This is a genomic window from Idiomarina sp. MD25a (assembly GCF_001870515.1).
Lineage (GTDB): Bacteria > Pseudomonadota > Gammaproteobacteria > Enterobacterales > Alteromonadaceae > Idiomarina.
In genome coordinates this window covers 519,044-634,386 of the sequence record NZ_MDGT01000003.1, presented here as the reverse complement: position 1 = coordinate 634,386, position 115,343 = coordinate 519,044, and the positions used below count along the sequence as shown (strand labels likewise).

Annotated in this window: 94 protein-coding genes and 1 tRNA gene (2 of these 95 running past the window's edge); 10 read left to right on the top strand and 85 right to left on the bottom strand. The window is 46.4% G+C overall.

From position 1 onward, the window contains the following. The 18 genes from fliD to BFR57_RS06935 form a co-directional block, all read right to left on the bottom strand. Positions 1-942, bottom strand: the 5' portion of a protein-coding gene (gene fliD / locus BFR57_RS07020) for a flagellar filament capping protein FliD (protein ID WP_071463288.1). Its footprint begins 453 nt before the window's first position; only the first 942 of its 1,395 coding nucleotides appear in the window; its start codon is at positions 940-942; its stop codon lies off the left edge, out of view. A gap of 11 nt (positions 943-953) precedes the next feature. After that, on the bottom strand, positions 954-1,376 hold the full coding sequence (locus BFR57_RS07015) for a flagellar protein FlaG (protein ID WP_071463287.1): 423 nt from the start codon (positions 1,374-1,376) through the stop codon (positions 954-956). Positions 1,377-1,543: 167 nt separating this feature from the next. Then, positions 1,544-2,509, bottom strand: coding sequence for a flagellin (locus BFR57_RS07010; RefSeq protein WP_071463286.1), 966 nt, complete (start codon positions 2,507-2,509; stop codon positions 1,544-1,546). Between the two features lie 175 nt (positions 2,510-2,684). Then, positions 2,685-3,641 (bottom strand): flagellin, encoded by a 957-nt coding sequence (locus BFR57_RS07005; RefSeq protein ID WP_071463285.1) that lies wholly within the window; start codon positions 3,639-3,641, stop codon positions 2,685-2,687. Between the two features lie 146 nt (positions 3,642-3,787). Next, positions 3,788-4,726 (bottom strand): flagellin, encoded by a 939-nt coding sequence (locus BFR57_RS07000; RefSeq protein WP_071463284.1) that lies wholly within the window; start codon positions 4,724-4,726, stop codon positions 3,788-3,790. Positions 4,727-4,933: 207 nt separating this feature from the next. After that, positions 4,934-6,139 carry a flagellar hook-associated protein FlgL gene (flgL, locus tag BFR57_RS06995; protein WP_071463283.1) on the bottom strand — a complete coding sequence of 402 codons (1,206 nt, stop codon included), beginning with the start codon at positions 6,137-6,139 and terminating at the stop codon, positions 4,934-4,936. Positions 6,140-6,167: 28 nt separating this feature from the next. After that, a complete protein-coding gene (gene flgK / locus BFR57_RS06990) occupies positions 6,168-8,180 on the bottom strand; it encodes a flagellar hook-associated protein FlgK (protein ID WP_071463282.1) in 2,013 nt (670 codons plus the stop codon). An 82-nt stretch (positions 8,181-8,262) separates the two neighbouring features. Beyond that, on the bottom strand, positions 8,263-9,237 hold the full coding sequence (gene flgJ, locus BFR57_RS06985) for a flagellar assembly peptidoglycan hydrolase FlgJ (RefSeq protein WP_083405075.1): 975 nt from the start codon (positions 9,235-9,237) through the stop codon (positions 8,263-8,265). Next, positions 9,218-10,318 carry a flagellar basal body P-ring protein FlgI gene (locus BFR57_RS06980; RefSeq protein ID WP_071463281.1) on the bottom strand — a complete coding sequence of 367 codons (1,101 nt, stop codon included), beginning with the start codon at positions 10,316-10,318 and terminating at the stop codon, positions 9,218-9,220. The genes flgJ and BFR57_RS06980 overlap by 20 nt, the downstream gene beginning before the upstream one ends. A 16-nt stretch (positions 10,319-10,334) precedes the next feature. Beyond that, on the bottom strand, positions 10,335-10,994 hold the full coding sequence (gene flgH, locus BFR57_RS06975) for a flagellar basal body L-ring protein FlgH (RefSeq protein ID WP_253183632.1): 660 nt from the start codon (positions 10,992-10,994) through the stop codon (positions 10,335-10,337). 31 nt (positions 10,995-11,025) lie between these two features. Further along, entirely contained in the window at positions 11,026-11,814 is a 789-nt protein-coding gene (gene flgG / locus BFR57_RS06970; RefSeq protein WP_071463279.1) for a flagellar basal-body rod protein FlgG, read from the bottom strand. Between the two features lie 22 nt (positions 11,815-11,836). Then, the gene (flgF, locus tag BFR57_RS06965; protein WP_071463278.1) at positions 11,837-12,580 is read right to left on the bottom strand and encodes a flagellar basal-body rod protein FlgF; all 744 of its coding nucleotides are present in this window, start codon (positions 12,578-12,580) and stop codon (positions 11,837-11,839) included. Positions 12,581-12,731: 151 nt separating this feature from the next. Next, positions 12,732-14,078 carry a flagellar hook protein FlgE gene (flgE, locus tag BFR57_RS06960; protein WP_071463277.1) on the bottom strand — a complete coding sequence of 449 codons (1,347 nt, stop codon included), beginning with the start codon at positions 14,076-14,078 and terminating at the stop codon, positions 12,732-12,734. Between the two features lie 15 nt (positions 14,079-14,093). Beyond that, positions 14,094-14,780 (bottom strand): flagellar hook assembly protein FlgD, encoded by a 687-nt coding sequence (gene flgD / locus BFR57_RS06955; protein ID WP_071463276.1) that lies wholly within the window; start codon positions 14,778-14,780, stop codon positions 14,094-14,096. Positions 14,781-14,793: 13 nt separating this feature from the next. After that, positions 14,794-15,246: a flagellar basal body rod protein FlgC gene (gene flgC / locus BFR57_RS06950; protein WP_071463275.1), complete on the bottom strand. Its 453-nt coding sequence runs from the start codon at positions 15,244-15,246 to the stop codon at positions 14,794-14,796. A gap of 11 nt (positions 15,247-15,257) precedes the next feature. Continuing rightward, a complete protein-coding gene (gene flgB, locus BFR57_RS06945; protein ID WP_071463274.1) occupies positions 15,258-15,662 on the bottom strand; it encodes a flagellar basal body rod protein FlgB in 405 nt (134 codons plus the stop codon). Between the two features lie 68 nt (positions 15,663-15,730). Beyond that, positions 15,731-16,570, bottom strand: coding sequence for a protein-glutamate O-methyltransferase CheR (locus BFR57_RS06940; protein WP_071463273.1), 840 nt, complete (start codon positions 16,568-16,570; stop codon positions 15,731-15,733). Positions 16,571-16,587: 17 nt separating this feature from the next. After that, a complete protein-coding gene (locus tag BFR57_RS06935) occupies positions 16,588-17,535 on the bottom strand; it encodes a chemotaxis protein (RefSeq protein ID WP_071463272.1) in 948 nt (315 codons plus the stop codon). Between the two features lie 156 nt (positions 17,536-17,691). Between BFR57_RS06935 and flgA the strand changes: the two genes are divergently transcribed. The 6 genes from flgA to BFR57_RS06905 all read left to right on the top strand — a co-directional run bounded on the left by flgA (position 17,692) and on the right by BFR57_RS06905 (position 21,191). Next, entirely contained in the window at positions 17,692-18,399 is a 708-nt protein-coding gene (gene flgA, locus BFR57_RS06930; RefSeq protein ID WP_071463271.1) for a flagellar basal body P-ring formation chaperone FlgA, read from the top strand. 81 nt (positions 18,400-18,480) lie between these two features. Beyond that, positions 18,481-18,816 carry a flagellar biosynthesis anti-sigma factor FlgM gene (flgM, locus tag BFR57_RS06925; protein WP_071463270.1) on the top strand — a complete coding sequence of 112 codons (336 nt, stop codon included), beginning with the start codon at positions 18,481-18,483 and terminating at the stop codon, positions 18,814-18,816. A gap of 17 nt (positions 18,817-18,833) precedes the next feature. Next, entirely contained in the window at positions 18,834-19,235 is a 402-nt protein-coding gene (gene flgN / locus BFR57_RS06920; protein WP_071463269.1) for a flagellar export chaperone FlgN, read from the top strand. Between the two features lie 73 nt (positions 19,236-19,308). After that, positions 19,309-19,788, top strand: a complete 480-nt coding sequence (locus BFR57_RS06915; protein WP_071463268.1) for an LPP20 family lipoprotein — start codon at positions 19,309-19,311, stop codon at positions 19,786-19,788. A gap of 79 nt (positions 19,789-19,867) precedes the next feature. Next, entirely contained in the window at positions 19,868-21,055 is a 1,188-nt protein-coding gene (locus tag BFR57_RS06910) for a flagella assembly protein FlgT (RefSeq protein WP_171903947.1), read from the top strand. A gap of 59 nt (positions 21,056-21,114) precedes the next feature. Next, positions 21,115-21,191 (top strand) — tRNA-Arg (locus BFR57_RS06905). A 17-nt stretch (positions 21,192-21,208) separates the two neighbouring features. On the opposite strand, the gene BFR57_RS06900 is transcribed toward BFR57_RS06905, so the two are convergent. The 26 genes from BFR57_RS06900 to acs form a co-directional block, all read right to left on the bottom strand. Next, positions 21,209-22,816: an EAL domain-containing protein gene (locus BFR57_RS06900; protein ID WP_071463267.1), complete on the bottom strand. Its 1,608-nt coding sequence runs from the start codon at positions 22,814-22,816 to the stop codon at positions 21,209-21,211. 11 nt (positions 22,817-22,827) lie between these two features. Further along, on the bottom strand, positions 22,828-23,832 hold the full coding sequence (locus BFR57_RS06895) for an ATP-binding protein (protein ID WP_071463266.1): 1,005 nt from the start codon (positions 23,830-23,832) through the stop codon (positions 22,828-22,830). Positions 23,833-23,907: 75 nt separating this feature from the next. Beyond that, positions 23,908-24,693 (bottom strand): sterol desaturase family protein, encoded by a 786-nt coding sequence (locus BFR57_RS06890; RefSeq protein WP_071463265.1) that lies wholly within the window; start codon positions 24,691-24,693, stop codon positions 23,908-23,910. 4 nt (positions 24,694-24,697) lie between these two features. Next, positions 24,698-25,312 (bottom strand): CDP-alcohol phosphatidyltransferase family protein, encoded by a 615-nt coding sequence (locus BFR57_RS06885; protein ID WP_071463264.1) that lies wholly within the window; start codon positions 25,310-25,312, stop codon positions 24,698-24,700. Next, positions 25,305-25,928 carry an ATP-binding cassette domain-containing protein gene (locus tag BFR57_RS06880; protein WP_071463263.1) on the bottom strand — a complete coding sequence of 208 codons (624 nt, stop codon included), beginning with the start codon at positions 25,926-25,928 and terminating at the stop codon, positions 25,305-25,307. Before BFR57_RS06880 ends, BFR57_RS06885 begins: the two co-directional genes overlap by 8 nt. Further along, complete coding sequence (locus tag BFR57_RS06875; protein ID WP_083405073.1) at positions 25,915-27,513, bottom strand: hypothetical protein; 1,599 nt, start codon at positions 27,511-27,513, stop codon at positions 25,915-25,917. The genes BFR57_RS06880 and BFR57_RS06875 overlap by 14 nt, the downstream gene beginning before the upstream one ends. Beyond that, positions 27,489-28,574 carry an ABC transporter substrate-binding protein gene (locus BFR57_RS06870; protein ID WP_071463262.1) on the bottom strand — a complete coding sequence of 362 codons (1,086 nt, stop codon included), beginning with the start codon at positions 28,572-28,574 and terminating at the stop codon, positions 27,489-27,491. The genes BFR57_RS06875 and BFR57_RS06870 overlap by 25 nt, the downstream gene beginning before the upstream one ends. Then, positions 28,571-30,712 (bottom strand): dihydrolipoyl dehydrogenase, encoded by a 2,142-nt coding sequence (lpdA, locus tag BFR57_RS06865; protein ID WP_071463261.1) that lies wholly within the window; start codon positions 30,710-30,712, stop codon positions 28,571-28,573. Before lpdA ends, BFR57_RS06870 begins: the two co-directional genes overlap by 4 nt. A gap of 11 nt (positions 30,713-30,723) precedes the next feature. Next, the gene (locus BFR57_RS06860; RefSeq protein ID WP_071463260.1) at positions 30,724-33,024 is read right to left on the bottom strand and encodes a TonB-dependent siderophore receptor; all 2,301 of its coding nucleotides are present in this window, start codon (positions 33,022-33,024) and stop codon (positions 30,724-30,726) included. A 13-nt stretch (positions 33,025-33,037) separates the two neighbouring features. Next, positions 33,038-33,745 carry a DUF1499 domain-containing protein gene (locus BFR57_RS06855; protein WP_071463259.1) on the bottom strand — a complete coding sequence of 236 codons (708 nt, stop codon included), beginning with the start codon at positions 33,743-33,745 and terminating at the stop codon, positions 33,038-33,040. A 64-nt stretch (positions 33,746-33,809) separates the two neighbouring features. Continuing rightward, entirely contained in the window at positions 33,810-34,376 is a 567-nt protein-coding gene (locus BFR57_RS06850) for a FlgO family outer membrane protein (RefSeq protein WP_071463258.1), read from the bottom strand. 9 nt (positions 34,377-34,385) lie between these two features. Then, on the bottom strand, positions 34,386-34,937 hold the full coding sequence (locus BFR57_RS06845; protein ID WP_071463257.1) for a FlgO family outer membrane protein: 552 nt from the start codon (positions 34,935-34,937) through the stop codon (positions 34,386-34,388). A 63-nt stretch (positions 34,938-35,000) separates the two neighbouring features. After that, positions 35,001-35,342 carry a LytTR family DNA-binding domain-containing protein gene (locus BFR57_RS06840; RefSeq protein WP_083405072.1) on the bottom strand — a complete coding sequence of 114 codons (342 nt, stop codon included), beginning with the start codon at positions 35,340-35,342 and terminating at the stop codon, positions 35,001-35,003. Positions 35,343-35,579: 237 nt separating this feature from the next. Then, entirely contained in the window at positions 35,580-37,544 is a 1,965-nt protein-coding gene (locus tag BFR57_RS06835) for a S9 family peptidase (RefSeq protein WP_071463255.1), read from the bottom strand. Between the two features lie 76 nt (positions 37,545-37,620). Further along, positions 37,621-40,611 (bottom strand): TonB-dependent siderophore receptor, encoded by a 2,991-nt coding sequence (locus BFR57_RS06830; RefSeq protein ID WP_071463254.1) that lies wholly within the window; start codon positions 40,609-40,611, stop codon positions 37,621-37,623. A 162-nt stretch (positions 40,612-40,773) separates the two neighbouring features. After that, entirely contained in the window at positions 40,774-41,703 is a 930-nt protein-coding gene (locus BFR57_RS06825; protein WP_071463253.1) for a class I SAM-dependent methyltransferase, read from the bottom strand. Positions 41,704-41,810: 107 nt separating this feature from the next. Continuing rightward, entirely contained in the window at positions 41,811-44,465 is a 2,655-nt protein-coding gene (locus BFR57_RS06820; RefSeq protein WP_071463252.1) for a TonB-dependent siderophore receptor, read from the bottom strand. Positions 44,466-44,753: 288 nt separating this feature from the next. Next, positions 44,754-47,654 carry a TonB-dependent siderophore receptor gene (locus tag BFR57_RS06815; protein ID WP_071463251.1) on the bottom strand — a complete coding sequence of 967 codons (2,901 nt, stop codon included), beginning with the start codon at positions 47,652-47,654 and terminating at the stop codon, positions 44,754-44,756. A gap of 250 nt (positions 47,655-47,904) precedes the next feature. Further along, positions 47,905-50,862: a TonB-dependent receptor gene (locus BFR57_RS06810; protein ID WP_071463250.1), complete on the bottom strand. Its 2,958-nt coding sequence runs from the start codon at positions 50,860-50,862 to the stop codon at positions 47,905-47,907. Positions 50,863-50,997: 135 nt separating this feature from the next. Further along, on the bottom strand, positions 50,998-51,651 hold the full coding sequence (locus tag BFR57_RS06805) for a 3'-5' exonuclease (protein WP_083405071.1): 654 nt from the start codon (positions 51,649-51,651) through the stop codon (positions 50,998-51,000). Next, positions 51,651-53,489: a DUF294 nucleotidyltransferase-like domain-containing protein gene (locus BFR57_RS06800; RefSeq protein WP_071463249.1), complete on the bottom strand. Its 1,839-nt coding sequence runs from the start codon at positions 53,487-53,489 to the stop codon at positions 51,651-51,653. The genes BFR57_RS06805 and BFR57_RS06800 overlap by 1 nt, the downstream gene beginning before the upstream one ends. A 70-nt stretch (positions 53,490-53,559) precedes the next feature. Further along, positions 53,560-55,266, bottom strand: coding sequence for a sodium:solute symporter family protein (locus tag BFR57_RS06795; protein WP_071463248.1), 1,707 nt, complete (start codon positions 55,264-55,266; stop codon positions 53,560-53,562). Between the two features lie 6 nt (positions 55,267-55,272). After that, positions 55,273-55,539 (bottom strand): DUF4212 domain-containing protein, encoded by a 267-nt coding sequence (locus BFR57_RS06790; RefSeq protein ID WP_006954159.1) that lies wholly within the window; start codon positions 55,537-55,539, stop codon positions 55,273-55,275. Positions 55,540-55,679: 140 nt separating this feature from the next. After that, positions 55,680-59,126 (bottom strand): PAS domain-containing hybrid sensor histidine kinase/response regulator, encoded by a 3,447-nt coding sequence (locus BFR57_RS06785; RefSeq protein ID WP_071463247.1) that lies wholly within the window; start codon positions 59,124-59,126, stop codon positions 55,680-55,682. A gap of 51 nt (positions 59,127-59,177) precedes the next feature. Beyond that, entirely contained in the window at positions 59,178-59,810 is a 633-nt protein-coding gene (locus BFR57_RS06780; protein WP_006954150.1) for a response regulator transcription factor, read from the bottom strand. A 12-nt stretch (positions 59,811-59,822) separates the two neighbouring features. Next, positions 59,823-61,763, bottom strand: a complete 1,941-nt coding sequence (gene acs, locus BFR57_RS06775) for an acetate--CoA ligase (RefSeq protein WP_071463246.1) — start codon at positions 61,761-61,763, stop codon at positions 59,823-59,825. Positions 61,764-61,921: 158 nt separating this feature from the next. On the opposite strand from acs, the gene BFR57_RS06770 reads away from it, so the two are divergent. After that, the gene (locus tag BFR57_RS06770; RefSeq protein WP_071463245.1) at positions 61,922-63,097 is read left to right on the top strand and encodes a DcaP family trimeric outer membrane transporter; all 1,176 of its coding nucleotides are present in this window, start codon (positions 61,922-61,924) and stop codon (positions 63,095-63,097) included. 32 nt (positions 63,098-63,129) lie between these two features. Here the strand turns inward: BFR57_RS06770 and BFR57_RS06765 are convergent, their stop codons facing one another. The 11 genes from BFR57_RS06765 to BFR57_RS06715 all read right to left on the bottom strand — a co-directional run bounded on the left by BFR57_RS06765 (position 63,130) and on the right by BFR57_RS06715 (position 76,363). Next, entirely contained in the window at positions 63,130-63,525 is a 396-nt protein-coding gene (locus BFR57_RS06765) for a hypothetical protein (RefSeq protein WP_071463244.1), read from the bottom strand. 134 nt (positions 63,526-63,659) lie between these two features. Continuing rightward, positions 63,660-64,979, bottom strand: coding sequence for an alkaline phosphatase (locus BFR57_RS06760; RefSeq protein ID WP_071463243.1), 1,320 nt, complete (start codon positions 64,977-64,979; stop codon positions 63,660-63,662). A 123-nt stretch (positions 64,980-65,102) separates the two neighbouring features. Continuing rightward, a complete protein-coding gene (locus tag BFR57_RS06755) occupies positions 65,103-65,588 on the bottom strand; it encodes a hypothetical protein (RefSeq protein ID WP_071463242.1) in 486 nt (161 codons plus the stop codon). A 20-nt stretch (positions 65,589-65,608) separates the two neighbouring features. Then, on the bottom strand, positions 65,609-67,834 hold the full coding sequence (locus tag BFR57_RS06750) for a S8 family serine peptidase (RefSeq protein ID WP_071463241.1): 2,226 nt from the start codon (positions 67,832-67,834) through the stop codon (positions 65,609-65,611). Between the two features lie 140 nt (positions 67,835-67,974). Continuing rightward, complete coding sequence (gene cysQ / locus BFR57_RS06745; protein WP_071463240.1) at positions 67,975-68,721, bottom strand: 3'(2'),5'-bisphosphate nucleotidase CysQ; 747 nt, start codon at positions 68,719-68,721, stop codon at positions 67,975-67,977. 15 nt (positions 68,722-68,736) lie between these two features. Beyond that, positions 68,737-69,336, bottom strand: a complete 600-nt coding sequence (gene cysC / locus BFR57_RS06740) for an adenylyl-sulfate kinase (RefSeq protein WP_071463239.1) — start codon at positions 69,334-69,336, stop codon at positions 68,737-68,739. Further along, positions 69,326-70,807 (bottom strand): glucose-6-phosphate isomerase, encoded by a 1,482-nt coding sequence (gene pgi, locus BFR57_RS06735; RefSeq protein WP_071463238.1) that lies wholly within the window; start codon positions 70,805-70,807, stop codon positions 69,326-69,328. Before pgi ends, cysC begins: the two co-directional genes overlap by 11 nt. Next, positions 70,794-71,858: a UDP-glucose 4-epimerase GalE gene (galE, locus tag BFR57_RS06730; RefSeq protein ID WP_071463237.1), complete on the bottom strand. Its 1,065-nt coding sequence runs from the start codon at positions 71,856-71,858 to the stop codon at positions 70,794-70,796. Before galE ends, pgi begins: the two co-directional genes overlap by 14 nt. A gap of 23 nt (positions 71,859-71,881) precedes the next feature. Further along, positions 71,882-73,048, bottom strand: coding sequence for a nucleotide sugar dehydrogenase (locus BFR57_RS06725; RefSeq protein ID WP_071463236.1), 1,167 nt, complete (start codon positions 73,046-73,048; stop codon positions 71,882-71,884). A 15-nt stretch (positions 73,049-73,063) separates the two neighbouring features. Continuing rightward, complete coding sequence (locus tag BFR57_RS06720; RefSeq protein WP_071463235.1) at positions 73,064-74,125, bottom strand: hypothetical protein; 1,062 nt, start codon at positions 74,123-74,125, stop codon at positions 73,064-73,066. Positions 74,126-74,443: 318 nt separating this feature from the next. After that, positions 74,444-76,363, bottom strand: a complete 1,920-nt coding sequence (locus BFR57_RS06715) for a hypothetical protein (protein ID WP_290439327.1) — start codon at positions 76,361-76,363, stop codon at positions 74,444-74,446. 142 nt (positions 76,364-76,505) lie between these two features. Between BFR57_RS06715 and BFR57_RS06710 the strand changes: the two genes are divergently transcribed. From BFR57_RS06710 to BFR57_RS06700, 3 genes are read left to right on the top strand one after another with little or no spacing between them, the layout of a single operon-like run. Further along, entirely contained in the window at positions 76,506-77,579 is a 1,074-nt protein-coding gene (locus BFR57_RS06710) for a glycosyltransferase family 4 protein (protein ID WP_143441054.1), read from the top strand. A gap of 4 nt (positions 77,580-77,583) precedes the next feature. Next, positions 77,584-78,516, top strand: a complete 933-nt coding sequence (locus BFR57_RS06705) for a glycosyltransferase family 29 protein (RefSeq protein ID WP_071463232.1) — start codon at positions 77,584-77,586, stop codon at positions 78,514-78,516. Beyond that, positions 78,483-80,501 (top strand): glycosyltransferase, encoded by a 2,019-nt coding sequence (locus BFR57_RS06700; protein ID WP_071463231.1) that lies wholly within the window; start codon positions 78,483-78,485, stop codon positions 80,499-80,501. The genes BFR57_RS06705 and BFR57_RS06700 overlap by 34 nt, the downstream gene beginning before the upstream one ends. Here BFR57_RS06700 and BFR57_RS06695 read toward each other — a convergent pair. The 30 genes from BFR57_RS06695 to rfbB form a co-directional block, all read right to left on the bottom strand. Beyond that, positions 80,498-81,415, bottom strand: coding sequence for a sulfotransferase family 2 domain-containing protein (locus BFR57_RS06695; RefSeq protein WP_071463230.1), 918 nt, complete (start codon positions 81,413-81,415; stop codon positions 80,498-80,500). The two genes, BFR57_RS06700 and BFR57_RS06695, sit on opposite strands and share 4 nt — an antisense overlap. A gap of 11 nt (positions 81,416-81,426) precedes the next feature. Then, complete coding sequence (locus tag BFR57_RS06690) at positions 81,427-83,160, bottom strand: SLC13 family permease (protein ID WP_071463229.1); 1,734 nt, start codon at positions 83,158-83,160, stop codon at positions 81,427-81,429. A gap of 21 nt (positions 83,161-83,181) precedes the next feature. Then, positions 83,182-84,600, bottom strand: a complete 1,419-nt coding sequence (gene cysN / locus BFR57_RS06685) for a sulfate adenylyltransferase subunit CysN (RefSeq protein WP_071463228.1) — start codon at positions 84,598-84,600, stop codon at positions 83,182-83,184. Further along, the gene (gene cysD, locus BFR57_RS06680) at positions 84,600-85,508 is read right to left on the bottom strand and encodes a sulfate adenylyltransferase subunit CysD (protein ID WP_071463227.1); all 909 of its coding nucleotides are present in this window, start codon (positions 85,506-85,508) and stop codon (positions 84,600-84,602) included. The genes cysN and cysD overlap by 1 nt, the downstream gene beginning before the upstream one ends. Before the next feature lie 108 nt (positions 85,509-85,616). After that, the gene (locus tag BFR57_RS06675; protein ID WP_083405069.1) at positions 85,617-86,732 is read right to left on the bottom strand and encodes a sulfotransferase; all 1,116 of its coding nucleotides are present in this window, start codon (positions 86,730-86,732) and stop codon (positions 85,617-85,619) included. A 13-nt stretch (positions 86,733-86,745) separates the two neighbouring features. Beyond that, positions 86,746-87,981 (bottom strand): glycosyltransferase family 4 protein, encoded by a 1,236-nt coding sequence (locus tag BFR57_RS06670; protein ID WP_071463225.1) that lies wholly within the window; start codon positions 87,979-87,981, stop codon positions 86,746-86,748. After that, on the bottom strand, positions 87,981-89,474 hold the full coding sequence (locus tag BFR57_RS06665) for a glycosyltransferase (RefSeq protein WP_071463224.1): 1,494 nt from the start codon (positions 89,472-89,474) through the stop codon (positions 87,981-87,983). The genes BFR57_RS06670 and BFR57_RS06665 overlap by 1 nt, the downstream gene beginning before the upstream one ends. Position 89,475: 1 nt before the next feature. Then, positions 89,476-89,934 (bottom strand): adenylyltransferase/cytidyltransferase family protein, encoded by a 459-nt coding sequence (locus BFR57_RS06660; RefSeq protein ID WP_071463223.1) that lies wholly within the window; start codon positions 89,932-89,934, stop codon positions 89,476-89,478. A 13-nt stretch (positions 89,935-89,947) separates the two neighbouring features. After that, entirely contained in the window at positions 89,948-91,384 is a 1,437-nt protein-coding gene (locus BFR57_RS06655) for a LicD family protein (RefSeq protein ID WP_071463222.1), read from the bottom strand. Next, positions 91,384-92,277 (bottom strand): hypothetical protein, encoded by an 894-nt coding sequence (locus tag BFR57_RS06650; protein WP_071463221.1) that lies wholly within the window; start codon positions 92,275-92,277, stop codon positions 91,384-91,386. Before BFR57_RS06650 ends, BFR57_RS06655 begins: the two co-directional genes overlap by 1 nt. 62 nt (positions 92,278-92,339) lie before the next feature. Beyond that, on the bottom strand, positions 92,340-93,107 hold the full coding sequence (locus BFR57_RS06645) for a polysaccharide lyase (protein WP_071463220.1): 768 nt from the start codon (positions 93,105-93,107) through the stop codon (positions 92,340-92,342). Between the two features lie 15 nt (positions 93,108-93,122). Further along, positions 93,123-93,827, bottom strand: coding sequence for a phosphoadenylyl-sulfate reductase (locus BFR57_RS06640; protein ID WP_071463219.1), 705 nt, complete (start codon positions 93,825-93,827; stop codon positions 93,123-93,125). An 85-nt stretch (positions 93,828-93,912) separates the two neighbouring features. Continuing rightward, positions 93,913-94,779 carry an MBL fold metallo-hydrolase gene (locus BFR57_RS06635; RefSeq protein ID WP_071463218.1) on the bottom strand — a complete coding sequence of 289 codons (867 nt, stop codon included), beginning with the start codon at positions 94,777-94,779 and terminating at the stop codon, positions 93,913-93,915. A gap of 66 nt (positions 94,780-94,845) precedes the next feature. Then, positions 94,846-95,850 carry a sulfotransferase gene (locus tag BFR57_RS06630; RefSeq protein ID WP_071463217.1) on the bottom strand — a complete coding sequence of 335 codons (1,005 nt, stop codon included), beginning with the start codon at positions 95,848-95,850 and terminating at the stop codon, positions 94,846-94,848. Between the two features lie 38 nt (positions 95,851-95,888). Continuing rightward, the gene (locus tag BFR57_RS06625) at positions 95,889-96,707 is read right to left on the bottom strand and encodes a hypothetical protein (RefSeq protein WP_071463216.1); all 819 of its coding nucleotides are present in this window, start codon (positions 96,705-96,707) and stop codon (positions 95,889-95,891) included. Further along, positions 96,704-97,771 carry a GSCFA domain-containing protein gene (locus BFR57_RS06620; RefSeq protein WP_071463215.1) on the bottom strand — a complete coding sequence of 356 codons (1,068 nt, stop codon included), beginning with the start codon at positions 97,769-97,771 and terminating at the stop codon, positions 96,704-96,706. Before BFR57_RS06620 ends, BFR57_RS06625 begins: the two co-directional genes overlap by 4 nt. Positions 97,772-97,786: 15 nt before the next feature. Further along, on the bottom strand, positions 97,787-98,977 hold the full coding sequence (locus BFR57_RS06615) for a glycosyltransferase (RefSeq protein WP_071463214.1): 1,191 nt from the start codon (positions 98,975-98,977) through the stop codon (positions 97,787-97,789). 23 nt (positions 98,978-99,000) lie between these two features. Further along, on the bottom strand, positions 99,001-99,786 hold the full coding sequence (locus BFR57_RS06610) for a hypothetical protein (protein ID WP_071463213.1): 786 nt from the start codon (positions 99,784-99,786) through the stop codon (positions 99,001-99,003). Between the two features lie 3 nt (positions 99,787-99,789). After that, the gene (locus BFR57_RS06605) at positions 99,790-100,731 is read right to left on the bottom strand and encodes a formyltransferase family protein (RefSeq protein ID WP_071463212.1); all 942 of its coding nucleotides are present in this window, start codon (positions 100,729-100,731) and stop codon (positions 99,790-99,792) included. Continuing rightward, on the bottom strand, positions 100,721-102,391 hold the full coding sequence (locus tag BFR57_RS06600; protein ID WP_071463211.1) for a hypothetical protein: 1,671 nt from the start codon (positions 102,389-102,391) through the stop codon (positions 100,721-100,723). The genes BFR57_RS06605 and BFR57_RS06600 overlap by 11 nt, the downstream gene beginning before the upstream one ends. A 123-nt stretch (positions 102,392-102,514) precedes the next feature. After that, a complete protein-coding gene (locus tag BFR57_RS06595) occupies positions 102,515-105,505 on the bottom strand; it encodes a glycosyltransferase (RefSeq protein ID WP_083405067.1) in 2,991 nt (996 codons plus the stop codon). A gap of 7 nt (positions 105,506-105,512) precedes the next feature. Further along, positions 105,513-106,703 (bottom strand): NAD-dependent epimerase/dehydratase family protein, encoded by a 1,191-nt coding sequence (locus tag BFR57_RS06590; RefSeq protein ID WP_071463209.1) that lies wholly within the window; start codon positions 106,701-106,703, stop codon positions 105,513-105,515. 28 nt (positions 106,704-106,731) lie between these two features. Further along, positions 106,732-107,766 (bottom strand): SDR family NAD(P)-dependent oxidoreductase, encoded by a 1,035-nt coding sequence (locus BFR57_RS06585; protein WP_071463208.1) that lies wholly within the window; start codon positions 107,764-107,766, stop codon positions 106,732-106,734. Between the two features lie 29 nt (positions 107,767-107,795). Further along, positions 107,796-109,037, bottom strand: coding sequence for a hypothetical protein (locus BFR57_RS06580; protein WP_143441053.1), 1,242 nt, complete (start codon positions 109,035-109,037; stop codon positions 107,796-107,798). A 12-nt stretch (positions 109,038-109,049) separates the two neighbouring features. Beyond that, positions 109,050-109,919 (bottom strand): glucose-1-phosphate thymidylyltransferase RfbA, encoded by an 870-nt coding sequence (gene rfbA / locus BFR57_RS06575; RefSeq protein ID WP_071463206.1) that lies wholly within the window; start codon positions 109,917-109,919, stop codon positions 109,050-109,052. 2 nt (positions 109,920-109,921) lie between these two features. Then, a complete protein-coding gene (locus BFR57_RS06570; protein WP_071463205.1) occupies positions 109,922-110,932 on the bottom strand; it encodes a hypothetical protein in 1,011 nt (336 codons plus the stop codon). An 11-nt stretch (positions 110,933-110,943) separates the two neighbouring features. After that, complete coding sequence (locus BFR57_RS06565) at positions 110,944-113,769, bottom strand: glycosyltransferase (protein ID WP_071463204.1); 2,826 nt, start codon at positions 113,767-113,769, stop codon at positions 110,944-110,946. Next, positions 113,766-114,323 carry a dTDP-4-dehydrorhamnose 3,5-epimerase gene (gene rfbC, locus BFR57_RS06560; protein WP_071463203.1) on the bottom strand — a complete coding sequence of 186 codons (558 nt, stop codon included), beginning with the start codon at positions 114,321-114,323 and terminating at the stop codon, positions 113,766-113,768. The genes BFR57_RS06565 and rfbC overlap by 4 nt, the downstream gene beginning before the upstream one ends. 2 nt (positions 114,324-114,325) lie before the next feature. Then, the gene (gene rfbD / locus BFR57_RS06555) at positions 114,326-115,192 is read right to left on the bottom strand and encodes a dTDP-4-dehydrorhamnose reductase (protein WP_071463202.1); all 867 of its coding nucleotides are present in this window, start codon (positions 115,190-115,192) and stop codon (positions 114,326-114,328) included. Beyond that, a protein-coding gene (gene rfbB, locus BFR57_RS06550; protein ID WP_071463201.1) for a dTDP-glucose 4,6-dehydratase crosses the window boundary here: on the bottom strand, positions 115,189-115,343 show its 3' end. It continues 928 nt past the right edge of the window; only the last 155 of its 1,083 coding nucleotides appear in the window; its start codon lies beyond the right edge, outside the window — the gene reads right to left on this strand; its stop codon occupies positions 115,189-115,191. The genes rfbD and rfbB overlap by 4 nt, the downstream gene beginning before the upstream one ends.

Genomic DNA, 115,343 nt, shown 5'->3' with positions numbered 1-115,343 from the left:
ACCGCGCATGGTTGAGTCGGCTTGCAACACCGCATTCGTTGCTGTCGCTTGGTCCATAATACTGACCACGCCATTATATGCGGAAACGAACTCATCAATGAGTTTATTGACACCCTCACGGTCACGCTGGATGTTAACCTGTGCAGTCTCGTTATTTTCGCTTTCTTTAATCGCGGTAATTGTCGAACCTTGAATCACATCAGTAAACGTATTGCTACTGCTCGTTGCGGTAATACCATCGATCACGATGCGGGCATCCTTTGCCATATCTTCTGCGGCAATTGCCATACCGCCCGCCGAGCCATCAAATGCTTGCGTTGATAAACCGTCTAACTCGGCATTGTTATTGGTCACCACTAAATCATTACCCGCGCCGGACTCATTCGAGGTCAGTACCAACTTTGCCTCGGTACCGGTATTAATAATGTTAGCAGTGACGCCGAAGTTATCGGCCGAATCATTAATTTGTTGGCGAATATCTTCCAGGGTTGAGTTAGCGGCAATATTTAAGTCAAAACTTTTATCACCAGCACTGAACGAAAGCGTGCTATCAGACGTGGTAATCTCCTGATCGGCCGATGTAAATGTGCCATCTGCGGAGACCGCACGAGAGCCCTCGGCCAACTGCTGAACTTCGACCTCAAACGAACCGCCGGTCGAGTCGTCATTGCTCGAAAAGCGAATCAAGTCACCCGATTCGGGCTGTTTCAGCTGTGCTACTCGTTTATCAAACAAGTCACTGTCACTGAGCTTGGTGATCACATCATCAAACTTAGAAAGTGCCGACTTTACCGCCCCGAGCGCCGACAATTCGGTTTCGTAACGCGATTCCAGCTTCTGGAACTGCGCTTGTTTTGGCTGGTTAGTGGCTTGCAACGTCGATGAAATAATCGACTCGAGGTCAAGCCCTGAACCGACGCCTGCGGAGGTAAATAGTGGCATGACAGTACTCCTTAAACTTGCTTATCGAACAGAATTCCTGACCGACTGTCTTGGTTATCGGCCAATTCTTCTATAGCTTTAGAGAGTTTTACTGCCAACTCCGATGGAATTTGGCGTATCATCTCTCCACTCTCTTGATCCATCACCTTGACCACCGGTGGCTCACCTTTTTCATCAAATACGAACTGCAAACTGGTGTTGCGTATGGATGGTGATTGATTGATCTTCTCTACCACTTCAGCAACTGAACCCTTGTCAACGCTTTGTGCTTCGCTCGCACGTTGCTCTGCTTGAACAGTCTGCTGTTGAGTTCGGTCACGCACTTCCTGTACCGTCTCAATCACTTGCTCTCGCTGTGAAGAATTCAGCCGAGTGCTACCGTCAGACGCGCTTGGCGATGACATCGCACGTAAGTCCATTGTAAATTCGGCCATAACATTACCCTTCTGATTTTCGGTTACTTAAACCTTCCCGTATAGGGTATCGGCAACCCCTGAATGAAACTTTAGGGATTTTTTAGTAAATAGCCAAAAAAAGAACAAAAAAAAGCCGGGGAAGACCCCGGCTTTGATTAAAAGCGGCAATTTTATGCCAAAAGCGATTATCCCAATAACTGCAATGCAGCCTGTGGACGCTGGTTCGCCTGTGCCAAAATGGTCTGCGAAGCCTGCTGCAAAATCTGTGCCTGTGTCAATTTAGCCGTCTCAGCAGCAAAGTCGGCATCTTTAATACGCGATTTCGCAGCTTCCAAGTTTTCTGCAACGTTGCCTTGGTTACGAATCGTTGACTGGAAACGGTTTTGCACCGCACCCAACTCGGCACGTTTCTTATCCACTACAGCAATCAATGAGTCCATACCCGCCAGTACTGCTTGCGCGTCTTGCTGGGTGCTCACAGAAAGCGTTGAAGCCACGAACACGGTAGCGAAATCAAGTGCAGTCGCGCCGTTGGTACTACCAGTAAACGTTGCGGTACCGTAGATTGATGTCAACGCATCACCGGTAACAGCAGATGCAATTGATGCGATACCTGACAAAGTAAAACCAGCAGCAGCAGTCAAACTATTGGCAGTGCCACCCACTGACTGCATAGTGAAGTCGATGGTTTGATTAGCGTCCGCGCCTACTTGGAAGCTCGCAGAGTAAGTTCCGTCGAGCAAGTTCTGTCCACCAAAGGTAGTATCTTTGGCGATACGGTTCACTTCGCTCATCAATACACGAATTTCTTCCTGGATTGCCAAGCGGTCTTCACCGGTGTTTGAACCGTTGGCTGCTTGTTGCGCCAAAGTACGTACACGTTGGAACGTGTTTGTTACTTCGTCCAAAGCACCTTCAGCGGTCTGTGCCAAAGAGATACCGTCGTTTGCGTTCCGGTTACCTTGGTTAAGACCCATGATCTGAGAACCTAAGCGGTTAGAGATCTGTAGACCCGCCGCATCGTCAGATGCACTGTTAATACGGAAGCCTGATGAAAGACGCTCGAAAGCTTGGTCAAGTTTATTACCTGAGTTGATTAACTGACGCTGAGCATTAAGTGAGCTGATGTTTGTGTTTACATATAAAGGCATGGTTATGCACCCCTCTTGTTAAATCCACTGTGTCACTTACACAAAACACCCGGTCAGTGACATACGTTCTTGCTTACTTAATATATCGGCCCCTTTTGTATAATCTTTAAACAAAAAACCGAGCAAAATTGCTCGGTTTTTCAACAGCTTAGTAATTAAATGAAATTTTATTCAATTAGCCCAGAAGCTGGATTGCCGCCTGTGGACGCTGATTGGCCTGCGCCAAAATAGTCTGTGAAGCCTGCTGGAGAATCTGAGACTGAGTCAGTTTCGCAGTTTCGGCAGCAAAGTCAGCATCTTTGATACGTGATTTCGCAGCTTCCAAGTTCTCCGAAACGTTACCTTGGTTACGAATCGTTGATTGGAAACGGTTTTGCACCGCACCGAGCTCTGCACGTTTCTTATCCACTACAGCAATCAGTGAGTCCATGCCCGCTAACACTGCTTGCGCGTTGTCTTGGGTTGATACAGAGATGCCTGTTGCGGTAAACAAGTCAGCAAACGTTGAGCCGTTTGTCGCTGCTGCTGCAATCGCGGTTCCTGCGATACCTGCAATCGTGTCATTAGTCACTGATGAAGCAACGCTCGCGATACCTGACAATGAGAAACCACCGGCGGCGGTAATGCTGTTTGCGGTTCCGCCCACTGACTGCATCGTGAAGTCGATGGTTTGGTTAGCGTCGGCACCAACTTGGAAACTTGCAGAGTAAGTACCGTCAAGCAGGTTTTGGCCACCAAAGGTGGTGTCTTCTGCGATACGGTTAACTTCGCTCATCAATACGCGAATTTCTTCTTGAATCGCTAAGCGGTCTTCACCGGTGTTAGAACCGTTCGCCGCTTGCTGTGCCAAAGTACGTACACGCTGGAACGTATTAGTAACCTCGTCCAATGCACCCTCAGCGGTTTGTGCAAGTGAGATACCGTCGTTAGCGTTACGGTTACCTTGGTTAAGACCCATCACCTGCGATTCAAGACGGTTTGAAATTTGTAAACCGGCAGCGTCGTCAGATGCACTATTGATACGAAAACCAGATGATAGACGTTCAAAAGCTTGGTCTAAGTTGTTACCTGAGTTAATCAACTGACGCTGAGCGTTCAGTGAGCTCACATTGGTATTTACGTATAAAGGCATAACATTCCCCTTTCTTTGCATCGAGCGTCGTTGACGCTTAGTTAAACTCTGTGACTAAAAAGGGTATCGGCGATGCCAATCGTTACTTTAGAATAAAAATTAAAAAAGCCGAGCATAAGCCCGGCTTTTTTAATAAATTCAATAACTTATCCAAGTAACTGAAGCGCTGCCTGTGGGCGCTGGTTAGCCTGAGCAAGGATAGTCTGTGAAGCCTGTTGCAAGATCTGAGACTGAGTCAGTTTTGCAGTTTCAGCAGCAAAGTCCGCGTCTTTAATACGCGATTTCGCAGCTTCTAGGTTTTCAGAAACGTTGCCTTGGTTACGAATCGTTGATTGGAAACGGTTTTGTACCGCACCCAACTCTGCACGTTTCTTATCAACCACAGCGATCAGGTTATCCATACCCGCCAACACTTCTTGTGCTGCATCTTGAGTCGATACAGAAATCGCTGAAGCAACGAATGCGGCTGCGAAGCTATTAGTGTTTGCTGTGCCAGAAATCGCTGACAAAGATTCACCCGATACAGCGGATGCAACACTCGCGATACCCGACAAAGTGAAACCACCTGCCGCAGTCATTGAGTTTGCAGTACCGCCAACAGTTTGCATGTCGAAGTTGATGGTTTGGTTAGCATCTGCACCAACCTGGAAAGACGCGCTGTAAGAACCGTCAAGCAGGCTTTGACCACCAAATGTAGTGTCTTCTGCGATACGATTCACTTCGCTCATCAATACGCGAATCTCTTCTTGAATCGCTAAACGGTCTTCACCGGTGTTAGAACCGTTCGCCGCTTGTTGCGCCAAGGTACGTACGCGTTGGAAGGTATTAGTCACTTCGTCTAACGCGCCTTCCGCTGTTTGTGCCAATGAAATACCGTCGTTCGCGTTACGGTTACCTTGATTCAAGCCCATAACCTGAGACTCAAGGCGGTTCGAGATCTGCAAACCAGCGGCATCATCTGATGCACTATTGATGCGGAAACCTGACGACAAACGTTCAAACGCAGTATCCAATTTATTACCTGAGTTAATCAATTGGCGCTGTGCGTTCAACGAGCTGACGTTGGTATTCACATATAAAGGCATAATTCTGCTCCTTAGCTTTGTTTTGGCTAAACCTGCCGATAAAACGGCAAAATTTAGCCGTCATTCAGGCTAACGGCAACGCAGCGGCAAACTTTAGCCGCTTTTTTGAATTTTTTTACAAAAAAAGGGTTCAGCATCCAACTGAACCCTTAATCAAATGTCTGTATACCTTGTCACTGTTGACTATCAGCCAACATAAGAAGTTTTTTATAAATAATCAAATAAACTCAAACGAGATACCCGAGTGAACACTTGTTGAGCAGCCGAGTAGATCGTTTCGTTCTTAACAAGGTCCGTTATAGCCGTGGAATAGTCCACATCGGCAATATCCGACCGCGCCTTTTTGTTAACAATTTCCAAGTCCGCGTTACTTAACCGAGTATTCTCTAAGACATTCAACCGTGCACCGACCTTAGCTTGAGTATCGGTCAGGTTGGAAATAGCGTCGTCGAATGCTGTCAAAGACGAAGCAATTTCCTCGCGATAAGAGAACTTCTGATTGCCATCGGAGTTTTCTAACGCACTCGCCAAGTCGCCGATTTGCGTTAGCAGGTTTCGTGATACAGGCTCGTTAATATCAAACGTAATTGAATCACCATTGACCACATCATTACTGGTATTAATTTCTAGACCTTGATAACTGATGGTATCGCCCGCAGTGTACGCTCCCGTTGCTACCGTTGTACCACCACCATCGACAATTTCGTAGTTACCCCCCACAAAATTAATCGTCGCTGATTGCGTCGCGGCATCGCCCGCATCCCAGTAGTTTGCAAGCGCATCGCGGTCACTCGCAGTCAAACTATTCACCAAGTTATTGCCGCCAGTGAACTCCACGTCAACCCGGTTCGACAAGGTGCCAAACACTTTACTCCCTGGGTCCCCTGCGGGTAGATATAGGCTCGGCGATAATTGAATTTGGCGCTGACCGTCATCGCTATCATAACTATAACTTTGTGTGACTTGGTCATAGTTCATCGGCTGGATACGATTTTGGTATCCGGCAAAAATATATTCACCCGACTCATCTTGCGCGTTAGTAAAATCAAAAATAGCATCTTCGATGTTACGCAACTCCAACGCTAAAGCTTCGCGGTTCTCTTGGCTGTAACTCCCATTACCGGCTTGGTTTGCAAGCACGCGAGCACGTTGCACGAAACCAACAATATTCGACAATACACTTTCTTCTCGGCTCAAGTTGTTTTCCAACGTCACCGAATTGCGGTCAAACTGGCTATTTTGCGCCAGCTTTTCGTCTAGCGCCAACACCTGCGAATTACCGATAGGATCATCAGCGGGGCTGAGAATGCGCGTTTGCTTTGTCAATTGCAGTTGCACCTTATCAAGGCGAGACTGCGACTGCGTTAAGCTGTCTTGCGCACGTTGATAAAATAAATTGGTACTTAAACGCATAATTCACTCCTGCTCATCATGCAGCTACTTAGCCCAGTGAGCGCAGTAACGTGTCAAAAATGGTTTGCGACGTTGTAATGATCCGAGCTGAAGCCGTATAAGCTTGTTGGTACTGGATCAGGTTCGCAGCTTCTTCCTCGAGATTCACGCCCGCTTTAGACTCATAGAGTGCCTCGGTCTGCGATTTAATCGCTTCGGCTGAATCGCGCAATACACGGTTTTGACTAACACGGCTACCGACATCCGACACCAAACGCGCGTAACTCTCATTAAATGTCATGGTCGGATCTTCGGCTTCTGCACCATCACGACGCACTAATTGTTGCCGTTGCAAGTCCGCCAGTTCCTGACCATTACTGTTGTCATCAAAGCCGTTCGTATTGTATTCAATTGAATAACTGTCACCGACAGACGGTTCACCGACAATGCTGACATCATAATCGGGATCGCCGCCCGCGATCTGACCCACGATATTTTCCAGGTCCGTCGTGCCGGCTAATGTCCCCATGGAGTTGCCATCTTTGTCAAACAGCTCAATGTCATAAGCGTTACCGGTTTTCCCGGTCACCTCGATACGAGCTGGGGCCGTACCTAATAACGTGTTATTGCCTGCGTCATAATAGTCGTCAGGTGCGTTAATCTCGCTAATCTGAATTTCAGCGGCACCCTGATTATCAATATTGTTTTGTACGCGGATAGGACTCGCTAACGCAAGATCCTCGGGACGTCGAACAACCAACTCAATTTCTGATGCGGCACTCTCTGCGGGTTTAACTAAGAAGCGATCACCTGCAGCAGGTGTATTAGCCACATTGAGCGTGATACCGTACTCTTCGATGTCCGCGTTGCCAGCGCCATCGACCGTACCCGTGATAACATCCGCACCTTCTAATGGTTGACCGTTGCTATCCACCGCGACCACTTCATAATCGGTTGCACTGGTCATGGTAACTTGTAAGTTTTCTGAAGGAAACGACGCACTATTACCTTCCAGTACACCCACAGTCACTTCGCCATTACCGGTGTTTTCCTCGTAAGCCAGACCCGAGGCTTGGGTTTGCGAAAGATCGAAGAGTTTGCGACCCAGCTGATTATCTAAATCCATGCCTTTTTGATTCTGCGAGTTGAGCGTATCGGTGATACGGACCGCTAACTGGCCTAGTCGACGCTGAGTCGGCATCAGAATATCATCGCGGTATTCGAGGTAGCCGCCGACCGAACCGCCGATTTCGTCAGAGCGAACGACAAACTCACTTTGCTTACCGCCACCATGATCTTTGCGCAACACAAACTCTAAGCGTTCGGTATTGGGGTTGTTCTTTACGGCGACCGAGTTAAACCGGCCATCTTCCAGCACTAATGGCTGACCGTTTTTAAGGTTTACACTCAAACCACCGTTGTCCTGCTCAACAACAGAAAACTCAACCAGTTCGGCAAGCTGACGCAGTTGCTCATCACGTTGGTTTTTCAATGCGTTGACGTCACCGTTAGCATTTTGGCTACCGCTTGCGGCAAAAATTCGTTCATTGAGGTCACCAATATTTTCGGCGATCGAGTTAACGCGTTCGGTCGACAACTTCAGCCGCTCATCAATGATGTCTTCTTGATCATTAAGGTACGATGAAAAGTCATTAAATTTGGTAACCATGCCATCGGCTTCAGCGAGCACCAACTGACGCGCAGTCACCGACCCCGGATCGTTGTTCGCATCCTGCAAGGTATTGAAAAAGCTTTCGATAGTTGAGGACACGTTCGTCGTACTATCTCCGAGTAACGTATCCAGTTGTTCGGCTTGTTCAAGATTCGCCTCATAGAAGCTCACGCGTGAAATATCGGTACGTAACTGACGATTCGAAAACTCATCAATCATTCGTTGCACACGGACGCGCTCTAAACCGCCATATTGTGACTCAAGGTATTCTGTACGTTCACGCACATAGCTGGGAGTATTCGCATTATTGATATTCTGACCAGTCACCTGCAGGCTCTGCTGGTGCGCCAAAATACCGTTTTTACCAATATTCAGTAAATCGAAACTCATTCTCTACTCCCCAATGCTCGTGACCTGCTATCGGCCGCGGCGTGAAAATGTTTAACTTAAGCGGCAATTTTTTGCCGCTTAATTACGGTGTTAGCCGCTTCATCACGGCTTGGATCTTGTCCGCATACTTCGGATCAGTCGCGTATCCAGCTTGCTGCAACTGCTGTGCATACTGTTTCGGATCGTCGGCGACAGCGAGCGCTTGCTGGTAACGAGGATGCGACTGAATAAAGGCCACGTAGTCCTGCAAGCTTTGTTCCACATTTTGATAACTACGGAACGCGGCTTTCTCACGCTTGGCAACCTCACCATCAAATTCGAGCGTGCTTACCTGCGATTGCTCACCACCCCATCGCGCATCGGCTTTGATGTTAAACAGATTGTTACTCGAACCGCCGTGACGCCCTGGCACCACACGCTGCCCCCACCCCGTCTCTAACGCCGCTTGTGCAATTAAAGCGTTTGCATTCATGCCACTCTCTTGAGCTATTTTTTCTGCATGGGGCCGTATCGCGTCAACAAAGGCTTCAGGTGAGTCAAAGGTAACCGACTGCTCACCTACTTTGGCTTGGTTAACCCGTGTTTGCCCATAATACAACCCCACCGGTACACCGCCCTGATCAGACAGCGTTTTACTCGGTGAGCGCACACGCTGCTCTCCCAAGTTGCCGCCATTTCGTTGGAATTGTTCTTTGCCTTGATTAGGGCTCAACTGCTGCACCATCAGATCAGCCAGGCCAAGCGCACCTTTATTAGATAATTCAGAAGTCAGTTGTTGGTCATACATATCACGGTACATGCTGGTGTACCGTGAGTTCAGTGGATTATCTTTAGCAAACACGTCATTCGCTTTACGCATGCTGCTCATGACCATATTCAAAAAGATAGCCTCAAACTGTTGCGCCGCTTCGCGGAGCGCTTGCTCTTTATGCTCACCAAAGGCTTTTTGGCGCAGCGAGTCGAGTGAGTGATTATCTAACACCGCACCCTTGGTCTGCGCTTGGGGCGCAAGATCGTACAAGCTTGTCGCGTCTGTATTAAATAACGATGAGCTCACCAGAAATCGCTCCTGCGTGTTTTAACGCTTCGAGTACCGCAATAATGTCGCCAGGTGCTGCGCCGATTTGGTTAACCGCGCGCACCAGATCGTTCAGTGTGGTACCGGGTTCAAAGACAAACATACGGGCATCATCTTGCTGCACATCAATGATACTCTGCGGTGTCACAGCTGTTTCTCCACCCGCAAATGGATTCGGTTGGTCGACTTGCACATTTTCCGAGATGGTGACCTGCATATTGCCGTGAGCCACAGCCGCTGGACGTAACTCCACATTCTGGCCAACCACGATAGTGCCCGTGCGCGCATTGATGATAATTTTCGCCGCGGACATTGCTGGTTCCACTTCAAGGTTTTCCAACGTGGACATATAGCTCACCCGCTGGCTTAATTCTCGTGGCGCTTTAACCCGAATCGAGGTTGCGTCTATCGCTTGTGCCATGCCATCACCGACCAATCCATTAATGGTGTTGGCTACGCGTTTAGCAGTGGTGAAGTCGGAGTCATGTAGGTTAAAGGTAAAATAGTCGCCTTGAGCAAATGCAGTCGGTATCTCGCGCTCGACAATAGCACCGCCCGGAATGCGGCCAACAGTGGGTGTGTTGATCACGATTTTAGAGCCGTCATTGCCCTCAGCGCCTAAGCCACCAACTATCAAACTGCCTTGCGCAACGGCATAGACTTCGCCATTAGCACCTTTTAAAAAGGTCTGTAATAGCGTGCCACCGGTCAAACTATCGGCACTACCCACTGAGGACACTGTCACATCGAGAGTTTGTCCAGGCTTTGCAAATGCAGGGATTTCCGCGTGTACGGCGACCGCTGCGACATTATTGATCTTAGGTCGCTCGTTTTGCGGGATATTAATGCCGAAATTACCGAGCATGGTGCGAAAGGTTTGGTCGGTAAATGGCGTTTGCTCACCGGTACCGGGCAAACCCACGACCAAACCATAACCAATCAGCTGGTTTGACCGAATCCCCGCCACTGACGCGATATCCTTGATGCGTGAAGCATAAGCGGGCGCCAGCAACTGACTGATAATGGCAATAATCAATAGCCCGACTTTTAACTGTTTCACTTGCTACTCCTTAACCTTAGAACGGCCAGTAACTGCTGTTAAAGAACTTGCTTAACCAGCCTTGGTCCTGTGTCGACGCCAAGGTACCTGTGCCGCTATATTCGATACGCGCATTGGCAACACGCGTCGAAGGTATGGTGTTATTCGCACTGACATCCTGCGGACGGATAATGCCGGTGAGACGGATATACTCGTCGCCGGTATTAATACGGAGCCACTTTTCGCCACGAACAATTAGGTTACCGTTAGCTAGCGTACGAATGACCGTCACGGTGATTTCGCCACTCAACTGGTTGCTCTGGTCGGCCGTCGCGTCACCAGTAAAGTCACGTGTTCCGCCCAATGTCGCCGACAGTGGATTACCATTAATGGTCGCTGCCCGTCCCAGTATATTGGGTACCGGCAGATCGACGTTACTCTCTTTAGTGGTTTCAGTATTCGCTGATTTACTCGCCGTCGTCCGCTCTTGCAAAGTCACGGTAATAATGTCACCCAAACGGCGTGCCTTAATATCCGAATACAAATTGTCGGAGTATTTGGCTTCGTAAAGTGAACCAGTCGGCACCACAGGTTGTGCACGCTCCTCGGGCAATACCGGCGCATAAAAAGGATCATCCGGCATGGGTGCTGGTTGGTTCGAGCTACAGGCTGCCAAACTAAGCAGTGCCAAACTCATCCAAAATAAGCGCATAATTGCCTCCAAGCCCTTACAACTGCTGATTAATATAGCTCAGCATTTGGTCCACAGATGAAATCACTTTCGAGTTCATCTCGTAACCACGTTGAGCTTCAATCAGGTTAACGAGTTCTTCAGTCACGTTAACGTTCGAGGTTTCCAGCGCACCTTGAATCGTATTCCCCATGCCGTCGACACCTGGCACGGCTTCAAGCGGTGCACCGCTGACTGCCGTTTCCTTATAAAGGTTCTGTCCAATAGGTTCTAAACCGGCGGGGTTAATAAAGCTCGCGAGGTTAATTTGCCCAACCACCACGTTGTCTGCGTTACCTGGCTGACGCACGGTCACTTCACCCTCTTGCGAAATACTCAGTGAAGTAGCGTCTTCTGGAATCTGAATAGCAGGCTCAACAGGATAGCCGTTGCCCGACGTAACCATTTCACCCTCTTCGTTGAGCGAGAACTGACCGTTACGGGTATAAGACAAGGTGCCATCGGGCATCAATACTTGGAAAAAGCCTTTACCATCAATCATCACGTCAAGTGAGTTATCGGTTGTTTGCACATTACCTTGGGTATGTGACTTTTGTGTCGCGACCACTTTTGAGCCGGCACCAATCATTAACCCGTTAGGCAACTCAACATCCTGTGCCGATTGACCACCCGGCTGGTTGATGTTTTGGTAAAGCAGATCTTCGAATACCGCACGGCTTTTCTTGAAGCCAACAGTGCTGGCGTTCGCCAAGTTGTTTGAAATTACCGAGATGTCGCGCTGTTGTGCGTCGAGTCCGGTTTTACTAATCCAAAGCGCTGGGTTCATAATGCGTCTCCTCTCCGTCCGCTTAGCTCATGCGCATGAGCGATTCCGCGCGCTGAGCATTTTCATCGGCGGTCTTCATAATTTTGACGTTCATTTCGTATTGGCGCTGTAGTGCAATCATGTTGGTCATCTCTTCGACCGTGTTTACATTACTGCCTTCAAGTGCCCCGATAGATAACTTCACATTGGCATCCACGAGTGCCGGTTGACCGTCCTTGAGGGAAAACAAACCGTCGGTATCCTTCTTGACGTTACCGTTGGGCGGGTTTACCAATTTAATACGATCGACAATTTCCATAGCGTCTTCAGGCGCACCCTGCGGACGAATAGAAATATTACCGTTAGCCCCAATAGTTAAATTATCAATCGGCATGGGAATAAATATTGGGCCCGCATCGCCCATGACAGGTTGTCCACGGTCGTTCTTTAACATGCCATCGGCACCAATTTCTAAACTACCGTTACGTGTGTAGCGTTCTTCGCCGTTGGCGTTTTGTACGGCGATCCAACCTTGACCTTGCACGGCAACATCCAAATTACGTCCGGTGGTTACCATGGCGCCACTGGCAAAGTTTTGCCCCGGGCTTTCTGTCATCGAAAACACGCGCGTGGGCAACCCTTCGTTAAACGCCTGCATCGAACGCGCTTGTTGCAAATCCGCTTTGAAACCTGTGGTGTTGGCGTTGGCTAAGTTATTCGCGCGCAATGCCACCGCGTTCATATTTTCTTTCGCGCCACTCATTGCGACCCAAAGCATCTTGTCCATGCAGACCTCCAGCCAAAAATTTGTCAGATACTTCTACTAACTAATGACTATGCATGGAGCGTGCCAATATCTAAGCTTTGCCTCGATCAACCAATAAAAAAGGCTTGCCGATGCAAGCCTCTTATTAAACCAATCGCTCTCGCGGCGCGGGTTAACGGATCTGTAGAATCGCCTGATTAATGGTGTTGTTCACTTCTAACGAACGCGAGTTCGCCTGGAAGTTACGCTGAGCCGTAATCAAGTCAACCAACTCTTTGGTCAAGTTAACGTTTGAGTTTTCTAACGCAGAAGCTTCTATTGCGCCAAACGTACCGCTGTTTGCTTCACCTGCAAGCGGCTCGCCTGAATCAATACTTTGACGCCACTTAGTACCACCGATTTGCGTTAGACCTTGTTCGTTAGCAAAACGAACGACCGATACCTGACCTAAATACTGTACGTCACCGTTCGAGTAGGTTGCAGCAATCAAACCATCTTTACCAATATCCACGTTAGTCAAACGACCCACGGTCGTACCATCTTGGTCTAACGTTGTAACCTCAAAGTCCGAAGCGAACTGGGTCGGTGTTGTAGTACCGGTTTGGTCTTGGAAATTGAATTGAATGGTTTGTGGATCGGCACCGTTATCGAGGTATGGACCGCTCGGACCTGCACCTGCTAAATCGAGTGTGCCTGGATCAAAAGTGGTTTGTCCTGCCGGTAAATCCGGTTCACCGTTACCTAAGAACTGCACGTTCAGCCCCGAGAAACCATTAACCGAGTTAGTGGCAGACGCCGAACCGCTACCAGTGGGTGCTAAGTCAATTTCTTGACCATCAAAGGTGGCATAGACATCCCAATCATTCTGCCCACGTTTAACGTAGTAAGTCGACAATACGTGTGACTCACCCAATGAATCGTATACCGTTGCCGATGTTGAGCTGTGGTAAGTGGTGGCTGTGTTCGGATCAAATGGTGTCGCTGTGCCATCAATCGGTGTTAAGCGCGCATCCACGTTAAATGCCGTGTAAATGTTGTTGGTGCTCTGCGGTGCCCCTGCTACATCCGGAATTCGGATAGGTTGAGTAGTCGCCAAACTGGTAGACGTCGTTGCACCGCTGTTACGGTCAACTTGATAACCCTGCAAATAGTTACCTTGGTTATCAACGATAAACTTATCATCGTTTAGCTTGAATGCGCCCGAACGCGTGTAGGTCAAATCACGAGAACCTAGGCCATCGGTGGTAGCAAAGAAGCCGTTGCCGCTGATCGCCATATCTAACGAGTTATCGGTAAACTCCAGTGTACCTTGGCTGAACTGTTGTGCGACAGATGAAGTCAAAACACCGTCACCGACTTTTGTATTACCCGCGTTAAAAATGCTCGACGCATACACGTCGGCGAACTCCGCACGCGACTGTTTAAAACCGGTAGTTTTTACGTTCGAAATGTTATTCGCGGTTGTATCAAGATCTTTTTGTGATGCGTTGATGCCGCTCAGTGCAATATTAAATGACATAAGTCACCTCGCTATTTAGCCAATCTCTGTGACATCTTTAAAGTTGATGCCACCTAAACCTTTCAAATTAAGTACGATGCCACGGTCACCACCTGTGCTAACACTTTGAACCGTCGCGTGCATTTGCAGTGGTAAATCTTCCGCGGAGTTACCTAGCTGGCCATTGGCAGTAAACGAATACTTGCCAGCCGGCACTGGATTGCCGCTTTGATCTAAACCGTCCCATTCAAAATCCTTGGTACCTGCAGCTAAATCGCCCATATCAATGGTTCTCACGACCGCATCATTTTCATCCTTGATGGTAATTTTTACGTTCTGCGCTGTTTGTGGTGCAGCAATCATGCCAGACGCCGTGCCACCGCTATCGATCGAAGCCTTGCTGGTAGGCACCAACACCTTGCGTCCTACAAGCGTAGAGGCCTGTAGCGCTTGATTCGATGACATATTCTCGGTGAACTTGGTAAACTGCTCTTGCAAGCCAGTGATACCTTCAGCCATCGAGAAACTGGTCATTTGCGCAATCATTTGATCGTTATCAACGGGCTTGGTCGGATCCTGCATATTCAACTGTTGAGTCAGCAGCTTAAAGAAGTCTTCCTGCTCTAACTGTTGATTATTAGACCCATCAGCGTATTTAGCGCCCTCTTCCTTTTTCCAAGTGAGATCGTTGATTAACGGGTTACTGTTACTCACATTATCCATGGGCTATCTCCCGTTACCCTTGTCCAAGACGCAACAACCGCTGAGTCATGGTTTTCGCTGTATCCGCCACCTGCACATTGGTTTGATATGAGCGTGACGCAGAAATCATGTTGGCCATCTCTTCGGTCACATTGACGTTGGAGCGATAGATGTAGCCATTACCATCCGCCATCGGATGGTTCGGGGCATATTCGATTTGCAACGGCTTATCGCTCTCGACAATACCCATAACTTTGACCCCAGCAGACTGGCCTGCTTGGCTTTGGTTAGTCAGACTATTACCACGATAGTTACCTTGCGCATCAGACAGTGCGGTAGCAAACACCGGATTACGTGCACGATAGGTCTCATCAACACTACTGCTTACCGAGTTGGCGTTCGCCAAATTACTTGCCGTGGTGTTCAAGCGCACCGACTGCGCACTCATTGCTGACCCACTGATATTAAAAATATTAAATAGACTCATCGCTCAGATTCCTATGCTTGACCGCCGCCTAGCGCTTTCTTGACGCCACTGATGCGGCCGTTGAGGAAGTTCATCGTCATTTCATATTCCAATGCATTTTTTGCATACAAGTTTTGTTCCACTTGCACATCCACCGTATTACCGTCACCGGTGTCAGGTTGATTTGGAATACGGAACTTCTCGGTTCCTTGCGGTTTGATTTCGACAGAAAAGTGTCTTTCGTGGGTACGCGCGAGCTTATAACTCTCCATTCCACGCTGAGCCTGCGCTAGCGCTTGTTGAAAGTCGAGTCCCTTAGCTTTGTAGCCGGGGGTATCTGCATTGGCGATATTGTTAGCAATTACCTCGGCCCGACGCGTTCGAATACCCAGCGTGTGCTGCTGAATACCCATAAGCTTGTCCATAGTCAGTGCCATAATTTTGTCTCCCACATTTCAGGTGGACAAAATAATGCATTAACTGTGCCAAGCTTATTTGAGTGAGGTTAATTTTTGCGCTTGTAGATGATGCCGGGGTTGCAACGTATCATTTCGAAGTCATCGGTCAGACCTGATATCGACTCTGAAGCCCCTAAAAAAAGATAGCCTTTAGGGTTCAAAGCTTGCCTAAATTGGGCAATGATTTGCCGCTTGATGTTTGCCGAAAAATAAATCAATACATTGCGGCAGAAAATAATGTCGAATTTACCCAGCAATGCGTAACTGTCGAGCAAATTGAGGTGACGGAATTGCACAAACTGCTTCACTTCATCTTTTAGAATCGACGAACCCGGCTTCACGCCTTCATCGAAAAATTTCTTTCGCCGTTCTGGTGATAAGCCACGCACGATGGCTAGACTATCGTATTCAGCACGAGCGCACTGCTCGAGCACCTTGTTCGAAATATCGGTGGCGGTAATTTTGATACCACCTTTAAGCGCACCCGGATTTTTTGCCTTGTACTCAAGATACGACATTGCAATCGAATACGGCTCTTGTCCACTTGAGCAAGCGGATGACCAGATCTTCAGAGGCCGAGTTTCATTCTTGTATTCTTCGAACACTCGGTTTACCAAGATTTCAAATGGATAGGTATCACGAAACCACAAGGTTTCATTGGTTGTCATGGCATCAATAACAGCCGAACGTAAGGCACGCTCGCTAATCTTCATTGACCGTTTGACGAGCTCCGCTAACGAGTCGATACCAAAATGACTCATCAGCGGTGATAAACGACTTTTTACCAAATAGAGTTTGTTGTCACCGAGCACGATCCCGCACTGATGCTCCAGAAATTGCCTAAACTCTTGATATTCTTGTGTATTGAGTTCTTTGTTACTCGACATTAACTGCGTCTATTCCATTACTCGGCTTCGGCAACAATGTTTTCAGCATTGAGCCATTTTTTAACGGCACTGGCGAGCTCATCGGGATGAAATTTTGCGATAAAGTCATCAGCCCCTACTTTCTTAACCATCGCCTGATTAAATACGCCGCTTAGTGATGTATGCAATATAACACGAACATCGGCCAAATTCGGATCCGCTTTTATCTCAGCGGTTAATGTATAACCGTCCATGACAGGCATTTCCACGTCCGATACTAAAACGGGCACGTGCGGTTGTACATTGCCATCCACTTCCTTGGCCTTTTCATTTAGCCAATCCAGCGCCTCTTTACCATTTTTCTTTATTTCAAGTGGTATCTCAAGGGATTCAAGGGCGCGCTTTATTTGGCCACGTGCCACCGCTGAGTCGTCGGTGATTAAAATGGTAAGGTTTTCTTTCTCGACGGTAATCGGCTGATTCTTAACATCATCGCTCAATTCGGTGTTGACCGGCGTAATATCAGCAAGGATGCGCTCAACGTCAATAATTTCGACAAGCTTATTTTCGATTTCAGTGACCGCGGTAAGGTAGGCATCGCGACCTGTGCCTTTCGGCGGTGGCATGATGTTTTCCCAATTAATATTGATAATGCGGTCAACGCCACCGACTAAAAAGCCCTGCACGGTACGATTGTACTCGGCAATAATAATAAACCGGTTTTCGATATCGGTAATCGCCGGCCCACCTGTCGCGAGACTTAAATCGATAATCGAGATTGCTTGACCACGGATGTGGGCAACACCACGAACCAGGCGATTGCGTCGTGGAATCGATGTCAGCTTCGGACACTGCAGCACTTCGCGTACTTTAAAGACGTTAATACCAAAGCGTTGCTGGCCACTAAGGCGGAACAGCAAAAGCTCCAGACGGTTCTGACCCACCATTTGGGTGCGTTGATTTACCGAGTCAAGGATGCTTGCCATGTTATCTCCTGTGTGCCGCTTATCGTTGCTGGCATGTTCTTTGCTAGCTTTATCACCAATAGTGTCATTAAAGGTGTAAATGTCAATTGATTGACGTCGTACTGGTTACCCCAAGGTAATCGGCCGATTGCACCCAAAACTTTAAGTGGAGTTAATATGATAATACGGCAAACCGCTATAATCAGTTCGATCTTTCTCATATTGACGTCAAGTTTAGCATTTTCAGCTGAACCTTCATCCTACAATTACAAGAAATTGCAGCAATTAGCCAATAACTTTGTTCAGCAACAAGTGACACAGCCCGATAACGGGCGTGTTGAAGTGGTCGTAAATTCGCTCGATCCCCGCATGGCGCCCAAGGTTTGTGCTTCTGAGCCGAGTATTGGCTTTGCTAGGAATTCGGGGTTAGAAAGTTATACCACCGTCGAGATTCAGTGCACGAGTGGGACTCAGCCTTGGCGAACTTATGTACCGGTGCGGATTTATCAGTACCAAGAAGTCTGGTCGGCTGCGGTCCCGATGTCGCCTGGACACCTTATCAATGAGCATGATTTACGTATTGCTGAAGTCGATATTAATCAAGTGCGTGCCAACGTATTTACCGATAAAACGTTATTGGTCGGGGCGCGCGTAAAGCGGCGAATTTCTGCCGGTGATGCTATCGAGGCGCGCGATACCTGTCTTGTTTGCGAGGGAGAAAGCGTTACAATAGTGGCGCAGGATAAATCGTTGCGCATCACAGCATCCGGTAAAGCGTTAGGTGACGGATTACAAGGCGAGTCAGTGGCGGTGCGAAATGTTCGTTCAAACAAGTCACTAGAAGCCGTCGTGACAGGCTTAAACGAAGTAACGGTTAATTTATAAACTTTTTTACGAAAAGAATTAAAGTTATTTTTTCTGCGGCCGATTACAAAGCGAGAACTTATAACATGTGAGGCGAGCGATATGGCAATTAACATAAACAACAACGGTGTTAAGAATAATTCAATCGACACCAAGCAAACGCAACGTCAGACATCGACTGAGCAGTCGAGCAACAGCGGTGCAACAGCTAAAAGCGGTTCAGACTCAGTTTCACTGACCTCTGAAGCACAAAACCTTTCAGCATTGCAGGAAAAAGCAATGAACAGCAGCGGCATCGATCAAACTAAAGTGGATCGCATTAAGGCAGCTATCGAGAACGGTTCATACAAAGTCGACGTTGATCGTCTGGCTTCCAAACTTGCGCAGTTTGAAGGTGACTTGTTTGGTGGAGCGATCGACACAGATAAAGACGCTTAACGCGCGCTTAGGAATTTATGACGCCTATCACTGAAGTTCTCGAACAAATGTCGCAAGCACTGGAGCAACTGCAACAGTGCCAGCAACAAGAATTAACCGCTGTCGTTAACCGTCAGCATCAAAGTGTTGCTGAATTAGCAGAGGTCAAAGCCAGCTTACTCAGCCAACTTGCTGAGTTTGATAGCTTTCTTGCCGAGCATCCGGAGCGGCAGCAACTCAGCACCGATGAAGTGCTGAGCGAACGCGTCGCGCAACTGCGCTCCACTTTGGCGGAAGTCAAACGCCAGAGCGATGTCAACGAACACGTTGTGACACGCACACTCGCTAATATTGACCAATTGAAGCATGAAATTGTGCGACAAGCATCCCATGCCCGCGGCGATGCACTCACCTACAATGCCAAAGGCAAAATCCGCTAAACAGCACTAAAGATTTCATCATCCATGCCGTTAATGAGTTATCAGGTATAACTCATTTAGGCTTGAGGTCGATATGAAACGTGCAGCTCTAACCGTATCTTTATTTACTAGTTTGCTGATGCTCAGCGGGTGCAGCGCTGTCTACGATACTGTCTACGATCAACAACATGTCGAATGGGAAACCGAAACCCCGGAACATTTCCCGGTCTTAACAGCCACTGGCTTTGCGCCGATTGATGCACAACCGGGTGAAACCAAACAGCATAAAGATCTAGCCGCCATGCGCGCCTCTAAACTCGCCGCTTATCGTGAGTTGGCTGAGCAAGTGTATGGGCAACGCATCTCGGGCGGAACCTCAGTGCAAAACTGGACCTTGGGCAACGATCAGTTTCAGGCTTCTGTAGATGGGGTTATTCGGGGCGCCGAAGTTGTTCGTACCTACACGGTGGGTGAATATTATGCGACCGAGTTGCGCCTCGACTTTGCCAAAGTAAACAACCTGTATGAAAGCACCAGCCGTAAGCAGAAGATAAAGCGCGTCGTTTATTACTAACCAACACATGCTTGGTGGTCTGATTCTTGCTTAAGTATACCTAGAAGACCCCTTTGGTTGGCTGATGAAAGGTATAAACATGCTGCGTAAGTTGTTAATTGGTGTAATCGTCGGATTTATGACGCTGAGCATTCATGCTCGCGTAATCGAAGTCGAAGGCAGTGCCCGTATCGTCAACGGCGATACCCAAGCGGCACGCAGCCAAGCTATCGAAAATGCGCTACAACAAGCCCTGTTAATGACGGGCAGCTCTATTACTTCGGTCCAGTCTATCGTCAACGGTGTAGTCAACAATAATCAAACCCAAGTGTCAGCCACCGGCAATGTTGAGCGGGTTGATGTGTTGCGAGAAGAAATGCGCGACGGACGGTTATACGTGCTGATTCAAACAGAAATCTGGCAGCGCGAGCAATCTTGCCGTGGCAGCCACTATAAAGCCGGTGTGACCATTGCCCCATTTGAGTTCTCTAATCGCGAACATGCCGCCTATGGACAAATCTGGCCTCTAGGGAATATTTCGGCTCAGCATTTAGCGCGCGATATTGCCAGCCAAAGTGACCAATTATTCGTAACCCATACCTTACGCCGTAACGCGGGTCTACAAGCGGCACTCGACAATCTTAACCTTAGTGAAGTTGGCCGTATTGGCCGACAAATTGGTTATGCCAATGACAGTCAGTTTGTGATTCTGGGAATCTTCGATGATCTGTCAGTGACAGAACAAGGCTCATTTTTGGGTGTATTTGAACAACAACCCACTCGCCACTTTGCCCTAACGCTCTATTTAATTGATGCGATGAATGGCGATTTGATCACGCGTGCGCGGGTCGAAGGCGCAGAGCCCTGGACTTTTCCGCGTAATGCCCAAGTCGATGTAGCCACCACGACATTCTGGGATGCCCCGTTCGGTGTGGCGCTAGCGTCATCATTAGAAGAGCTCGCTTCGGGCATTCAAATGCAGGTTCAATGTAAGCCAGTGCGCGGTCGCGTTGTCTGGCATGATCGCCAGCAGGTACAAGTCAACTTGGGTGAGTCACACGGTGTTAAAGTGGGGGACAAACTTAAGATCGTACACCCAAGCAACTACGTGGACGACCAAGGTCACTTCCGTCAACGTTGGCAAGTCAGCCGCTTTACCGTCACCGTTGAACAAGTACAACCCGATAGCGCTGTCGCCTCGATTAACGGCCCTGATGTGCTAACCAACGTTCAGGTAAACGACTGGGTGGTTCCCGCAAGTGAGCCTGACACAACTGTTGCGCAGTAATCACCTGGTGGCTGGAAAGCAACTCCCGGGTCTGGCATAATCCACGCCACGATTCGGTTGTCCCCGTAGCTCAGCAGGATAGAGCAGCCGCCTCCTAAGCGGCAGGTCGCAGGTTCGACTCCTGCCGGGGACGCCAACGCACGTCCAACGACCTCAACGGCGTGTCAAAAACTCAACTAATGGCGCAAAACGCATCGGTGTTGCCTCGAGGAACCCCTGCATCACATCAGTTTCAAGGTGCTGTACCATCGCTTTTTCGGCGACCGTCTCGACCCCTTCTGCAACGGTATTTAAGCCCAGTTCGTGTGCCATACCAATAATACCGCGCACGATTACCTGATTAGCATTGTTCGCATCAATTCCTCGAATAAAGCTACGATCGAGCTTTACATCACTGATAGGCATTTGCGTCAGATAACGTAAGTTAGAGAAACCTGTACCAAAGTCATCGAGCGCAATGGCAACCCCCATATCAGTGAGCTTGTCTAGCGTAGCGACGGCGGTCTGGGCATTTCTCAACATCATCGACTCGGTAATCTCAAGCTTAATTTCTGAAGGCGTTATTTCAGTGTCGATAATCACTTTTTCCAGTTGCTCAATAAAATCACTGCGAGTGATATGAACCGTAGACACGTTGACTGACATGCGAGCCCCTTCAGTAAGCAACGGCTTTAGCTGCTTCCAATCACGAAATGCCTGCCGCATGATCCAGTAACTCAGCGGAATAACTTGACCTGAACTTTCCAAGATAGGAATAAATTCTGCGGGCGATAAGTTTGCAATGTCCGGATGACGCCAACGAATAAGAGCTTCTAAGCCACATACGGTATTCGACGCTAAGCATATTTGCGGCTGATACACCAAATGAAACTGTTCTTTGTCGATGCCTTTTTGCACCGAGTTCCGAATCATCAACGCGCGGTTGAGTTCATCGTTAAAAGATTTATCAAACCATTGGAAGGTGTTTTTGCCCGCCCGTTTAGCCTCGAACATCGCAATATCAGCTTGCTGGATCATGACTTCGGCACGATTCATACGCTCCTTGCAATACGTCACCCCGGCGCTGGCAGTAATATAAATGTCGGTACTTTCGATTTTATAAGGACGCGCGATATCATCAAGAATCCGTTGCGTTACTATCGCTGCGTCTTGACGCGCTTCTAACCCCGTCAGGATCATCAGAAACTCATCACCACTAAGGCGAGTCAGCGTATCCGAGTTGCGTAATTGGTTGCGAATACGCCCTGCGACGACTTGCAGTAACTTGTCGCCCATTTCATGACCTAAACTATCATTAATCGCTTTAAAGCCGTCTAAGTCTAAAAAGATAACCGCAGTGAGCGTTTTCTCGCAACTTTCGGATAAGCAGTGCCGCTGCAGGCGCTTGATAAACTGGGTGCGGTTAGGCAACCCTGTCAAAGGATCATGTTGCGATAAAAATGGCAGATGCTCAGATTCGCTCAAGTGCATGTTGAACGGGTGCAAGTAAATCAGATACTGTTGGCACTCATCATCGGTAACGCTAATGGCACAATAGTAAACAGGCTGTCCACTGTGCTCATCCACCTGAAAAGAGCTCGATAGGAACTCCTTTTCGTCTGATGGCAACTGAAGTGCCAAGTGCTGACCTAAATGCGCATGGTCGCCGAGTAATAGCTTGGCGCCCTGGTTGGCATATGTGATTGCGCAATCGCGGTCAACCATGACAGTCGCTATACGGCTTTTATCGAATATTTCATAACGCGCACAGGTATATTCCATAGCCTAATCCCTTAGTTCCTAGCTCTGGTTCGCCAGGTGACTTCAATCCGTGTTCCGCGTTCACCCATCGGAAAAGCGCTAATAGCAGCTTGATGCCTGATCGCAATCAACGCACATTTAGCTAATCCAATGCCGACGCCGGCCGTACTTAAATCACTACCCCTTTGAAAAGGCAGCATCGCTCTCTCGTCCAGTTCAGAATAAATGCCTATGCCATTGTCTTCAACTATCAACCGACAATGACCCATCTCCGTTACTTCGGTAACAACACTAATTTTGAGCGGTACACACGTATCACGAAACTTAATCGCATTTTCGACCAGTTCATACACTAGGGTCGTCGCTAAATTTGCGTCCACGAGTGCTGAATGCTGACAGTCTTTGACGACTGAACCGCCAATACGCCTAAGCTCAAACGCGAACGCCTCTTCAACGGAGTCAATTAACTTGCACCAACGAATAGGTTGTATATTAAGTTTAGCATTGATCAACGAGAGCCACTCTAAGCCCTGTGTTATATAGATCCGTTGATTTTTTAAACACTCCGCTACAGAATCAGGCATCTGACCGTGGCTTTGTTCTAACACCTTTGTAATCGACTGCCGCGTCGGCTCTAACGCACGATCGGCTAAACGCTGTGTGAATACGCCGACTAAACGACTCAGCTCGTGCTCAACAGAGGTCTGTTGATTATCACTCAAAGTCAGCAAGCGATACTGCGCGATACGATGTTGGTATACGATGAGTGTCTTACCGGCTTGAATGGGGTGTTCGATTTCAAGTGAAGCGGTTTCACTGTCGAAGACCGATGTCAGTGGTTCGATAAGCCAACGCGGTTTCTGAGAAGGAGCCGTTTTAAACAGCGTATCGAAATGCGTGTTATGCCATAAGTAGTTTCGTTGCCGATCAAAACAAATAATCGCTAACTGAAGCGGCTCGTAGAGCCGTTGTAGTGTATGCAGAGGAACGTCCATGTTGGTTTTACCAAACCAACGCCTTGGACTCATACTTGCCATCTCTCAATCCTTGAGCACATCTTTCGTAATCCATTACGTTAGAAGTATCACGCTTACTAGCTGATTGACAAGCGTTTATTTGTCTTTAAAAGGGAGCAGGAGTAATGTCCAAAAAGGGGTATTGCGCTGCTCTTCGCGAAACTCACGCAAGCCAATATCGACGTTGTCGGAGCCCGCACGCGATTGGTCAGTGTAACTACCAAACAGCCAATCCCACCACACCACACTAAATCCATAGTTACTGTTGGTTTCACGCTTAACACTGCTATGGTGAATACGATGCAGCTCTTGCGTGATCAACACTTTACGAACGCCTGCCTCAAGCTTCGTAGGTAACTGTACATTGCCATGATTAAACAACGAGCAGGCGTTTAAAATGATCTCAAAAATTAACACAGCCGTGGCAGGTACGCCCAATATGAGAATGGTTGCGGCTTTTATCGCTAAACTTAAAATCATTTCGATGGGATGAAAACGCACGCCTGTGGTGACATCAAAGTCTGGGTCGGCATGATGAACGCGATGTAAACGCCATAACCATGGCACCCGGTGGAATAAACGGTGCTGCCAATACAGTACCAGATCCAATGCAATCATACTGACCATCACGGCGAGCCATAGCGGCAACTCAAATTGATTAAAGGCACCCCAGTCGTGTTCGGATGCCCACAGGGCGATACCCGTCAGCCCCAATGGAACAACTAAGCGCATTAACACGCTCGAGGTGACAATCAGGCCAAGATGACTGCGCCAGCGATGCCAACGGTTAACCCGTCCGCTGCGCTTAGGGCGTTTCGCCTCCCACACGAGCATGAGTGCTAAAACCGCCACAAAAATGCTTAATCGAATCCATGCTTCCATTGCGTTACTCGTGTGCCTTTAACGTATTGAATCCCGCCCAAATACGGGTTGCCGTTGTCACCCAACACACTGCACCAAATAGCCAAGCGATGATGCCAAAATGTTGAGGCAGTAAGCACAACAAAACAAAAACCGCAAAGGTTTCAAACCCCTCAGCAAGTCCGCCCATGTAATACATCGACTTGTTCGGATAATGCGGATTATCCAAGCCTCGTTTAGACGCCTGCACGGCAAAGGCTAAAAAGCTGGTGCCGGTGCCAACGAAAGACAACATTAAGAAGAGTCCAGGTAACAGATGCTCGTGTGGACTATTTAAAATAAACCCGACCACCACCGCTTGATAGAAAATAAAGTCCAGTACGATATCTAAAAAGCCACCGGCATCGGTAGTTTGCGTGCGCCGAGCCACGGCGCCATCAAGGCCGTCCGCAAGACGATTGAGCAATACCGCTATAAGCGCCAGCTCAAACGCGCCCACCATCAGTAACGGTAGTGCGAGTAGACCGATAAAAAAACCGACTAAGGTAACCTGATTAGCCGTTACGGCACGGCTAACTAGCCACCTCGCCGGCTTATCAAGTAGTCGCTGTAACGGAGGTATGAGATAGCGGTCAATCATAATAATACTGCTCGAGATTCATCACTTCCCCCGGCGCATCAGCCGCATCGTGGGTAACCAAGATGGCAGGCATGTTGGCTGCCAACAATTTAGACCAGGTAAATTCACGTATGGTCTCCCTTAGTTTTACGTCAAGCGCCGAAAAGGGTTCATCCAACAATAAACTTCGCGGCGATGCCGCTAGGCTACGTAGCAATGCGATTCGAGCGCGCTGCCCGCCACTGAGCTGGTCAGGGTACGCCGTTGCATATTGCGCTAAGTCGACTGATTTTAATTGTTGCGCCACCCAGTCTTGTCGTTGCGCATGCCTCTTGGGTAGAGCAAAAAGCAAGTTTTGAGCAACTGTCATGTGAGGAAATAAATCGGCCTGCTGTGTTACCAAGCCAATTTGCCGCCGTTCAATAGGCCACTGCCCCAAATCATCACCATTCAACGTCAGTTGGCCCTCGATGGTTACATCCGGCTGTTCGACACCCAGTATCCACTGCAATAAGCTGGATTTACCAATACCACTCGCCCCAGTTAATGTGAGGACGTCTCCTGCCGCTACGGATAGCTTTGGAATCACCAATTGGTGGTGTTTAAACACCATAGTGAGATGATTAATTTCGAGCACGTGTCCCCCATAAAGCCAACATAAATACGATCCAAACACTCGCCCATTGTGCCAGCGCATAGACACTGCCGAGTCGCCAATCTCCGCCCGATGCAATACTGACAGCCTCAGTGGTCAATGTAGGATGGGTCACCGGCGCCAGCCATTGAGTTGGTAAATACTGAGCTACACTGATAGAAAATGCCATCGCCCAAGCTAACGCGAGTGGTCGCTTTAACATGGGGACTAATACTTTAAACCATGCCGCCCAAGGACCATAGCCCAAACTGCGTGCCTGCCAGAGCCACCGTCTGGGGTAAGCGTGGTAAGCGCCGTGCAATGTTAAGTACGCATAAGGAAAACAAAACACAGTATGAGACCATAACAACCCAATAAATCCGTTATCAGGCCCGATGGTCTGCTGCCAGCCCAAAACCAAGACTAACTGTGGAATCATCAACATCGCTAACCAGCCACCATGCAGTTGATGTTGCTGACCTTGAGCTTGCACTTCTAGTAACGCAATAGCTGAAAGCCAAGCCAACGTTGCACTTAGCGCGGCGAGTATCCACGTGTTGTAAAGCAAAGGCGCAATATAAGGCCACTCGGTGAGCCAGCGCGACCATTGCCAGCCTTGCGGCCATAGTGACGGATAAAACCACGACTGCTGACCTGACTGAAGTAACAAGCTGATAAAAACACTCATCGCTAACAGGACCCAAAACCAAGGCGTAGTCATACGTTTGACGCTGCTTTTAGCAGCGCGTACGCGCTTGCCCGTCAAAGCAAGGTACCCGAGCCATCGTTGCAATACCCACTCTAGCCCGCGCAGTAACAGTACACTGACGACAGCGATAACGACTAAAAACAACGAGCCCCAACTGACCAGTGCCTGCGTATCATCAGTAAACTGCCAATTAAGTTGGTAAACTTCATGAGCAAGGAGTGCGGGCGCATTGGGCCCAACAAGTAACGGAATATCGACCACCGAAACCGTGTAAATCGCAATAATATATAGCGGCAAACGGATTCGTTTAAGTAACGCCGGTACCACAATTAACCACCAAAATCTGCGGCGACTATAGCCTAACGCCTGCGCTTGCTGTTGCCAGCGTTGAATAGGCATGTGTTGAGCATTCGCCTGCGCCATTAATAATAAAAATGGCAACTCCTTGAGTATTAGCACCACCATCAGGGTGAAAGTGCTCTTAACGCTGAGCCAACTAGACTGTATGGGTCCTTGCCACATGGGCAATAACGCATCGACAACACGAACCAGCCAACCCGAGGGACTAATCAGCCACAATAAGCCAATGGCAAAGGCGACGTGGGGCACAGCAATGAAACTGGCCCAAGTCGCATTGAGGTGCTTCCCCCCTGCTCCAGCAAGAGCCGCTATCAACACGAGGGCGCTGGTAGTTAGCGTCACCAGTAGAGTCAGCCATGCACTATCACCTAACGCGCTGAGCGCGCCAGCCAACGCCCCTCCAAACGGTGTCGTTGAATTGTGCCAAACGACAACACCGAGCGGTATTATCAGCCACATGAGTGCTATCACCAGGCGCACCAGACGGTGCATCGCTAACGGGGGTAACGTTGTTGCCATTGTTGCTCAAGGTAGGCTTGCCAACTGACATGAAACTCCGCTGCGGCTGGCAGCATCGCCGGTGTATCGAGTAGCGCGATATCCAATACCGTCGGGTCACCCCAGCCCGATAAGTCAGCTTTTTTGCGTTGTGCAGCCTCTGATAAGAAAAACTTAATAACCTGCTTTGCGGCCTGTGGATGACCACTGCTCTCTGGAATCGCTAAATAATGACTATTACTAATCGCTGCCGAGCCCAGGGTAACTCGCTTGGTGCCCGCCGGCACTCGTCCCTGATTGACGAGCGTTTTAACCTCATTAGGATTAAACGACGGCGCGACGTCAAGTTGCTTGTTAGCAAACCAATTAAGTTGCTGAGCAGCGCTGGATGGGTAGTTCTCGCCACCTTGCCATAATAACGGCTGTAACTCGTCTAAGTAGGCCCATAACGGTTCTGTTAGCTTGGCAGCGTCGACGGCTTCGATGGGCTTGCGAAATACCTCATCTTGCTCAGAAAGCGACAGCAATAATGATTTTAAAAACGTGGTGCCGTGAAACTCCGGCGGTTTCGGATACGCAATACGACCGGGATGCTCGGCCGCATACTCCAGCAATTCCGCCGCACTGATGTGATCAGCCGCAAAGCACGTTGCACAGGTTAACAGGTAAAACTGCCCAACGCCCCACGGTACTTCAAGATCGGCGACCGGTTCACCAAAGTCGCTTTGCCAACTCAGTTGATCATTCAATCTATCTTTAATATTCAGCTCGGTGAGTACCGGCATCAGGCGATCAGCTTCTTTCAACGCATGAAAGTTCTCGCCGTTTATCCATATTAAGTCGGCGTTGCTCTGACCATCAACCAATTGTTTAACCACCTCAGCGATATCAGCCACCTTCACGTGTTGTAACTGAATACCTTTTGGTCGCAGTTCCTTGGCTGCCCAGCGAATGTAATCATTAACGGCGGGGTTACCGCCCCACGCATAAAAATAAACAGACGTCGGCTTACCTCGTGCCGAACTGTTTGTCGGAAAGCCCATTATTGATATCGCGGTCAGTAGTAGAAACACATATTTCATGAACGTAACCATCGGTGTAGTTTCTCAACCCACTGTAACAGTTTTTCGGGCGCATGCGCGCGCTTCCACTCACCCGCTGCATACTTGTTCGCCTCAGCCAGCGTGGGGTAACTATGAATGGTTCCAAGAATTTTATTAAGTCCGATACCATGCTTCATTGCTAAGACAAACTCGGCCAGTAACTCCCCTGCCTGGGGCCCGACAATATTAACCCCCAAAATAGTGTCTTTACCCGGCTGAGTCAGCACTTTTACACGTCCGTTGGCATTACCATCGGCTATGGCGCGATCCAGCTCGGCAATGTCATAGCAAGTGGTTTCATAATCAACCTGCTGTGCCTTTGCTTGCTGTTCTGTCAAACCCACGTTGGCGACTTGCGGTGAGGTATAAGTCACCCAGGGGATCACCGAGTAATCAACACGAAAGCGTTTGAAACGACCAAACAATGCATTCACCGTGGCATACCACGCTTGGTGTGAAGCAACGTGAGTAAACTGATACGGGCCGGCAACATCACCACAGGCATAAATATTCGGCAGGTTGGTTTGCATAAACTCATCCACCTGTATGGTTTTACCCTGCTCAATGCCCAGTTCTTTTAAGCCAAAGCCTTCCAGGTTCGCCTGTCTGCCAAGCGCCAACAGCACCCGATCGGCATGCAATGACTGCTTTCCTTGCTCACTTTCCACCGTGAGCTCAACGCCCTCCTCGGTTTGGCTAAAGGCTTTCGCCTGGGTACCCAAGTGCAATGTAACGCCATCATCGTGAAGCGCACGTGCAACATAAGTCGATGTATCTGGGTCTTCATTCGTCAACAAGCGCTCACTCATCTCGACCAGATGTACCTCACTGCCCAGTCTTTGAAAGGCTTGTGCCATTTCGCAACCAATCGGTCCACCGCCTAAAATCAATAAGCGTTTAGGTAACTCGCGGAGCTGCCACAGGTTATCCGATGTCAGGTAATCTACTTCGTTGATGCCCGGTAAGTTCGGCACCAGCGGCCGTGCGCCGGTCGCCACTACGATATGTTTAGTAGTTAAGCGACGCAACTCACCGTCTTGCTTGAGTTCCACTTCCCACGGCGATTTTATGGTCGCTTCACCGAGCTCTACGTTGACACCCAAACCTTGGTAGCGCTCGACCGAATCATGCGGCTCAATACGCTGTATCACTTGCTGCACTCGCGCAAGCACTTGCTGAAAATCCACAGATACCGAGTCAACTTTAATACCAAGCTGATCGCTATGACGCATGTGATGCACTTGATTAGCCACATGCAATAACGCTTTTGAAGGCACACACCCGGTATTAAGGCAATCACCGCCCATTTTGTCGCGTTCAATTAAGGTCACTTTGGCTTTCACCGTTGCCGCGATGTAAGCACTAACTAAGCCCGCTGAGCCTGCACCAATGACGATAAGATTATTGTCGTAGTGTTTAGGGCGGGTGAAGCCTTTAAACGCTCGACGACGCTTGATAGCTGTAAGTAACCATTTGGCGAGTAATGGGAAGATACCCAACAACACAAAAGCGCCAATGAGATCGGCCGAGACCACATCGCCCACTTGTTCAATTTCTGCGAGCTGAGTACCGGCGTTGACATAAACAACGGTACCCAACAACATGCCGACTTGACTCACCCAATAGAATGTCCATGTTCGAATCTGTGTAAGACCTAAAGCCAGATTAATCACAAAGAACGGAAAAATGGGCACCAGCCGTAAACTCAACAGATAAAAGGCGCCGTCACGCTTTACGCCGCGATTGATCGCCTCGAGCCGCTGACCAAACTTGTTTTGCACCCAGTCTTTTAATAAAAAGCGTGCACTTAAAAAGGCCAGCAAAGCACCGACCGAACTGGCAAAGCTGGCTAGTAGCAACCCCCAGCCGAGTCCAAAAATGGCACCGGCACCTAAGGTTAGGATCGTGGCACCCGGAATCGATAATGCAGTGACCAAAACATAAGCGACAAAGTAGATAGCAAAAGTCAGTAACGGTTCCGCCTCAAACCAGCCATTAACACGTGTTTGCTGCGCTTTTAGCGTATCAAGATTGAGATACTGCGTAACATCGAACATTACCGCGGCGACAACGGCCGCGATAATCACCAGCGCCAGCAGAATTTTTTTTACAGACATAACAGCTCCTTCTAAAAGCGGTAATCAACAGTCAGCTGCGCGTGGCGCGGGAGTGATGGAAAGGCGAGTGTGGAGCCGAAATAGCCGCCCTCAAACACCGGTAACCAATTTTCTTCATCCGTTGCATTGAACACATCTAAACGCGCACTCAATTGGGCAGTCACTTGATAAGTTGCATTTAAATTCAACATATACTGATCACGAATCATCACAGTCTGCAGGTAATCAAGCGGATAGCTCTGGGTATAACTCAAATCACCACCCACCGACCACTGTGGTGTTAGTTGCCAACCTGCGACGGCGGACGCTTGCACTTCAGGAACGCCTTGCAAACGTTGGTTCGAGGCTGGAAAGGCCGCAAAGTTAGGCGCACCTACACCGGTACCATTGATAATGTCCGGTCGTGAATTATCAAACAAGTCCGCGACTTGACGCGTATCTTGAAACGCAGCCGAATTATCATAGTGCGCATCTAAGTAGCTAGCCGCCAGTGTTGCCCAGAAGCCGTTTTCATTACGATAGTTCCACTGCGCCTCGACACCCTGTGTGGCAATACCACTATTAGAACCATCACGGTTGCGCAAGCTACGTGTTTGATCAAATACCACCACATCGGTATACCAACGACTGTTGACTGGCGCTATTTTGATACCGATCTCATACAATGTATTTTCGGTGGCGAAATTCTGTGAATCAATGACTTGATTCGCGTTTAAAACCGTACCGCCTGCCATTGAATTCGAAGTCGAGTCACTTTCGTAAGCCGATGCGTAAACCATCACCGCCGTTGAAATTTGATACTGAGACGACAAGCTGACCGCACTCAACCAGTCACTGTAACTGTCCTCGGCCGCTTCAAACCCAGCGGGTGGCAGCGGATCTTTAGCGGTCACATCGTAGTAATCAAGCCGTGCTCCTGCGGTAACTTGCCAACGCTCAGTCAGCGCCAGATCATGCTGTGCGAACAGACCCCATTGTTGGCTTAATGAGTCGGTGGTATCCGATAAGATATAATCGCCCACGCCGTCGCCATCGTTGTCATAGTTAGTGCCTGGTGAAACAAACAAGCCGGGACGCAACTCCACTAATTGGGCTTGTTGCGCTGCTGTCAGCGGAATACGCCGATTTGAGATAGGACCGGTGAGGTCAGTCGGTAAATCGGCTTCCGTACTGAACTGGCTGTAACCCAATACATCATTGACACGTAAGTTGATGCCTACGATCGTGTGATCGTTAATGTGCAACTCAGCACGGTTTTCGAATGTATGTGCGCCATCAATAATTTCAACAAAGCTGTTTTGGTTAATGCCTTCTCGCTCTAAGTATTGATAATACGTCCGGTTTACAAAAATAAGTGCGTCAGACCATTGCTGCTGAAACGTCGAATGAACCAACGTCGTTTTGGCATTATTGATATCCGCCGGATCGGTCAGTACGCGGCTGCGATCAATTTCCACCTGACCCGTCGGGCTGACAACAGCGTATGCACCTGGCACGGTAGAACCATTAGGCTGTACACCTTGTCCGGTAATATAAAGGTTGTCATCAATGAGCGCTTGGGTGGGACGGTTGATACCCGCGTTGTCGGTCCACTCGACATCATAGTACTCAAGCCAGACATCCCACTCCGTGCGGCTGTTCGGCGTAAAGCGGTAGGCGACAAATACGTCATCACTGCGAGTCGAGGTATAATCGTAAAAGCTATCGTGGTCGACAAACTCAGCACTGACACGTAACCCATGCTTATCACGCTTTAGCACTTCGTTATGGTCGAGTTGCAGACGATATTGACTCCACTGACCCCATTCACCGCGAACCCGTGAGCGCTCTTTATCTGTCAGTGCCTTTTTCGGCAACAAATTAACAAAGCCACCGACGCGCTGAGTCGTACCGAGCATCACCGGTGGCGCTCCTTTCACTACGGCAATCCCTTCGATACTATTAAACGACATTGGCACACCCAAGCCGTTGTTACCGGCTTGACGGCGCATACCCGCCTCGAATAACTCACCGAGTTGCCCACGCATACTCGGGAGTGATGGATTACCAAAACCCGCCGCAGCAAAACTGTTGGGGGCAAACCGAGCGATATCATGTAGATCATTAATTGCCGCTTGATCCATCAGCGAGCGTGATATCATGGTGGCCGAGCGCGGGATTTCCTGTAATACATCGGACAAGCCAAACAGCCCTTCGACCGGTTCTTCACTCGGCAATACCAAGGTGTCCCCTTCGCCGGTGACCTCGATAATTTCGATAGGTTCTTGTGCCATTACCGACACCGGAAGTAGTGCCAACCAAGCGTACTTCATCGGGAAATCCTTTTTATAGCTGACTTAAGAAAGAGCGAATACGTTCGGCATTTTTTCCCACATCACTGCGACCCACGCGTGACTTACTGCGAATATCGAGCAGCGTCTCACCATTTTGCGCTTCGATACGAATCACCACGTCGTCTTTAAAACCAAACCAGGTTGTTGTGGCTGTTGCCTCAATCCGATGCTGTTCATCCGACGTATCGATAATTTCCCAGCCCATATTCTTAGCCACCGTCAAAGCCTGCTGATACAGTTCATCCGGCGATTTGGGGGAAACATAGGTGGTAATATCGGGATACGCTTCTTTCTGTTGCTTTGCCGTTTCCTCACCTGCGTATTCCACAGGATTAGGCGCGTTAGCACGCAACGGTGCAATAGCCACAAATTCAGGCGGGTTAACCGTATCCGTTGAGATATCATGAATGGGCGGCACCGAGGTTGCCGTTTGGTACTGCGTATAAGGTAAATAAAACGCAATAAATGAAGCAATAATAGCTAAAACACTGAGCCCTGCCCGAGCGCCCTTAGGTCGGCGAACGAATAACGCAATAATGTTTAATATGCCCGCACCGATGGCAAGATAAACAGCCCAACGCAACAACGTAAAGGCACCACCTAAAGTGAGCCATTCGAGTTGATAAAGCGGGCCGGACAAGCCGATTAGAACAAGAGAGAGTAAACCAAGAAAAATTAAAATGGAGTGCAACGCTTTCATAGTCTGTCCTGAACAAATTATTATTTTATAAGATATTAGACTACGAAAGCGCGATTAAGCCAGATCAACGAATAATAGGTTGCGTATTAGGTTCGTCCAAACGTTCGATGACACGGCTTGGAATGTAAACAGAACCCGTGCTCACCACATGTTTATTGTTAATGTCCACCAAACGCGCGCTCGCCAACACGCCGTCACGATAGTGACTATAGGTACCTACAACAACATGAGTGATGGGTAGGATTTCGTCAATCTCAAGATAGTCGCGCGTTAAAGCGAAATCACCCTGCGGCGTGACACGGATAAATTCCGTCGTTTTGTAATCGATAATCGGAACCTGACGATAAGCAAGTTCTCCACGTAATTGCTCAGACATCACTTGCGCGAACGCTGTCGCATTATTATAGGACGACTGGACCCCGACTAAGTCGGTAACGGCCACATGCGCCTTTGCTAAATCAACACGACTGTTGTTTACCAATTGCTCCGCCAGTTGCACACTAAATGTATTGGTTGGTGCAGGCACGGCGGTCGATGTTGTTTCAGTCAGCTCAGCTTTAGGCTCGGGCTTAGGCAAAACCGTACAAGCGTTCACTGTCAGTGCTGTCATGAAGATTATTGTAAAACGCATAGCTCTCTCCTAACGACTTCTCTGCAAATGCCCATTGACTATCTCGGCACCCTTGTTGGTCCAGTACAAATGCTTGGGCACATAGTGATTTGCCGCGGCCAGCACGGATTGCGAACGACGGTCGAGCACACGCACACTGAGCATGACACCGTCCTCTTCTCGACTCATGGTCCCCACTAATACCCAGTCTAAGTTGGGATTAAGATTTAACTGCTGTTTATCATTGGTCAGCATCGTCGCCCCCGCAGATGTCAGCGTCACACCATTCTGAGCGCGAAAGTCAATAAGCTTGACCTTGCGTTCGGCGAGATGACTATACAATGCTTCGCTCAATTCATGGCTGACTGAGTACAGTGCGTTTTCAGGTTGAGGCAACGCGAGCGTATCCGACATGACCCAACGGGTAATGCCTAACTGAGCATGTTCATGACGAGCGGGATGATCATTTAACTGTTGCACCAGTTGCTGAGACAAGCGATCAGCAATTTCATCATAGGGACTAATTGAGTGTGCCTGTGCCGGCAGAATCATTAAGCCGACTAAAATAGCCAATACACGCATAGGACATCTCGTTATTAAGAGTAATGGTATCCTATCGGCTTGAGATGAAAAAAATTTAGGAGTTTAGCTCGCTGAAGAAATTCCCAGTCGTTTAAACAAACTGTCGCGGTAAGATTGACCAATACGCACTTCGTCACCGTTACTAAGCACCAATAAAGTCAGCCTTCCTAACTCACTGGTGATCTCTCTTACATGATTTAAGTTAACAATGACGCTGCGGTGAACACGATGAAAGTCCGCGGCACTGAGCGTGTCGGCCACATTTTTCATTGTGTCGCGATGAAGCATACGCTCTTGCGGTGTATGAACCTCAACGTAATTGGCAGCCCCTTTGATACAAATGACATCACTTAAGGGGACAAAAACGATTTTACCGACCATCCTTACGGGAAATACGTTATCCATTGCGCGCCAGCATCCATCAGGCTCATAAAGGTTTAGCACATGATGGTATGGCACCCAGCTTAAGATGGGATATTTTGTGACTAACAAGACAGTATCACCATTAAAAAACTCTTTAATAGGGATTAAATCAACTCAATATAGCAATATCAGTGAGTCTGCCGAGAAGCCGATGCCGTCTTGTCTGTAAGAAAAAACAGCCAGCAAATGCTGGCTGTTGTATGGAACGAGAAAAGCGGATTATTCGTTGATATATTTATCAAGGAATACGAGCATTTTGTTCCAACGTTCGATGTTATTTTCCGGCTTATAGAAACCATGACCCTCGCCTGGCTTAAGCAGCCATTCGTAGGTATGGTTGCGCTTCTCAAGCGCGTCACGCAAACGGAACGCATGTTCTTTCGGTACACGCACATCGCGTCCACCTTGGATAATGAACACCGGCACTTCGAGTTTGTCGACTTGATGCACAGGTGACTGAGATTCACGCTCTGCTTTATCGGTTGGCAACACTTTACTCAAGTAGTTAACACCCGCTTTAGCTTCAGAGATATCTCCCTCTTGGAACATCAAGTTGAGGTCATATACACCGACAAACCCAATGGTACATTTATACTTTTTAGGTTCACGGATAACGCTCATCAGCGCAGCATAGCCACCATACGAGGCGCCATAAACACACATACGCTCAGGATCGGCGATACCTTTCTCGATAAGATAATCGACACCGTCGGTCATATCATCGATCATCGTCGTTCCCCACTTTTTATAACCTTTAGTGAGAAACTCATTACCGTAACCACCTGAACCACGGAAATTTGGCTGCAATACTGCGTAACCATGCTCTGCCAATACTTTCGCGTCAGTATCTAGGTTCGTCAGTGAATCACGAATACCGTGAGGTCCACCATGAGGTAAAAGAATCAACGGCAAGTCTTTTGCCTCTTTACCTGGTGGTAATGTCAGTAAGCCGTGAATTTTCAAGCCATCACGCGCCTGATAGGTGATAATCTGCGTTTCCGGCATGGCCTGTTTGTCTAACCAAGGACGCGCCTGAGTGATCATCGACAGCGCGCCTTTTTCTGCGTCATACAGATAAAATTCAGCTGGATGATTAGCGGACGAGACGGTAATCACCATTTTAGAGTTATCGAGCGTTGCCGAGCGAATCCCGACTGAACGGTTTGGGAATGCTCGAATAATGCTTTGCGTAATATTAGCAAACTGCTTATCTTTTACGCCTTGGAAAAATACCGCATCGATGGCATCGTACTCGTAAGCACCACCAATTAACTCGTTATTACGTCCGTTTTTCAAACTGAAGATCGGCGCGATATCGGTTTTAGGATGCTCAGCAATGACTGTGCTTTCATGCGTGTTCAGGTCATAGCTCACAATCGCTGAAGTATCGCTTGAGCGAGTCGACGTACCGATCACCGTATGTCCATCGGGCATGATCTCCATCGGAGTGAAGTGGCCTTCCTCTTCGAAGTACGTGTTAGCGACTTCCCACTCCTCGTTTGCACCGTCACGAGTCATCATAACCAACTGGTTACGATTATCCGGGTCGGTACCTACAGCAATACGTGATACCCCCTCATCATCGAGTAGGACACTGACATTCGTACTTTTATATCGGCGCAGCGGAATACGGCCTTCAGCGCGCTTACGTCCCGAATCAAGCTTCATTCGGTACAGGTCGATGTAGGGTTCGTTAGACATCATACGAACACTATAAATCATCACCTGATTAGGCTCATCAGGTAAAAAGTCGATAATCTGAGCAAAACGATAGTCACCGTCATCAGAACGCGGTCCGGTCAATATTTTCTGGTTACCACCGTCGGCATCCATCGCAAAGATTTCGCCCGTTGGAATAGGCGCATCGAGCGAGCCAACTTCTCGTGCCATCGACATAACAAGACGATCATCATTGGCCCAATTAAAGCTAGCGACAGACTCGTTACCTTGTCCCTCTGTCATCGATAGTACTTTTTTATCGTTGATATCAAGCACTGTCAGACGAACCTTACCTTCATCCGTACGTGAGGTAGCGGCTAGATAATTGCCCTCTGGTGAAATTTTGATATCCAAAAACTGCGAAGGCTTTGCGTACTTGGTAAGCACGTCCTCTTTTACTTGTGCCATCACTGAAACCGGCAAAGCCACAGCCGCAGCGACAACAAAAGAAATGAGCTTTTTCATAAGTTCACCCTAGAAATAATAAAAGAGCCCCCGCAAGCGGAGGCTCTACCTTTACTTCATCATTGCTAAAGAATGATTAGAAGTTATAAGTTACGTTCGCAAATACGCGACGACCTAGGTTGTCATACTGTGAGTAAAGAACCGCATTACCTACTGCACGTACGTATGCAGGAGATACATTAGGTGGCTCTTTATCAAACAAGTTAGCAACACCGACAGTCACATCAAAGTTGTCTGCGAAAGTCATGTTACCTGACAATGTGTGATAGAACACACGAGGTACGTCAGCTACGAAAGTCACAGGGTCGCCCCAGTAAGTGGTTTCGTTAGTGTCGCCGTAGTACTCGTAGTCGTTAACTTTATCAACGTAACGAGTAGTCCACGTTAAGCTCCAGTCATCACGCGCCCAAGTCGCAGTAATCAAACCAACGTGCTTCGGATAACCGATTTCGCCGATGTACTGGTCAACTTCGCTGTCTGAGAACAACTGGTAAGTTTGGTCGATTTGAGCAGTGTGCTCGATATCGAAACGTAAAGTACCAAACTCGAAGTCATCTTGGTAAGTGAAGTTGAAGTCAACGCCACGTGTACCTTGGCTAGCAACGTTCACGTAACCGCCGTTAACAACATCGATACCCCAGTCACCGTCAGTACCGTCACGACGTGTGAACAAGTCACACAATGGATCGTTCGGGAAGTCTTGTGAACGGTAACAAGTACCAGTGATTTCTGAACCGCCTAATGAGGTGATTTGGTTGCTGATGTCAACGTTGTAGTAATCAACAGACACTGCGAATACGTCGTCAGAGCTTGTCCAAACGATACCAGCGCTTTCTGCAACTGAAGTTTCAGCTGACAAGTTGCCTGCACCACCAGAAGTTACCAAAGTAGCACTGCTGCTGTTAGAACCGTCATAAGTTTCAGGAACGCCTGAAGCTAAACAGTTTTGGTAAACAGTTTCAGTTACAGTACCTTGCTCGTAACGGTTGCCGTAGTCATAACAAGGGTCAACAGACATCTGGCCACCGAAACCTGTTTGACCAGCTAAGTATAGCTCGAACAATGCAGGTGAACGGAACGAAGTACCACGTGATGCACGGATACGCCAGTCATCGTTGATTTCCCAGTTCAAACCAAGTTTGAACGTAGTATCGCTGCCGTAAGTTGAAACGTCAGTCCAACGTGCAGAACCGGTTAAGTCAATGCGGTTAGCATATGCGGTGTCTGCAACGACAGGTACACGAACCTCACCAAATACAGCGCGTGAGTTTTGTGAACCCGCGGTACGGCTTGCACTTGAAAGACCCCAAGAGTTGCCGCTTGAGCTGTGTACACCCGGTTGGTCATCGATTTCATCACGTTGATATGATGCACCGAATGCCGCACCTACAGCGCCTGCTGGTAAAGTGAACAAATCGCCTGTGATATAAGCTTCAAGTGTTTGTTGCTTATAGATAGTCTCGCCTTCTTCATAGCCGAACAAGAAGTTACGTACTTCATCAGAAGGGTTGCCATACAAGAACTGTGGATCGGTCCATGGAACGTCTACACAGGTTTTGCCTGAGATAGCAGTCACTTCGCCATTACAGCTAGTGCCGTCTGCTACGTGACCTTGAGCCATCAACATAGAGTCACGGAAGATAACCTTGTTTCCGTAAGTACCTTTGTTATAGCTGTTCTGATAAGAGATATCCCAATCCCAGAAACCGATGCTACCTTCTAAACCACCTACGAAACGGGTGTAGTCAACAGTAGTATCGCTACCATAGTGATCAGTCAATGCTACAGGCATGATACCTGCGTTACCTGACCAGCCATCATAAGCGTCTGCAAATTGTACAGGAATATCAGCAGTCCAGAACTGACGATATGCTTGGGTTTCGGTGTTACGTGAACTGTGCAACAACTCACCGTATGCATTGATTGTGTCAGTCAGGCTGTAGTCACCTTGGATAAATACTGAAGCCGTTTTGGTTTCAGGAACCATTGATTCATTATCAAGGAATGGATGACGCAAGTTCCAAAGGCCTACTGTTTCTTTGCTGTAGTTACCTTGATAGAAACCGTCTGGACCCATTAAGTCGCCTGGACCTTGAGCTGTTTGGTTAATGCTGTCATAGCCATTTGCAGCCAAGAAGCCGTCGTAGTCAAAGAACGCTTTACCGCCAGAGAATACGTTGCTTGCGCCTGCTGGGTACAACCATAAGCCATAGCCTGCATCGTTACAGTGATAGTCACCAGTACGTGGATCGATCGGATCGGCACGGCTACCATCTTCGTTGTACAATAAACGCTCAGAACAATCGAAGAAGTCACGGTCGCCACGCTTCAATTCACGCTGTACGTTGTAGTCAACTACGAAACGAATTGAACCTTTATCAAAGGTTTCACCGATTGAAGCGTTGATACGCTGACGCTCACCGCCTGATTCGAAAGGCTGGCTCAAGTCAACAGTTAACGAGCTCTCATCACCTTTTTTGGTGATGATGTTGATAACACCCGCAACCGCGTCAGAACCGTAAAGTGAAGACGCACCATCTTTAAGTACTTCAACACGCTCGATCGCAGAGATCGGTAATGCGTTCATATCAAAAGATGATACTTGACCACGTGTACCCGCAGGTCCAGCACGACGGCCATTCAACAATACCAACGTACGGTTTGCACCCAAACCACGCATTGAGATTGTTTCAGCACCCGCACCACCTGAAGTCACGTAACCAACGGTTAAAGCAGAAGTGATCTGGCTAGAACCGGCAGCAACAGTACTGGTACGCAACAATTCACCCAAGGTGTTAAGACCTTGCTCAGTTGCTTGTTCAGCAGAAATGATGTCGATTGGTGTTTCGTTAGCAAAGCTATCAGTACGGATACGAGAACCCGTTACCTGAATACGCTCGACTTGCTCTTCAGCAGATGACTCTTCTTGTTGAGTCTGTTGAACGCCATTAACGTCAACGTCTTGCTGTGAGTCTTGTGCTAATGCAGGTGCTGCGATAAACGCAGAGCTCACACCCGCCATTAGAATCGTTCTGATAGAACGAGCCAATAATGACTGTTCGTTCATGTTCAGTCTCCCCGAATAATTTATTATTATTACGACAAAATAACATTATTTATAGAGTCGTTATTCAACGCAGCCCTATACAAGACTGCGCTCAGAAAGAAGAAGAACATATTTTAATAACAAAGGCAACTTTTTTATAACACTTTTAACAGTTTTTGATCGTCATTTGATCACCTGCAAACAGAAACCCACTTCACCTGTTTCTGGGAACTCGACATCTTGTACCATAACTCGCTTGAAGCCGGCCTTTTCAGCAACTTGAGCGAGATGATCGGCAGATTTTACTTGCTCTACTGCCTTTATCATGTCGTCCATTTGGGCATAATGAAATTTCATATTGTTAAGAAAATCATTGTATACTTGCCGAGCCTCTAGTTTCTTACCGTTTGAAGCAGCTTGTAAAACATGGCGTACAGCCGGAATAAAATTACTACGCTTAAATGTCGGGTTATTACGATGGGTATGAGCGAGTTGGTCGAGCTTACGCTGCGACAAAACCGCTTGCTTACCTAACGGCTTTCCACGTGCTTCTAAGATTGATGTATACAAGTTATATACATGCTTCTCTAAATGTCGTATCAATGTCGGCAATAAGTCATAAATTGCTTTATTATTGCGCACTAGTGTTGAGTTATTTGAATGCACCAGAGCAATGAGCGTACCGTCTTTCTTAAGTTGTCCATGCAGGTGTTGAAGTCCCTCTACCAATGGACCGTACTCTAAGCCGTAATGCGAGACCACGGTACCTAATTTTTTGTTGCCAGTTAATTTAAAGCTTTGGTATGGCGTCAGCTCACGAATATCAAGATCTGCGTTAGTAGGTCTCAATGCCGCGCTATCCACGCCCATTAATTGCCACTTTGACTTGTTCTTTTCATTTTTATATTCGTTCAGCCAACCAATCAGAATGCCATTCCCGCACCCAATATCGACGATCGGCGACTTCGCTTCAAACTCGCTCATGCGTTCAAACCAAAACTTCCGCATCTGATAGCGTTGTAGCGATGTGTTCTTATTTAAGAAACTTGCCTCCGCTCCTGACCGCCAATAGCTATCCCACACATTGTTAAGTTGTTTTTTAGTGTTGATCATATACTGCTCTTGTGGTTATGGTTTTAAACAAACGTCCCTATCATACCCCGATAATCACGCATAAAAAAAGACTCCCGAAGGAGCCTTTTTTAAAACAATCAGTTCGTTTAGAACTTGATTTGATATCCGGCTACGAATTCACGACCGATGTGACCACGAACATAAAGTTCAGGATTTGTGTATTCGCCGCTGCTATTAAGCACTGGCTCTTCGTCGAACAAGTTACGTACGCCCAATGTTGCTTTACCGTACTGACCTAAGTTGTACGAGAAAGTAACGTTGTGGTAAGTCGTAGACTCAAGCTCGCCAACGAAGTTGTAGTTAAAGCAGTTAGCGTCGCCACATGAGGTGTCGAGCACGTCTGTTTCACCCGTTGAGTCGATGTAGTCAGACGTCCAAGTGACGTTGAAGTCGTTGATAGCGTATTGCAACATCAACTGTGAACGTAGCTCAGGTGCACCTGAAGAGCCCGCCATGTCTTGGCTAGGACCGCCAAAGTATACGTCTTCTTCAACTTCCATCATGTACGTGGTACCGAAGGTCGCGTTGAACAAGCCCGCACCGAGTGGATATTCAGCTGCGATTTCAAAGTCGAAACCTTTACGCGCTAGGATAGCGCCATTTTCAGTACGCGTGTAAACGTCACCATCGATTGAACCATTTGCACGACGTTGTAGGTCGAACGCAGGGTTAGCCGCTAAGAACGAGTCTAAGTTGCCACCAAGCTCGATGTTGATCAAGTCTTGAACAGTAACTTCAGAAATGACGTTCTCAACTTGCAGATCGAAGTAATCTAAACGGAAGTCCCAGTTATCAAGACCTGAATACACGATACCCGCGTTGATGTACTCAGACTCTTCTGGACCGAGGTTACGGTTGCTTTGAATCTGGTTATCAATTTGGATTTCAGGGCATTCAGTTAACTCAACGCCGGCAGTCTGGCATGCAACGTAGTCGTACGCATAAGTTGCTGAGTACTGATCTTGTGCAGAAAGCTCTTCAAGTGAAGGTGCACGGAAACCTTCACTGTATGATGCTCGAATCAACAAGTCGTCAATTGGACGATATTCGGCTTTCAAACTGCTTGTTGTTGCAGTACCGAAGTCACTGTAATCATCATAACGGAAAGCAGCACTTACAGTCAGATCGTAAGTGAATGGCATAGCAACTTCGTAGAAGTACGCTTGAACGTTACGATCTTCAGAAGCAGAGTTACCTGCGCCGCCGCCAACTAAGCCCGCTTCAGACTGTGCGTCGTAGCTGTTTTCGAATACTTGGTCATACATTTCCCAACCTACGTAGTGAGAAACCATACCACCAGGTAATTCACCTGCATTGAAGCCGAAGCCTGCATAGTAGTGATCGAAAATTGTCTTACCTTCAGTCAAGGTAGTGATGCCAAGCTTATCAGAGTTAGCGTCCGAAAATGGATCTTCACCTTCAGCGGCTAACCAATTAAGGGCTGAGTTGCTTAAGTAATCACGGCCGACTGTTTTATAGTCCATTTCAGCGCGCTGGTAGTAAACTTCCCAGTCGATGTTATCCAGTGCGAAACCACGGAACCCGACAACATAGTCTTGCTGATAGTCATCAACATAACCGTCGCGATTGCCCACTGGGTACCAACGGAAGTAACCTATTTCAAGCTCTTCATCATATGGGTTGTGTGATGCGTCTGCTGGGATGTTTTCCCACGGCGCAGCGGCGGGCGCATAACGACCAAAAGAGCTGTTCTTGGCGAACAAACCACGCATATACATCTCGATGTCATCAGTAATTTGGTAATTACCATTCACCATCAATGAATTACGATCGGTAGACGCCATGTTTGTCGAGCCGCCTGCGAATGCATAACCACAGACAGTACCGCCGCCAACACCGCCGAACGAAGTGCCTTGGTCAAGTACACCTACGAAACCGTCTACGTTGTTTGCTAGGTCGCCACATAGCGGTGACGCTTCGTAGTTGCCCTGAGGGTTTACAAGTGTTGCACCGTAGTATGAGATACCGATGGTCTCATCATAAATCGAGATTAGGCCATCGCCGTTTTCATCGTTCATTTGCGGTGCAGTATAAGGGCGATCACGGTCGAAAATCGCATCACGCGTCTGATGCTCAAATACCATGGTCAAGTTACCGCGGTCAGAAGAAGTACCCGCAGTAATACTGAAGCTTTCGTTATCGCCACCTTCAGCTTCTGGACGACCGACTTGGGTGTTAATTGCAACACCTTCAAAGTCGTCTTTTAAAATGATGTTTACAACACCTGCAACAGCGTCAGAACCGTATACCGCAGAAGCACCGTCTTTCAAAACTTCGATACGCTCAACAGCAGCCATTGGAATGGTGCTCAAGTTTGCAGAAGAACCGCCAAGCGATGGTGAACCGGCAACACGTTTGCCGTCTAAAAGTACCAAGGTACGACTCGCACCAACACCTAAGAGGTTAACAGTTGATTGCGATTGCGCCGTGCTACCTGAGCTAGGTACAAACGAACCGAAAGAGTTAGAGGTTAAGTTACGCAATGCGTCTGATACAGATAAGCGACCTTGGTCAGTCAATTGCTCTGCTGAAATAACTTCTACAGGAGAAGCGCTCTCTAGGTCTGAACGCTTAATGCGTGAACCCGTTACTTGAATCTTTTCAATGTTGTTTTTTGCTTCAACATCCGAGTTATCCTGAGCTACGGCTAATGCTGGTGCAGCTAAACTGCCCGCCACAGCTAGAGCGGTGAGGCTCTTGCGGAAGGTACTGTTAGTCATGTTTTTACTCCCTGGTGTATGTTCTTATTCTGTCATGAACCAAGTTCGCGACTTGAATTAGAAGGCATCGCTAAGTTGAGGTCTTAGAAATACCGTGCAGAACTTTTAACGCTAGTAGGGGGTAAATTCAACTAAATGACTGCAAATAATGATCTGTTTGACCACTTTTTAGTCTAAATGATTACTAGTTAGTCATATGTTTAATTTATTACTAACAGCTGTATAAATAATGTAAAAAGGGCAGCCCGAAGGCTGCCCTTTATTGTTAAGTCGAAGCTTAATGTTAACTTACATGAACTGATAAGAGATGCTCGCAAACACGTAACGACCCAATGCATCAAAGTAACCTGGATACGTGTTACCGTTGCTGCCTGGCGCACCTGTTAGGTACGGAGGATCATTCTCAAGTACGTTGTTCACACCAACACTGATAGTCGTGTTGTCGCCCCAACGATAACGAGCAGTCAAATCAAGGTAGCTTTCAGATTCGATATCTTGAGCGCCGCCATCCAACTGCGCAGTCTCACCGAGGTAACGCCAGTTAGCAGAAATCGCTAAACCATCGTTATTTTCCCAAGTAGTACGTAAGTTGTGTTGCCATTCTGGGTTTGGAGCGCCACAGACGCCACCCCAGTAGCCCGCACATTCATACACACGAAGACCAACGACAGGCTGAGTATCGAACTTGGTGAAGTAAGTACCTACCAAGTTAAACTTCAATTTACCTAAGTCGTTATCAAAGCGCACAGTGTAGCTTGAGTTAACATCGAAACCAGAACGCTGTTCAAAACCAATGTTCACGTTGGTCGCTACGATATTATCTTGAGCCAACCACAAAGAACCTGTATCCGGACCACGATTAATGAGGTCACAGAACTGTGCGTCGCCAGTGTCTAAGCAAAGGTCCAGCGTAGTCTCTGCAGCCACAATACCAATCGCATCTTCAACCTTGATATCGAAGTAGTCAACTGACACATCGAAATCGCCGTCCATGGTGCGATAAACGAAACCGGCAGAAATAGTGTCTGAAGTTTCAGGCTCTAGGTCTGGGTTACCACCAAAGATAGCATTGTACTGGTTAGCCGGGCTTTGCGGAATACTGCCGTATTGTGCAGAAGTGACACCAGAACGCTGACACTGTTCCAATGTGGCCTCTGGATTCGCACCCGCACACGGATCAGAGTCCATGTCATACAAGCCAATTGATTGTGCGCTATACAACTCACGGATATTCGCATGACGCGCTGAACGTTGGAAACTACCACGTACTTTCCACGTTTCATTAATATCCCAACCCAATGCTACTTTGTATGTATCGGTCTCTTTCGCCGTAGAGTACTCAGAATAACGATAACCCAAGTCCATGGTTAACGTATCCGCCCAGTCTGCGCCTTCTACTAAGTAGATTTTCGCTTCTGAGAAGATCTCATCAACACTCAAGCTACCTGAAACACCGATGGTAGGACCACCTTGACCGGCACCATCACCTGAAGTGAAGCCACTATCCGGTTGGAAAATGAGCTCTTCGCTACGTGTAGTTGCACCAATAAGTAGCTCGACACCACCCACAGCCCATGGACTGCGCACACCATAGTCACCTAGGTTACCAATTGCATACGCAGTATACTCGCGTAAGTTAGTTTCACCATTCGCGTACAGCGGCAGCGTGAGGTAATCGAGTGCTTCTTGGCTGATGTTCGGTGCAAAGATATTCCAAGGCACACAGTTTGGATCAACGCCACTCAGTGCTGCGGTACAAACAGCCTCACCGGTATCAGGATCAGTGGTGACATTCAATGCACGACCAATGTTATTGATACTTAAGTCGTTTAGGTAGGTTGAACTTAGCGTTACGTTACCGAAGTTAGCGGATACGTCGTAACTCCAAGTGTCATTTAGGTAACCGCGGATACCAAACACACCGCGATAAGACAAGTGTTGGATATCGTTCTGACGTGGACCACCTTCGACGTTACGTTTACCGATATAAACGCCTTCCCACACATTCGGATCGCCCGATGCGCCAGCAGGACCACCAGGACCACAGATAACACCCGCTTGTTGTTCAGACAAGAATGGGTTGTCACAGCTTAAGTCAACCTGCGGGAAGAACGCACCTGATTCTGCAATCTGAGATACGCTGCGGTCTTTAACAAAACCAACTTCACCAAAAAACTCCATGTTTTTGTTGATTTCATAGTGACCGAAGGCACCTAAAGTGACACGTTCATCTGGACGTTGGAAATAGTTACGTGGACCAAAATTATACAAGCGGCCATCATACTCTTGGAAAGTACCTTGATCGATGTAGTAGTCGTAATCGACGAAGTCCGTTAATCGACCATCAGGGATAGTACCTGAACCACCGCACGAGTATGCACCCGGACCACCGGCGAGCGAACAGATACTGTAATCGCGGTTGTCCTGAGTTACGGCTTTAATGTCGCGGTAAGTCGCATAACCGGTGATGTTGCCCTTGCCGTCATCTGCGTTAACACCCCAAATAATTGAGAAGTCGTTCATATGACCATCGCGGCCAGAACCTGGTGCTAAATCAAAGTTCGCATCACGGGCTGATTGCGCCACATCGTTGTCATTCGGGTTATTATATTGATAGAAGCTGTGTTGATAGTCTAACTTCACGCCTTCGAAATCATCTTTCATGATGAAGTTAACAACACCTGCCACAGCGTCAGAACCGTAAGTAGCCGATGCACCACCGGTTAACAGTTCTACGTTTTCAACCAACGCGCCTGGAATTTGGTTTAAGTCAGGTGCGATAGCGCCCTGTAATGGTGACCCCATTACCAAGCGACGTCCATTCATTAGAACGAGTGTACGGTTAGAGCCTAAGCCACGCAGTGAAATAGTTGCGGTACCCGTAGCACCGTTTGAATCAGTTGATGTTTGACCTGGGAATACTTGTGGTAAGTCGTTCACCAAGTCTTCGGTACGCACGTTACCCGAGAATTCGAATTCCTCGGAGGTAACCTGAGAAATTGGGCTCGAACTCACAACGTTTGCTGATTGTGGAATACGAGAACCTGTTACCTGAATGCGCTCGGCTACTTCTTCTGCTTGTTGATCATCAGAAGCAGGATCTTGCTGGTCCTGCGCCAACGCAGGCATGCTAAATACACCTGCAATGGTTGCAGCCAACAAACTTTTACGAAAAGTTGTGCTTTTCATGAGTTGAAACTCCCCGGAACTTTATTGTTTTTTACCTCAAAATATGTTTGAGGCAATTTGAATTTAGCAAGAAGTTATTTTTATGTAAACACTTTGTGACTTTTTTGTAATTAAATTTAATCTATAGTGTTTGACAATGCGACGACGACCGAGATGAGAATCTAACAATACAAAGATAGGTAAAATGAAGGGCAAAAAAAAACCACCCCGAAGGGTGGCTTTTTGTATTCAGTGTAAACTGAAAGTTCTATTAGAACTTGATACCAGCGCTCAACTGAACGTAACGAGGCGTTTGGTAAGCAACCGGTGCCATGAAACGTTTGTTAGGATCGCCAGGGAATGCGTCTTCTGCGAATTCGTTACGACGTTGAACAGAAGAAGTGTTCAATACGTTGTATACGTCTGCGCGGAATTCAACTTCAGCACCTGCCCATTCAGTCACGTAAGTCGCGTTAAGATCCAAGGTTGGAGTCCAGTCGGTGCGACCGTAAGTACCACGTGAGATTTGAACGTAATCGTTAGCGACGTCATCGTTAGTACAGTTAGCTGTACATACGTAGAACGTATCGCCGTATGAAGGTACACCGTTCGGGTGACCGATACCGAATGCGTTCAATGGACGACCTGAACTTAGTGTGAAGTTTGCACCTACACGGAAGCTCTCAGTCAATGCATAAGCACCGTACGCTTTGAAAGTATGACGACGGTCGTTCGGCAAGTAACCGTAAGCACCATCCATCAACTCTGCAAAGTCGAAGTCCTGGGTAATACCAGCATCGTCTTGAGCGATATCAGATTTAACCAAACCTTCGGTGTTACCGTAGCTTTGAGCCCAAGTGTATGATGCGTTCAATGACCATTTGCCATCCCATGCTTTCGCTAGGGTTAACTCAACAGCGTTGTAAGAACGTTGACCTTCTGGGAAGCCAAGCTCAGCTAAGTCGATGTCGATTTTTTCAAGATCAGTACTTGCATCACAATCTGTATCAGCAAAGATAGTTGCTACTTCACCTGGGTTACCAAGTACATATGAGCTGCTACCGTGACAACCATAAGTGTCGTCTAAGTATGACTCAACGCTCATATCGTCGATAGCACCGTTCAATTCACGACGGATACCACGAACACCCCAGCTCCAGTTTTCAGCGAATGCCGCTTCATAACCGAGGATGTACTCGTCTTGGTACATTGGGTCAAGGTCTTGGTCAACAAATGAACGAGTGTTTGGAACTGTACCGTCTGCGTTTACACGGTCGTCGCCAATCTTGTCGCCTTTAGTGTAAGTCAGGTAGTCGTTACCGTTATACTGTTCAATTGAAGTACCTGCCAATGCGAAGTACTGAGTTACATCGTATTCGTTACCAGACATACGTACGTTAGTGTTACTTGCTACTGGCAAGTAGTAACGACCTACGTTTGCGAACACTTTTGATTGGCCGTCGCCATTGATGTCATATGACAAGCCAAGACGCGGAGCATACATGTTGTCAACTTTTACGAAAGTATCGCCATTACCGTTCTTGTTTTCGAACGAGTCATAACGTAAACCGATCGTTGCAGTCAACTTATCAGTAACTGTCCAAACGTCTTCAACGTACAATGCTTGGTTTTCAGTCTCGAAGCTACCTTCAACAGTACGTACACGTTCTTCGATGTACTGAGTTACGCCTGCTGGGATGCTAGCGCCGTTGTCTAACTGGCCGCCTGCAACACCGTCACGAAGGTAAACGAATTTACCGTCTGGACCAGAGTAACCTTCAAGTGCTTCTGAGGTATTAGTTTCGGTGTCATAACCGAAGCGCAGTAAGTGGTCACCGAGGTACCATTCGAAGTCGATACGCATCGCTTCACGAGTATCCTCACCTTCTTCTGTTAGGTAACCTGGGCTACCGATACAGCCTGCGAACGTGCCTAATGGCGCGCTATCACGTAAGTCGTATACGAAGTTACAATCAGCCTGTACGTTACTGCTTGAAGTCAAGTCGTACGAGTTTTCGCCGTACAACGCAGAAACAGTTAGGTCGTCAGTCAAGTAACCAGTGTATTTAACAGACCAGTTGTCGCCGCCTGACTCTTCATAAGAAGTTGAAGTGTAAGAGCGCGAACCATCAGCTGCTAAACGATAAGCATCAGTCTCTGTAGTAGAAGAATCCGAGAACGCTAGTAATTCTACTAAGTGGTTGCTGTTGATTTGCCAATCAAGTTTACCACCATAGAACGCATCGTCAGCTGTTGCTTCGTTGAAGTTGCTGCCTTCCCCTGACGTGTAATTGCTTTCAATATCACGCGGGTTGTAGATAGCGTAGAAGAACAAAGTATCTTTAATGATTGGACCAGACGCGTAGATATTGCCTTCCATGTCTGAGCGTTCGTCTAAATCGTTGCGAACGTACATAGAGCCATCAGATAAGATTGTGTTCGGAGAGGTCTCACGAAGACTTTCTGGCTGATAGTAAACGTTTGCGCCGAATTCAAATTCGTTAGTACCGCTCTTAGTGATTGCGTTGATAACACCACCAGTAGAACGACCAAACTCTGCAGAGTAACCACCCGTCTTAACTTCGAATTCTTTGTAGAATTCAAAAGGCACGTCTGAGAAGCCAGTACCAGTACGGAAGTTGGTTACGTTCAAGCCGTTAATGTAAACAGCGTTTTCCGCAACTGATGAACCACCGAATGATGCCAAGTTACCGAAACGGCCGTCACCAGCAGTAGTACTTGGAGCAAGCAATGCAACCGCAGTTGCGTTACGTGGTACCGGGATACGGTCGATTTGTGCTTCGCCGATGTTCAATGCCGTACCAGAAGCACGAGTATCTACCATCGAGATGCTAGTACCAGAAACGTCGATAGTTTCGATACCGCTAGAAAGAGGTACAGTTACTTGACGTGAACCACCTGCACTGATCACAAACTCTTGAGTTTGGTTTGGCTCATAGCCACTTGCATTTGCAGTGAGGGTATAACGGCCTGTAGGCAGTTGAGGGAAACGATATGAACCGTCTGACTCAACTTGAACTGTACGTGTAAAACCTGTTTCAACGTTACGAATAGTAACTGTTGCACCAGAAACAGCTGCGTCGCTTGAAGTCACAACTTGACCGTTAACGGTACCTGTTGTGCTTTGAGCAACTGCTGTTGCTGACAAACCCATCGCTGCTGCAACCGCTGCAGCAGTTAACGTGCGTTTGAAAAATTGAGATTTCATAATTGGAATACTCCCTGGAATATTTTTTTTTGTGCGTCCTAAAACCAAGCGTTATGGTTTTTGACGTAAAAGGAACATAGCAACACCAAACCAGATTGTAAACTATATGTTTAAAATAGTTGAGTTTGGTGTTAATTATCGGCTCTGTTTCAGCAGGAAGCCTAATTTCTCGTTGAAAGGCTTTATTTTTGTGGCCTGCGCCAAAAATAATTCTGCACAAGCTATTGCATCGTCGAGTGCATGATGGCTTGTATAGTTTGGTAGTCCGTACTTAGAACGGCAAGCACTTAAGGTTAAGCGTGAGTTGTTTAGTTGACAATTATTATCAAAAGACATTTTGTTTTTTTCATAACTCAGCGTGTCAAAAACGCCCAAAGGCTCAAAATGTAAATTTTTTGTTAACCCATTGTAACGAAGGTAAGACCAGTCAAGGCTTCGGTGATGGCACACCATGACACAGCCGTAAAGTTTATCTTCCAAGTCTTTTAAGACTTTTTTAACATCACCGCCACTACTTAGCTGTGCCTTAGTTAATCCATGAATAGTGGGGCTTTGCTGTAAATCGACATCGGAGCCTATGCAAAACTCATGGTACTGGGCTTCACCAATTAAAATCATTGGCGGCTTTACTGGCACCCATGCAATCGACAAGATTTGGTCATTAATAGGGTCAAGACCGGTGGTCTCAATATCAATTGCTATGTAAGTATGAGCCTGCCACGGCCTCTTCAGCTGCCTGTGTTTTGTCCATGATTTACGGAGCCCGTTTATACTCATGAGGTTACCCATCAATACCCCTGCCGACTAAACTTAAGCCCCACGCCCTGTTGCGCTTGCTTGATAATTTTAAACGCAGTCTTGAGTTGCCGCCGCGACAGCGTGCTTAAACTATCAGGGTCAATGGCATTTTTAGGCTCGTCGGTATGCCAAACCCGCAGCTGGTGGTCTAGCCTCAGTTGCGTTAAAAATTGCCAAGCCTCGAGTAGCGACTGGCGGTCACGTTCGCTAATAAGACGGCTTTCCTGCAATCGCTCAATCCGTTGTGCCGTAGAGGGCTCAGTCAATCCTTGATGGAGCGAGTAGAGCCGGACAATGTCATTTATCAAAGCAATACCGTAGCGCTTGATATCAATTCGCTCACCTTGCTTTACATCTTCAGTACGAAAGCGATTAAATAAACCCAGTGGGACCGAAATACGGTTAACAAGTAAAGCTAAGTTGCCAATAAAAAATTCATTTTTCCCAATATCAGCGACTGCTTCGCGAAACTGGTTAAACATTTTTTGCTGCCCGGCTACCGCACGGCTGTCAAAAAATATCTGGCAATACATGAGCGCTTTGGGGGTAGGATGTGTGGTCCAGCGTTCAAAACGTGCCAGCCATTGCTGCTGGGTGCCGCGACATTCAGGGTTCGATGCCATAATATTGCCTGGGCAAAGCGGCACCCCGCAATCATGTAACCCCTCACAGACATATTCACCCAAACGTCTGAACCAGTCTAACTGGCTCTCGGTGAGCCCATCGGTCAACAATAGGCCATTGTCCTGATCAGAGCTCAGGGTTTGATCTTCGCGCCCTTGCGAACCAAAAGCCAACCAACAATAGCGTGCCGGTGCCGCGCCATTCTCTGCTTCAAATAGTTTAATAAACTGACGGGTCATAGCGTCGGTCAACGAGGCCATTAGTCGTCCTAAAATGGCTGTCTGCTTAACTCGTAAAGCAAAACTATTCAGGTATTGCGGGATTTTCTGTGCTTCCTCAACAAGCTGCGCCCGCGTTGTCGACTTATAAATTGAACTAATTAAATAGACTGGCTCACTGCGTTGCTGCTTTATTAAATCGGTGGCGGTGATCATACCGACAGGGCGCAACTGTTCATCGACGACCGGTAAGTGATGGACGTTATTAGCCGTCATGGTCGTCAGCGCATCTAATAAAGAACGATGGGCAAACACAAACTCAGGCAGATGAGTCATCACCGCAGCGACAGTGACATTAAATCCCAGTCCCTTTGCCACGACACGGTTGCGAATATCACGGTCGGTAAGAATGCCCACTAACTGGTCGCTATCGACTACCAGTATCGAAGAGATACCATTTTCAGACATGCACTGTGCTGCATTTTGAATCGTCGTATCACTCGCGAGACTGATCGGCGCTCGCTGAATAACATCCTCCACACGTTGCTCGGTCCAGTCGTAGTCGTCGTAGCCGGCCGTCTTTCCTCGTCGTTCGGTCAGTAAGCGCTCACCATGCGCGTTGATAAAATAACGCTCAAACGCGCGCGATTGGTTGCGTAATTTATCAAACGCGACTTGCGGTAACACGTAAACAATCCCGTCTTCAATACACTGCAGCGTATTGACGATGGCACGACCACTGAGGAGCGATGGATAACCAAATAGATCGCCCTGCTCGAGTCGCTCGACTAATGTGCCGTCTTTGCCTTTTAGGTCAAACACACCCGAGCGCACGATAAAAAGCGCAGGACTGCAATCACGCATAATCTCATTGCAGTTGTCCGCGTTCATGTAAGTGGACTGCATTTGATTGACCGACCATGTTCGCTGTTGTTCGGTTAACTCATCAAACGGGGGACAGTCTGTTAAAAAGCGTTCGATATCCATAAGTCCGCCTTATAAAAAAAGCTCCGATGCGATGCACCGGAGCTTGCTCTTTCACTCACTGGTTGGGAAATCAGTGATCCTGTGCTTCGCCTGCACCTTTAGGATAGCGGATAGACTCCACCAAATCCTGAATGTCTTTAGGTGCATCACCTGTCATTTTGTGAACAATAAATGCCACCACAAAGTTAAAGATCATACCTAAAGTACCAATGCCCTCTGGCGAAATGCCAAATAACCAATGGTCAGGTGTATTTAACTCTGGAGAGATAAATTTAAAGAACACAATGTAACTGAAGGTGAACACAATACCCACGATCATACCGGCGATAGCACCCGTACTGTTCATGCGCTTGTTAAAGATACCCAAAATGATCGCAGGGAAGAAGCTCGATGCCGCGAGACCGAAGGCAAAGGCAACCACCTGCGCCACGAAGCCGGGCGGATAGACCCCAAAGTAACCGGAAATCAAGATGGCCACCGCTGCAGCGAGACGCGCATACATCAGCTCTTGCTTATCGGTAATGTTAGGCATCAGATTTCGCTTGAGCAAGTCATGGGAGACCGATGTTGAAATAACCAACAGCAGACCCGCCGATGTCGACAAGGCAGCAGCCACACCACCCGCAGCAACCAGTGCCACAACCCACGCCGGTAAGTCACCGATTTCTGGGTTTGCCAAGACCATAATGTCTCGGTCAATCGTCATTTCGTTGCGCTCATCACCTGAGTAGAACATACGACCATCGTCGTTTTTATCTTCCCAAGAAATCAGACCGGTTTTTTCCCAGTTCTTAATCCAGCTTGGCGCATTATCATACTCAACGCCTTGCAGATCGGGCCCGTTAACGGTGTTGATCATGTTCATTTTGCCGAATGCAGCGATAGTCGGTGCAGTCAGATAAACAACAGCGATGAATGCTAATGCCCAAAACGCTGAACGACGCGCATCACGTACCTTAGGTACCGTAAAGAAGCGAACAATAACATGCGGCAAGCCTGCTGTACCCACCATCAGGGCAGCGGTAATAAAGAATACATCGACTTTACTACGCACACCCTCGGTGTACTCAGCAAAACCCAGCTGGGTCGAGAGCCCATCAAGCCGCTCGAGCAAGAACTGGCCGGATCCGTCGGCGACGGTACCTCCAAAGCCGGTTTGCGGCAAAATGTGGCCCGTCATTAAGAGTGACAAGAAAACAGCAGGTACGATATAAGCGAACATCAACACGCAGTATTGCGCGACCTGGGTGTAAGTAATCCCCTTCATGCCGCCGAGCACGGTGTAGAAAAACACGATGACCATACCGATGATGACACCGGTCGCAATATCAACTTCGAGGAAGCGCGAGAATACCACGCCAACCCCACGCATTTGACCTGCGATGTAGGTGAACGAAACCAAGATCGCGCACAGCACTGCGATGGTGCGTGCTGTCTGCGAGTAATAGCGGTCACCGATAAAATCTGGCACGGTGAACTTACCGAATTTCCGTAGATACGGTGCCAAACACATAGCAAGCAGCACGTAGCCACCGGTCCAGCCCATTAGGTAAACCGAGCCATCATAACCTGCGAAAGCGATAATACCCGCCATCGAGATATAGGTCGCAGCCGACATCCAGTCAGCAGCGGTCGCCATACCGTTAGCAATGGGGTGTACACCACCGCCAGCAACATAAAAATCATTGGTTGAGCCGGCACGGGACCAAATTGCGATACCGATATACAGTGCAAAGGTCAGACCGACAATAATAAATGTGAGCGTTTGAATATCCATAGCGCATCAGTCCTCGTGAACTTCGTATTTATTATCGAGTTTCGCCATTCCCCGCACGTAAAGGAAAATCAGCACGATAAAGGTAATAATGGAGCCCTGCTGCGCAAACCAGAATCCTAGCTTAAAGCCAAAGAAACGGATTTCATTCAGCACATCCACTAAGAGAATTCCAAAGCCATAGGAAACCACAAACCACACGACGAGCAGTTTAAGCATTAAGCTCAGGTTCTCTTTCCAATACGCTTTGGCATCATCTTCGTTTTTAAATGCCATAACGTCCCCTCCTGTTGTAAGAATAATTGTTAACCTTTGTTAGGGTCGTTAACAAATGTAGGTGGAGTTGTATACAGGTGAAATTGGACTTTGGTCGTAGTGGGTTATTGGGCGCTTTATAGTCGCGCAAAATGCGCGACCTACCGCGAGGAGATGTATTTTAGGAGGGCTTTGAGGGCGGCGGGTTTGACTGGTTTGGGCATGAAGTGCAGGCCGGCTTGGCGCGCGTTGCGCTTTACGTGGTCGTCGCGCATAGCGGTGACCAGTGCACCAGGTAAGTCTCGTTGCCAAATGGTGCGGAGTTCGTTCGCCAATTGAATGCCATCGTCACCGCCGAGTTGGTAATCAAGCAACAGGCCGTCTAACGGCTCGTTGGCCTCTGCATAGGCAACAGCATCGGCGTAAGAGCGACAGGTTACCGCGCGACAGTTCCACTTTTCCAGCAGTGCGCTAACAGCACTGAGGTTATCCTTATCGTCGTCGACCACAAGCAGGCTCAATTCCGCTGTCGGTGTTTGGTCCGTTTGTTCGGTGCGTTTGGCGACCACTTGTGCGTGATGACCTAAGGGTATCGTCACCGAGAAACACGAGCCTTTACCCTCAACCGAGCGGATTTGCGGTTCGCAACCGAGCTGCTCACTCATCCTTTGCGCAACACTCAAGCCCAAACCAACACCATCCACCGTTTGGTTCTGAATCCGATAAAAAGCGTCGAAGATTTTGTTCTGCTGCTGAGCAGCGATGCCCGGACCCGTATCCCACACCGCGATTTGTAAGTAGTCACCCCGCTTACGTACACCGAGTAACACTTTACCCTTAGGCGTATATTTAATGGCGTTCGACAAAAAGTTCTGCACAATACGGCGCAAATAAGTCGGATCGGTATATACCGGGCGATCCACATAAAACGCGCGGAACTCAAGTTGTCGCTGCTCCGCCAGGACGTGATACTCTTCAATCAGTGGCTTTAAAACGCTGCTTAACATCACATGTTTAAACTGCGGCTTAAGCGCTCCTTGATCCATTTTGGCAATCGAGAGCAGCGTCGATAACAAGTGTTCAGTAGAACCCAACGCCGTATCTAACTTACCCAATAAGCTTTGATTGCGTTCTGATAGCTCATCCTCATTCACCGCCGATAGATACAATCGTGCCGCGTTGAGTGGCTGCAAGATATCGTGACTAGCGAGTGCTAAAAAGCGCGTTTTTGATGCGTTTGCCGCCTCGGCTTCTGCTTTTGCCTTTTTCAGCTCTTTCTCAACTTCACGGCGTCGATCAATCTCGGCGGTGAGCTCTTGGTTTATCTCGCGGATCTCTTGAGTTCGCGTATCCACGCGTTGCTCAAGGTCGATATTGGCATCCTCGAGCGCTTGCTGAGTTTCTACGTGCTCGGTAATATCGGTAAAACTGGTTACGAAGCCACCACTCGGTAACGGATTACCTACCATTTCAATCACACGACCATCAGCGCGGCGACGAATAAATCGATGCGCCGACCCCATTTGCATGTGGCGTAAGCGTTTACTCACTAACTCTTCGACTTCACCGGGACCACACTCGCCTCGCTCGGCGTTATAACGAATTAATGTGGCTATCGGTTGACCCGGCCTCACCATACCTTCTGGATAGTCGAATAGGTCGGTATAGCGTTTATTCCACGCGACCAGGCGCAACTCCGAATCAACCACGCTGATGCCCTGCGCTAAGTTCTCGAGCGAACTAAACAGAATCGACTGCTGGGTTTGTAACGCTTGCGTGGTGTCATCAAAGAAGTGAACCACTTCCTCAAGGTTAAGTTGCCTATCGCGCAATGCCGCCTCGACTAAAGAGCGCGCCGTCGCAGACCCTAAGACACCCGCAATCGCACGTTCGACGTAATTAATTAAGTTCTGGTCAGCAACGGCTTCAGCACGCAAAGACACCGAGTCATTAGGCGCCTGGTAGTACCGCATCAGTTGTTGCGCGCGCTCCGCTCCTAAAAAAGTCTTCAGCAGCAGCAACATATCCGCGTTAGTCGCTGACTGGTTTTTATGCAGCGGACTATCCGGTAAAGATGCACGAGGTTTTACAAATGCAGTCGCTTGAATGCGATCGACTAATCGTGGCCGCGACAGCAGCGAGAAGGCAATATAGGCAAAGCTGTTCATCAACAGCGAAATTACCGTGCCACGGGTGATGATCTCAACGTCGGAGAGCAACGCATCGCTGTAGAGTGGTATCAATACACTCACTATCCAGCCTACCGAACCAGCTAACAGCCCCGCATAAACACCGCGTGCATGACCGCGGCGCCAATAAAGTGCACCAATGAGCGTGGGCAACAGCTGTAAAACTAGAGAGAAGGCAAGTAAACCAATACTGACTAAATTAGTGCGTGCCGCCCAAAAGTAATAACAAAGAAACGCCAATGCCATGGTGACGCCGATCGCTACACGACGGAAAAGCAGTAAACTACGGTCATACTCGCGGCGCCGCTCACGCAGTGGCAAACGCGACTCACGCTGCAACAAAATCGGCATGATCACGTCGTTGGTGATCATGGTGCTCAGTGTCACCGACGCAATAATCACCATCGCAGTGGCCGCAGAGATGCCGCCAATAAAGATAATTAGCGAAAGCCAAAGCTGGTCTTTTAATAGTGGAAGTTGCAACGCAAACGTGGAGCCATCTTGATAGTTGGGCAACAACAAACTGCCCGCCAACGCGATCGGCACAATGGCCAACGCTGTCAGCGCTAAGTAAACAGGAAAGCCCCAACATGCAGTGCCCAAATGTTTGATATCAACATTATCAACTACAGCAACATGGAATTGGCGCGGTAAGCAGAGTATCGCGCCAGCGGCCATAAAGGTTTGTACGATAAATTCAAAAGAGCCAAAACTCGCCAGGCTCCAATGTGGATTCACGCTCGCCGAAAATGTCTGAGTCCACTCAAAACTAGGCTGTTCGCTCAGTAAATGCCAGGCAAAAATACCCGCGGCTGTGAGCGCAGTGAGCTTTATCATCGACTCAACCGCAATCGCTAGCATCATACCACTGCGGTACTCTGTCACCTCGACATGACGGGTACCAAATAGCATTGCAAATAGCGCCATCAAGGCAGCTGCGCCAAGCTCTTTTAGAGAAAACTCACTGGTGATCGAATCACTTTCGGTTAGCACCGCGAAGCTCAAGCCAACCGCTTTTAACTGCAGCGCAATGTAAGGCACAATCGCAAGCGCTGCAATGCAAGTCACCACAACGGCTAAGCGCCGCTTTTTGCCATAGCGTGACGAGATAAAGTCGGCGATCGAGGTAATATTCTGCTGCTTACTCACCGACACGAGCTTTTTCAGCACCCGGATACCAAAGGTAAACAGCAAAATCGGACCGAGCAGAATAGGAAAGAATGCCCAACCATCAACAGCCGCATTACCCACCGCGCCGTAATAGGTCCAGCTAGTGCAGTAAATCGCAAGCGACATGGCATAAACAAACGGGCGGTGACTCAGTTTGTTCGCCCACGAGTTCGTTTTATCACCCCAACTCGCAATGGCGAAAAGAAACACAACATAAAGTAGTGAGGCCAGTACGAGTATCCAAGTCATGGGTGAATCCTCAGTAATTGCATCGTGGTTTTCTTGCGCATCGTGCGCAGTCTACAATTGCAAACGTTCAGCCACTAGGACAGCTTGCGTACGGCTATAAACCCCAAGCTTACGGAAGATGGCGGTGATATGCGCTTTAACAGTCGCTTCAGTGATGTTGAGCTGATACGCAATCTGTTTATTAAGAAGGCCTTCGTGTAGAAAGTGCAGCACGCGATATTGTTGAGGTGTTAATTCTGAAACTTTACGCGCCAGCTCTTGATCCTCGTTTGAAATACCATCGAGTCGGTCACGATTATCTTTCGGTACCCAGGTATCGCCATCGAGAATGGTACTAATCGCTTCGGCAATTTGCGCTGAAGGAAGTGATTTTGGGATAAACCCCAGGGCGCCAAAGCCGATGCATTTAGCCACGATGGATGCATCTTCAGAACCCGAGATAATGGCAACGGGAAGCATTGGATAATCTTCCCGTACCCGAATAAGACCATATAGGTCACCGCTACCCGGCATGTGTAAGTCCAACAGCAGAAGATCCACGTCATCGTCTTCATTAAGCGCGGCGAGTGTCGAGTCTAAATCCTCGGCTTCACGCAGCGTCAATTCTTCGAAGTGGTTCGCGAGCGCGCCTTGAAGCGCCTCGCGAAACAGCGGGTGGTCATCTGCTATTAGAAATTTTGCCATGAGCGCTTTAGGTTATTGATTCTTACGATGTTCTATCAAAGAATCTACCACACTTGGATCGGCAAGCGTAGAGGTATCACCTAAATTATCAAACTCATTAGCTGCGATCTTGCGCAAGATACGGCGCATGATTTTTCCTGACCGTGTTTTAGGTAAACCTTTCGTCCAATGCAAGATATCCGGCGTCGCAATCGGGCTTAACTCTGAACGTACCCAGTTGCGTACCTCTTTGGTCAGTTCATCGGTCACCTCAACACCATCTACCGGCGTAATGTAAACGTAAATGCCCTGCCCTTTGATATCATGAGGGAAACCGACCACAGCGGCTTCAGCGACCGCACTGTGCGCAACCAACGCGCTCTCAATTTCAGCAGTACCTAAACGGTGACCTGAAACGTTCAAGACATCATCGACGCGCCCGGTAATCCAGTAATAGCCATCGGCATCGCGTTTGGCACCGTCGCCGGTAAAGTAGACATTTTTGTAGGTCGAGAAATAGGTCTGCTCAAAGCGTTCGTGATCGCCCCACAGCGTACGCATTTGGCCCGGCCATGAGTCCTCAATGATCAAGCCACCTTCAGCCTCGCCTGCTTGTTTATTGCCTTCACCGTCAACCAGCGCCGGTTTGACACCAAAGAAAGGTCGCGTCGCTGAGCCTGGTTTTAAATCAGTGGCGCCTGGCAATGGCGTAATCATGATGCCGCCGGTCTCGGTCTGCCACCACGTATCCATAATCGGACACTGACCGTTACCAATACGCTTGTGATACCACTCCCATGCTTCTGGATTAATAGGCTCCCCCACACTGCCCAGTACACGCAATGATTCACGTGTTGAGGTTTTCGCAGCTTCATCGCCTTTTGCCATCAGCGCGCGAATCGCCGTCGGTGCTGTATAAAGAATCGATACTTGATGTTTATCGACGATCTCACCAATACGACCCACGCCCGGGTATGTCGGTACGCCTTCAAACATTAATGAGGTTGCGCCGTTCGCGAAGGGACCATAAACGATGTATGAGTGACCGGTAATCCAGCCCACATCCGCCGCACACCAATAAATATCGTCGTCGTGACAATCAAATACATATTCGTGTGTCATGGACGCCCACACCATGTAGCCACCGGTAGTGTGCACAACGCCTTTCGGCTTACCCGTCGAGCCTGATGTATAAAGAATAAACAGCGGGTCTTCCGCACCCATGACTTCCGGCTGACATTCTTCGCTGACGTCGGCAATGAGCTCATGCCACCATACATCGCGACCTTCAGTCCAATTCACAGCGCCTTCGGTGACTTGGCTAACGACAACATGCTCCAAGGTTGGACAGGCGTCGTCTTCGAGCGCCGCATCAACGTTTTTCTTCAAACCAATGGTGCTACCACCGCGACGTCCTTCATCAGCGGTGATAATCACCTTAGCGCCACAGTCGTTGATTCGATCAGCAATGGCATTCGGGGAGAAGCCACCAAAAATGACCGAATGCACCGCACCGATACGCGCACACGCTAGCATGGCATAAGCTGCCTCAGGTACCATCGGCATGTAAATCGCCACACGATCACCTTTGCCAACGCCCAGCTTCTTCAGTCCATTGGCGAAGCGGGAAACTTCCTTATGCATCTCGCGATACGTAATGTGCTTGTCGACACTCGGGTCATCACCCTCCCAGATGATGGCTGTTTTATCGGCCTTATCGGCAAGGTGACGGTCAATACAGTTATAACAGGCGTTAAGCGTACCGTCTTGGTACCATTTAATATTGATGTTGCCCGGACTAAAAGAGGTATTTTTGACTTTGGTGTATGGAGTAAACCACGTGATTCGTTTACCCTGTTCACGCCAGAAGCCCTCTGGGTCATTAATCGACGCTTGATACATTTCCAAATAATCGTCGTTTGTAATTTTCGCTGTGTTTTTTATGTTTTCTGGAACTTTGTACAGTTGCGACATTACCTCTTCCTCCTTTATTCGCAAGATGGTAACTGTTGTACGTACTACACTTTATTAACACTATTAGACCATAGTCTAGATTGCTAAAAACTGACCAATTACCGAGAATTACTGGCGTGAATAATACAATAACGACGGCTTTCACACGGGAGAACACCATGGCAAAAGCACGCTCTACACAATCTATTGCATTATCTGCAGCTATCGCAGCGGCGCTCGGCACCGCATCAATCAGCGCACAAGCAGCAGACACTGACGTATCTTTTGGTGGATACGTAAAACTCGACTTAATGGTTTCTGACTACACCGATGGTCAAGCGCCAGCGAGTGGCAGCATTGCGCGCCAACAATATATTCCAAGCCTGACGCCAGTAGGCGGTAATGGCGATGATATGGTCACTGACTTCAGTGCACGTGAGTCACGTTTTTTCCTCAGCACAAAAACGGAACTCGATAACGGTGAAGTACTGACCGGTCACGTTGAGATGGATTTCCAATTGACCCCTGACGGTGACCAACGCATCTCCAACTCGTATAATCCGCGTTTGCGTCACGCATTCATCAAATACAAAAATTGGACCTTTGGCCAAACTTGGTCAAACTTCCAAGACCTCAACATCTTAGGTGAGTCTGTTGACTTCATCGGTGTCACTGACGGTATCGTATTTAACCGTCAAGCGCAGATCCGCTACACCTCTGGCGGCTTCAGCATGTCTATCGAGAACCCAGAAACCACAGTCACAGATACCATTGCTAACGGTAACGGACGTATCGTTTCGAGCGATGGCTTTATGCCGGACGTGACCTTTAAATACACTGGCAAGAGCGATAACCTCACTTGGCAGGCATCGACCCTGTTACGTCAGTTAACCTATGACGTAAACGGTGATGGCGACGACGAAACCGAATTTGGGTACGGCGTGAGCTTAGGCGCAAAATACAGCTTTGGCATGGACGACATCCGCGCGTCAATTACTACAGGCTCGGGTTTAGGTCGGTACCTTGCGCTTAACCAATGGAATGGCGCGGTAATCGATGCCAACGGTGACTTAGAAGCGATCGATTCAACCGGTATCTCGTTTGCATATCGCCATTTCTGGACGGACAAAATTCGCTCGAACGTGATTTACTCACGCGGTTGGGCCGATAATCCTGAAACCTTAGTCGGTGGTGGCGCGACCGAATATTCACAACGCCTAGCGTTCAACGTGATGTACAGCGCGGCATCTAATCTAACCTTCGGTGCTGAAATCTCGAAAGCACAGCGTGAAACCGAAGCAGGTATTGATGGCGACTTAAACCGCGTTCAATTCATGGCTAAATACGCGTTCTAAGCAGGTTCTGCCAATAAAAAAAGCCGCACAAATTATGTGCGGCTTTTTTGTATCTGCACTGCGGCAACTTGATGCACATGACGACATGCTTTAATGAGCTGCGCACGGCACGCGTATAAGGTTTTTCTCGCCTCACGCATCGAGTTATCACTCAGCCAATTATCAAACTGTCGTGTCGCGGTTTGAATCAGTGCGCTTGCCTTATCGAACTCATCTAAATGCACATAGGCACCACAAGTCAGCATGACGGCCGTGGCATAGTGCTGTTGGGCGTTGCTAGCAAACCAAGACACATGAGATAACTCAAGTGCCGTTGCTTGCGCATCATTGAGTATTGAGTGTGCATGTTGCCACTGGGCACGTTTTAAATACCCCGAGCCTAGACGCAATTGTTGATATAGTAGTTCTTGCTGTTGGAACACATTCATAGTCACCCCCTCTCAACGGATAACCCATTTAAATACGAACGGTTCTCATTTGCAAGTTTATATAGCAATTATTTACAAAAAAGCCGCACATACTCTACGCATGCGCGGCTTTATATCGGGTTGCTTAACAGCCTTTACTTCACGATATTTATCAGTGCTTTGGCGATGTCTGTATTGTTCATGTAGCCACGGAACGCGTCGCTATGAGGCCCACGAGCAAATACAGGCACATCGATGCCGGTGTGTCCGCTGGTCGTCCAGCCGGTGCCTGTGATGTCGCCGGTAATATAGACCAAAGCATCATGTAATGCGTCTTTACGGTCGTCCTCATCTTCATCAGCCGCTGCCATCAGCTCATCAACGTACTCTTCAGTCAGTTCATAATTTACTTTATCGGCAACATAACCCGCCCACTCGTCGGCTTCCATTCCTAGCAAGTCAGACACCATTGAGCTAATCGATGATTCGATGTTCATTACACGGTCGGAGTACCAGGCGTAGTCGCCGTCGCGGCCCAATGTTAAACCGCCGGTCGAGTGGTCAGCCGTCATCACTACTAATGTATTCGGGTGCTTCTCTTGAAACTCACGTACCACTTCAAGAGCGCGATTTAAGCCATCCATCTCGTGCACCGCACAAGCAATATCATTAGCATGCCCACACCAGTCGATTTCACTACCCTCAATCATTAGTGCAAACGAACCCTCTTTCGGCTCAAGCAAACGCAGCGCGGCGTCGGTCATCTTTGCCAAGGCATTCACATCACCGTCAATGGCAAATGGCAAGCCTTTAGGGGCAAATGCGCCCAATACAGGCGTTTCGTCAATTTGATCTAAGGAGTTCAAATCCGTGGTAATCGTTAAGCCATAATCAGGCAAGATCTCAAACCAGTTCTTATCTTCGCGCTCGAAGTAACTCCGTCCGCCGCCTAGCAAAACGTCAAACGAAGGCTTGCCATTAACCACTTGTTCAGCGATCAAATCAGCAATCTCGTTATATTCATAACGTGAAGGGTGGTGGTTAAAGAATGATGCGGGTGTTGCATGGTTAACTTGCGAGGTCGAGACAGCGCCCGTAGCCCAACCATTGTCTTTGGCCATTTCCATTATGGTTTTCAGTGGATGCTTATCATTGTCGACCGCAATCGCACCATTGTAGGTTTTCTCACCTGTGGCTAACGCGGTCGCACCCGCGGCAGAATCAGTGACCCATGTATTATCTTCAGGATAAGTAGTTGCGGCGCCCGTAAGCATGGCATCAAATTCAATCGGTGCAACCGTGTGTGTTTCAAGATCCGACATCGCATAGCGGTAAGCACTAATATACTCAAAGCCCATACCATCACCGATGATATAGATGATGTTTGGATCGTCATTGTGTTCGTTTGCGAAAGCAGACACCGAGCCTGCTGAAAAAGATAACGCCAAAGCGGCGGTTAAAATAGAACGCTTCATACAAAAATGGCCCCATTAACAAGTAATGGGGCCAATCTTAGCAGAGAAATTATGACAAATGTATGTACCGACTCAAAACACCAGGGAAATCTCTATTTGAGCCTGTACACAGTCCTTGTCACATTATCTCAATACATCTGCCGTCATGCGTTCTTCGACGATTTCAATGTCTGCACCATTAACGCCCTCAATTGCCTTAATGGATTTGCGTAACGACAGCATTTCAGTGCCTTCCGCGGCCTTGAAAAGTACTAAGTCTAAACGTGGATAAACACGCTCGACCGTTAAACCCAGTTGGTTAGCAACGCTGTCTGCATCATAGGTGTTCATTAGTACCGAAATAACACCTGAGACGAATGCGGGCTTACCTGTAATGCTGTTAGTCATTTCAGTACCAGCAAGTAAAGCATCGTTACGGCCTTTAAGCACTGGATCAGCGCCCTCTGGTAACTTGGTAAAACGATAGGTTTTGTAATCATTACCTACGTTAAATGCTTTTGCAGGCGCTTCCGCTTTTGTGCGGTGTGGCAATTTGCCATCATCCTGTGCCATAGCACTGGTTGATGCGACACCCAGAGCGACTGCTGCAATTAAAAATACCTTATTCATAATAATCTCCTAGCGCTCTATTATTGGTGACCAAATGCACGGACTGAAACAGCTTCTAGACGCGATGGCGTGCTGTTGTTAGCGAAGGTATCGCCAAACACACCGCCTACCGCACGACCATCAGCAATCAAGTCTTCGCCATTAGTATCGACTAAACGAATCGTCCAAGTACCTGCGACATCTTCGCCGTAGAACGCGTTTGCTAAGAAGCGTGTGTCTTCTAAGATGTACTGACTACAAACGCCGTCTGCGCCCACGTTAAGTGCTTGGCGACCGGTCAATAGTTGTGTAGTCGTGCCCGCTGGTGAAGTCACTTCAACCGCTAAGTCGTTACCTGCAGTCGATAAAGCACAACCTGCAAAGTCATCGTTAGCAACAGTGAGTTGGAACTCCAAGCCTTCCAGCGTCATACCGGCTTCCATTTCGAAGCTGTAAGTCGCACCCGCTGGATCATTGTCAGGAACGTCAACCGGCGTTTCTGGAGAAACGTCAACCCAGTCCGAAGTCATCAACGGACCCATTGAACCGGCCGTCATTTCTTTAGCCATGGCAACCGCATCGCCCGCGTTGACGCGACCAAAGCCGTATTTCAGGTTAAAGTTATAACCCGCAGCGTTCTCAATCCAACCTGCGTCAGCAACAAACTCACCATCGCCGACCGTTAGGACTGCACCTGGATCTTCTGCATCAATAACCGTTGCTGTGCTCGCTAAGATATGGCGAATCTCACGTGCACTCAGGTCTGGATTGGCAGAACCAATCAATGCCACTACACCTGACGCGTTCGGCGCAGCAGATGAAGTACCGTTAAAGGTGCTAGTGTAATCACACGATACGTTGTCTGGGTGGCCCGGTGCGTTGAAAGACTGGACACCGGCATAATAGCCTGGCACACCGACTTGGCCATCAAGCGAGTCACCGTATGGGAAGCTTGAATAACCTTGTAAACAGGTTGATTGGTCAGTGGTGATCATCGCAGGTTCAATTTCACCGTACTCACCCGCAGGGGCTGATACAAATACGTTAGAACCAGCCGTTGAGTAACTGGTATGGGTACCATCCGCATTAACCGCAGCCACTGAGACGTTGAAGAAACTACCATTGCTTGGATCAAAGTTACCATTGATACAGCTCAAGCCTGCTTCTGTCGCCCCTGTAGCATCACAGATATCCGAGAAGTAACCGGCACTGCCTGTATCGTTAAACGCGTTACCTGATGATTTTACGTTGACAGCACCTAAGCCGCCCCGTAAACCAAGCATGGTATAAGTCGCGAACGACTCATCAGTTGCTGACCACGCCAACGCAAATGGTACTGAAATACCATAGCTGCGGTTGTAAGCGATAATAGGATCGTTTTCGCTGATACCACTACCCGGGATACCATGGCTCAAACCGCGATTTAAAGTGGTTTGTGTGCCCCCTCCACCAAGGAAGTTCACACCAAAAATGTGGGCCTGAGGCGCTACACCACGACCACCCAGGCCGTTGTTCGCAGCCGCTGCAATTAAGCCACCGACAGACGTACCATGGTCACCCATCACACTTGAGCTCGTCGGGTCGCCCTTATTGGTCGCGCCACTGATTAAGTTTAATGATTTATTGGCTGCGATATTAGCGCGCAAATCAGGGTGATTCAGCTCTAAGCCCGAGTCTACAACACCCACGATCATGCCTTGGCCAAATGCACCTTGCATATGTGCCGCAGCAATGTTCATGTCGTTTCCTGCTTGAGAAACGGTTGAGTCTTGGAACAGCTCGTAAGCTTGGTCTTCGGTGTAGCCGAAGCTGTTAATCAGGAAGTCGAAAAATGCTTCGCTCTGCGCGTAAGCCATTTGCCCAGTGTTACGCAAATGCCATTGTTGATTAGCTAGCGGGTCACCTTCTACGCTTTCAATCATCACTTGCGCGGTCGTTGTCGCTTCACCGTCGCTCACAGAGATTTCGATGGTCGCAGGGTCCATCGTGATAGGGAAATAAGTGAAGTGACCGCTACTGTCGATAGAAACCGTTCCGGGGGTTTCAGAATCCTCAGGAACAACAACTCTTGCGCTATACGTAAGACTGTCATTATTCGCATCAGTAGCAGTCACAGAACCGGAAACCGGAGACCACTGCTCGGCAGCGGCAATGTTATCACTGCTAACTTCAGGTGCGTAATTAGTGTCGTCATCACCGCCACAGGCAGAGAGACCGAAAATTACTGCTGCTGACAAGGTGGCCAGCTTAAAAGATTTGGTTGTCATGGGAGCCTCATTGTTATGTTTTTACCCAGACACCCAATGCTACATGAAATTGTTAATTTTTAGTAACAGGAAATTCCAACAAAATGTAACAGTTTGTAAACTTCATATTAACAATTACTCATCAACTTGAAGCAACTCGCTTAACTTGCTGATTTAGCGATAAAATACGGATTCAAGAACGATTCTTTCTGATTGTATTTGAGCGGACTACCGTCAATTTCGGTAACAATTCCACCTGCAGCATTAAGTACTGCATGGGCGGCACCGGTGTCCCATTCGCTGGTTGGACCTAAACGTGGATAGACATCCGCCTCGCCTTGCGCAACTAAACAGATCTTCAAAGAGCTGCCCATCGGTACCAACTCATACGGCTTACCTTGTTGCTCTAACCAAGCAATCGTTTCTTCAGAAGGATGTGAACGTGAACCGACAACACGTAACGTATCGGGTTGTTCCTGAGCGACCGAGATTGCTTCACCATTCAACTCAGCCCCACAGTCACGTTCACCGTAATACATATCATCTTTAGCCGGTGCATAAACGACTCCGATAATAGGCTCACCATGCTCGATCAATGCGATATTAACGGTGAACTCGCCGTTACGTTTAATAAATTCTTTCGTACCGTCTAACGGATCAACTAACCAATAGCGGTGCCAGTTCTTACGTTGTGTCCACGAAATTTCGCAGCTTTCTTCGGAAATAATTGGGTACGTATGTTCGAGGTCATTCAAACCATTCACAATCACCTTATGAGCCGCCAAATCAGCCTTAGTGAGTGGGCTATCGTCGCTCTTCGCCTCGACACCAAAATCATCGTTTTGATAAATATCCATGATTGCAGCACCTGCATCACGCGCGATAGTCAGTAAATCTTTCTTGAACATAACAACCCTTGCTAGTTATTGATGGGGTATAAAACCGTTAGCGATAAGATAATCAACCACTTGCTGAGCAGCGGCTTCGATGACTACCTCAGCGGTTTTTAGGTGGACTTCGGGCGACTCAGGCGCCTCATAAGGCGACGAGATCCCTGTAAAATGGGGGATTTCCCCTTTCCGCGCTTTCTTATACAAACCTTTGGGATCGCGTTGCTCGCAAACCTCCAACGGTGTATCGACATACACCTCAATAAACCGATCACCGGCTAACTCACGTGCCTGCTCGCGGTCGCTTACAAACGGTGAAATAAACGCAGTACTGACGAGAAGCCCAGCGTCGGCGAACAGATTAGCCACCTCGGTAATACGGCGAATATTCTCGACGCGCGAGTCGTCATCAAAGCCTAAGTCTTTGTTAAGACCGTGACGGACATTATCACCATCCAATAAATAAGTGTGGCAACCACGCTCAAATAACATGCGATCAACGGCATTGGCGATGGTCGACTTACCCGAGCCACTTAATCCAGTAAACCATAAAATAGCGGGCTGATGCCCTTTTTGCTCGCAACGCTCTTGGTGCGAAACGGCCGCTTGGTGCCAAACTATATTAGTGTCCATTGCGTGCCTTCTTAATAATATCGTTAGTTGAAGCATCGAACTGAGGCGCATCATTGGAATTCAATGCCGCCAAGATGTCAATGGCGCACTTCTTACCCTTTTCTACCCCCGGTTGGTCAAACGAGTTGAGCTGCCAATAAACACCTTGAGTAAATACTTTATGCTCGTAAGCGGCAATCAAAGCGCCGAAGGTTTCAGGTGTCAGTTGTTGCATCATTAACAAGTTTGAAGGGTGACCGCCCGGATAATGATCGCGTGGCGAATCGCTATTTTTATCGCCGAATTTCATTAACTGACGATGCGCCAAGCAGTTAGCCACCGAAAGTTGCTGTTGCTCTGCCAACTGAGCCGCCACCTCGTTAGAGAACCCCGGCGCTTGCCGCTCCAGTACCAAGACAAAATCGGCAGCGAACTGATCAAAACCCTGATGCAAGTGTTGGAAAAACGCGTGCTGCCCATTGGGTCCAAAACCACCCCAAATAATCGGTCCAGTCGGGTAGTCAATGGCTCTATTGTCTGCGGTCGATTGCTTACCGTTACTCTCCATATCAAGCTGCTGGAGGTAATTCGGTAACATCCGCAAACGACCATCATAGGGCAATATCGCCAGGTTATTGATACCCAGTTGTTCGCGGTTATAGATGCCGTAGAGCGCCATCAATACCGGAATATTCTCATCGGCAGGTGCTTCAGCAAAATGCTGATCCATTGCACGAGCACCCGCCAACATGCGTTCAAACGTATGAAGACCACAGCTCAAGGCGATACTCAAACCAATCGGCGACCACAACGAGAACCGGCCCCCCACGCCCTCATCAAAGGGTAGTTGGTGCGTCAACGGAATACCGTAATCCAGCATCTTCTGCTGATTAGAGGACACACCAATCACATGGTGTTCAAGCCACGCTTGCTCGTTAAAGTGCTGTTTTACCCAAGCACGCACCGTATTAATATTGGCAAAGGTATCGATAGTGCCAAAGCTTTTCGAAGCGACGATAAATACCGTGGTCTCTGGGTCAATAATAGGCAATACCGCATAAAGCTGACCGCCATCCATCGATGACACAAAGTGCACATCAAGCGCATGCTCACCCTCGATGTGACCATCATCGAACTCTTTAAGTGCAAACGAACCCATATTAGGGCCCAAGTCCGAACCACCGACACCCACATTGACTACAGCGGTAATACGCTTACCGGTGGCACCACGCCATTCACCACCGCGCAGCTGATGCACCATATGGTTAAACTTTTCACGCCCAGCAGCGCGCTCACCCTCGGCATTCTCCGCACGCTCTAAACAATGGACAACCTGACGCTGCTCACTTTGATTAATATAGGTGCCTTGCATCAATTGCTCACGCAACGAGTTAAAGTGCTCGGGCAATTTAACCTGCTCGATAACCGCGCTGACACGCTCTTGCTGAAACGCTACATCGAGTGTCAAACCGGCTCCATTAATTTGCGTCATGGTTGCTTCCTTCTTGTTCCTGCTGTTGCCCTTCCATAGGTGTGCGATAACCATTCGGAAAACCTTTCTGCCAGCGCCACGTATCACGCATCATATCTTCGAGCGTACACTGTGTGCGCCAGTTTAGCTCTTTCTCAGCTTTGCTTGCATCGGCCCAAAATGCCGCTAGATCACCGGCACGACGGGGTGCAAAATGATACGGAATACTCACGCCATTAACACGCTCAAAAGTCGACACCATGGAGAGTACCGAGGTGCCCTCACCCGTGCCCAGGTTATAAATATGCACACCCGGCTTACTCGCGTTAATCAACGCTTTACGGTGCCCCTCGGCTAAATCGACAACGTGCAGATAGTCTCGCTCACAGGTACCGTCTTCGGTATCGTAATCATTACCAAAAATTGACAGCTGTTCGCGGCGTCCCACCGCAACCTGAGCAATAAATGGCATTAAATTATTAGGCTTACCTTGCGGGTCTTCACCAATAAGGCCAGAGGGATGCGCACCAATCGGATTAAAATAGCGTAGCAGGGAAACCGACCAATCAGAATGTGCATGCTGAATATCCTCGAGCATTTTCTCAACCATGGCTTTGCTGGTGCCATACGGGTTCGAGGTGCGACCGCGTGGCATTGATTCTTGATACGGCACAGGTGCATCTTCGCCGTACACCGTCGCAGAGGACGAGAACACAATACTGGTGACGCCAGCCGCTTGCATCGCCTCAACCAAGCTCAAACTTCCGTAAACATTCGCCGAGTAGTACGCAGTTGGTTGCTCTACACTCTCACCCACGGCTTTTAAGCCCGCGAAATGAATCACCGATTCAATAGCGTGTGTTTTTAATATTTCGGTAACCTGAGCGGTGTCGCGCACATCGGTAGCATAAAATGGAATCGTTTCGCCGGTAATGTACTCAACCCGCTTGATACTCTCTTTGCTACTATTCACTAGGTTATCCAGCGCAACCACCTGGTGACCGGCTTCAATCAGTGCCACCAACGTATGAGACCCAATGTAGCCCGCTGCGCCTGTTACTAATACATTCATGTCGTTACTCTTAATTAATTCTTTTAGTCCAAGCCGAATAAATCACGGCTATAGACTTTATCTAGGCAATCTTCCAGCACCGGCTCGCGGCGATTCGAAACAATCAAATCACAATCAACTTTAAAACGTTCAAAGTTCTTTTCAACCCGCGCGTTTAAGAACCTGTCACCGTTAAATTCTGGCTCAAAGATAGTGACGTGCGCGCCCTTGGCAAGCAACCGTTCAATCACGCCCTGAATTGCAGATGCGCGAAAATTATCAGATCCTGACTTCATGACTAAGCGGTAAATACCGATATGCTGCGGGTTGCGTGCGAGAATATCATCAGCGATAAAATTCTTACGCGTATCATTAGCTTCGACTATCGCTTTGATCATGGTTTGCGGTATGTCGTTATAGTTAGCCAATAATTGCTTAGTATCTTTAGGCAAACAATAACCGCCATAACCAAAGGACGGATTGTTGTAGTGATTGCCGATACGCGGATCTAAAGAGATGCCATCCACAATTTGACGTGTATTGAGTCCATGCTTTGCCGCATAAGTGTCTAACTCATTAAAGTACGCAACACGCATCGCCAAATAAGTATTGGCAAATAGCTTTATCGCCTCCGCTTCGGTGGAATCGGTTAACAAACAAGGGATATCATCAACCACTGCCGCTTCTTTCATCAAGTTGGCGAACAGTTCACCGTTTTGACCACGGTCACCTACCACGATACGCGACGGATACAAGTTATCGTGTAGTGCTTGGCCTTCACGTAAAAACTCCGGTGAAAAGATAATCTGACTATCGCCAAGTTCCTCGCACAGCGCTTTGGTAAAGCCAACCGGAATAGTCGACTTAATAACAATCAGTGCATCGTGATTCACACTGCGCACTTGTGAAATGGCTTGCTCGACCGTCTGGGTATTAAAATAGTTAGTCTCAAGGTCGTAATCTGTTGGGGTGGCGATAATCACCAGCTCTGCGCCAGCGTATCCTTCTTGTATATCGGTTGTCGCCCTTAAGTCCAGTTGATGCTGTGCACGAAACTTATCGATATCGCGATCTTTAATCGGTGAGCGACCTTGATTAATGGCGTCTACCTTAGCTTGCACAATATCAACTGCAGTTACTTGATGATGTTTAGCTAATAGTACTGCATTTGAAAAACCCACATAGCCTGTCCCGGCAACCGCTATCTTCATCAAAACCCTCTGTCCCTATTGTGATTCTATTTCTTTAGTCATTCGATCTTTTAAAAACTTGGTCAGGTAGACAAAGCCGCACCCAATCAAGGCAAACACCATCAGTCTGATGGGCTCTGAAACAGCCAATAGTTGCATGAAAATACCGATACCTGCAATCAACACACCTATTACAAGTAACGATATGAGTGTAGTTCGTTTAGAGTAACCCGCCTTTTCATAAAGATGGTGAATATGCTGACGGTCTGCTCTAAACGGATTACGTTTTTGTTTTAAGCGTCGCGCAACCACCGTTTGTAAATCCCAAAATGGCACTGCGACAAAAAACAGTGCAGTAATCGGCTCCATCACTTGCGGCAAGGGTCCTGAAGGCTGTGAGCCCATAATAAACAACCAAGAAACAGTAAAACCGAGCAACATCGACCCGGCATCCCCCATAAAGACCTTGCAGGTATGACCCTCAGGTTTCATGTTGGCATACAGATAAGGAATTAAAGCGGCAAATATCAACGCGCTGACAAAAAATAACGTACTATTGCCAACGAATAAGCACAACGCCGCAAACGCGGCTACTGCAACCAGTACCAGCGAACCGAGCAGTCCATCAATACCGTCTACCATGTTAAATGCGTTCATAACGCCCACCACGGCAAACACTGTAAAACCGCCTGCCAATGGCCCTAACAGAATCTCGCCATTACCCAACAGGTTGCCAAGCGAGTCAATCCGCGCATCACCGGATATCACAATCAGTGTGGCGGCAAGCACCTGTCCCAATAGGCGCATGCGTATGCTGATATCATAGCGGTCGTCGACAATCCCCACTGCGACCACCAAACTCGCCGCCAAAATAAAGAAGCGGAAAGTCGCATGCTCGGGTGCCCATACGCCAAAGGCGAACAACAGCCCTAAAAAGATCGCAAGACCGCCGACAAGCGGCGTTTTATCGGTATGGAGTTTTCGCTCATTCGGGTGGTCAACCAGCCCCCAAATGCGTGCGCGATGTCTAAAATGCTTAATGGCAAGTGCCGTTACAATAAAACAAACTGGCAACGAGAGCCAATGCTCGATGATCATTCAAAATCCTTGCTAAAACTGCCCGTTGTGTAACTCAATCAGCGCAACATGATGAATTATTAATTTTCGTTTTTGTTTTGTTGCTGGGTGTGTTTTAAACACAGCGTTACACGTTGGAATTATTACTCAATTATAGCGGATATTCCATTAAAGTCGCTGCAATCAAGTTGTAAAATTTGTTATTGCTTAATATGTCCACGGTTAAATGTGGTTTTTATGCTATAAGCGTTGTCCATATTGGCGTAGCATATCACTATGCAATAGTCATAACTATCATTCAATAACCTTTAATTATGATCATTATACTATATTCGCTATTTAAAAACGCTTAAACCGCAAAAGCACCCGTTTTAGTCTTGTTCGCCACAGCTTAAGTGCACTCGCTTCGCTCGCCCAGGCACGCTCTTCAGCAATCTCATCAAGCGCTTGCTCCACTTCACACAATGCGCCACTTTTGCGACTCAAGTAACGCGGATAACGAATTAACGTCGCAGCAACGAGTTCGGCTAACGACCGCTTCTGGTTGCGTCGTGCATTGGGGTCGATGTCGGTGGTGAGTCCCCAGCCCGAATAAAACGGCTGGCCATAACAGGTAACAGGGATTCCCCGTAGTAGCGCCTCAAAACCGGTTAACGAGGTCATGGTATGCACTTCATCGACCTTACCTAACAATGTCGCCATGTTGTCGTTTAATATCACCGCATCGCAGAGTGCATAAAGACGCTGTTGGGCTTGGTCAGCTTTACGCAATCCGGCGACGACATCAGGGTGTGGCTTATAAACCAAATAAGCTTCAGGATTGCGTTCTCTCACCGCCTCAAGTAGCTCAATATTGGCTTTTAAATGCGGTGACCCGAACTGTATCGATGCGTCCGACTCAACTTGCCCTGGCACCAAAATGATGTGCTCGACCCCGTCAGGTCGCTGCCACGCGTCATTGCCGATGTTGTACTTACTAACTTGCTCGTTGACCAAGCGTTGTTGCACTGTCCGCGCACGCGCTAGCTCGTGCTCACTAAACGTCGCATGTTCAAGAATCTGCTCTAAACGAGAAGGACGAGTGGCATCGTAGTACATACCCAAATCATCAATCACCCAAGATTTAGGTGCCGTTAAATCAGCGCCCAACCCCACCGAGCGAATAAAACCATCTTCCACGGAAATACGCGGCGTATGGTCTTTGCGACCCCACCCCACATAAAGCGTATCCTTCGGCGGCGCAACATGACGCGGCAAAAAGGTGAGATCGGTGCCATCTAGATACTGTTCGATAAATGGCTTTTTCCAACGAGGAAAACGCTCCGCAGTAAGTTGTGGAGGAAAGGCAGAACGATACTCGCGTTGTTTAGCTATCCAATCAATCAACGACTCTATTTCACAACACTGTTGACGTTCAGGATGCCAATAACGAGCGTACCGCACCAATGCCGCATGAACCAACTGTACGAGTGAGGCAACGCAACGTGATTCAGGTGACTTAAGATAGTCGTGCGTGAGTCCCCAACCTGCATAAAACGGCATACCGTAGGTATAAACCGGCTTACCCCACAACAACCCTTCAAAGCCCATCTGCGAGGTGACACAAAATACCGCCTCAGCACCCGCTAATAAATCCGGCGGATGAATAGAGCGACCTTCTAATATGACTTGCGAGTCATCTTTTAGGTTATCCGGGTCAAAGTGCCCTTGCTTAGTGCCCGCGAGCACATCCGGGTGGGTCTTGATAACCACCTTATGGTTTGGATAGCGTGCTTTCGCATCTTGCAACATCACCTTAAAGCGCTCAGGATCAGCGGCGCCTCGCGTTATCGATGCATCACCAAACGTCTGATCGACCACCAACACATAAGGTCCTGAATAATCAATCTCGAGCGGACGGCAATGGTTATACTTAGACACTCGTGCGTCGCGCCATTGTATGATAAGCGCCTCAGCACGCGCTGTTTGTTGATCATTTAACGATTCAGGAATCAGCTTAAATAGGTCCGATGGCGACGCAGGATCATAATACATCCCTCCGCGATCGATCACGATACCCAATGGTGAAGACTCAAACCCCAGTTTAACAGAACGTAAAAACGCATCTTCTAGCCGCACAACAGGCAGCTTCATTTGCTGTGCCAGCCTCTGGGCCTTGATTGCGGAAGCTTTGTAGCCCCACGCTAATACCCCCTCTGCGTGTTTTTTTGTAAAGTGAGGTCGTCTCGGTGATTTATACTCGACACGCGCGTTGAGCATGTCGGTTAAGTACGGCGTATTTTTGAGTACGCGGGAACTTGTGTAATATTTCACCGAAGATAGAGGAGATTCCAAACTTTACTTCCCTTTTGTTAACGAGATCATCAAAATACCAGATTCACTCATGCTTGAGGATATTGTTTTGTCATCGTCGAAAAGCGCCCAAACCATTGCATTTGTTGCCGGCAACAAAGCCAAAGATAAAATGCTGCAGGATCCTGCATTTATTTATCGATGCGAAAATCCGGCGTTAGCGCTTGAGGCGCAAGGTCACGACGTAACCTTAATTCACGCACACGATTTTATGAGTACCCATAAACGGTTTGATAGGGTCGTGTTTCATCGACCCCATATCCGTGATTGGCGTACCCGTTGGCATATGAGCCGTATTCTGCGTCGTTTAAGAAAGCAGCGTAGCGTTCTTATAGCCGATTTCGATGACTTAGTGTTTTCACCCGATTTCGCACAATTCAGCCCCGGCTACGTTAATGGTTTAGTCAGCCTAAAACAAACGCAAAAAAATTTTGCTGCGCATGACAAAATCTTAAGTCGCTTCGATGCCTTTACAGTATCGACTCAACCTTTACTCGAAGCCATGCAACAACGGGTGGAGGGCGCCAACGTTCACTTGCTACCAAACTCACCTCATCTGTCTTGGCACCGCGACCATGCACAGGTGAATGCGCCTAGCCCAAAAGAGTTTATCATTAAATACCTACCGGGCACACGCAGTCACGACCGCGACTTTGCACAAGTCTACAAACCACTCAGTGAGTTTTTGAGTCAGCATCCCAATGCTAAACTCAAGATAACAGGCGTGATCGACGAGCAACGTATTCGCGAACAATTAGATTGCGAGCCAAAGCAACTCGTGTTTGAGCCGAAACGGCCATTCACTGAATATGCAGACGTAGTGAACGATGGTCATGTGCATATTGCTCCATTAGAGCACTCGGTATTTAACGACTGTAAATCAGCTTTAAAAGCCATCGAAGCGGGGTTCTATCAGCGACCGATTATTGCTTCGCCGATCCCGGATATGCAGCGACTTAAACATGAAGGACTCATATTGGCAAATAACGATAAGGAGTGGTTGCGGGCTTTAGAGCAATGTTTAAAGAGTAAAAACGCATACGATTACCGTTTTGTGATCAACGATACATACAACGCCGAGCAACACGCGCAGGATCTGCTCGCCATTGCCCGTGCTCAGTAAACTTATGAAGCAACAAAAATGGATAAAATCAGCCAGTGATGGAGACTACTCCGAATCGGTTCTAGAGGCGTTCAGGCAGGACTGGCAAACAAAGCAATCGGCGCAAGCCTTTTTGCGCTATGCCATTATGCTACGCAACCGAGGCCGCACATTAGATAGGCAAGAACAACAAACATTGCACGAACTGCATCAGTGTGCCTCGTTTAAGCTGTTGTTCAAAGGGCTTTCTAAGCACCAAATTCGCCAATTGACTAACCTGGTGGATGAACTCAATAGCAATACTCAATCGGCACTCGGAGTACCTAAGCACAGTCGTCGCCTGGCTTTATCGTTGCGGTCTCAACAAACTCGATGGCAAACCCGGCTGCAGTCCGAACTCGCTCAAGCGCAATCGGTGGCGGTGGTTGGCAATAGTCCCAAGTTACTGGAATCAAGCCAAGGCGCGTTCATCGACTCACACGACCTAGTCATTCGTTTTAATCAATTTTTGCCGACGGACGGACGAGATATATCGAGCAGTATCGGTAAAAAGCTTGATATTTGGGTGATGTCCCCCGGTTTTCGCGGCCCTATTCCCGCGCACGCCCGCTACATACTCATCACCGGCCCCGATATGATTTGGTGGCAACAAAATTGGCAACACTTGGCTGGCGCCAACTGTCCAATCCTAGGTATTCCACTTGCCTCATGGCAAACCAGTGTCGCTAGGCTCGATGCACCACCGAGTGCGGGCTTTGCGTGCCTCGATTGGCTTATCAATGATCAAAGAATTGCAAACATTCGCCCCAGCGCCTTGGGTTTTGGTTATAATCCTACCCAACAATCGCGTTACCATATTCAAAATGATGTGCATAAAGCTACGTCACGACACAACTGGCGCGCTGAACAAGAAGTCATAGAAACGTGGACAAAACAATCAAAATTAAACCGACTATAAAATTCGAAGTTAAAAGCAAACGGTGGAAGATAAAATTCACCTCAAGCTCTGCCAAACTAATTGCCATCGAACCACACAAGTTGGGCTGGCAACGGATTACTCTTGCTGCGAAAAACTCGACGGCGCTTAAAAAGCTTCAAGGCACCCTAAATTTTTATCTTCGTCAAAATGACAATATCGCTAGCGTGTCACTCATCAAAGAGTCGCCACGTAAACTGGCGCTAGTATTTTATCGCCACAACCCATTGAACCACTTGGTTTTGGAGTGGCATGACGAAAGCAACGAGCGCAGCAATGAGAAAGCGTTGTTTGTTATAAAGCATCGTGCAATAACAGCAACAAAGGCTTGGTTCTTCATGCTCCAGTCAGTAGCCAAGAGAAAGTCGAACAACGGCGAAAAACATTCGCAAATTTACCGTATCACCCGAGCGCGTCAAAAGCGTCAGGGCACAACGCACGCATTAAAAAAACTGGTCCAAGAATATCAGCCTTTATTGACTCATCAGTTAATAACGTGCGAACCCTACCAATACTGGCGTTTGTATGCAGAGCCGAAACTCAGTGTTAGCCAATCAACTGTAAAAAAAATTCAAATCAATTCGTTCGCAAAGCTGAATGAATTAAACGAAAACCATTGGTACACCCCATTGGGGGATGACGTCACTAATGCGCGTCAATTTGATAAAGCCATCAACGAGGCGATTTCGGCGCATCCTCAAGCCGAGGTGGTGTACTGGGATCACGATTATTTAGCCGATGGGCACCGCGTACAGCCGCAGTTTAAGCCGAGCTGGGATGCAGATTACTTTATGAGCTACGACTACATTGGCTTAGCCTTTGCGGTAAAAGGGTCGGTACTTAAACAATTAATGAGCCATAATGCGGAATTAAAGCACCGTCCGCATTTGCTGTTATTAAACTTGCTGGTAGGTGGACACATCCAATCTTCTCAGCAGTCGATTGTTCATATCGGTGCAGTACTGCAACACCTGCCTGCGACACAAAGTGTATGGTTAAACGCCAAGCAGATGGAGGCGCGACAAACACTCGTACAGCAGTGGTACCAACAGCAGCAATTAGGCAGTGTAAGGGTCGAGTCGGGCTTCTCGGTTGGCGTTACCAAAGCATCTATTAGCCTGAGCGAGCAGCCCAAAATAAGCATAATTATCCCGACTCGGGATGCGCTTGAAGTGACCAAGACATGTGTCGACAGCGTCTTGCATAAAACCAGTTATGCGAACTACGAAATTATTATCGTCGATAACCAAAGTAGCGAACCAAAAACCTTAGCGTGGTTTGATGAAATAGCTCAAGACGAGCGGGTAAAGGTTTTAGCCTATAACGCACCGTTTAATTACTCAGCTATCAACAACTTTGCCGTAGCACATGCAAAGGGTGACTGGGTCTGTTTGCTCAATAACGATACCGAGGTCATCAATGCGGGTTGGTTAACTGAGATGGCACAGTACGCCCTGCGTGATGACGTCGGGTGTGTTGGTGCTAAATTGTACTACCATGACAATACCATTCAACACGCAGGTGTAGTGATGGGTCTTTGGGGGCTTGCAGGCCACTCACACAAGTTCTTCTTGCGTCACGCGCCAGGCTATATGAACCGTTTGGCATCGGTACAAAAATACAGTGCGGTGACCGCTGCTTGCTTACTCGTCAATAAAGCCATCTATCAACGCGTCGATGGCCTCAACGAAGACGACTTAACGGTCGCCTTTAATGACGTCGACTTCTGTTTAAAAGTCCAAGCGCTCGGATATCACAACATTTGGACGCCTTATGCCGAATTGTACCATTACGAGTCTAAGTCGCGTGGTAAGGATGACACCCCTGAGAAGCAAGCGCGCGAGGCAGGTGAAATTGAATACATGCGCCGCGTGTGGTCATCAGAAATTGCAAACGATCCATGCTATAGCGTTAACTTAACGCGAGAAAACGAGGACTTTAATATCCGGCTCTCGTTTGATGTTTAGAGCCCTCGCGTTAATAAAACAGAAGCGCCTTTAATTTTGAAGCGTGTGTTTTTCAATTCCTTAGGTGGAATCTGAAACCTGAACCCGACGAACCCATCACGAGGCGCATTAGTCAGTGCGCCAACATCCGAAGCCTTTTGTGCAACTTGCTCCGCTATTACTTTTCCGTTGCGCAACGCTTGTACAACAACAGGCTTATCACTACCAAAATTATAGGCGGCGCCTTCTACAAAGGGTGATTTTGGCACTTTCTGCCAGTAGCCCATAGCAATAGGCTCACCCGCTTCCATTTGCTGTACTCGCCTTTCAAATACTGTTTTACAGCGTTTATACAATGCAATATCAGACGCATTAATATCAGCTATCTGTTCAAGCTGTTCGTCGGTAATCGCTACTTTCTGATCATCAGGTGCACGATTAGTAACTACTACGGGTAACGTGATGTCATAGACATATTTAAAGAGTTTCAACGAGGTCTCGTATTCTTCCGAAAGCCCGAGAAAGCCGATCATACCAGCGGGAATGCCCCGCAAAAAACGCGACTGAATGTTTATGAAGCGTTTGGTGTTCATAAAGGTCTCTATACCTTTATCATAATCCGCATGTCGACAGAAGTGACGGTATTCTGATACCACGCGTTTAACGGGTTCACGCACGAACGTGACCACATTCTGCGATAGAAACCCACGTTGGTATTTGTGATAGGGGAAGTGCCCTAGCAGAAGCTTTTTCTTATCAAGTTTCCTTATAAACTTGTAGATATCTCCCTGCTCGTAAACATAGTCAATGATCATGTCAGAGGTTTCATTCGACTGCGTTCCGTAATCCAACAACATATGACGCTTGCCAAACTTATCCTCTAAAGCTTTACGAAAACTGGTACCAGCCGTTTTAGGAATGTGAACAAACAACATCTAACGATCACTCAGTAAAAGGGAAAGATTAACGGTATAAACAGTAAACTTAATACAACATAAACAATCGCCACAGGCACACCACATAAAACGAAGTGTTTCAGTCGATAGTTGCTGGCGTTAAACACCATTAGGTTAGTTTGGTAGCCATAGGGCGTTATGAAGCTAGCAGAAGCCGCAAACGCAACACCTAACACGATAGGCATCGGATCAATGCCCAAGCCTGTCGCTAAGCTATAAGCAATGGGGAACATGAGCGCAGCGGCGGCGTTATTGGTTACAATCTCAGTCAATACATAGGTCAACAAGAACACGCCCACTAACAGTATATAGGGCGAACTGTTAGTTAATGTGGCTCGTGCCCAATCTGATAACAACTGCGCACTGCCCGTCGCATCCATTGCCTCTGCCAAACACAGCGCACTCGAAACGATCACCCAAATTTCGATAGGGAAACGACGCTTAATTTCGTTACTATTCAAACAGCCTGTCATCAGCAAGGCAGATAATAAAAACAGCATGCTGTAAAACAAGGATGTGCCGGTAATAACCGAACCTGCGATAGCGGCTAAGAAGCCCCATAACGTCAGTTTTTCGCGCCAGCCACTAAGCATCGAGTCGGGCTCTACGCCGCTCAACACATAAAAGTTCTTGGTGATGTTAGTACGCGCAGAAAAGTCGGGACCTGTTGCCAGTAATAGGAAGTCGCCCGCTTGTAGGTGCACTTCACCTAGTTTGCCCGAAATCGCCTCACCCTCGCGACGAATCGCCACTACGGCGGCGTCAAAGCGTGCACGGAACCCCGAGGATTTCAACGTTTTACCGATGAGCACCGATTCTTCTTTTACGATGACTTCGGTGAGTTCTTGAGTTTCTAACCCATGATCATCGGCAAACAATCGCAAGCCATCAAATTGCGATAAAGTTTTCACTTTAGTGACATCGCCCGAGAACAAGAGCTTATCTCCGGCTTGCAGCACATCGTAACGTGCTACAGGACGTAGGTTTTCTTGCCCACCTTTACGCACAATTTCGGCTAAAAACAGTTCGTCTAAATGCCGCAAACCCGCCTCGTCAACGTGTTTACCCACTAACGGAGAATCCGCATCGAGCTCGGCTTCAACGTAGTACTCTTTTATATCGTCTTGCTGACAGCCGTCATTAGGTAACCAACGGCTCACGATAAACAGTGTAATACTGCCGCCGGCGACCACCGCAAGCCCTACCAGGGTGAAATCAAAAAAACCAAAACCTGGGTGTCCCGTATCGGTGAACATTGAGTTGACGATAAGGTTAGTAGAGGTACCAATCAGCGTTAAAGTACCGCCCATGATTGAGGCATAAGAGAGTGGGATCAGCAGCCTCGATGCAGCCACGCGTTTATTATTGCGTACCGAATTCAGTAAGGCAGCAACAACAGCCGTATTATTGAGTACCGACGACGCCAGCGCGCTAACACCAATGGTGCGCATCACACTGGCGGGCTCAGAGTCGGTAAATAAAAAGCGGCTCACGCGCCGCAGTAAGGAGGTTTTTTCTAACGCAAACGAAATAAGCACCAACATAATCAGGGTGATAAGCCCTGGATTCGCCGCATTACTCAATAGCTCATCGGCGTTCACCCAACCCACTAAAACAGTGACCAGCATGGCGCTACCAAAAATCTTTACAGAATGCGCTTGGTAGCGAACCAGCAGCCCCACCATCACAGCGAGCAGTGCGATCAATCCCAGGGTGTCACCCATAGTAGCGCGTCTCGTCTAGTATTATAAGTTGCGCAAATCCTTCGCACCCCAATGTGGGAAGTGCTTACGGATTAAAGCGTTCAGCTCAAGCTCAAACTCACTAAAGTCGTTAGGCTCGCGCTCACCCTCATCGGATGAAAGGGCTTCATCGACCATACCCGCAGCCACGGTCACGTTGGTCATGCGGTCGATGATGATAAACGCGCCGGTTTCCTTATGGCTTTGATACGCATCAAAGACCACAGGGTCATGCACGTGCACATCGACTAAGCCAATTTCGTTTAATTCAAGCTTACCCGCTTCTTTTTCTTTTAAGGTATTCACATCAATTTGATGATGAACCGCGGTCACTTCACCGCGCGTTAACTTAGAGTTGAACTTAATGTAGTACTCGCGGTGCGGCTCCATGGCTTTTTCATGCATCCACACGACTTTAGCGCGCATACGGTTAGACACATGCGGCAAGTTGTCCTTGCGCACGATCATATCACCACGGCTGATATCAATTTCGTCATTTAATGTTAACGTGACCGCCATCGGCGCAAAGGCTTCTTCCAGCTCACCATCAAAAGTGACGATCGATTTAATGGTGCTGATTTTACCCGAAGGTAAGGCGCGTACCGTATCGCCTACTTTTACGCTACCTGATGTGATAGTGCCCTGAAAGCCACGAAAATCCGAATTTGGACGACAAACCAATTGCACTGGCATACGGAACTGATCGGTATCTTGTGCACGTTCAATTTCAGCAGTCTCAAGATACTCCATCAAAGTTGAACCACGGAACCAGTCCATTGCGTCACTCTTGTTCACAACATTGTCGCCTTTAAGCGCAGAGATAGGCACAAAGCGAATATCCGGGATCTCAAGCGAGCCAGCGAGTTTTAAATAGTCGTCTTGGATTTGCTTATAGACCTCTTGCGAGTAGTCCACCAAATCCATCTTATTAATGGCGACGATAACGTGCTTAATACCCAGCAACGAGCAAATGTAGCTGTGACGACGGGTTTGCGTTTGTACGCCTTGGCTGGCATCAATCAAGATAACCGCAAGATCACAGGTCGATGCACCAGTCGCCATGTTACGTGTGTACTGCTCATGCCCTGGAGTATCAGCAATAATAAATTTACGTTTATCGGTCGAGAAGTAACGGTAAGCCACATCAATGGTGATGCCCTGCTCACGTTCCGACTGCAAACCATCAACCAACAACGCAAGGTCGACTTCATCGCCCTGCGTGCCCGACTTCTTACTGTCTTCAGTAATCGCCGCCAATTGGTCTTCAAAAATCATTTTACTGTCATGTAGCAAACGGCCGATGAGTGTACTTTTACCATCATCTACACTGCCACAGGTGATAAACCGCAACAGCTCTTTGTTCTCATGCTGCTGCAAATAAGCCAAGATGTCTTGTTCGATAAGCGGTGATGCGTGACTCATTAGAAGTACCCTTCCATTTTCTTCTTCTCCATTGAACCCGCGCTATCGTGATCGATAACTCGGCCCTGACGCTCAGAGGTCTTGGTGAGCAACATTTCCTGAATAATTTCAGGCAAGGTCGCGGCACTCGACTCCACAGCCCCTGTCAACGGATAACAACCCAAAGTACGGAAACGCACCATCTTCATTTCTGGCTCTTCACCGGGCTCGAGCGGCATACGCTCGTCATCGACCATAATCAAAGTGCCATCGCGCTCAACCACGGGGCGCTCTTTCGCCAAGTAGAGTGATGGGATCTGAATATTTTCGAGGTAGATGTACTGCCAAATATCGAGCTCGGTCCAGTTTGATAATGGGAACACACGAATGCTCTCACCTTTATCAACTTTACCGTTATAGATATTCCACAACTCAGGACGTTGGTTTTTCGGGTCCCAACGGTGATTTTTATCACGGAACGAATACACACGCTCTTTTGCACGCGACTTTTCTTCGTCACGGCGTGCGCCACCAAAAGCCGCATCAAATTTATATTTATTCAGCGCCTGCTTAAGCGCTTGTGTTTTCATGATGTCGGTATGTTTAGCGCTACCATGAGAGAACGGACCGACGCCAGCATCCACGCCTTCTTGGTTGATGTATTCAATCAACTCGAAGTCGTATTCTTTTGCCATGCGATCGCGGAACTCAATCATCTCTTTAAATTTCCACGTGGTGTTTACGTGCATCAGCGGAAACGGAATCTTGCCGGGATAGAACGCCTTACGCGCTAAGTGCAACAGCACTGAAGAATCCTTACCTACTGAATACAGCATCACGGGGTTATCAAATTCCGCCGCAACCTCGCGGAAGATTTGAATCGACTCGTTCTCAAGTGCCTTGAGATGGGTTAAACGTTTTTCGTCCATTGGTCTTTATTACCCTAGTTCTAAATATGTATGCAGTGTACTAAATTGTGGGCGTTTCTTCGAATAAGATTACCCGTTATCACTTTCGTCACGCTTGAGCTTTTAGCATTAAGCGAAATAGTCACTGCCAAGACTATAACCTTGCTTCTCCATCTGTTCACCGCAGGTATCAATAAACACTTGCTTTTGCTCTTGACTCCATTCCAACTCATCAAAGTCGAGTGCTTTTTTGTAGTCCGATGTTTTCTGCGGGCTTTGGTACTGCAGATACTCCAGCGCACGTTGTTGTTGAACTTCAGACAAACCGAGCCAGTCCGATAATTCTTTAGTAATAGCGTCTGGCTCACATGCTAGACGAAACTGGTCAATTTCGAAATGCCAATCTTTAGCACACAGCTCGCGAGTATTAAGTCTTACTGCCTGCCCCCAAACGATAAAGGTTTGACGCCACTGAATGCAGTGAACGTCAAATCCAACCTGCGGGAATTTTTTAACACGCGAAATCACGTTTTCTATTCCTCGCCGCTTACAAAAAATTACCTTCGCATTTGGGTATGCCCGCAGCATAAGCCATAAAGCCTGAATATTGGGACCTCCCGGCGTTTTATCGAGCACCAAGCTATCCCCATAAAACTGTCGATGAAGGCGTTTAAGTAACTGTATAACGTTCATCTGCATATCTGCAGGCGTTATTTCGTTGACCAGCATACCATCAATATTGCGGGCAGGACTTTCTAAGAGCGCCTTCTGGGCACTCTCAACTAATGAGATGATTATCTCGGCAAGATGCGACTCGCCATGAATAACCGTGTCAAAGGCTCTTTGGACAGCATTACCAACTGCTGTTGTGCCACTGCGTGGCGAACCAACAACAAAAACCACATTTTCGGGTCGGTAAGTTAACGCCATAGCGCACGAAAATAAAGGCGTTACTGTTTGGGCATCGGTTTCCAAAACGACTTCGAAGCTGATATCGCGTGCTGGAACCTCGATAGTCGGTAAGTCAATAAACGCGAAATCTCCTTGGCGTTTAATCTCAATAGTTTGATTTAATATGGGGTAGTTGTAACTTCGAAGAAAGCAATCTTTGCAAGACTTTGCAAAATCCCCCTTTAGTACCGCACGCCCTAAATTAACCTTCTCGGCTTCGACATATCCGGCCATAGGAAACTTGAAATTAAGATGTTCCCTTCTCTCATTAGATACAACAATGTATTGATGCATGTTTTACAACTTCTTACGCAGAAAAGTACAACGGTAAATGTTCAGCAAGCGCCTCTCGTATCGTCAGAGGCGGCTTAATATTCAAGCGAACCTGTTCTGATAACTCGGGCTCTTCGATAACACGAGTGAGTGCTTCTGCTAACGCCACCGGGCTTCCGACTCGAAACGTTAAACCATTGACCTCATGTTCAACTTTTTCAACCATACCGCCTATATCGCTTACGATTAGCGGTAAATGGTTTGCTTGTGCTTCCTGAATAACCATTGGTGAGTTTTCCCACCAAGTTGAAGGCACCACAGCCCAGTGCATAGTGCTCATAATGCGGGTCAGCTCATGAGGCTCGTAGCTTCCAACAAAAGTTACATGACGTTTGATCGGTTTAATAAGCTTTTTAATTTTTCGTTGGAAATCCGACGTCTGCTGGTCAAAATTAGCACCATGAATTTCTAAATGAAGTTTGCTTCGTACCGAAGGTTCTAATAAACCGATCGCCTTCAACAGCACATCAATACCTTTAACCGGATTCAACTGACCAAAATACCCTAGTTTTATGACATTTTGAGGTCGCTTTTCTGGAGCCTGGTCTAAAGGTAACTGGCCATTCTCAATAACATGAACTTGCTCGTTCGCAAGCCCCCAATCAACATAGCGCTGTTTAAGAAATTTGGATGGAGAAACAAAGTGATCAACGTGCGCAAATTGCTGCTTTATATAATGCTCTCGTAATAAAAAGTCGCCAGGCTCAAAGTCTGGGAAGCATCGGTTGCAGTCACGGGCATTTGCCTTATAGCACAGCTTGCCATTGGTCTTTAGCATTTGCCCATGTTGGTGGCAGATAGCTAAATACTCATGCAACGTGAGTATAACTCTGCAGTTCGGTAATACGTTTTTTATCACCTGAAAAATCTCGACACCTAATAAAAAATAATGGTGGAGATGAACGATATCGGGCTTCACTATTGAGAGAAGCTCGGCAAAGTCTTTCCAAAGATGACGCGTTTTAACGTTTGAAAAGATAAACCCATCATCCATGTTTGTATGGAACAAAATCTCACGCCCATCAGCACGGTGAGAAAAAGCAGCACCACCATGAGGCGCTAACTGCGTACGTGCGAGAAAGTAGGCGTCACTTCCTTGGTCTCGCAGTTCCTTGTACAAGCGATACGCGGCTATTTCAGCACCGCCTTTATTAAAGTCAGGATGTCCATGGGCGATCATTAATAACCGCTTTCCTTTTAATGGTTCCATTACGCTTGCCACCCCGAGTCGTATTTGTCTATCAATGTATCTATCGAATCATTCCATTTTTGATGTTGGTATGCTGCATTGGCAAAAGTCAGCTTTTGTTTCCAGTTATCACCGCTAACTAGACCTTGTGACAGTCGCTCTAAGTGAAACAGCTTCACGGTGCCCGATACATAGTTTTGGTAGCCCTTCGCTGCAAACTTCATGCACAAATCCGAATCCTCGAAATCGCCAATAACGAAACGATCGTCAAAACCACCTAACTCACGATAGAGGTCTGTGCGCATTAACATGCACGCACCGGTTGTAAGCAGCACAGGACGTGCATTAGGTAAGTCTAACAAAGCGACAGGAACCCCTTTGTAAGGGTGATGGTTAAGATAAATTCCAGGTACATTAGGTTCAGTCGTAAACTGCATTCCACAATGCTGGACAGATTCATCTTCATAAATCAGCGTTGCACCCAGTATACCGGGGCTATTCAGTGAGTCGAATTGCTTACATAAATCAGTCAACCACCCAGAGCGAGTGGGTAGAATGTCTGAGTTGAGCATTAATAAGAGCTCACTGCTAGCAAACGCTGCGCCCTGATTATTGGCGCCCGCAAAGCCGAGGTTTATATCCAAGTAGACCACTTTGAAAGGCATCGAAAATGTCTGCGATAAGCCATGAGCCGTCACTCTCACCTCATGATCAAGCATCGGGTCATCTAACACATAGATCAGTTCGATGTCTTTCATTGCCTCATCCGCTGAAAACGCAGATAGTTGAAACTGCATAAAGTCGTACCGGCCATACAATGGAACGACAACTGAGCAACGAGGGTTCTCCGGCATACGCCCGTACGTCAAACACTCTGCGTGAACGCTTGATTGACGGGATTTCCAAATTTTCTGAATCGCGGGAAGAACCTCCCGCTGACAGTCGTCGACCCAACTTGATTTGCTTAAGTTGATACGACTGACATAGTTTTTAATTTTTTCGACATCGGGTTCGAGTGGGCGTGCACTTTTCAGTTCAATGTGTTCATTCGCAGCAGTATCGAGCTCGACATGGTGTTTTTTTAGAAACGCTACCGCGGAAGAGCGTTCAGCGCCAATATGATTAAGCAGTTGATCGACTGTGCGTGATACCTGAAAGCGATGTTTACTTAACTCGACAGTGCGATCACCTAAAACCAATCGCAGTTTATCCATACTCGACTGCTTCGCATTGATAATGGCTAAAAAGCCTTGCACATCTGATGTCGAGGCCACATCAAAATGAGCAGCCACATCATCTCGCGAGTAGGTGAACACCTTTGCATTACAAGCGATACTTCCATCAAAAGCCTGCAGGTCGGTCGAAGACAATTGGCTTTTCTTCATCCAGCCTAAAAGAATCAACTCACCCGAGGCGCTGGTTGCGAAGTCGATGTTAATAAAAGCATCTTTGGCCTGATGTGACTTTTCACCTCGGATTTTTCTGAGCACTTTTCGTATTAATGATTTTGGCATTTTACAATAGCTCTTCGATTAAGCGGTTTAAGTGCTGTGAAACATTACGCACTTCGTGTAAACGCTCTTCCTTTAATTTAACAAACACTTGTTTGATTTCTGTCGTCGATGTATCCGGCGTTCTTGGTAGATAGACCACTTGGCAAATATTCTCAAGGTCATCGAATTTGCCCGCCCAATCGTCACCCATCGCAAAAATGGTCGCTTCTTCACGCATAATATCGTGTCGCTTTTGTTCCCAGTTTTCTTCAGGGAAAACGTCATCGACATATTGCGTCGCTAACAAGATTTCTTTGCGATGCTCGTAAGGGAACACGCACGACTTGCCCTTGAGTTCGTTAAACGCGTCGGTCGATAAACCTACAACGAGCCGATCCCCTAAGTTTCTGAGACGCTTCAACAGGCGAACGTGACCTACGTGAAATAGGTCAAAAGTGCCATATGTAATTACGGTTTTCATTTTATTATTATCCTTATTCAAGGTCCCAAGGCCACTCATGAAATTCGTCGGGCGTATGCCAGGTGGCTCCATACCGCTCTTCTAAAAAGGCATGGGGTTTATGAGGGATCGGGAAGCGCTCTTCATAGAACGTGATTTCGTCACGTTCGGCAAGGATTTCTGCCGATATCCCCCTAACTTTCATCTTTTCCATGTGCAGTTTGGCTTGATCCTTCTCGATCCAATAAGGGAATACATCCAGCACAAATTTTGACTCGGTATCTCGAATATGTCGGTTTAAATTATGGTTCTCAGCACCGATTTTATAGCCTCGTTCTTTAAGCTGGCTGCACAGTTCATTCATGTTTTTTTCGACACTTGCGCGACTGTCGCCACCGACGTTAATCAAAATATCAACATCGTCATCATGACCAATAAAAGCGTTATCCCTAACAGCCCCGAGTAAAGTGCCATAGGCAAGCACGGGTTTGGTATTCAGCGCTTCTAGTTCGGCCATGATCTTCTTCATGGCGCGGATATTTTTCTTGGGATTTAGCAGAAGCTTACTGCGTGCCGCCACACCATGCTTCGTTATCATTACGATATCGCCGCCTTGAGCTTCCCTAATCCGGTTAACTTCAGACTCGAGTTGCTTAATACTCGCCTTGGATTTTAATAAAACAGAAAATTCGCGCGGGTTTACCCTAAACCGGTTTTCCCAACACACTGAAAGACAATGCGCCAGTATTTTAATCTCATTATCAAAATCAGGTTTAGATTGCTCTAAGGGCTTACGAGACCACATAGGTAAGATCTGCAAAAAGCGTTGAAGCGTTTTAATAGGAAGCTTTTGTTTTTCTTTAACTTGCACCCGCTCGAGATAGTCTACTGCATCACGCAACAATTTGCTGCGTGTGTAACCACGTGAAAATAGCGGAAACTGTTCAAGCAAAGGGGCTAGCAACTCTCGCTTTGACTCTGATAGTTCACGATGATAAAGCGTTTGCCATTCATTTTCATCAGCACTGGGCGTCACACTTACTTGAATAAGGTCACTTCGTTTTCCCCATTCATCTTGTCGGTTCAGTACCCGAATTTCCTTTAAGTTCTTGGGGGTCTTAAATTCGACTTGCCACCACGGCTGAACTTCTGCTTGCGTGTGAAACTTCTCAGCTCGCAACATTTTGGTCGGGTCATCGTTTTCTCTTTGGCTACTCACGGAAACTCGTTTGACTTGGTTAGCCCCCATCTTATTACCATTATCGAGAATAAACTCGACCCCGGTTAAGTTCAAAAAGTCGCGTTTAGAGCCAACACGCGTCAACATGACCTTTTTAATTTTATGCTGAGGTCCCGGTATCGATAGTGCCAACGAACGGTCGGCAGAGAAAAAACCAAACGAGGGTAAAACTTCATATAAACCAGGCCGGGCGATACCTAGCACTTTTTTTAGCTTTCGATATAGCGTCATTATGCTTTCAAATATTCCATTAATGCGTGTTTTAACACAGGAAGCAAGCGTTCAACATCCACTTGGGGCTGTGTATCTAAAGTAAGCAACTGCTGCACCTGCTCTTTCGAGAGATTTGTTACAGCTTGAAGATCACTATGATAACTTTTTGTGAAGTTTTTTAGAAAGCCAAATGAGGGAAATTTTTCAAAAATTTTAGCGTGACTGGTCTCTAAGCCCAGATTGCGTAATATTTCGTTGGCTTTTGGCGGAGTTTGCGAAGGTAGAAGATTTCCATAATAACTGTTCCACATCACATTGAGCTGCGTATCTAGCGCGCTAGGGCTTTTATTTACGCGTTCCAATTGTTCAAGTCTTTTAATACGACGAGCAGATAGCCCTAAGTGACCAAAAAAGTCAGATACAGTGTCTAAGCCTGGCTCGTAATACTTAACACATAACTGGCTAGGATAGTTCTCAGCGAAGGGCTTTAGTAGCCGTTTATAGTCAAAAAAGCCTCTTCTCAACTCAAGGTAATCGTTAAATGATTGCTTGTAATTCCAGCGTTTAACGAACTCACGGTAATGACTGCGGGCATAGTCGTATACATTTCTAAGATAAAATACGGTCTCAAACTCAAAGTCCAACTCGGCTGACAACGCATCAATCAGTTGCTTAAACGCCTTAAAGCCACCGGGCCTAGACCAAGCCTCCGACGATAGTAAGACCGTCTCACAGTCACATGTCTTTATCTCATGAACTAGCTCAGTTACAAGGTCCGCCCACTCAGGTTTTTTGATCTCATACATCAGCCGAGAGTGTCTGTACCCAATTTCTTCAGCATTGTCAGAAATACCTGTACTTGGATAGTAGATACCCCACTTACGAAGCAAAATACGATTATGCCAAGCCATGTTTTGAATACTACTTGTGCCTGTTTTAAAGAAACCGCAGTGGAATATGAGCCTTAACAATGTTAGAAGTCCTGCACCTGAAAGTTATCGAAATACGCACAGTCTACCTTAAGTTGCCCCTTTTCGTCGCGTGGGGCGTGTGAGGGAGTGCTACCACCATGAAAAGTATTGAACATAAATCTCTGTATCAACGACCTCTTATGTCCAGAGGCTCTAAACTGAATGTTTTCATGTGAAACCACCTCCTTACCGTTGACTAATATTTTAAAAAATCCGTTCGCCGCGGAAGTTGGATAATTAAGAGACAAGATGTACGTCAGACGATAGTAACGGCCTGTTTCAAATTTAAATCCCTTCGCATTGCGGGAGGTACCATACTTATGAGGAAGTTTTTGATGATATAAGTAGGTAGCAAGTCCACCGTCTGCCAGCCAGATGCCTCGAGCACTCCAACCGTTCGGATTAACTTTGTTCCCTCCTGTAATTGGCGAAAATGGACCTAGCCCGTGTAGCTTTCCCCCTTTCGCGAAGTCAAAACCCTCGCAAAACCGCACATCAAAACTTAATTTGTAGGAGCGTCCAGGGTCGGGGATTGGGTAGTCAAGCAACACTCTTTTACTACCTCTCTCATACCCATAATAATAAACCTTAACGCCACGCGATCCTTGCGTTCCAACATTGGGCAAAATTTTAGTGTGAGGTATACGTTTTATTGATAAATATAAGGGTGTGTCTTGAGAGTCATCAAATGATTCACCGAGTTGCTCACCTTGTATAGCGCAACTCGATAAAAGGATTAATAAACTGGTTAAATATAGTTTTCGGAGCATAACCAAACTTCAAAATTAAGTGTGAAGCCCGCACTCCCTTTTTAACCCAAAAAAGCGAGTATCTTTCTCATCCATGCCCTCTGTTAAAGGTCTTGAAGTATGCCAATCACCTACTGAAACATACCCTTGCTCCCAGAGGGGGTGATATGGGAGGTTATGTTTAACCAAGTACTCGTGAATTTGCTTATTAGTCCAGTCAATTAACGGATATATTTTAAAACGTCCATCGATACGTGTCTCAATAACCGACTTACTTGAACGATAATCTGACTGTTCACGCCTCAGCCCGGCAAACCATGTGCGTACGCCCATATCATCGAGAGCTTCTTCCATAGGTTCGACCTTCATCAACTGATTGTACTTATCAATCCCCTCTTCACCTTGCTCCCATAGTTTACCCAGCGTAGCTTCAAGCCGAGCAGGCGTCATCGAGGAAGATACGACTTTGAGGTTCAAATTTAAACGTTTGTCTAATTGCTCCATAAACTGATACGTTTCTTTAAAAAGATAGCCCGTATCAACAAGTAAAACTGGAATTTCGGGGTAGATTTTGGTGACAAGATGAAGTAAAACGGCAGATTGGATGCCGAAGCTTGAACTCAGCATGAACTCGCCAGGAAGCTTATCTAACGCCCAGCTAACCCGCTCTTCTGCTGGCGCTAGCTCTAGCCGGCGGTTTTCTTTCTCAACTGACAAGTGTTCATACTTATCAAATGCCATCCTTTACTCCACAAACGTTTATTAGTTGTTGAATGCTACATCAAAACTGAAATTCAGTATAGACGAAGGAGCATTCTAATACTCACTAAAGTACGTTTAAAGGAACTTTTAAGTAAACATTTCCATCACTGGACGCTGGAGGCATGCGACCGGCGCGCATATTTACCTGAACTGCAGGTATAATTAGCTTGGGCATCGATAACTTATTATCTCGTTCTGTGCGCATTGTTACGAAGCTATCCTCGTCAGCCTCACCACCGACATGGATGTTCTTAGCTTTTTGCTCTTCTACAGAAGTGATGTAAGCGACTTTACTCCGAGTTGAAGTCGCGTAATCGTGGCAAACAAATATACGCGTCTCATCAGGAAGCGAAAGAATGCGTTGAGCAGATTGATAAAGGACGCGTGGATCTCCACCCGGAAAATCGCACCTTGCGCTACCAAAGTCCGGCATAAATAGTGTATCTCCGACGAACGCAGCATCACCGATAACATAAGTCACACATGCTGGAGTATGCCCTGGAGTATGAATAACTCTGACGTCTAAGCTACCAATTCGAAACTCAGTATCGTCTTCAAACAACGCATCAAACTGGCTTCCATCTCTTTCAAACTCAGTGCCGGAATTAAAAACCTTGCCAAATATCTCCTGAACTTCAATGATCCGGTTACCAATTCCGAGCTTAGCATTGGTCTCTTTAGCTAACCATGGAGCTGCTGAAAGGTGATCAGCATGCACATGGGTTTCTAACACCCATTCAACAGTGAGAGCATTTTCCAGAACAAAATCCAAGATTTTGCTTGCTGAGTGTGTAGAGGTTCTTCCCGCCGCAAAGTCAAAGTCGAGCACAGAATCAATTATTGCACACGATGACGATTGTGGATCCTGCACTACGTAGCTGAATGTATTCGAGCTATCGTCAAAAAATGGAGTAACTAACGGTTGATTCATAACTACACCTCTATTACTACGTAAATTCTACAGCACCATTACTACATTTTTAATCTATTGAATTTACTAACTTTTCGTATTACCGCGTTGAGAGTTGCTTCCGAAAATACGAGTGATAGCGTGAACTGCGGCATCATTCTCTCGCTTCACTCTTCTTAAAACTCTAAGCTCTTGTTCGCCTGATGATAATGTTTTGGCGAGAGATTCGTATTTATCCCGTAGTTTTCGATTTTCATTTCTTTGTCTGACACTATCATATGCGCAGTTCAACCATCCATCAAACCCCTCCATTTCTATCACACATTTCTCAGTAACTTCTAAGATTTTCTCTCTATCAAACTGAACTCCATTTGCATCGCGTAAGGCTTTGTATAGTCTTTTAACATGCATATTCTTTATTTCTACTGAATTGTTCTGACTTCGATTTAAACTAGGTTCTATGATATCTATAGCTTGCTCGACCGAACTATCGTCAATTCCTAAGAAATTACAAAGACTCATTAAAATTTCTGAGCGGGCATCAGTGAAAAGCATTTCGTAATGAACAATAAACACGTTTCCACCAGTATATTTAAGCGCATTAGTTGTGTTAGTCAGCCACCCTAGCTCCGTGAGTGAAGATGAGTTCTTGAAGTTATTTTTCCTAGACTCTATAACTGACTTTGGCGATCTAACACATAGGACGAACTTAGGAGAAAGATCTAGGCTATTAAAAATAGGAAATAGAGAAGGCAAGAAGTTTGACAAAACCGGATCTTTAAAAGCAAAACAAGTGGCTTCTGGCTGACTCTCCAACTCCCTTAATAATATCTGCTCTATTTCCTTCGAATAACGGCGTTCCAGAGTCTTACCTTTTGGAAAAGGTAGTAATCTAGTCATGTTATTTTCAGGAAGAATTCTTCTATCAAAAAGTTGCGCTAAGTTTTCATCTTCCATTGGCCCCATAGGGTTATGGTGCTTAGGTGGAATAAGGTTCTTGCTAACACTAACACCGAGAGCCCTCATTAAGTGCATCAATAAACTGGTTCCACTACGGCCAGCCCCTAAAACAAGACATAGATTCTTGGTCATAACTCTCTCATTAACGGATAACCAACTTAAGGTTGCGTTTATGCGCTTAAAACTACGTTTAGAATTCTTTGAAGTTGCAGACGGCCAAATTCTTCGTTCATATGAGGGTCAAGATAATTATCAATCTTTTTGTGTGGCCCCCGAGAGAATTCAGGTCTAGTACTGTAACGACTATGTTCGGTTTCTGGCTCTTGAGTTATCAGTCTAGCCCCCATTTTTCGTATGTCGTGCAAAAAAATTTGTTCCACTACATTACAAACATGATCAACTGATACACCAATATCTTCCAATTTATCCGAGATATTTGTATGAGGTGCTTTTGGAGCTGGACATACATACAAATTTTCGTGTTTGAAAAGTTGAACAAGTTGTTCAGATGCAGTGTATTCAACGGTGCCAAACTCGAGATGAGAATTCAGTTCAAATCCACACAAACCATTTATATGGAATTCAGATAACATTCCCTCTGATATAAGAGTACCTTGACAAGAAATAGATCCATTCTTATGAAAATCAAAAGCGTTCAACAAAGGAAACCGATAAAACATATCTACTAACACAACAGCGTCATAGGTAGACAAGTCGATTGACAAATTTGACTCGCGTGACATGCCCTTAAATGTTCTGTTGCTCGACTCGGCATTTTTAGTATCTTGTCGTTTAATAAATACAGGCATATGACCCAAAAAGGAGACTACATTTTTCTCTCGTACTACTTTTCCATCTTTAAAGTCTCGTAACAATGCAGGAGCATTTACTCCGTAAAAATCACAAGTAACATTTTTTAAACTAGTAAAATGACGATAACCCAGTTGAAGGGCACCTAGGAAACTCGTACCAAAAAAACATATTTTCATCTGGCAAAGCCCTCAAGTAATGCTTCTTCGCACATAGGATCTTCATCTATGCCGTCATTAATTGCCTTACCTTTATTACCTGCAGAAGCTTTTGATGAAGAAATAGTATCTAACGGAGGATGCTCTTGAAAAAAGACGCGCATCACTGTGTCTACTCCTTGAGAAACAATATTTCTTTGATCAACATCATAAAATATTCCTCTGAAACATGGAGCTGTAATAATTTCATAACTTGGAAAGTAGTCTATATTCGAATATTTTTTTGTTAACTCTCCAGCAGCTGCCCTTAAAACACTTTTAGAATACGTGGTGCTCAACAATACATGTCCATCCTCTGCAGTGGCAATAAGAGGAACAGGGCTAACTGTCAAAATAAACCTACATGGCTTATCACGATGAGAATTTATTGTGTCCATAAATTTGGTAAAGCTATCAATAACCTCACTACAAGTTTGATTTCTAAACGCATAATTCTCAGGGTCATAGTCACCGGCAATAACACCGGGCGCTATTGGTAAGGCTCTATTCGATTTCAAACATTCCCAATACTCTGTTAGACCAAGAGTAAATACAAAAACATCCATTTCCGTGAAAAGATATCTCAGCTTATCTAGATGATGAAGCCTATGAAAGGTAAGCTCATTTACGGACGAATAGCCCTTTGGTTCAATATTTGGCCTTAGCGCATCATAAAACCTACCGTCCTTGCACCAGAGCGGCAATATCTGATCAGGAGGATCGAAACATTCTGCGGCAAGTTCTTGAAGTTGTCGCGCTGTGTAAATGTTTCCATAGCGAGCTGAATAGGTATTAAAGCCATACTCTTTCAACTTATTTTGTGGAAATTGCGTCGGAGCCTTCTCTACGTCCATGAAATTGTACCCGGCCTCGCTCAATCTCTTAGATATATGTTGTGCAAAACAAGAGCCAGCAGTAGCTATTTTATCCGAAGGTTCTATCTCGTACGCTTTATTGTAGAGGCCTTTTATAGAAAAAACGCTCTGGGATTGAACACCACTCCTCCAAAACCTTCTTTCAGGAATATTTTCGTATGGGTTTTTCATTTTAAGCCTCCAAGGTTACACTGTTCTTTTAGGATAGTAGTAGTTAACATCGCTAACGCGAACACTATCCATTGGAGGAGCTTTCGCCACTACATCGACGCGAATATCTAACTCCTTAAGAGACATTATCATTCGTTTAATACGATCATTTCTGGATATATCTTTACCAGCTAAAATAAGAGCTCTTCTGGCATTTGGCAATAATTGCGCTATGCTTCTCTTTAAAGGTAAACTCTCGTACTCCCACCTATGCAAAAGACCCACTTTAGAGGCATTTCTTTTAAGCCTCATAAAATTATCTAAGACATGAAGCACCGCGTCTTCAAAAGAGCTATCGCCTCTATACTTAATAGAACACCCAACCTCATACTTCCGAACGAAATCACTAATCTCCGTCCCATCATAGCAAATGATCGGAAGACCACACTCAAGAGCATCAAACACTCGATTCGGAAGACATTTCCGATGATTTTCAATAGTAGGTTCAAGTGTAATCAGAGCTAGATCTGCTTCCGTCAAAAAATCTAATACTAGTGACGGATCTAGCATTCCAGTTACGTAAAACCTGCTCTTCAACTGCAAGTCTTCTGCTAACGAGTTAACAAATTCATGCAATTCGTTAACGATATCTCCAACAATAACTAGTTTAAAATGCTCAGGTAGCTTACTGAGTGTATTTAGGCAAGCTTCAATACCACCATGTGAATAAACCCTATTGGGGTATACCATTACGATATCAGAAGAAGAGAGAGAAAACATAGTCCTAATACTATCCACTTCCGAGACTAAATACTCTGAGTTTGGAGCCTGACCGGACCGACTGTTTCTTATGACATCAATTTCTAGAGAGTCATTCTGCTCCCGGTATACAGCGCGTTGACCTTCGCTAGTACTTATCAAATAATCGAATTTACTAGCCACGCTAACCGCGAAAGATAGGGTCAACTGGTCAGAAATAGAACTATTCACTCCACGAGCACGAACTTGCTCACTAGAACGCTGAGAGAAAACCGGGTATTCAACTATATCCAGTATCTTAAAAATATCATGCTGTGACCGCTCGCAAAATTTTAACGCTGCCATCCCCGAACAGTAAGTCTCATGAGCTATAACTATGTCATAATTATTATCATCATGAACCAGCATCAAGATCTCTTCATAAAAGCTGTTTGCCCTATCAACTTGTGAACTCAATAGTTCCTTCATAACGGCGTCTCACTTTTAGTCAATCAATTGGAACTGAAGTAACGTTTTTTAAACTCATTATCCTTGACAGCCCTATTCTTTAGGCCAACTTTAACCATCGAATTATATTTCAAGGCATTGGTGTGATGCTTTTGAAACTTTTCAAAAGCCTCAGCTAAACTGATTTCAAAGATAGAGAGACCATCATCAGACCAAGTATTTTCATGAAGAAGAAGGTGAATTTGTTGATGTTCGAGTAACCCTTTCGTAGAAATATTTTCACGCCACACTTGATTGCTGTCAGATATATACTTAATGTCACGAAGGTATAGAGGATCATATGTATCGATTACGCCATCTATTGAAAAGGCTTTACCGGAACGCATAGGCATATGAGAGGACATTGCATGGACTTTAACATTAAAAAAGCATTCGAATAACTTAATCTGTAATTTTGCCGCAACTACTGGATCTACTTTCATGTCCTCAAATAATGATGCATCATAGTGCAAACCGACATCATGACCTAAAGAAATTATCTCTCTAATTCTCTCAGCCTCGTGTCTGTCAAAGCAATTATAATCACTAGTCTGCAAGAAAAAGAAGGTAGACTTAATACCAAGCTCATGTTCGATTCTTGCAAGAGCTAGTGCTCCTTTAACACTAAACTCAACGTCATGACGCAAAATCACAAATCTCGGAACATCCAAAATCTTAGCACCAAGTCGATAGGCATCTTTAAAAGAAAAAATCTCGTATTCGTTATCCAAAAACGTAAGCAGGCGTCTATAGTTATCATAGCTGAAGTCATTACTATCAAAACTGTGCATAATTTATATATCCCTATTGAATGTAAAGACATTTCCTATTTCAATAATATCCGGATAATCGTGTTTCGTAACCATCACAATTCCATCGCCACAACATACTAAAGTTAAACCATCTTTAGACGAGTAAAGAACCTCTCCAGGTTGACTATCATAATGATCGAAGCACTGAGTACCAATATTAAATGGCCAGACTTCCAACAGTTTAACTTTATCTCCTTTTAAGAAACTAAATGCTCCTGGATAAGGAGTAGTCTGAGCTCGCACGAAATTAGATATTGCTTGCATACTATTCGACCAATCAACACAACCATCCGCCTCAGTTCGCTTATCGAAAAACGTTTCTTGGAAATGTACTGAATTAGCTTTCAATTCCAAATTTCCATTTAAAATATTATTATAGTTATCAATCATGACCTGACTAAATATCAACTGAGCTTTGAGTTGCAAAGTATTTATAGTGTCCTGTGGTTCTATTCTTAAACTTGGAGAAGCTAAAATTTCTCCATCATCTACTTCGGTTCGATATTTGAAAATATTAGCAAACAAATTTGTCTCACCGTTGATTATAGACCAGTTTAACGGCGAACGTCCTTTTCCATAAGGAAGAGGCTTAGGACTGCAGTGCATGCCAAACACGCCATGCTCTACTCTTTCCAACACATAATCTGGTATAATTCGTTGCCATCCAATGGATGCGCCAAACTTGGCTTCTAATTGACTTAGAAAAGCACGGTCTCTTGCAGAGTCAAGCTTGTAGCTGGAAGCCATATATACTGGGACTCCCTTTACCTCACTGAACGTAGAATAAGATGGTACGTTGTTTTTGGACGCGACATCACCTTCTATACTGACAATTAAATCAACTCTAATACCCGCGTTTTGGCAACGTTTTACGAAGTCTTGAGTATTGTGTCTGGTTCCAAAAACGACGAAATCAACATTCATACCTAGTCTCGCTTTTATTACTTTCATCTCCACTGCGTAAAATATCAACTTCCTCACTTATTGTACTTATCATTTCTTTTAGCTCATCAATACTATTCGAGGTTCTAACAAAAATAGAATCTTTATTTGGAAAAAGTGTCTTTAAGTCAACCGATTGGTTTTCAGATTTACTTAGCTCTATAACTTTTAATTTATTAAGGTATTGATATTTTCTTTTTAGAAAAAGTAGTGAGTTTAAACTATCCCAATGCATAGGTGTGGAAGTAGTATTTATCGACTGAATAAAATCAATGTCCATATCTAGGCGTTGGAACTGAGCACGATTGTATGCGATGAAGTTGCACCTAATAAAATCATCAACTATTTTACTATAATACTCAAAGCTCCAATCAAACCTCTTGACCAATTCACTTCTTAAACCATCATCTATCAACATCATATTAAAGTAGTCATTACCTGACTCCAATAGAGGATCTGAGTCTATAAATTCAAACCAATTTTTTGGCCTCTTTATATTGACTATAGGTATATTGTTGATATTAGCTATGATCGACAACTGTAGGTCACACATAACTTCCGGTTGAAAGTCCGAAAATTCGGGCCTAATTCTATCATAAAAAAAACCGGTGGCCCCTGTGCCTAACAGGTTAACAAATCTATCGGATTTCATTTCACGAGCAAAGTTAAAAACCTCGACTCTTTCAAAGTACCAATCTAGCGGCTGACCAAGGACTGAACCATGACCACAAACAGCTACGGAATTATTATACTTTTTTAATGTTTCAATCATTGTCCAGATGTAATTATCAGGATAGATAACATCATCATCCATAGAGAAATAGTAACCACCTTCAGCTTGCTCAACGAAATAGAACTTACCGGCTGCAGCAATGTCTTTGTAGCTTGAGCTTAACTTGTATGTTACCTTTTCACATTTAACACAATCAGGTATGTAGTCATAATTATTAAGATAAACAAATACATGATCTACCTGATCTTTAATTTTTTCTAATACCTTATGTAAGCTTTTTGCTCTACTTGGTATTGAGGCAAGTCCTGCGAATATAGGCTGGTCAATCGGAGGCTTCCCCTTTTTATTTTGCGCAGTTCTTAATTTTAGATATTCGGACCAAGTTGTTTCACGATCGCTTAATACAAGATTTCTTTTTTTTGAAAGATTGTATATTTGCTTCATCAACGGTTTACTTCCATTCACTTCGTCCTCTGATATATACTGCGATTGTTGATTATTTTTTTTGGGTGACTCTATACGATTTCTGCTGCTTTTGTGTGAATATTTTCCTTGATCATTGACTCTATTCAACCTATCCAGAGCGTCCTTTAAAAAACCATCGAGCAACAAACTTAAATCTCTAAAATCTTTATCAAAATCGTCGAGGTTAACCTCTAAACTTACTTCATCTTTCAAAACTTGGTTTAACCATCGCCCGTTCTTTGACTCTTCACGTAATACCGTAATAGTAGAATCATTTATAATCTCAACTGTTTCCCTCAATTGTTCGTCAGTAGGTTGCTCAATGAGAAGAATAAAATTGAGTAAATAATGGCTCGAGTTACACAGTATTAGCTTAAGTAAAGGAAGTTTGTGATTATAATTTTTACCAACATTAATTACTATTGTAGCTATGGAATTTTTCAAAATCTAACTCCTACCGTTAGAGATTAGAGCTTAAATAAAAGATCTTTAACAGTTAATGAATATCACATAATAACTAGTCGCTTCTTGGTATTTACTAAGTGATAATATTTTTAATTTATTTATTTAGGAGCCTTGTATTAATAGCAACCTTTTTCTAAATGCCTGAGCCCGCTCTAAGAAGTCCACATCAACAGAAGCTCGTAAACTCTCGGAAAATGGAACCTCGTCTAATAGTGACTTTCTTCCAAAAAACGTTGCTCCGGCTAGATGTACCTGGTTACCTGGGTAGATTAGTGTATCCACCACTTCGATTAGACTAGGGTCTCTGTAAAGAGTCTCATTACTTGCTTCAAAATAAGTAGGCCCCATTTTTTTGCCAATGATATCCAAGTCTGCCGCCCTTGTGTTTAAGACGTAATCAAAGATATAGTTGAGTCCATACTCATCATCATCATCAAGTTTAGCCCAAAATTCGCCGGATGATTCCCGAATCAGCCAGTTTAAACAAAACCCAATATTTCTCTCTGAGCCCAGTTGATAAACTTTAACATTTTTAACTTCCGATTTGAGCTTATGTTCAAAATTTTCGAACTCAGCACCGCTGCAGTTTAGTGCTACAAGAAGCTCCTTATCGGGGTAGGTTTGACGTTTAAAGTTTGCGATTATGGTATCTACAAGCTCGGGCCTCTTTGTAACAGTAATACAGCTCACGCGAGGGGCCTGGGGCTTGCTATCTCGTTTTACTAAATGAAGAACCTCGTTAAGAGAATTCTCTAGGCAATGATAGGTCATCACATATCGCCAGGCCTTTTGAGCATTTAATTTACGTAGCCACGGCTCTCGCTTAAGTTGTTCAAACCGCTCAGCTAGTAGATCTACATTTGTGAAAACTTCAACGTAGGGTAACAACCCACCTAGCAATTCTGTAATTCGAGACTCATCGCTTTCGTGAGCAAAATAGAAGACGTTTGTTTTGGCTGCTAGAGCTTTAAGTATTTGCTTTTTCTGCTGTTCGGGTGACCGAAGTGTCTGTGAAGTAAATAGTGCCACACGAAACTCTTTCAGTGCTTGGTTAAATTGATGTTCATTCAGGCAACCAATTATGACTCTCTGCAGCTCGGGCGTTTCGGTTAACCGTCGCTGGTTGAACTCCCATTTTGTTTCAGCGATGTGAACGCCGTGAGGAAGTAAATTGGCTATAAGCTCTCGGTTATCACTAAAGTGAAGCGTATCAGCCCAGCCGTCATACAACATGTTCAAGTTTGAAAATGATGGCTTTTTTATATGCTTGATTTGATTGTTTATTCTCGGAGCTATCCATACATCGGTCAATTGCCCCTCAATCCCTAGCGTTTGCTTAATAACACCGTGTGCTTCTTTATTTGAAACAAAAAGATGGTCGAACGATGTTATCAAATCGGCAAATACCGGAATATAGATGGAAGATTCTGTAAACCAAAATATTGAAGGTTTTCCTTCGGACGAAAAGCGAGCTTGCCAATCCGAAACCGATGTTAAAAGCTGCTCCTGTAAAGCCGAACTTAGCACTGATTCAGTAATCAAGACATCGTAGCTAGACGGGTCTTTTTGCTCCGAATCGACTAGCATTGTTACCTTACACAAGCTGTTGAGTTCGGCATATAGCTCATTACTACCTATAAAGCCAACTTTTAGCGAATAGGGCCTCTTACTTCTCGGAACAGTAAGACTTTCATCATTGAAGTAAGGGCATTGATGAATAATCCGGTTACTTAGTTCATCCAGTGTGTTTTCTAAAGTGCTTGGGTATGCGTTACGTCGCTCTAACGCCTTTTCTCGTTTGACTCTTCTCTCTTCTTGTATAAATAATTCATCAAACGCACATTCACTACCCAACATGGAGCCTTGCGTACTTTCAAAGTACGTTGCCACCCCAAAAATTGAAGTTAAATCAGCATGTTTTATCAACTGATCGTTTAACACTTTGATTATCGTTATCCAAGAAATGGACGGAGTCAGGAAGGAGCCCTCAATCACTATTACATTTGGATAACGTAGGCGAGTCTGATTACTGAAAGAAGTATTGGTTTTAAATTTTAATAATGTTACCGGAAATTCAGTTCGGATATTCGCCAATTTGCTTGAAATAACGTCAGTCGAAGCATCAGTCTCAATTAACAGTTCAATGCCGACGTCACCTGCCCACCCTCGAAGCTGATGTACTTGCTCATCTAGCGAGGAAACAGTAGGGTTTCTTAAAACAAATGAAAAACCCTCTTGCACAATTTTTACAGGCAGCGAGGGTAAAGGCTTTTCAGCGTAGGTACACCTTCGATACTCTCTATATAGCATCCCGGTTGCTTGACGCTCTCTTTTTGCCTTAAGTGATGCACCCGTGGGGAAGTCGTGGGAGATTACTAGCTCGGGCCAATAGACTATGGACTTACCGTGATTTAACATTCGCATCCGTTCGGCAAGTTCATGTCCTTCATGGCCAAACATGAGTAAATCAAAGCCACCCGCAGCAAAAAAAACATCGCGGCGGACTGTCATGTTCCCCTCTAAATTGAATGATGCTTCTTGAACATAATCCCCTAAGTCATAATGAGGTGATTGTTCACCAGACCCGCCTTTTAAAATTCTTCCACGAGCTCCAATTACATTAGGATCGCTTACAGACTGTATGGCTGACTCAACAAAGTTATCGCTTGGTTCGGAGTCATCATCAACAAACGCGATGACTGTGCCTCTTGCAAAGAAGGCTCCAATATTTCGTGCCTCAGACGGCCCGAAGTTGATGGGATTTCTGATTAGGAGGACAGGAAGTTTTCGTATGAATTTATATAATTTTTTACTAAATCCATTGTCGACAACGATTACTTCGGCCGTTGCACCTGCTTGCTTACATAGAGCTTCAATGCACCCAACAGACTCCATCGTAGCTCTATATAAAACAATAATAATTGATACTGTTGGGACGCCTTTTCGACGACGATCCTCGTGCTTTATCTTCGTATAATTTATAAAGCGCCGATACTGATTAGCTTTATCAAAAGCTTCAGCAAACCGGCGCTCTACGTATAGCTGTCTTGCAGCCTTAAACTGTTTTAAGGCTGCATCCATCGAGGTGGTCATCTAACCTTTACCACTTAACACCGCGGAAAATAACATCATTACGGATGTTTCCTTTGTAGTGCTCGGCAACTCGAAGCATCTGCTCCATTACGTCATCAGTTAAGTAATGCGGTTCAACACCAATATTAACCAGCCCTTGGTAAGTTGGATTATAATAATGCTCTTCGGCTTCCTTACGCGGGTTCTCGATGCTCTTGACTTCTACATTTAGACCCATTTTATCACCAACTCGCTTGGTAATTTCCGCAAGGTCCTTAACACTAAATGTTTCCATAATTTGGTTGAAGATACGGAGTTCACCTTTGTCAGCAGGTGTCTCTGTCGACTTGTGAACACACTGCAAAGTATCCTTAATGTTTAGATACCCTCTTGTTTGACCACCTTGCCCATATACAGTCAACGGGTAGCCTGCCACAGCTTGCACTACAAACCGATTAACAACGGTTCCGAATACTTCATCGTAGTTAAAGAGCGTTTTTAAACGATCGTCAATTGCGGACTCTTCAGTTTCATTGCCATATACAGGACCTTGCATCAGGTCAGTTACCTTAAGGTCCCACATACGAACTGCGAACCACATTAAATCAGTGTCCATTACCTTAGTCGTATGGTACAAAGAGCCTGCCTGGCGCGGGAACAAGAACTTGCCTTTGCGTCCTTTATGTTCGATCTCCAGCCAACCTTCTTCGATGTCAATGTTCGGTGTACCGTATTCGCCCATGGTACCTAACTTAATAATATGCGTATCACGCGAAAAATCCCGAACCGCAAATACCAAGTTATTAGTAACACGCAGGTTATTCGTGATAGTGATATCCGCGTGCTTGTAATCCATCAACGAGTATGGAGCAGAGGGCTGCTCAGCATAGTGAACGACTGTTTCTGGAATACCTGTAAACTCAGGGTTTACCGCCCACTGATACTTAACGCTACCGTCAAATAGTGAGCGCATGACTTCGGGATCAGTTAAATCTCCGATCACGACCTTGATTTCTTTACCCGTGTGCTCGTGCCAAATTTTTGCGCGCTCTTGCAGAGTAGGTACGGGGTATAGCATACCGACATCGATTTCATTGCAAGCGTGACGGCGAAGGTAATTATCAACTACGGTCACTTCGTAACCACGTTGTGAAAAGTACATTGCTGTTGGCCAGCCTAGGTAGCCATCACCACCTAAAATAAGAATATGTTGTGACATCTTTTGACCCTTAGTTTTGTTAAGTTACTTAATCTTCTAGCAAGTTGTGTTCTTGTAAAAACGCCGTTAACTGTTCTTTGCTTAACGGTGTCTCAAATTCTGAATTGTATGGATTATCAATACTGTCGTTTAACTTGCCAGGATAATCGTAATCGATATTTTCGTAGATACTATCGAAAGCAGGACGCACCGAGAAATAGCTCTCAAGCTCTATTGTGCGGCGTGTTTCTTCACCACTCATGAGCTCCTCATAAAGTTTCTCGCCAGGCTTAGAACCAATCGTTTCGACCTTGATATCTTCAGGATTGTGACCGTACTTCTCTGCTAATTGTTCGATCATGCACTCGGCGAGGTCTTTAATGCGAATAACAGGCATTTTTGTAACGAAAACTTCGCCACCTTTGGCCAAAATGCTTGAGTCGATAACTAGCTTAGTAGCTTCCTCTATACTCATGATAAACCGAGTCATCCCCGGATCAGTCAGAGTAACTGGACCACCCTTTTTAATCTGGTTTTTAAAAATTGGAATAACAGAACCACGAGAGCCTAAAACGTTGCCAAAGCGGGTAGAACTGAATATTGTTTTAGTGTTTCGATACGAGTTGTTTGCAGCAGTAATTAGGCGTTCGCCCATCAATTTCGATGTGCCCATTACGTTGGTTGGATTAACCGCTTTATCCGAACTCGTGAAAATCACGCGCTCAACTTCAGCGGCATTGGCTGCTTCAATAATATTTTGGACGCCTATAATATTTGTTTGGACTGCGTCATATGGAGAACGCTCACAAAGCACTACGTGCTTATAGGCAGCAGAATGAAAAACGACATCCACACCCTTAAATAGTTGTGTTAGCTTTTCCTTGTCTCGCATATCGCCTAGGTAAAAGCTCGCGTTTTTATTATTTTGGTATTCTTGCTGAATAAAAAACAGCTCAGACTCGTTGTTATCGATGCCGATTAAGTGGCCAACCTCGAATTGCTCAAGTAATTGCTTAACAAGCTCAGAACCAACGGTTCCACAGCATCCGGTAACGACAACCGACTTGTTTCTTAGGTGTTTCATTGCTATTCCCATTTCTTAAGCTGTTTATGCTATTCATCTGTCAAAAATATCCTTATGCTAGTTTCATCCATGATATCAATAAGCTGATTCTTCGTTCGCTTAGTTAGCCAGTCCTCAATGTTCTCAACACCGAAGATGCCGTCCGTTAGCGACCTTCTGAAAAAGCTCTTAGTTTCGTCCACTTTTCCCATCAATGCATTTGCTCTTGCCAGACGGATATAAACTCCAGTCATGAGCATTGCTTTTATATGAGCGTCAGAAATTCCCCATCTCGACGCCAAATTCACGCACCTTTCTTCATTCTTCGCGTCATCTTTAAACTGATACCCTGTAGCTGCCAGTAGTACCAGCAACTCCCGATTTGCTTTATCGGCGAGGCTAGCGTTGTCAAGCTCTATCAGATGCAAGAAGTGGCCCTCCAGCCAACTTTCTACGGCAGCCTTAAGCTCACTATCCTTACTAACTATGTCGGGTAGACTTAACTTGCTCGATTTTACTGTCTTATTTATGTTGTTTTGAATCTGACAAGTGTCAGTATATTCGCTCGCTGAGTTTGAGAGTTTTCTATTGAGCTCTCTATTAAGCGCCGACAATTTCTTACTTTTTTCTTTTTCAGCACTGAGTTCTTTCTTTAACAACGAATTCTGTAATGATACTTCATCAAATTTAAAACAGACACGTTCAAGTTGCAAAAGTTGATTAACAGTTTTAGTGCCTCGGATACCAAAGTGATTAGTTATTAGCCAATCAACAACTTCTTCTTTGAGACACCCTTCTGAATAGACTCGCTTTGAACAACTTACGACGCTTAGCGATGCTAAGTTATTCAGCAACCCATGATCTTTGAGAGCCTTCAATAGTCGGAGCTCTTGCCCAGGTAAGTTGATATGCAAATCAAAGCTCTCACCACACGCGAAATCATTAATTAGTTCATGAACTGCAACAGACATGCGTTCAGTAGCGCTAACAACCCTTAGATTCGGCAAGACTACCTTAGCATCTAGAGCACTATAAATTGATGATAGCTCGGGTATCGAATATTCAAAGAACTTGCAAGCTTCACTGACGTCGCTAACTACCTTATTGATTATTGTCACATTTGGAACATTTCTATAGTTGCGTCTCAGGCTAACCACATGCTGTTCCGACGCATCTACAAGAACCAGTTTAGTTTCGTTTTTATCAATTTGAGCTAACGTTTTTTTGTCTGACGGTATACCAAGATAAAACGCAGTTCTCGCTGAATGGGGTGACGGCATATGGTTACTCACTGCAAGTTCTCTTTATTTAACTAATGACTTCAAATAGTCACCATAGTCAGTCTTAGACAGAGAATCCGCTTGTGCCAGCAGTTTATCATTAGATATCCAGCCTTGATGCCATGCGATCTCTTCCAAACAAGCGATTTTCAATCCCTGACGGTGCTCTACCGTCTGGACATATTGACTGGCCTCGATAAGGCTGTCATGCGTCCCTGTATCTAACCAAGCAAATCCGCGCCCAAATTTCTCAACACTAAGTGACTTTCGCTTCAAATACTCGTTATTGATACTTGTTATCTCAAGCTCACCGCGTGCGGAAGGCTCTACATTTTTTGCAATCTCTACAACCGAATTGTCGTAAAAATAAAGTCCCGTAACTGCATAGTTAGACTTCGGAAATTCTGGCTTTTCTTCAATTGATACTGCGTTACCTTCGCTATCGAAATCAACGACGCCAAAACGTTCGGGATCTTTCACCCAATATCCGAATACCGTCGCACCTACATCTTTTTGGCTAGCTTTAAGGAGCTTCTCTGTAAAATGCTGACCATGAAATATATTGTCACCCAATACCAAGCAGACACTATCAGTCCCTATAAACTCTTCGCCTATTGTGAATGCCTCAGCCAAGCCTTTAGGTTCTTCTTGAATTTCATACTGAATGTTGAGCCCAAACTGACTACCATCACCTAAAAGACGCGCAAAGCCAGAGTTGTCCTCTGGAGTAGTAATTATTAATACATCACGAATCCCGGCTAACATAAGGACAGAGAGTGGATAATAAATCATTGGTTTGTCGTATACAGGTAACAACTGCTTCGACACACCAAGAGTAATCGGGTGTAAACGCGAACCGGCCCCGCCGGCAAGTATTATTCCTTTTCTAGCCATGACTAAACTTGTCTTCCTTCTGCTCTGCCAAACTTTATGTAATGAATAAGCGGATTCTGCCCTGATTCCTTTACATCAGGATTTTTCGCTAAGTAACTTTGAGTCGAAAATAATGGGCTAGGATCTCGCATTTCCAAATAGCCACACCTAACATAATGGACAACAGGCCCTGCCTTAAAATCGGCCACGTCAGGATATTTCGATAAATACCAATTGCTATCAAATAAGTCAGACTGTGAGAGTATATAAGCGTCTTTTTTTTCCTTCGTTAAAGGTTTAGGCTTCTTACCTAACATTTTCTTGAGGAACGAAAAGCGTTCTTGAGGAGGCTCTAATTGAGATGGTTGTTCTCTTATTTTCGCGACACTTTGAATGATTTGCTGCTCTCGAGCACTTATTTCTTGCTCTAGCTGACGAAGATAGTTTTTTGCTATCTTATCGGCTTGCTGAACTTCCTGTGCTCTTAGCTCAATCTCTTTGCACTTCCTCGACTCCTCAATTACTCTGTCCTGACAAAGGTGTAGCTGTTTCAGGAGCAAGTCATTTTCTTCTAACGAGAGCTTAAGTTCGCCTTCTAGCTCTCCCACACGCTGCAATGGTCCTACTAGCGCTAGCAAGGTATCAATTTCGTTATCTAACTTATATTCCTTTGCTTTCAACCTACTTTCATGACAGCTTGCTTCCAACCATGCAGCCGAGCGTCTAATTTCTGTATTTTTTAATGACTCAAGCGCACTAACTACTAAATGAATAGGCTGAGCCTTCTCGATATTATCGCTCGAAAAAATGCCTAACTCGCAGAGTTCAGGGAACTTACTGTAGGTTTGTTCTGCTACGCTCGCGATTTCTAACCAGTCTCGGGCGGCAACATCAATTGATACGCCATTAGCCAATTGATCAGCTATAAAACTAATGCTGTCGCACACCCATATCTCACAACTTTGCTCGAGCGTTAACTTAGTCAAGTCTGATGCAGCTTTGATATCATAAAGTCTAAATTTTTGTTTATTCACCGTTTTTCCTGCTAGTTTTCATCAGATAGCATTGAGTTGAATGTATTTTCTAAACTGAATTGAAAGCGCTTCTTATTAAACTTTTCTATCGCATATTGTTGCTGACTTTTTGCAGTCTTTAAAAGTTTGTTCCGGTCATTCGACCACCCACTCAATACCTTCAACGCTTGATCTATATTTCTATATTCGATAAGCCCCACACTTTCATCTGGGAAGACCTCGCTTATCGCTCCCCAATCGTAAGCAATGACTCCTCGTCCAGCCAAAAACGCCTCTAAAACAGTTCTACCAAAAGACTCTTTAAATAAAGAAAAACTTACCAAAATATCAATTTCTTGCATTACATCTTCAGGGGAACTTCTATAACCTGCATAGGCTACCACACTGCGATCACTTAGCCGATCTAACAGTTGTTCTAAGTAGGCTGTCTTAGGGCCGAAAATATAGAAGTCGACTTTTAACTCTGATTTTGCAGCACGCTCAGCCAGTTCAATGAAATCTGATAACCCCTTTTTCTCGACATTACTACTGGCTATACCTACTCTCAGTCTTGAACGATTCGATATATCCGCAAAATCTACAGGGTTAATATTGCTCACGTTGGGAATAACATCAACACGCGCATCTTGTGCTTTGAGCCATGACTTCACAGCATTTGAATTGACGATGAAGCGATCAACGTTTGATAAAATATGTTCTCTGACTTCATCGTGTGTTGCATTAAGTCTTTCACACAACGACGGATCAAATTCAGGCAACTCACGGACATGCATTAACAAAGGAATATTGGCTTCTTTTCCGGCTAGTAAAGGTTCATATAGCACACACGTATTGAGATAGCAGAGCTCTACTCCATGTATTTCAAAGTATTTTGATAAAACACTTACCTGGCTGGAAAACGCTCTGCGGCCTTTTGTCCACCAAACTGTCGGCAGGAAAACGACCTTAGTCACCTCTTTTCTTATTTGATTGACGTAATCTAAGTTAGCAGCGTTCGGCAGAAAAACCGTCATTTTATAGTGACCCGCGTGATTTAAAGCAGTAATTACGTCGAGAAAGCTACGTTCTGCACCAAAAGAATATGGGGACAGCCAGTGAGCAAACAAAGCGATATGTCTCGCATTTGTATCACAAGATTTTAGACCATCGATGTCTACAAGCGTATTAGCTGAGACACCAATATTTATAGCGTGGTTTATAACTTGGCTTTCACCAAAAAGATCATACTTATACTTAAATCCACTTGAACTAAAAATCGGGTTTGGATCTCTCAGCTCCCTTTGACCGTCGTGAAAAAAGTGCTTCAGTAAATCATTTACTTGACTCGCCACGTCATCGTACACAGACGCGTACCAATTCTCATCAAAGAAGCCGGACTCCTCGAGAAGAAGTAATCTATTATGAAAATGCTGTTCCTCAGTAGCCCGTAACATCTCCTCGGGAGCTACAAACATTCTTATCGATGGTGCCTTTTCTACATAAAGGTTGTTTGTTGTTCTATGCCAAGCTTGAGAGGCATCGTGATATTTTTTGCGTAAGCCTTTATATTGAGTTCTTAAATGAGTATTTGAAGCTCTGCTAAGAGAGTTATGCTGCATTCGGCCAAATGCTAAAGGTACACTAGGCAAAACTTCTTCGATTGCCTTTTCACCATACTTTTTGATTAAACGGAAATAAAATTCAGTATCCCCGTTGACGTTCACTCTGTCCCAGAACCCCAACTCATTGTGCACTTGTCTTCTGAACATTAACGAAGATACATTGCGGTAAATCAAGCTGCCGTCGATCCGCCAATGATTAAATAAAAAGGACTCACTCGTTCGCACCCAGTGACTCACGGTTGCCATTAACGTCATATCGTTAAGCAACGGCATAACTTGGCATTTGATTTTATCAGGGTGAGACCAGTCATCAGCATCATGAGTCGTGATAAAGTCACCAGACGCAAGTGCTAAACCGTCATTGCGCGCACAATAGGCGCCCTCATTTTTTTCTTTTGATACTAGCCTAACTCGTGAGTCTAATGCTTCCCATTGACTGACTCGACGCTTTGACTGATCTGTGGAACAGTCGTCCACGACTAAAACTTCAAGGTTCTGCCAACTCTGATTTAATAGTGAGCTAATCGCGGTATCTATCGTTTGTTCCGCGTTAAACAGTGGAATAATGACACTTACTTTTGACCTCTCTTTGCAACGCTTACGGATGTTACTAGCTATGGTTCGGTGACCCTTAATATTGTCTAAGCATGCGGGCGAACCAGAATCTCTTACCGTAAGAGCGCTTAAATGCCTTTCAGCCTGATAAACTTCATTTAGTTTGTTTAGAAAATCTGAGCCACTAAGCAACATCGCATTCGATAAGGTTTTATCATTGGACTCTTTAAAGTGTGGAGAACTTAAAACCTGTTTTGCTGATTCAATTTTCCCTAGTGAAACAAATAAGCTGACCGCGATTAGATAAGGAGACGGGTCTTCTTCCCAGTAGCTGCAATTATCTAATTCGAAAAAGCGATTAATATATAGCAGAGCACTGTTTTTATCATTATTGGAGTGAAACCAGCGAGCTAAAACCAAGCTACTCCAGCTTGCATTTAGATTTGATTCTGTTGCCGACGCTTTAAGCTTTGACAATTCCGCTTCGTCACCTAGATTTTCCCACAATGAAGATTCCAGAAAGTAGGCGCTATTTTCACAAGGCCAACGCCCCTCTTGAATACCGTGATGGACAAAATGTTCAGCAGCAGTAATGCCAGCAACTGTGACATCTGGATACTTTTCTAAGTACCAGTTCTCATCAAGAGTAGCTATAATGCGCTGCTGAAATTCACTATTCATAAAATCGTGTCGAAAATTGGTGCATTAACCAACAGTTTTCCGCTATCATCCTTCTGTGATAATTGCGGCTTACTGCTCTCATCGACCGGCCAATCGATCGCTAAGCTTGGATCGTCGTACCTGATACTATGTTCATCTTCTGGGGAGTAATAATCTGTGCATTTATACGTGAATTCAGCTGTTTCACTCATTACATAAAAACCATGTGCAAAACCGGGCGGAACCCAGAGCATCTGTTTGTTCTCATCAGATAGCTCTACACCAACCCACTGCCCCAAGGTTGGTGAGTTCTCTCGCAAATCGACGGCAACGTCAAAGACCCGACCTTGCGTAACGCGAACCAGTTTGCCCTGAGGTTGCTTTAATTGGTAGTGCAAGCCGCGTAAAATCCCTTTACGTGATTTACTGTGGTTATCTTGAACAAACTGGTAAGGACCGCAGTGTTGTTCAAATTCATTTTGACGAAATGTTTCCATAAAAAATCCCCGCTCATCGCCAAATACCTTTGGAGTCAGAAGTACCACATCGGGAATTGAAAGTGCTTTGTAGTCCATTGCTAGTTCTCTCGTCTTTCGTATGTTTGCACTAGTGCATTCTGCCACGTTGGCAGCTCAATGTTGAGCACAGATTCTAGTTTATCAACCTTTAAACGTGAGTTTAAAGGTCTACTTGCTGGAGTTGGATACTCTGAGGTCTGTATACTGTTGACTTTAGTTACCTTTAACGAATGACCTGCGGTTTTAGCAATATCGAATATAGCTTCTGCGAACTCAAACCAGCTCGCAGAGCCTCGCGTAACTAGGTGATAGACCCCACCTTCCATTTGCGGACTTTTTAATGCTTTAACCGTTACCTCTGCGATCACCGAGGCAGGGGTCGGCGCGCCGATTTGATCGTCTACGATACTGAGCTGTTGCTTTTCTTGCGCTAGTTTTAGCATGGTATTCATAAAGTTTTTACCACGATAACTGTAGACCCAAGATGTCCTAAAAATAATCGCATCTGCCGTATTGCGCAGTACCGCTTGGTCACCTGCTAGCTTGCTATTCCCGTATACGGATAAAGGTCCCGTTTGCGCATCTTCTCCTCGTGCAGAGCTACCCTCACCCGAGTAGACATAATCGGTAGAGTAATGAAATAAGCGAATACCCCGTGCAGCCGCAAAGCGAGATAAAGTCTCTGGTAGGTGTGCGTTTAACGCAAATGCGAGTTCCACCTCTTCTTCTGCTTTATCAACTGCTGTGTAGGCCGCTGCATTGATTATTATATCGGGTGAATAATCTGCTAGCGCTTCTAATACCGCATTTCGGTCGTATAGATCGAGTTCGCCCCGAGTGGGGGCGAACAGTTCATAATCACGCTTTAGCAAATTATAGAGTTCGTAACCGACCTGTCCTGTTACGCCGGTTAAGAAAATCTTCATGAGCTTACTCCTAGCCTTTCGCCTTGGTAGCTACCGTCTAAAACACGTTGCCACCAGTCTTTATTTTCGAGGTACCAAATGACCGTTTTACGTATCCCTGAGTCAAAGGTCTCGCGTGGGCGCCATCCTAGCTCACGTTCTATCTTCCCTG

Bases quoted from the DNA above. Each gene is read 5' to 3' on its own strand.
- BFR57_RS07015 (WP_071463287.1), bottom strand. From the start codon at position 1,376: ATGGCCGAATTTACAATGGACTTACGTGCGATGTCATCGCCAAGCGCG.
- BFR57_RS07010 (WP_071463286.1), bottom strand. From the start codon at position 2,509: ATGCCTTTATATGTAAACACAAACATCAGCTCACTTAATGCTCAGCGT.
- BFR57_RS07005 (WP_071463285.1), bottom strand. From the start codon at position 3,641: ATGCCTTTATACGTAAATACCAATGTGAGCTCACTGAACGCTCAGCGT.
- BFR57_RS07000 (WP_071463284.1), bottom strand. From the start codon at position 4,726: ATGCCTTTATATGTGAATACCAACGTCAGCTCGTTGAACGCACAGCGC.
- flgL (WP_071463283.1), bottom strand. From the start codon at position 6,139: ATGCGTTTAAGTACCAATTTATTTTATCAACGTGCGCAAGACAGCTTA.
- flgK (WP_071463282.1), bottom strand. From the start codon at position 8,180: ATGAGTTTCGATTTACTGAATATTGGTAAAAACGGTATTTTGGCGCAC.
- flgH (WP_253183632.1), bottom strand. From the start codon at position 10,994: ATGAGTTTGGCACTGCTTAGTTTGGCAGCCTGTAGCTCGAACCAACCA.
- flgG (WP_071463279.1), bottom strand. From the start codon at position 11,814: ATGAACCCAGCGCTTTGGATTAGTAAAACCGGACTCGACGCACAACAG.
- flgF (WP_071463278.1), bottom strand. From the start codon at position 12,580: ATGGACAAGATGCTTTGGGTCGCAATGAGTGGCGCGAAAGAAAATATG.
- flgE (WP_071463277.1), bottom strand. From the start codon at position 14,078: ATGTCATTTAATATTGCACTGAGCGGCATCAACGCATCACAAAAAGAT.
- flgD (WP_071463276.1), bottom strand. From the start codon at position 14,780: ATGGATAATGTGAGTAACAGTAACCCGTTAATCAACGATCTCACTTGG.
- flgC (WP_071463275.1), bottom strand. From the start codon at position 15,246: ATGAGTCTATTTAATATTTTTAATATCAGTGGGTCAGCAATGAGTGCG.
- flgB (WP_071463274.1), bottom strand. From the start codon at position 15,662: ATGGCACTGACTATGGACAAGCTTATGGGTATTCAGCAGCACACGCTG.
- BFR57_RS06940 (WP_071463273.1), bottom strand. From the start codon at position 16,570: ATGTCGAGTAACAAAGAACTCAATACACAAGAATATCAAGAGTTTAGG.
- BFR57_RS06935 (WP_071463272.1), bottom strand. From the start codon at position 17,535: ATGGCAAGCATCCTTGACTCGGTAAATCAACGCACCCAAATGGTGGGT.
- flgA (WP_071463271.1), top strand. From the start codon at position 17,692: ATGATAATACGGCAAACCGCTATAATCAGTTCGATCTTTCTCATATTG.
- flgM (WP_071463270.1), top strand. From the start codon at position 18,481: ATGGCAATTAACATAAACAACAACGGTGTTAAGAATAATTCAATCGAC.
- flgN (WP_071463269.1), top strand. From the start codon at position 18,834: ATGACGCCTATCACTGAAGTTCTCGAACAAATGTCGCAAGCACTGGAG.
- BFR57_RS06915 (WP_071463268.1), top strand. From the start codon at position 19,309: ATGAAACGTGCAGCTCTAACCGTATCTTTATTTACTAGTTTGCTGATG.
- BFR57_RS06910 (WP_171903947.1), top strand. From the start codon at position 19,868: ATGCTGCGTAAGTTGTTAATTGGTGTAATCGTCGGATTTATGACGCTG.
- BFR57_RS06900 (WP_071463267.1), bottom strand. From the start codon at position 22,816: ATGGAATATACCTGTGCGCGTTATGAAATATTCGATAAAAGCCGTATA.
- BFR57_RS06895 (WP_071463266.1), bottom strand. From the start codon at position 23,832: ATGGCAAGTATGAGTCCAAGGCGTTGGTTTGGTAAAACCAACATGGAC.
- BFR57_RS06890 (WP_071463265.1), bottom strand. From the start codon at position 24,693: ATGGAAGCATGGATTCGATTAAGCATTTTTGTGGCGGTTTTAGCACTC.
- BFR57_RS06885 (WP_071463264.1), bottom strand. From the start codon at position 25,312: ATGATTGACCGCTATCTCATACCTCCGTTACAGCGACTACTTGATAAG.
- BFR57_RS06875 (WP_083405073.1), bottom strand. From the start codon at position 27,513: ATGGCAACAACGTTACCCCCGTTAGCGATGCACCGTCTGGTGCGCCTG.
- BFR57_RS06870 (WP_071463262.1), bottom strand. From the start codon at position 28,574: ATGAAATATGTGTTTCTACTACTGACCGCGATATCAATAATGGGCTTT.
- lpdA (WP_071463261.1), bottom strand. From the start codon at position 30,712: ATGTCTGTAAAAAAAATTCTGCTGGCGCTGGTGATTATCGCGGCCGTT.
- BFR57_RS06860 (WP_071463260.1), bottom strand. From the start codon at position 33,024: ATGAAGTACGCTTGGTTGGCACTACTTCCGGTGTCGGTAATGGCACAA.
- BFR57_RS06855 (WP_071463259.1), bottom strand. From the start codon at position 33,745: ATGAAAGCGTTGCACTCCATTTTAATTTTTCTTGGTTTACTCTCTCTT.
- BFR57_RS06850 (WP_071463258.1), bottom strand. From the start codon at position 34,376: ATGCGTTTTACAATAATCTTCATGACAGCACTGACAGTGAACGCTTGT.
- BFR57_RS06845 (WP_071463257.1), bottom strand. From the start codon at position 34,937: ATGCGTGTATTGGCTATTTTAGTCGGCTTAATGATTCTGCCGGCACAG.
- BFR57_RS06840 (WP_083405072.1), bottom strand. From the start codon at position 35,342: ATGGATAACGTATTTCCCGTAAGGATGGTCGGTAAAATCGTTTTTGTC.
- BFR57_RS06835 (WP_071463255.1), bottom strand. From the start codon at position 37,544: ATGAAAAAGCTCATTTCTTTTGTTGTCGCTGCGGCTGTGGCTTTGCCG.
- BFR57_RS06830 (WP_071463254.1), bottom strand. From the start codon at position 40,611: ATGAACGAACAGTCATTATTGGCTCGTTCTATCAGAACGATTCTAATG.
- BFR57_RS06825 (WP_071463253.1), bottom strand. From the start codon at position 41,703: ATGATCAACACTAAAAAACAACTTAACAATGTGTGGGATAGCTATTGG.
- BFR57_RS06820 (WP_071463252.1), bottom strand. From the start codon at position 44,465: ATGACTAACAGTACCTTCCGCAAGAGCCTCACCGCTCTAGCTGTGGCG.
- BFR57_RS06815 (WP_071463251.1), bottom strand. From the start codon at position 47,654: ATGAAAAGCACAACTTTTCGTAAAAGTTTGTTGGCTGCAACCATTGCA.
- BFR57_RS06810 (WP_071463250.1), bottom strand. From the start codon at position 50,862: ATGAAATCTCAATTTTTCAAACGCACGTTAACTGCTGCAGCGGTTGCA.
- BFR57_RS06805 (WP_083405071.1), bottom strand. From the start codon at position 51,651: ATGGGTAACCTCATGAGTATAAACGGGCTCCGTAAATCATGGACAAAA.
- BFR57_RS06800 (WP_071463249.1), bottom strand. From the start codon at position 53,489: ATGGATATCGAACGCTTTTTAACAGACTGTCCCCCGTTTGATGAGTTA.
- BFR57_RS06795 (WP_071463248.1), bottom strand. From the start codon at position 55,266: ATGGATATTCAAACGCTCACATTTATTATTGTCGGTCTGACCTTTGCA.
- BFR57_RS06790 (WP_006954159.1), bottom strand. From the start codon at position 55,539: ATGGCATTTAAAAACGAAGATGATGCCAAAGCGTATTGGAAAGAGAAC.
- BFR57_RS06785 (WP_071463247.1), bottom strand. From the start codon at position 59,126: ATGACTTGGATACTCGTACTGGCCTCACTACTTTATGTTGTGTTTCTT.
- BFR57_RS06780 (WP_006954150.1), bottom strand. From the start codon at position 59,810: ATGGCAAAATTTCTAATAGCAGATGACCACCCGCTGTTTCGCGAGGCG.
- acs (WP_071463246.1), bottom strand. From the start codon at position 61,763: ATGTCGCAACTGTACAAAGTTCCAGAAAACATAAAAAACACAGCGAAA.
- BFR57_RS06770 (WP_071463245.1), top strand. From the start codon at position 61,922: ATGGCAAAAGCACGCTCTACACAATCTATTGCATTATCTGCAGCTATC.
- BFR57_RS06765 (WP_071463244.1), bottom strand. From the start codon at position 63,525: ATGAATGTGTTCCAACAGCAAGAACTACTATATCAACAATTGCGTCTA.
- BFR57_RS06760 (WP_071463243.1), bottom strand. From the start codon at position 64,979: ATGAAGCGTTCTATTTTAACCGCCGCTTTGGCGTTATCTTTTTCAGCA.
- BFR57_RS06755 (WP_071463242.1), bottom strand. From the start codon at position 65,588: ATGAATAAGGTATTTTTAATTGCAGCAGTCGCTCTGGGTGTCGCATCA.
- BFR57_RS06750 (WP_071463241.1), bottom strand. From the start codon at position 67,834: ATGACAACCAAATCTTTTAAGCTGGCCACCTTGTCAGCAGCAGTAATT.
- cysQ (WP_071463240.1), bottom strand. From the start codon at position 68,721: ATGTTCAAGAAAGATTTACTGACTATCGCGCGTGATGCAGGTGCTGCA.
- cysC (WP_071463239.1), bottom strand. From the start codon at position 69,336: ATGGACACTAATATAGTTTGGCACCAAGCGGCCGTTTCGCACCAAGAG.
- pgi (WP_071463238.1), bottom strand. From the start codon at position 70,807: ATGACGCAAATTAATGGAGCCGGTTTGACACTCGATGTAGCGTTTCAG.
- galE (WP_071463237.1), bottom strand. From the start codon at position 71,858: ATGAATGTATTAGTAACAGGCGCAGCGGGCTACATTGGGTCTCATACG.
- BFR57_RS06725 (WP_071463236.1), bottom strand. From the start codon at position 73,048: ATGAAGATAGCGGTTGCCGGGACAGGCTATGTGGGTTTTTCAAATGCA.
- BFR57_RS06720 (WP_071463235.1), bottom strand. From the start codon at position 74,125: ATGATCATCGAGCATTGGCTCTCGTTGCCAGTTTGTTTTATTGTAACG.
- BFR57_RS06715 (WP_290439327.1), bottom strand. From the start codon at position 76,363: ATGCTCAACGCGCGTGTCGAGTATAAATCACCGAGACGACCTCACTTT.
- BFR57_RS06705 (WP_071463232.1), top strand. From the start codon at position 77,584: ATGAAGCAACAAAAATGGATAAAATCAGCCAGTGATGGAGACTACTCC.
- BFR57_RS06695 (WP_071463230.1), bottom strand. From the start codon at position 81,415: ATGTTGTTTGTTCACATTCCTAAAACGGCTGGTACCAGTTTTCGTAAA.
- BFR57_RS06690 (WP_071463229.1), bottom strand. From the start codon at position 83,160: ATGGGTGACACCCTGGGATTGATCGCACTGCTCGCTGTGATGGTGGGG.
- cysN (WP_071463228.1), bottom strand. From the start codon at position 84,600: ATGAGTCACGCATCACCGCTTATCGAACAAGACATCTTGGCTTATTTG.
- cysD (WP_071463227.1), bottom strand. From the start codon at position 85,508: ATGGACGAAAAACGTTTAACCCATCTCAAGGCACTTGAGAACGAGTCG.
- BFR57_RS06675 (WP_083405069.1), bottom strand. From the start codon at position 86,732: ATGCATCAATACATTGTTGTATCTAATGAGAGAAGGGAACATCTTAAT.
- BFR57_RS06670 (WP_071463225.1), bottom strand. From the start codon at position 87,981: ATGGAACCATTAAAAGGAAAGCGGTTATTAATGATCGCCCATGGACAT.
- BFR57_RS06665 (WP_071463224.1), bottom strand. From the start codon at position 89,474: ATGCCAAAATCATTAATACGAAAAGTGCTCAGAAAAATCCGAGGTGAA.
- BFR57_RS06660 (WP_071463223.1), bottom strand. From the start codon at position 89,934: ATGAAAACCGTAATTACATATGGCACTTTTGACCTATTTCACGTAGGT.
- BFR57_RS06655 (WP_071463222.1), bottom strand. From the start codon at position 91,384: ATGACGCTATATCGAAAGCTAAAAAAAGTGCTAGGTATCGCCCGGCCT.
- BFR57_RS06650 (WP_071463221.1), bottom strand. From the start codon at position 92,277: ATGGCTTGGCATAATCGTATTTTGCTTCGTAAGTGGGGTATCTACTAT.
- BFR57_RS06645 (WP_071463220.1), bottom strand. From the start codon at position 93,107: ATGCTCCGAAAACTATATTTAACCAGTTTATTAATCCTTTTATCGAGT.
- BFR57_RS06640 (WP_071463219.1), bottom strand. From the start codon at position 93,827: ATGGCATTTGATAAGTATGAACACTTGTCAGTTGAGAAAGAAAACCGC.
- BFR57_RS06635 (WP_071463218.1), bottom strand. From the start codon at position 94,779: ATGAATCAACCGTTAGTTACTCCATTTTTTGACGATAGCTCGAATACA.
- BFR57_RS06630 (WP_071463217.1), bottom strand. From the start codon at position 95,850: ATGACCAAGAATCTATGTCTTGTTTTAGGGGCTGGCCGTAGTGGAACC.
- BFR57_RS06625 (WP_071463216.1), bottom strand. From the start codon at position 96,707: ATGAAAATATGTTTTTTTGGTACGAGTTTCCTAGGTGCCCTTCAACTG.
- BFR57_RS06620 (WP_071463215.1), bottom strand. From the start codon at position 97,771: ATGAAAAACCCATACGAAAATATTCCTGAAAGAAGGTTTTGGAGGAGT.
- BFR57_RS06615 (WP_071463214.1), bottom strand. From the start codon at position 98,977: ATGAAGGAACTATTGAGTTCACAAGTTGATAGGGCAAACAGCTTTTAT.
- BFR57_RS06610 (WP_071463213.1), bottom strand. From the start codon at position 99,786: ATGCACAGTTTTGATAGTAATGACTTCAGCTATGATAACTATAGACGC.
- BFR57_RS06605 (WP_071463212.1), bottom strand. From the start codon at position 100,731: ATGAATGTTGATTTCGTCGTTTTTGGAACCAGACACAATACTCAAGAC.
- BFR57_RS06595 (WP_083405067.1), bottom strand. From the start codon at position 105,505: ATGACCACCTCGATGGATGCAGCCTTAAAACAGTTTAAGGCTGCAAGA.
- BFR57_RS06590 (WP_071463209.1), bottom strand. From the start codon at position 106,703: ATGTCACAACATATTCTTATTTTAGGTGGTGATGGCTACCTAGGCTGG.
- BFR57_RS06585 (WP_071463208.1), bottom strand. From the start codon at position 107,766: ATGAAACACCTAAGAAACAAGTCGGTTGTCGTTACCGGATGCTGTGGA.
- rfbA (WP_071463206.1), bottom strand. From the start codon at position 109,919: ATGGCTAGAAAAGGAATAATACTTGCCGGCGGGGCCGGTTCGCGTTTA.
- BFR57_RS06565 (WP_071463204.1), bottom strand. From the start codon at position 113,769: ATGAATAGTGAATTTCAGCAGCGCATTATAGCTACTCTTGATGAGAAC.
- rfbC (WP_071463203.1), bottom strand. From the start codon at position 114,323: ATGGACTACAAAGCACTTTCAATTCCCGATGTGGTACTTCTGACTCCA.
- rfbD (WP_071463202.1), bottom strand. From the start codon at position 115,192: ATGAAGATTTTCTTAACCGGCGTAACAGGACAGGTCGGTTACGAACTC.